This window comes from Streptomyces sp. NPDC005805 (assembly GCF_040630445.1).
GTDB lineage: Bacteria > Actinomycetota > Actinomycetes > Streptomycetales > Streptomycetaceae > Streptomyces.
Genome location: NZ_JBEXXN010000002.1, coordinates 1 through 115,343 on the forward strand (window position 1 = coordinate 1; position 115,343 = coordinate 115,343).

95 protein-coding genes (1 of these 95 running past the window's edge) are annotated in these 115,343 nt (G+C 73.8%); 37 read left to right on the plus strand and 58 right to left on the minus strand.

Features of this window, described 5'->3' with window-relative positions; genetic code table 11:
- Positions 1-126 precede the first annotated feature (126 nt).
- Together mgt and ABZ457_RS01685 are read right to left on the minus strand one after the other, a co-directional pair.
- A complete protein-coding gene (gene mgt / locus ABZ457_RS01680; RefSeq protein ID WP_359152714.1) occupies positions 127-1,320 on the minus strand; it encodes a macrolide-inactivating glycosyltransferase in 1,194 nt (397 codons plus the stop codon).
- A 54-nt stretch (positions 1,321-1,374) separates the two neighbouring features.
- Positions 1,375-1,518: a hypothetical protein gene (locus ABZ457_RS01685; protein ID WP_359152716.1), complete on the minus strand. Its 144-nt coding sequence runs from the start codon at positions 1,516-1,518 to the stop codon at positions 1,375-1,377.
- A gap of 762 nt (positions 1,519-2,280) precedes the next feature.
- Here ABZ457_RS01685 and ABZ457_RS01690 point away from each other — a divergent pair.
- Complete coding sequence (locus ABZ457_RS01690) at positions 2,281-3,144, plus strand: aminoglycoside phosphotransferase family protein (protein ID WP_359152718.1); 864 nt, start codon at positions 2,281-2,283, stop codon at positions 3,142-3,144.
- 31 nt (positions 3,145-3,175) lie between these two features.
- Here ABZ457_RS01690 and ABZ457_RS01695 read toward each other — a convergent pair whose 3' ends face one another.
- The 4 genes from ABZ457_RS01695 to ABZ457_RS01710 all read right to left on the minus strand — a co-directional run bounded on the left by ABZ457_RS01695 (position 3,176) and on the right by ABZ457_RS01710 (position 7,837).
- On the minus strand, positions 3,176-4,432 hold the full coding sequence (locus tag ABZ457_RS01695) for a DUF2993 domain-containing protein (RefSeq protein ID WP_359152720.1): 1,257 nt from the start codon (positions 4,430-4,432) through the stop codon (positions 3,176-3,178).
- Between the two features lie 214 nt (positions 4,433-4,646).
- Positions 4,647-5,450, minus strand: coding sequence for a serine protease (locus ABZ457_RS01700; protein ID WP_359152722.1), 804 nt, complete (start codon positions 5,448-5,450; stop codon positions 4,647-4,649).
- 310 nt (positions 5,451-5,760) lie between these two features.
- A complete protein-coding gene (locus tag ABZ457_RS01705; protein ID WP_359152724.1) occupies positions 5,761-6,486 on the minus strand; it encodes a 3'-5' exonuclease in 726 nt (241 codons plus the stop codon).
- A gap of 115 nt (positions 6,487-6,601) precedes the next feature.
- The gene (locus tag ABZ457_RS01710) at positions 6,602-7,837 is read right to left on the minus strand and encodes an SAV2148 family HEPN domain-containing protein (RefSeq protein WP_359152726.1); all 1,236 of its coding nucleotides are present in this window, start codon (positions 7,835-7,837) and stop codon (positions 6,602-6,604) included.
- 401 nt (positions 7,838-8,238) lie between these two features.
- Between ABZ457_RS01710 and glgX the strand changes: the two genes are divergently transcribed.
- Together glgX and treY are read left to right on the plus strand one after the other, a co-directional pair.
- Positions 8,239-10,359 carry a glycogen debranching protein GlgX gene (gene glgX, locus ABZ457_RS01715; RefSeq protein ID WP_359152728.1) on the plus strand — a complete coding sequence of 707 codons (2,121 nt, stop codon included), beginning with the start codon at positions 8,239-8,241 and terminating at the stop codon, positions 10,357-10,359.
- Positions 10,360-10,525: 166 nt separating this feature from the next.
- Positions 10,526-12,970, plus strand: a complete 2,445-nt coding sequence (gene treY / locus ABZ457_RS01720) for a malto-oligosyltrehalose synthase (RefSeq protein ID WP_359152730.1) — start codon at positions 10,526-10,528, stop codon at positions 12,968-12,970.
- Here the strand turns inward: treY and ABZ457_RS01725 are convergent.
- Positions 12,927-13,877, minus strand: a complete 951-nt coding sequence (locus tag ABZ457_RS01725) for a cytochrome P450 (protein WP_359153082.1) — start codon at positions 13,875-13,877, stop codon at positions 12,927-12,929. The two genes, treY and ABZ457_RS01725, sit on opposite strands and share 44 nt — an antisense overlap.
- 174 nt (positions 13,878-14,051) lie before the next feature.
- Complete coding sequence (locus tag ABZ457_RS01730; RefSeq protein WP_359152732.1) at positions 14,052-14,600, minus strand: DUF1707 and FHA domain-containing protein; 549 nt, start codon at positions 14,598-14,600, stop codon at positions 14,052-14,054.
- A gap of 361 nt (positions 14,601-14,961) precedes the next feature.
- Between ABZ457_RS01730 and ABZ457_RS01735 the strand changes: the two genes are divergently transcribed.
- A complete protein-coding gene (locus ABZ457_RS01735; RefSeq protein WP_359152734.1) occupies positions 14,962-15,858 on the plus strand; it encodes a GNAT family N-acetyltransferase in 897 nt (298 codons plus the stop codon).
- 107 nt (positions 15,859-15,965) lie between these two features.
- Here the strand turns inward: ABZ457_RS01735 and ABZ457_RS01740 are convergent, their stop codons facing one another.
- Entirely contained in the window at positions 15,966-17,414 is a 1,449-nt protein-coding gene (locus ABZ457_RS01740; protein WP_359152736.1) for a GH1 family beta-glucosidase, read from the minus strand.
- A gap of 97 nt (positions 17,415-17,511) precedes the next feature.
- On the opposite strand from ABZ457_RS01740, the gene treZ reads away from it, so the two are divergent.
- On the plus strand, positions 17,512-19,257 hold the full coding sequence (gene treZ / locus ABZ457_RS01745) for a malto-oligosyltrehalose trehalohydrolase (protein ID WP_359153085.1): 1,746 nt from the start codon (positions 17,512-17,514) through the stop codon (positions 19,255-19,257).
- Between the two features lie 94 nt (positions 19,258-19,351).
- On the opposite strand, the gene ABZ457_RS01750 is transcribed toward treZ, so the two are convergent.
- The 3 genes from ABZ457_RS01750 to ABZ457_RS01760 all read right to left on the minus strand — a co-directional run bounded on the left by ABZ457_RS01750 (position 19,352) and on the right by ABZ457_RS01760 (position 22,365).
- Positions 19,352-20,506, minus strand: coding sequence for an aminopeptidase P family protein (locus ABZ457_RS01750; RefSeq protein WP_359152738.1), 1,155 nt, complete (start codon positions 20,504-20,506; stop codon positions 19,352-19,354).
- Positions 20,507-20,637: 131 nt separating this feature from the next.
- Complete coding sequence (locus ABZ457_RS01755) at positions 20,638-21,606, minus strand: hypothetical protein (protein WP_359152740.1); 969 nt, start codon at positions 21,604-21,606, stop codon at positions 20,638-20,640.
- Between the two features lie 108 nt (positions 21,607-21,714).
- Positions 21,715-22,365: a nucleoside/nucleotide kinase family protein gene (locus ABZ457_RS01760; RefSeq protein ID WP_359152742.1), complete on the minus strand. Its 651-nt coding sequence runs from the start codon at positions 22,363-22,365 to the stop codon at positions 21,715-21,717.
- A 43-nt stretch (positions 22,366-22,408) separates the two neighbouring features.
- Here ABZ457_RS01760 and ABZ457_RS01765 point away from each other — a divergent pair, with 43 nt between their 5' ends.
- Positions 22,409-22,801, plus strand: a complete 393-nt coding sequence (locus ABZ457_RS01765; RefSeq protein WP_359152744.1) for a VOC family protein — start codon at positions 22,409-22,411, stop codon at positions 22,799-22,801.
- A 13-nt stretch (positions 22,802-22,814) separates the two neighbouring features.
- Here the strand turns inward: ABZ457_RS01765 and ABZ457_RS01770 are convergent, their stop codons facing one another.
- Complete coding sequence (locus tag ABZ457_RS01770) at positions 22,815-24,041, minus strand: lactonase family protein (RefSeq protein WP_359152746.1); 1,227 nt, start codon at positions 24,039-24,041, stop codon at positions 22,815-22,817.
- A gap of 155 nt (positions 24,042-24,196) precedes the next feature.
- Here ABZ457_RS01770 and ABZ457_RS01775 point away from each other — a divergent pair, with 155 nt between their 5' ends.
- On the plus strand, positions 24,197-24,958 hold the full coding sequence (locus ABZ457_RS01775; RefSeq protein ID WP_359152748.1) for a hypothetical protein: 762 nt from the start codon (positions 24,197-24,199) through the stop codon (positions 24,956-24,958).
- A 32-nt stretch (positions 24,959-24,990) separates the two neighbouring features.
- Positions 24,991-25,470 (plus strand): SUKH-4 family immunity protein, encoded by a 480-nt coding sequence (locus tag ABZ457_RS01780; protein WP_359152750.1) that lies wholly within the window; start codon positions 24,991-24,993, stop codon positions 25,468-25,470.
- On the opposite strand, the gene ABZ457_RS01785 is transcribed toward ABZ457_RS01780, so the two are convergent.
- A complete protein-coding gene (locus ABZ457_RS01785) occupies positions 25,419-25,955 on the minus strand; it encodes an ATP-binding protein (protein WP_359152752.1) in 537 nt (178 codons plus the stop codon). The genes ABZ457_RS01780 and ABZ457_RS01785 overlap by 52 nt on opposite strands.
- Positions 25,956-26,118: 163 nt before the next feature.
- Between ABZ457_RS01785 and ABZ457_RS01790 the strand changes: the two genes are divergently transcribed.
- Positions 26,119-26,958 carry a helix-turn-helix transcriptional regulator gene (locus tag ABZ457_RS01790; protein ID WP_359152754.1) on the plus strand — a complete coding sequence of 280 codons (840 nt, stop codon included), beginning with the start codon at positions 26,119-26,121 and terminating at the stop codon, positions 26,956-26,958.
- Positions 26,955-27,206, plus strand: coding sequence for a DUF397 domain-containing protein (locus tag ABZ457_RS01795; RefSeq protein ID WP_359152756.1), 252 nt, complete (start codon positions 26,955-26,957; stop codon positions 27,204-27,206). Before ABZ457_RS01790 ends, ABZ457_RS01795 begins: the two co-directional genes overlap by 4 nt.
- Before the next feature lie 2 nt (positions 27,207-27,208).
- Here ABZ457_RS01795 and ABZ457_RS01800 read toward each other — a convergent pair whose 3' ends face one another.
- From ABZ457_RS01800 to ABZ457_RS01840, 9 genes are all read right to left on the minus strand, one after another.
- Positions 27,209-29,035, minus strand: a complete 1,827-nt coding sequence (locus ABZ457_RS01800) for a hypothetical protein (protein WP_359152758.1) — start codon at positions 29,033-29,035, stop codon at positions 27,209-27,211.
- Between the two features lie 28 nt (positions 29,036-29,063).
- The gene (locus tag ABZ457_RS01805) at positions 29,064-30,125 is read right to left on the minus strand and encodes a MoxR family ATPase (RefSeq protein WP_359152760.1); all 1,062 of its coding nucleotides are present in this window, start codon (positions 30,123-30,125) and stop codon (positions 29,064-29,066) included.
- A gap of 181 nt (positions 30,126-30,306) precedes the next feature.
- The gene (locus ABZ457_RS01810) at positions 30,307-30,792 is read right to left on the minus strand and encodes a hypothetical protein (RefSeq protein ID WP_359152762.1); all 486 of its coding nucleotides are present in this window, start codon (positions 30,790-30,792) and stop codon (positions 30,307-30,309) included.
- Complete coding sequence (locus tag ABZ457_RS01815) at positions 30,789-31,115, minus strand: hypothetical protein (protein WP_359152764.1); 327 nt, start codon at positions 31,113-31,115, stop codon at positions 30,789-30,791. The genes ABZ457_RS01810 and ABZ457_RS01815 overlap by 4 nt, the downstream gene beginning before the upstream one ends.
- A gap of 67 nt (positions 31,116-31,182) precedes the next feature.
- Positions 31,183-31,725, minus strand: a complete 543-nt coding sequence (locus ABZ457_RS01820; RefSeq protein WP_359152766.1) for a PH domain-containing protein — start codon at positions 31,723-31,725, stop codon at positions 31,183-31,185.
- A gap of 125 nt (positions 31,726-31,850) precedes the next feature.
- Positions 31,851-32,258: a peptide-methionine (R)-S-oxide reductase MsrB gene (gene msrB, locus ABZ457_RS01825; RefSeq protein WP_359152768.1), complete on the minus strand. Its 408-nt coding sequence runs from the start codon at positions 32,256-32,258 to the stop codon at positions 31,851-31,853.
- Positions 32,258-33,664 (minus strand): UDP-N-acetylmuramate--L-alanine ligase, encoded by a 1,407-nt coding sequence (murC, locus tag ABZ457_RS01830; RefSeq protein ID WP_359152770.1) that lies wholly within the window; start codon positions 33,662-33,664, stop codon positions 32,258-32,260. Before murC ends, msrB begins: the two co-directional genes overlap by 1 nt.
- A 189-nt stretch (positions 33,665-33,853) precedes the next feature.
- Positions 33,854-34,306, minus strand: coding sequence for an indole-3-glycerol phosphate synthase (locus ABZ457_RS01835; RefSeq protein ID WP_359152772.1), 453 nt, complete (start codon positions 34,304-34,306; stop codon positions 33,854-33,856).
- Positions 34,307-34,452: 146 nt separating this feature from the next.
- Positions 34,453-35,415, minus strand: a complete 963-nt coding sequence (locus ABZ457_RS01840) for a pyrimidine reductase family protein (RefSeq protein WP_359152774.1) — start codon at positions 35,413-35,415, stop codon at positions 34,453-34,455.
- 37 nt (positions 35,416-35,452) lie between these two features.
- On the opposite strand from ABZ457_RS01840, the gene zapE reads away from it, so the two are divergent.
- The 4 genes from zapE (at position 35,453) to ABZ457_RS01860 (ending at position 39,814) form a co-directional block, all read left to right on the plus strand.
- Positions 35,453-36,535, plus strand: coding sequence for a cell division protein ZapE (gene zapE / locus ABZ457_RS01845; protein ID WP_359152776.1), 1,083 nt, complete (start codon positions 35,453-35,455; stop codon positions 36,533-36,535).
- Positions 36,536-36,582: 47 nt separating this feature from the next.
- Positions 36,583-37,011 carry an OsmC family protein gene (locus ABZ457_RS01850; RefSeq protein ID WP_359152778.1) on the plus strand — a complete coding sequence of 143 codons (429 nt, stop codon included), beginning with the start codon at positions 36,583-36,585 and terminating at the stop codon, positions 37,009-37,011.
- A gap of 322 nt (positions 37,012-37,333) precedes the next feature.
- Positions 37,334-38,695 (plus strand): alkaline phosphatase PhoX, encoded by a 1,362-nt coding sequence (locus ABZ457_RS01855; RefSeq protein WP_359152780.1) that lies wholly within the window; start codon positions 37,334-37,336, stop codon positions 38,693-38,695.
- 162 nt (positions 38,696-38,857) lie between these two features.
- Positions 38,858-39,814, plus strand: a complete 957-nt coding sequence (locus ABZ457_RS01860) for a PPK2 family polyphosphate kinase (protein WP_359152782.1) — start codon at positions 38,858-38,860, stop codon at positions 39,812-39,814.
- A gap of 57 nt (positions 39,815-39,871) precedes the next feature.
- Here the strand turns inward: ABZ457_RS01860 and ABZ457_RS01865 are convergent, their stop codons facing one another.
- Entirely contained in the window at positions 39,872-40,288 is a 417-nt protein-coding gene (locus ABZ457_RS01865) for an organic hydroperoxide resistance protein (protein WP_359152784.1), read from the minus strand.
- 105 nt (positions 40,289-40,393) lie between these two features.
- Here ABZ457_RS01865 and ABZ457_RS01870 point away from each other — a divergent pair, with 105 nt between their 5' ends.
- Positions 40,394-40,873: a MarR family transcriptional regulator gene (locus ABZ457_RS01870; protein ID WP_359152786.1), complete on the plus strand. Its 480-nt coding sequence runs from the start codon at positions 40,394-40,396 to the stop codon at positions 40,871-40,873.
- A gap of 74 nt (positions 40,874-40,947) precedes the next feature.
- On the opposite strand, the gene ABZ457_RS01875 is transcribed toward ABZ457_RS01870, so the two are convergent.
- The 3 genes from ABZ457_RS01875 to ABZ457_RS01885 form a co-directional block, all read right to left on the minus strand.
- Positions 40,948-42,078, minus strand: coding sequence for a chemotaxis protein (locus tag ABZ457_RS01875; RefSeq protein WP_359153087.1), 1,131 nt, complete (start codon positions 42,076-42,078; stop codon positions 40,948-40,950).
- A gap of 213 nt (positions 42,079-42,291) precedes the next feature.
- Positions 42,292-43,671, minus strand: coding sequence for a S1 family peptidase (locus ABZ457_RS01880; protein ID WP_359152788.1), 1,380 nt, complete (start codon positions 43,669-43,671; stop codon positions 42,292-42,294).
- A 307-nt stretch (positions 43,672-43,978) separates the two neighbouring features.
- A complete protein-coding gene (locus tag ABZ457_RS01885) occupies positions 43,979-44,491 on the minus strand; it encodes a hypothetical protein (RefSeq protein WP_359152790.1) in 513 nt (170 codons plus the stop codon).
- Positions 44,492-44,650: 159 nt separating this feature from the next.
- On the opposite strand from ABZ457_RS01885, the gene ABZ457_RS01890 reads away from it, so the two are divergent.
- Complete coding sequence (locus ABZ457_RS01890) at positions 44,651-45,583, plus strand: polysaccharide deacetylase family protein (RefSeq protein ID WP_359152792.1); 933 nt, start codon at positions 44,651-44,653, stop codon at positions 45,581-45,583.
- Here ABZ457_RS01890 and ABZ457_RS01895 read toward each other — a convergent pair.
- The 3 genes from ABZ457_RS01895 to ABZ457_RS01905 form a co-directional block, all read right to left on the minus strand.
- A complete protein-coding gene (locus ABZ457_RS01895) occupies positions 45,580-46,458 on the minus strand; it encodes a DMT family transporter (protein ID WP_359152794.1) in 879 nt (292 codons plus the stop codon). The two genes, ABZ457_RS01890 and ABZ457_RS01895, sit on opposite strands and share 4 nt — an antisense overlap.
- Before the next feature lie 113 nt (positions 46,459-46,571).
- Positions 46,572-47,666, minus strand: coding sequence for an AI-2E family transporter (locus tag ABZ457_RS01900; protein ID WP_359153089.1), 1,095 nt, complete (start codon positions 47,664-47,666; stop codon positions 46,572-46,574).
- 298 nt (positions 47,667-47,964) lie between these two features.
- The gene (locus tag ABZ457_RS01905) at positions 47,965-48,642 is read right to left on the minus strand and encodes an AIM24 family protein (protein WP_359152796.1); all 678 of its coding nucleotides are present in this window, start codon (positions 48,640-48,642) and stop codon (positions 47,965-47,967) included.
- Between the two features lie 123 nt (positions 48,643-48,765).
- On the opposite strand from ABZ457_RS01905, the gene ABZ457_RS01910 reads away from it, so the two are divergent.
- From ABZ457_RS01910 to ABZ457_RS01935, 6 genes are all read left to right on the plus strand, one after another.
- Positions 48,766-49,554, plus strand: a complete 789-nt coding sequence (locus ABZ457_RS01910) for a peptidyl-tRNA hydrolase (protein WP_359152798.1) — start codon at positions 48,766-48,768, stop codon at positions 49,552-49,554.
- A gap of 218 nt (positions 49,555-49,772) precedes the next feature.
- Positions 49,773-50,552, plus strand: a complete 780-nt coding sequence (locus ABZ457_RS01915) for a DUF4142 domain-containing protein (RefSeq protein ID WP_359152800.1) — start codon at positions 49,773-49,775, stop codon at positions 50,550-50,552.
- Between the two features lie 189 nt (positions 50,553-50,741).
- On the plus strand, positions 50,742-52,202 hold the full coding sequence (locus ABZ457_RS01920) for a DUF692 domain-containing protein (RefSeq protein ID WP_359152802.1): 1,461 nt from the start codon (positions 50,742-50,744) through the stop codon (positions 52,200-52,202).
- A gap of 5 nt (positions 52,203-52,207) precedes the next feature.
- Entirely contained in the window at positions 52,208-53,203 is a 996-nt protein-coding gene (locus ABZ457_RS01925) for a TIGR04222 domain-containing membrane protein (protein ID WP_359152804.1), read from the plus strand.
- 106 nt (positions 53,204-53,309) lie between these two features.
- Positions 53,310-54,128 (plus strand): TIGR04222 domain-containing membrane protein, encoded by an 819-nt coding sequence (locus tag ABZ457_RS01930; protein WP_359152806.1) that lies wholly within the window; start codon positions 53,310-53,312, stop codon positions 54,126-54,128.
- 237 nt (positions 54,129-54,365) lie between these two features.
- Positions 54,366-55,976, plus strand: a complete 1,611-nt coding sequence (locus ABZ457_RS01935; RefSeq protein WP_359152808.1) for an alpha/beta hydrolase — start codon at positions 54,366-54,368, stop codon at positions 55,974-55,976.
- Positions 55,977-56,066: 90 nt separating this feature from the next.
- Here ABZ457_RS01935 and hemQ read toward each other — a convergent pair whose 3' ends face one another.
- Together hemQ and hemG are read right to left on the minus strand one after the other, a co-directional pair.
- Positions 56,067-56,780, minus strand: a complete 714-nt coding sequence (gene hemQ, locus ABZ457_RS01940; RefSeq protein ID WP_359152810.1) for a hydrogen peroxide-dependent heme synthase — start codon at positions 56,778-56,780, stop codon at positions 56,067-56,069.
- A gap of 4 nt (positions 56,781-56,784) precedes the next feature.
- Positions 56,785-58,281, minus strand: coding sequence for a protoporphyrinogen oxidase (gene hemG / locus ABZ457_RS01945; RefSeq protein WP_359152812.1), 1,497 nt, complete (start codon positions 58,279-58,281; stop codon positions 56,785-56,787).
- A 184-nt stretch (positions 58,282-58,465) separates the two neighbouring features.
- Between hemG and ABZ457_RS01950 the strand changes: the two genes are divergently transcribed.
- From ABZ457_RS01950 to ABZ457_RS01960, 3 genes are all read left to right on the plus strand, one after another.
- Positions 58,466-59,500 (plus strand): DUF4349 domain-containing protein, encoded by a 1,035-nt coding sequence (locus ABZ457_RS01950; protein ID WP_359152814.1) that lies wholly within the window; start codon positions 58,466-58,468, stop codon positions 59,498-59,500.
- Positions 59,501-59,528: 28 nt separating this feature from the next.
- Positions 59,529-60,908: an FAD-dependent oxidoreductase gene (locus tag ABZ457_RS01955; protein ID WP_359152816.1), complete on the plus strand. Its 1,380-nt coding sequence runs from the start codon at positions 59,529-59,531 to the stop codon at positions 60,906-60,908.
- Positions 60,909-60,999: 91 nt separating this feature from the next.
- A complete protein-coding gene (locus ABZ457_RS01960; RefSeq protein ID WP_359152818.1) occupies positions 61,000-61,410 on the plus strand; it encodes an SHOCT domain-containing protein in 411 nt (136 codons plus the stop codon).
- Positions 61,411-61,480: 70 nt separating this feature from the next.
- Here the strand turns inward: ABZ457_RS01960 and hemE are convergent, their stop codons facing one another.
- Positions 61,481-62,545 carry a uroporphyrinogen decarboxylase gene (gene hemE / locus ABZ457_RS01965; RefSeq protein ID WP_359152820.1) on the minus strand — a complete coding sequence of 355 codons (1,065 nt, stop codon included), beginning with the start codon at positions 62,543-62,545 and terminating at the stop codon, positions 61,481-61,483.
- A gap of 92 nt (positions 62,546-62,637) precedes the next feature.
- Here hemE and ABZ457_RS01970 point away from each other — a divergent pair, with 92 nt between their 5' ends.
- The 5 genes from ABZ457_RS01970 to ABZ457_RS01990 all read left to right on the plus strand — a co-directional run bounded on the left by ABZ457_RS01970 (position 62,638) and on the right by ABZ457_RS01990 (position 69,945).
- Positions 62,638-63,309 carry a DUF3000 domain-containing protein gene (locus tag ABZ457_RS01970; RefSeq protein WP_359152822.1) on the plus strand — a complete coding sequence of 224 codons (672 nt, stop codon included), beginning with the start codon at positions 62,638-62,640 and terminating at the stop codon, positions 63,307-63,309.
- A gap of 239 nt (positions 63,310-63,548) precedes the next feature.
- Positions 63,549-64,211, plus strand: a complete 663-nt coding sequence (locus ABZ457_RS01975) for a response regulator transcription factor (protein WP_359152824.1) — start codon at positions 63,549-63,551, stop codon at positions 64,209-64,211.
- Between the two features lie 209 nt (positions 64,212-64,420).
- Positions 64,421-65,710 (plus strand): ribonuclease D, encoded by a 1,290-nt coding sequence (locus ABZ457_RS01980; RefSeq protein ID WP_359152826.1) that lies wholly within the window; start codon positions 64,421-64,423, stop codon positions 65,708-65,710.
- Between the two features lie 882 nt (positions 65,711-66,592).
- Positions 66,593-67,819 carry an acetyl-CoA C-acyltransferase gene (locus tag ABZ457_RS01985; RefSeq protein WP_359152828.1) on the plus strand — a complete coding sequence of 409 codons (1,227 nt, stop codon included), beginning with the start codon at positions 66,593-66,595 and terminating at the stop codon, positions 67,817-67,819.
- The gene (locus ABZ457_RS01990) at positions 67,816-69,945 is read left to right on the plus strand and encodes a 3-hydroxyacyl-CoA dehydrogenase NAD-binding domain-containing protein (RefSeq protein WP_359152830.1); all 2,130 of its coding nucleotides are present in this window, start codon (positions 67,816-67,818) and stop codon (positions 69,943-69,945) included. The genes ABZ457_RS01985 and ABZ457_RS01990 overlap by 4 nt, the downstream gene beginning before the upstream one ends.
- Positions 69,946-70,390: 445 nt before the next feature.
- Here the strand turns inward: ABZ457_RS01990 and ABZ457_RS01995 are convergent, their stop codons facing one another.
- Positions 70,391-71,479, minus strand: a complete 1,089-nt coding sequence (locus tag ABZ457_RS01995) for a hypothetical protein (RefSeq protein ID WP_359152832.1) — start codon at positions 71,477-71,479, stop codon at positions 70,391-70,393.
- Positions 71,480-71,645: 166 nt separating this feature from the next.
- On the opposite strand from ABZ457_RS01995, the gene ABZ457_RS02000 reads away from it, so the two are divergent.
- Complete coding sequence (locus ABZ457_RS02000) at positions 71,646-72,083, plus strand: NTP pyrophosphohydrolase (protein WP_359152834.1); 438 nt, start codon at positions 71,646-71,648, stop codon at positions 72,081-72,083.
- A gap of 34 nt (positions 72,084-72,117) precedes the next feature.
- Here the strand turns inward: ABZ457_RS02000 and ABZ457_RS02005 are convergent, their stop codons facing one another.
- From ABZ457_RS02005 to ABZ457_RS02025, 5 genes are all read right to left on the minus strand, one after another.
- Entirely contained in the window at positions 72,118-73,188 is a 1,071-nt protein-coding gene (locus ABZ457_RS02005; protein ID WP_359152836.1) for an NlpC/P60 family protein, read from the minus strand.
- 79 nt (positions 73,189-73,267) lie between these two features.
- Entirely contained in the window at positions 73,268-73,750 is a 483-nt protein-coding gene (locus ABZ457_RS02010; RefSeq protein ID WP_018847930.1) for a poly-gamma-glutamate biosynthesis protein PgsC/CapC, read from the minus strand.
- A complete protein-coding gene (pgsB, locus tag ABZ457_RS02015) occupies positions 73,747-75,525 on the minus strand; it encodes a poly-gamma-glutamate synthase PgsB (RefSeq protein ID WP_359152839.1) in 1,779 nt (592 codons plus the stop codon). The genes ABZ457_RS02010 and pgsB overlap by 4 nt, the downstream gene beginning before the upstream one ends.
- A gap of 3 nt (positions 75,526-75,528) precedes the next feature.
- Entirely contained in the window at positions 75,529-77,772 is a 2,244-nt protein-coding gene (locus tag ABZ457_RS02020; RefSeq protein ID WP_359152841.1) for a cache and HAMP domain-containing protein, read from the minus strand.
- A 281-nt stretch (positions 77,773-78,053) separates the two neighbouring features.
- Complete coding sequence (locus tag ABZ457_RS02025) at positions 78,054-79,265, minus strand: CapA family protein (protein ID WP_359152843.1); 1,212 nt, start codon at positions 79,263-79,265, stop codon at positions 78,054-78,056.
- 239 nt (positions 79,266-79,504) lie between these two features.
- Between ABZ457_RS02025 and ABZ457_RS02030 the strand changes: the two genes are divergently transcribed.
- A complete protein-coding gene (locus ABZ457_RS02030) occupies positions 79,505-80,302 on the plus strand; it encodes a hypothetical protein (protein ID WP_359152845.1) in 798 nt (265 codons plus the stop codon).
- An 80-nt stretch (positions 80,303-80,382) separates the two neighbouring features.
- Here the strand turns inward: ABZ457_RS02030 and ABZ457_RS02035 are convergent, their stop codons facing one another.
- The 9 genes from ABZ457_RS02035 to ngcE form a co-directional block, all read right to left on the minus strand.
- A complete protein-coding gene (locus tag ABZ457_RS02035) occupies positions 80,383-81,939 on the minus strand; it encodes an amino acid permease (RefSeq protein ID WP_359152848.1) in 1,557 nt (518 codons plus the stop codon).
- Between the two features lie 299 nt (positions 81,940-82,238).
- The gene (gene dxs, locus ABZ457_RS02040) at positions 82,239-84,203 is read right to left on the minus strand and encodes a 1-deoxy-D-xylulose-5-phosphate synthase (RefSeq protein WP_359152850.1); all 1,965 of its coding nucleotides are present in this window, start codon (positions 84,201-84,203) and stop codon (positions 82,239-82,241) included.
- Between the two features lie 240 nt (positions 84,204-84,443).
- A complete protein-coding gene (locus tag ABZ457_RS02045; protein WP_359152852.1) occupies positions 84,444-85,742 on the minus strand; it encodes a sugar ABC transporter permease in 1,299 nt (432 codons plus the stop codon).
- On the minus strand, positions 85,739-86,527 hold the full coding sequence (locus ABZ457_RS02050) for an ATP-binding cassette domain-containing protein (RefSeq protein WP_359152854.1): 789 nt from the start codon (positions 86,525-86,527) through the stop codon (positions 85,739-85,741). Before ABZ457_RS02050 ends, ABZ457_RS02045 begins: the two co-directional genes overlap by 4 nt.
- A 281-nt stretch (positions 86,528-86,808) precedes the next feature.
- Positions 86,809-87,921, minus strand: coding sequence for a substrate-binding domain-containing protein (locus tag ABZ457_RS02055; RefSeq protein ID WP_359152856.1), 1,113 nt, complete (start codon positions 87,919-87,921; stop codon positions 86,809-86,811).
- A gap of 121 nt (positions 87,922-88,042) precedes the next feature.
- A complete protein-coding gene (locus ABZ457_RS02060; RefSeq protein ID WP_359152858.1) occupies positions 88,043-89,251 on the minus strand; it encodes an ROK family transcriptional regulator in 1,209 nt (402 codons plus the stop codon).
- A gap of 255 nt (positions 89,252-89,506) precedes the next feature.
- Positions 89,507-90,454, minus strand: coding sequence for a carbohydrate ABC transporter permease (locus ABZ457_RS02065; protein WP_359152860.1), 948 nt, complete (start codon positions 90,452-90,454; stop codon positions 89,507-89,509).
- Between the two features lie 15 nt (positions 90,455-90,469).
- Positions 90,470-91,402 (minus strand): sugar ABC transporter permease, encoded by a 933-nt coding sequence (locus ABZ457_RS02070; protein WP_359152862.1) that lies wholly within the window; start codon positions 91,400-91,402, stop codon positions 90,470-90,472.
- A gap of 30 nt (positions 91,403-91,432) precedes the next feature.
- A complete protein-coding gene (ngcE, locus tag ABZ457_RS02075; RefSeq protein WP_359152864.1) occupies positions 91,433-92,884 on the minus strand; it encodes an N-acetylglucosamine/diacetylchitobiose ABC transporter substrate-binding protein in 1,452 nt (483 codons plus the stop codon).
- Between the two features lie 506 nt (positions 92,885-93,390).
- Here ngcE and ABZ457_RS02080 point away from each other — a divergent pair.
- Positions 93,391-97,230: a GH92 family glycosyl hydrolase gene (locus ABZ457_RS02080; protein ID WP_359152866.1), complete on the plus strand. Its 3,840-nt coding sequence runs from the start codon at positions 93,391-93,393 to the stop codon at positions 97,228-97,230.
- Between the two features lie 127 nt (positions 97,231-97,357).
- Here ABZ457_RS02080 and ABZ457_RS02085 read toward each other — a convergent pair whose 3' ends face one another.
- The 4 genes from ABZ457_RS02085 to ABZ457_RS02100 form a co-directional block, all read right to left on the minus strand.
- Entirely contained in the window at positions 97,358-98,167 is an 810-nt protein-coding gene (locus ABZ457_RS02085; protein ID WP_359152868.1) for a PepSY domain-containing protein, read from the minus strand.
- A gap of 168 nt (positions 98,168-98,335) precedes the next feature.
- Positions 98,336-101,050: an aconitate hydratase AcnA gene (gene acnA, locus ABZ457_RS02090; protein WP_359152870.1), complete on the minus strand. Its 2,715-nt coding sequence runs from the start codon at positions 101,048-101,050 to the stop codon at positions 98,336-98,338.
- A 234-nt stretch (positions 101,051-101,284) separates the two neighbouring features.
- On the minus strand, positions 101,285-102,703 hold the full coding sequence (locus ABZ457_RS02095) for an MFS transporter (protein WP_359152872.1): 1,419 nt from the start codon (positions 102,701-102,703) through the stop codon (positions 101,285-101,287).
- Positions 102,700-103,296: a TetR/AcrR family transcriptional regulator gene (locus tag ABZ457_RS02100; RefSeq protein ID WP_359153091.1), complete on the minus strand. Its 597-nt coding sequence runs from the start codon at positions 103,294-103,296 to the stop codon at positions 102,700-102,702. Before ABZ457_RS02100 ends, ABZ457_RS02095 begins: the two co-directional genes overlap by 4 nt.
- Positions 103,297-103,571: 275 nt before the next feature.
- Between ABZ457_RS02100 and ABZ457_RS02105 the strand changes: the two genes are divergently transcribed.
- Complete coding sequence (locus ABZ457_RS02105; protein WP_359152874.1) at positions 103,572-105,101, plus strand: UDP-N-acetylglucosamine 1-carboxyvinyltransferase; 1,530 nt, start codon at positions 103,572-103,574, stop codon at positions 105,099-105,101.
- Positions 105,102-105,220: 119 nt separating this feature from the next.
- Here ABZ457_RS02105 and ABZ457_RS02110 read toward each other — a convergent pair whose 3' ends face one another.
- The 3 genes from ABZ457_RS02110 to ABZ457_RS02120 form a co-directional block, all read right to left on the minus strand.
- Positions 105,221-105,577 (minus strand): peptidoglycan-binding domain-containing protein, encoded by a 357-nt coding sequence (locus tag ABZ457_RS02110; protein WP_359152876.1) that lies wholly within the window; start codon positions 105,575-105,577, stop codon positions 105,221-105,223.
- A gap of 83 nt (positions 105,578-105,660) precedes the next feature.
- Entirely contained in the window at positions 105,661-106,077 is a 417-nt protein-coding gene (locus ABZ457_RS02115) for a peptidoglycan-binding domain-containing protein (RefSeq protein WP_359152878.1), read from the minus strand.
- Positions 106,078-106,128: 51 nt separating this feature from the next.
- Positions 106,129-106,494 carry a peptidoglycan-binding protein gene (locus tag ABZ457_RS02120; protein ID WP_359152880.1) on the minus strand — a complete coding sequence of 122 codons (366 nt, stop codon included), beginning with the start codon at positions 106,492-106,494 and terminating at the stop codon, positions 106,129-106,131.
- A gap of 417 nt (positions 106,495-106,911) precedes the next feature.
- Between ABZ457_RS02120 and ABZ457_RS02125 the strand changes: the two genes are divergently transcribed.
- From ABZ457_RS02125 to ABZ457_RS02135, 3 genes are read left to right on the plus strand one after another with little or no spacing between them, the layout of a single operon-like run.
- A complete protein-coding gene (locus tag ABZ457_RS02125) occupies positions 106,912-107,364 on the plus strand; it encodes a helix-turn-helix transcriptional regulator (protein WP_359152882.1) in 453 nt (150 codons plus the stop codon).
- A gap of 26 nt (positions 107,365-107,390) precedes the next feature.
- Positions 107,391-107,741: a peptidoglycan-binding domain-containing protein gene (locus ABZ457_RS02130; RefSeq protein ID WP_359152884.1), complete on the plus strand. Its 351-nt coding sequence runs from the start codon at positions 107,391-107,393 to the stop codon at positions 107,739-107,741.
- A complete protein-coding gene (locus ABZ457_RS02135; RefSeq protein WP_359152886.1) occupies positions 107,738-108,307 on the plus strand; it encodes a DUF2690 domain-containing protein in 570 nt (189 codons plus the stop codon). The genes ABZ457_RS02130 and ABZ457_RS02135 overlap by 4 nt, the downstream gene beginning before the upstream one ends.
- A gap of 39 nt (positions 108,308-108,346) precedes the next feature.
- Here ABZ457_RS02135 and ABZ457_RS02140 read toward each other — a convergent pair whose 3' ends face one another.
- The 3 genes in view from ABZ457_RS02140 to ABZ457_RS02150 are tightly spaced (at most 3 nt apart) and all read right to left on the minus strand, a layout consistent with a single transcriptional unit that may run on beyond the window.
- Positions 108,347-110,224: a hypothetical protein gene (locus ABZ457_RS02140; RefSeq protein ID WP_359152888.1), complete on the minus strand. Its 1,878-nt coding sequence runs from the start codon at positions 110,222-110,224 to the stop codon at positions 108,347-108,349.
- A complete protein-coding gene (locus ABZ457_RS02145; RefSeq protein ID WP_359152890.1) occupies positions 110,221-114,687 on the minus strand; it encodes a DUF5682 family protein in 4,467 nt (1,488 codons plus the stop codon). The genes ABZ457_RS02140 and ABZ457_RS02145 overlap by 4 nt, the downstream gene beginning before the upstream one ends.
- 3 nt (positions 114,688-114,690) lie before the next feature.
- Positions 114,691-115,343, minus strand: partial view of an AAA family ATPase gene (locus ABZ457_RS02150; protein WP_359152892.1) — the 3' portion only. Its footprint extends 571 nt past the window's final position; only the last 653 of its 1,224 coding nucleotides appear in the window; its start codon lies beyond the right edge, outside the window; the stop codon is at positions 114,691-114,693.

The following is a 115,343-nucleotide window of genomic DNA, read 5'->3' on the forward strand; positions in this document are numbered from 1 at the left end:
TATAGCAGAGAACCATGCCTAGAAGGGAAGAGACGATGAAGAGTCGAACCATGCGTCGCGGACCACTGCTCGGGCGCTGTGTCGGGGCCCTCGGCTTTCCGCCGTACCTTCGCCCTCCGGCGCTCCTCAGCGCGGGAGTTCGGCCTCGATCAGGTCGGCCGCTCGCGGGGTGCCGCCCTCCTTGGCCATCCCGGCGCCGATCTCCGCCAGCCGGGCCGCGACCTCCGCGTCGCCAACGAGGGCGAGCACCGCCTCGCGCAGCGCCTCCGCCGTGGCCTCCTCGGTGTCGAGCCGGCGGGCCACCCCGAGGGCGACCAGCATGTCCGCGTTGCCGAACTGGTCCACGGCCTGCGGCACGGCCACCATCGGGGTGCCCGTCGCCAGCCCCTCCTGGCTGCCGCCCGCGCCCGCGTGGGTGACGAAGGCGTCCGCCCGGCGCAGCACGGAGAGCTGCGGCACCCAGTCGCGCACCTCGACGCTCGCGGGCACCTCGCCGAGTTCGGCCGGGTCGACGTGCTTGCCGATCTGGAGGACGGTGTGCCAGCCGGGCAGGTCCCCGAACGCCTTCACGCACTCCCGGTAGAACGCGGGCTGCTTGGTGAACGAGGAGCCCAGGGAGACCAGGACCACCTTCTCGGCGTCCGCCGGCCGCCGCCACTCCCCCTGGTCGCCGCGCTCGCCCTGGCAGGCGCCGACGAAGGAGTACACCGACTCGTCGACCCGGTCGGCGTGCGGCTGGAGGGCCCGGGGGATGAGGACGACACTGCGGCGCGGCCGGCCGACGAAGCGGTCCGGGTCGGTGGTGATCCCGTGCTCCGCCAGCCAGGCGCCGAAGCGCGCGTAGTACGCCTGGCCGCGCCCGGACGCCTTCAGCTCGGCGAGCATCGGCGCCGCGACCTCCTCCTCGTACCCCTCCCAGGCGACCAGGTTCGGCGAGAGGGAGACGGCGGGGACACCCCAGCGGTGGGCGAGCACGGGCGCCGGGTAGGAGGTGATGTCGTGGATCACCAGGTCGGGTTCGTCACCGGCGAAGGCGTCGGCGAGCTGGGGCAGGGCCTGGATCGCGTCGTGCAGGAACGGTTCGATGTTGTCGATGAGTTCGGTGCCCCAGGCGTCGGGGTCGTCACCGGTCGGCAGGGTCGAGTGGTAGACGACCGGGCGGGCGCCGGTCGCGGCGACCCGGTCGGCGAACGAGGCCGGGATCGCGTAGCTGACGCGGTGCCCCCGGGCGACGAGTTCCCTGATCACCTCCAGGCTCGGGTTCACATGGCCGGGGGCGGCGATGGAGAACATGGCGATGTGCGCGGGGGTAGTGGTCATGCGCCTCACTCTAAACGAGACGATACGTCTCGTGCAACCATATTCGGTCCCGCCTCACCTCCGGTAGCGCGCCGGCACCGGGTTCCCGTCCTCCACCAGCCGTTCCGGGATCGGCAGCAGCGCGGGCGGCACGAGGAACCAGGCCCCGTATTCCCGCCGCCCACCGGATCGCCGCCGCGCGGTGGTGGTCGGTCTCACGGAGGCGACTCCTTCCGGGGTTTCCCGTCCCACCCCGGCGGCGCTCGGCGGCCCGGGCCCCGCCATCGTGCGACCGGCCCGGGCTCCGTCAAGACCGCGGCCGGCCAGTGCGAGACTGGCCCGGAGCAGCACCCCGGCTCCGGGCCCCGGGCGGGTCCGGGGTCCGGCCTTCCGGGCCGGGAACGGGCCGGGGCCGGGCAGGGGGAACGGCCCCGCGGTCCGGGAGGCCCCGACGCTCCCCGGCCGGGCGGACAGCCCGGGACCGCGGGCAGCCCGGGTCCGGAGGGCGGAGTCGCTTCTCCGGGCCAGGACCGGGCGTCGGGCCGGGCCGGACGCAGGTCCGGGTCTGCGGGCCGGGCCCCGGACCCGGCCGGGCAGACCCGGGTAGGGCCCGGACGCGGGGAACGGCCCCGCAGGCCGGGAGGCCCCGACGCCCCCCGGCCGGGCGGTAGCCCGGGACCGCGGACAGCCCGGGACCGGGTCCGGAGGGCGGACTCGCTCCTCCGGGCCGGCCGGGGCGGCAGCCCGGGACCGGGCCGAGCCCGGGACCGGTACCTCCGGGCCGGGCGGGGCCACGCCTGGACGACCGGGCAAGGCCCGGCCGTCCGGCACAGGTCCGGCCTCCGAGGCCGGGGCCGTTCCGGAACGGCCCCGACAAGGAGGGGCCGGGAGGCCCGGTCGCCCCGGGCACGGCAGGCCGGGCGCGGGCGCGGGCCCGGCGCAGGCACAGGCACAGGCACAGGCACGGAGACGGAGACACGCATGGACGAGACACGCGCACGCGAGCTGCTCGCGGCCGCCGGGTTCACGGGCGGCGAGGCCGACGCCGCGCGGCTGCTCGCGCTCGGCGAGAACGCCGTGTTCGCCACCGGAGACCTCGTCGTCAAGGTGGGCCGGGACCCCTCCCTCCTCCCCCGCGCGGAGCGCGAACTCACCGTCGCCGGCTGGCTCGCCGAGGCCGAAGTGCCCGCCGTCCGCGCCGCCGAGCCGGAGCCGCGCACGGCCGAGGGGCACCCGGTCACCCTCTGGCACGGGCTGCCCGACGCCGTCCGCCCGGCCGCCCCCGCGGACCTCGCCGCCCTGCTGCGACTGGTCCACGCCCTGCCCGCGCCGCCGTTCGCCCTCCCGCCGCGCGAGCTGCTGGGCGGGGTCGAGCGCTGGCTGCGGCTGGCGGGCGACGCGATCGACCCGGCGGACGCCGCCTATCTGCGCGAGCGCCGCGACGGCTTCACCGCGGCCGCCGCCGCCCTCGTCCCGCAGCTGCCGCCCGGCCCGGTGCACGGCGACGCCCTCCCCCGCAACGTCCATGTCGGCCCGGACGGGCCGGTCCTGGTCGACCTGGAGACCTTCTCCTCGGACCTGCGCGAGCACGACCTCGTGGTGATGGCCCTGTCCCGGGACCGCTACGGCCTGGACCCGGCGGCCTACGACTCCTTCACCGAGGCGTACGGCTGGGACGTGCGTACCTGGGACGGCTGCGCGGTCCTGCGCGGCGCCCGCGAGACGGCGAGCTGCGCCTGGGTGGCCCAGCACGCCCCGTCCGACCCGAAGGCCCTGGCCGAGTTCCGCCGCCGGGTCGCCTCCCTGCGCGACGGCGATCCCGAGGTCCGCTGGCGCCCCTTCTGACGCGGGCCGGAGCCCGGAGCGCGCCCCGGGCTCAGCGGACCAGCGGCCCCGACGCGCGCGCCGGCCCCGCGTCCCCGCCGCCCAGCCGCAGGCCGCTGCCCGTCAGCCGCGCGCGGATGCCCTCCTTCTCCACGGAGATGTCGCGCAGCCGCACACCGCCCAGCGACTCGGGCAGGGTGAAGGACCACGACAGCCGGTCCGACAGCTCCGGCAGCCGCAGCTTCATCAGCGCGCCGACGAGGGCGGGGTCGATCCCCGCCTTCTCCAGCAGCCAGGGGTGCTCGGCGACCAGGTCGATGAGGTTGACCTCGGTCAGCTGCTTCAGGAAGCGCGGGGAGCCGGTCAGTTCCGCCAGTTCCCGTTCGCTGCGCAGCGCCTGTTCGACCCGGGCGCGCGGGATGCCCAGCCGCTCCACCACGGCCGGCACGTCGAACAGCGCCTTCACCCGGGCCGTCTCCTCGCTGATCCGGGCCGCCGCCTCCGGGTGCAGCCGCAGTCCGCCGCCCTCCGCGCCCGACCCGGGGCGGTAGGTGAACAGGCCCGGCACGTCCAGCCGCATGCCCGTCACCGTGGTGGACAGCTCGCGCCCGTCGCGCAGGCCGATGCGCGCCTCGGCGCGGACGCCGATCGTGCGCCCGGCGACGTCGATCCCGCCCTTGATGCGCACGGCGGCCGGCCCCGCCTCGGAGAAGGTGATGTGCGAGGCACCGAGTTCGCGGTCGAGGTCGTCGAAGGAGACAAGGACGTCGCCGCGCACGTCCTGGAGGTCGACCCCCTTGGGGGCGGTCAGTTCACCGACGGTGCTGACGCCGCGCACCGTGGCCTGCACCTCGGCGAGGGAGACCTTGCCCGCGTCCACGTCCGGCAGCCGGACCTCGGCCCGGTCGATGCGTTCGCGCGCCACCTGGGTCAGGAAGGGGAAGCCCTTGATGTCGACATCGGGTTCGGCCCGCAGGCTCAGGGTGTCCTGGATCTTCTCGGCCGCGCGGTCCTCCGCGTACACCACGGCCAGGCGGTCAGCCGCGACCAGGAACACCGCGCCGGCGACCAGCGGGACAAGGGTCTTGACGACGGCCGGCAGGGCGCGGAGCCGGCCGCGGCCGCGGTGGTTGGGGGGCTCCCAGGGGTCGGGATCGGGGCCGTCGTCGGAGGGGAGGCCGCGCACCGGCGGGAGGATCCGGGAGGTCCCGGCGGTCGCGCCGTCCGCCTCGGGCTCCGGGTCCGCCAGTTGGGCGAGTTCGTCGTAGGGGTTGCGGGACTGTGCTGATATGCGTGTGGGGGGTCGCATCGGACCATCCCATCACAGGGCCCGGGGGCCCCTGCCACCTCAACCGGCCCGGAGTGATCTTCGCGACAGAACTCCCGCCGGGCAGCCCCCCGAACCGGCCCGGCGCCCGCCCCGGAACCACCGCGCCCCGCCCCGGGTGCGGACACCCGGGGCGGGGACACGGCGGTACGGCGGCCGGATCACCGGCCGGAACGGATCACCCGACCGGGACGGATCAGCCGCTCAGTTCGGCCGCGGCCTTCTCGATGTCCGCGGCGAAGTGGCTCACCTCCGCGTAGACGCCCGGCTTGCCGGGACGCGCGCAGCCCTCGCCCCAGCTGACGATGCCGACCTGTATCAGCTCGCCGGCCTCGTCCTTGCGGAACATCGGGCCGCCGGAGTCGCCCTGGCAGGTGTCGGTGCCGCCGGTGTCCAGCTTGCCGGCGCACAGCTCCTCGTCGGCGACCAGCTCCGGGTAGGCGCCCTGGCAGGTGGCGTCGTCGACGAAGGGCACCTTGGCCTTCAGCAGATACCGCTGCTGCTGGCCGCCCTCCTTGTCGGCGCCCCAGCCGGCGATGTCGAACTCGCCCTCGTTGAGCGAGGCGTCCTTGGCGATGGGCAGGGTGGGCAGGTCGAGCTCCTTGTCGAGCTTGACCAGCGCCCAGTCCTTGCCCGTCCCGTTGTAGCCGGGGGCCTGGAGGACCTCGGTGGACTTCGCGGTCTGCGCCGCGGGGTCCTCCAGGTCAACGACGCCGCCCGTGACGGTGATGGAGGTGTCCGGACCGCTGCCGTCGAGACAGTGCGCGGCGGTCAGGACGAGGTCCTTGGCGTACATGGCACCGCCGCAGCCCATGGACAGGCGGACCAGGAACGGGAATTCGCCCTGCTCGGCCGGGGTGCCGCCGACGACCATGGGGCCCATCTCACCGCGTGGGGTCGGTTCGGGGGCGGCCGAGGCCGTGGCGGACTGGAGACCGAGCGTCCCGAGGGCGAGCGCACCGGTGGCGATGACGGAGCTGAGCTTGAGGTAGTTCCGCAACAGACTTCCTCTCGTGGGGGGTTGTACGCCGTACGGCAACCCGGACCCACCGGAAGCGGACATGCCGAAGCGCGGCAGCACACGGCGGCCGCGCGGACGCGGCGTGCCGTGACTCGTCCGAACCCAGTGGGGGATGAGTTCGCAGAGCGCCCGGTGATTATGGAAGAACAACTGCTCGATGGACAAGGGTGCGCGGGGCGTCAACGTCGTTGTCCGGCCAGGGCGTTGCGGACGAACCGCCCATCGCCGGACGCCCCCCGGACCGGGGCGGACGCCTCCGGCACGGCGCGGACCCGCGCGCCGGGGGCGCTCAGGCGCCCGCGGCGGGGACGAGTTCGCGCAGCGGCCAGGCCGGGTCGACCACCGCATCCCGGGTGCCCTTGCGCCGCAGGAACTCCTGGAAGGAGGCGGCCCACTGCGCGTACCACCGCACCTGGTTCTCGTGCAGTTGCTCGGGATCGAGAAGCGCCACCGAGGGGTGGCGCCCGGCTATCGCGCGGGCGACCAGGACCGCGGCGAGCGCGTCCGCGTCCGCCCGGTGGGCGCCGTCGAGGACCACGCCGTACTCGGCGCAGACGGCCTCCAGGGTGCGCTTGCCCTTGCGGTAGCGGTCCACGGCCCGGTCGATGGTGTACGGGTCGATCACCGGTCCGGTCGGGCGGCCACCCAGCCGCTCCGCCAGTGAGGGGAGCCCGTGGCGGCGCAGCTCCGCACTGAGCAGGGTCAGGTCGAAGGCGGCGTTGTACGCGACGACGGGGACGCCCCGGCGCCAGTGGCCGGTGAGCACCCCGGCGACCTCGTCGGCGACCTCCCGGGCGGGCCGCCCCTCGGCGGTGGCCCGTTCGTTGCTGATGCCGTGGATGGCGGAGGCCTGGGCGGGAATCCGTATCCCCGGGTCGGCCAGCCAGAGGCGCCGGGTCTCCGGCTCCCCCGGACGCACTTCGACGACGGCCGCCGTCACGATGCGCGCGTCGAGCGGATCGGTGCCGGTCGTCTCCAGGTCGAACCCGACCAGTGGTCCCCCGTGCCAGGACATGATGCCCCCTCCTCCATGGTGCCGGGCTGCCGCCCCCCGTTGGATCTTCACCATCGCACGGGCCACTGACAACGCGGGCGGCCCGCTCCCCGGCTCCGCCCCGGGACCGGCGTTTTCAGGACACCGGACGCGAGTCCGCCCAGACCGACTCGAACTCCTCGCGGTAGGTCTGGAACAGGCCCGTCTCCCCGTCCTGCCCCGGCCGGACGAGGGGCCTGCCGCCGCCGCGCAGCACCAGCACCGGCGCCTCCATGCCCCGGGCACGGCGCAGATAGGACTGGACGACGGCCAGGCCGTCGGAGCCGTCCCCGTCGACCAGGTAGGCGGTGAAACGGGGGGTCTCGTCGAAGACCTGGATCTCGAAGGCGCCGGGGTCGCGCAGCCGGGAGCGCACCCGGCGCACATGGAGGATGTTCATCTCCACGGTCCGGCTCAGCTCGCCCTTCTTGATGCCGAGTTCCCGCTCGCGCCGCTTCACGGCGCTGCTGGCGGGGTTGAGGAAGAGCAGCCGGACCCGGCAGCCGGATTCGGCCAGTCGCACCAGGCGGCGGCCGGAGAAGTTCTGCACCAGCAGATTGAGACCTATGCCGATCGCGTCGACGCGCCGCGCCCCGCCGAACAGGTCCTCCGCGGGCAGCTGGCGCTGGAGTCCGACCCGGTCCGGGTGGACGGAGACCACGTCCGCGTACCGGTCCCCGACCAGGTCCTCGACGGCGTCCACGGGCAGCCGGTCGGCCGAGGGCACGCCCGCGCCGCTGCCGAGTATCTCCAGCAGGCGGGCGGATGCGCGCTCGGCCTGGGCGAGGACGGCCTCGTTGAGGGCGCGGTTGCGGGAGACGACGTTCCGCGCGACCTCCAGCTCGTCGAGGGCCAGCTCCACGTCCCGGCGGTCGTCGAAGTAGGGCTCGAAGCAGGGCCAGTGCTGCACCATCAGCTCGCGCAGCTGGGGCAGGGTGAGGAAGGAGAGGACGTTGTCGTCGGCCGGGTCCAGCAGATAGCCCTTGCGCCGGGAGACCTCCCGCACGGCGACCGCCCGCTGCACCCACTCCTGCCCGGCCGGGCCGGCCGCGGCGACCACCCAGTCCTCGCCGTGGACGGGGTCGTAGACGGGGCGCAGCACCGCGGCGACCACGGCGCGCAGCCGCTGCTCCACCAGATTCAGCCAGATGTAGGCCCGGCCGGCGCGCTGGGCGCGGGTGCGCACCTCACTCCAGGCGTCCGCGTCCCAGTCCAGCTCCGCGCCGATCTCGACCGGCCGCGCGAGCGACACGGCTCCTGGCGGGATCCCGGCGGAGTCCTCCCCCTCATGACCCGCGTCACCGGGGGGTAGCTCCAGCCCTCCCGAGCTCACCCGCGCACCGCCTTCTGCTCCACTTCACGCCCGTCTCGCGCCTGTCTTCACGCCGCTCTTCACGCCTGTCGTCGACGATCAAGGAGCCTACTCCGCCGACGGGAGCGGGTGCAGCAGGATGAGCGGGGTTGTTTCTCAACTCCCCTGATTGTGAGGACCGTTCCGAGTGGGCACCTCTTCCGGGGTGAGCGGATTCATAGACGTCAGGCCCCTGGCGCCGGTCCGCGCCGGCGGGTCGGCCCCCGCGCGGGCGTGCGCCCGCGCGTACGGCGACGCGACGGCACACGAGGTTGACCCGGGTGACCGGAATGACGAAGGTCCTAGGAGCTTGCCCCGATTTGGGGGAGGATCTTGGCCGAGAGTCCCCCGTTCCCCGGATCAGAAATGGAAGAGTCGAATCTATGCAGGTCTGGCCGGGACAGGCGTATCCCCTCGGCGCCACGTACGACGGCGCCGGCACCAACTTCGCAGTGCACTCGGAGGCGGCACGGCGCATCGAGCTGTGCCTGCTCCACGACGACGGTTCGGAGACGGCGGTCGAGCTGCGCGAGACCGACGCGTTCGTCCGCCACGCGTATCTGCCGGGTGTGATGCCCGGTCAGCGCTACGGCTACCGGGTCCACGGCCCGTACGCGCCGGAGCGCGGGCAGCGCTGCAATTCCGCCAAACTCCTCCTCGACCCCTACGCCCGCGCGATCAGCGGCTCGGTCGACTGGAACGAGTCGGTGTACGGCTACCACTTCGGCCGCCCCGACTCCCGCAACGACCTCGACTCGGCGCCGCACACCATGTCGTCGGTCGTGGTGAACCCGTACTTCGACTGGGGTGACGACCGCCCCCCGCGCACCGACTACCACCGGACGGTCATCTACGAGGCCCACGTCAAGGGCCTGACGATGCTCCACCCGGACCTGCCGCCGGAGCTGCGGGGCACCTATGCGGGCCTCGCACACCCCTCGGTGATCTCGCATCTGACCGAGTTGGGCGTGACCGCGATCGAGCTGATGCCGGTGCACCAGTTCGTCAACGACCACCGCCTGGTGGACGCCGGGCTGAACAACTACTGGGGCTACAACACCATCGGCTTCTTCGCCCCGCACAACAGCTACGCCTCCTGGGGCGACCGGGGCGAGCAGGTGCTGGAGTTCAAGCAGGCGGTGAAGGCACTGCACCGGGCCGGCATCGAGGTCATCCTCGACGTGGTCTACAACCACACCGCCGAGGGCAACCACCTGGGCCCGACCCTCTCCTTCCGGGGCCTGGACAACGAGTCGTACTACCGGCTGACCGAGGACCGCCGCTACTACATGGACACCACGGGCACCGGCAACTCCCTGCTGATGCGCAGCCCGCACGTCCTCCAGCTGATCATGGACTCGCTGCGGTACTGGGTCACCGAGATGCACGTCGACGGCTTCCGCTTCGACCTCGCGGCCACCCTCGCACGCCAGTTCCACGAGGTGGACCGGCTCTCCTCGTTCTTCGACCTGGTCCAGCAGGACCCGGTGGTCAGCCAGGTGAAGCTGATCGCCGAACCGTGGGACGTGGGCGAGGGCGGCTACCAGGTGGGCAACTTCCCGCCGCTGTGGACCGAGTGGAACGGCAAGTACCGGGACTGCGTGCGGGACCTGTGGCGCGGCGAACCGCGCACCCTGGCCGAGTTCGCCTCCCGGCTCACCGGCTCCTCGGACCTCTACCAGGACGACGGCCGCAGACCGCTGGCCTCCATCAACTTCACCACCTGCCACGACGGCTTCACCCTGCACGACCTGGTCTCCTACAACGGCAAGCACAACGAGGCCAACGGCGAGAACAACCGCGACGGCGAGAGCCACAACCGCTCCTGGAACTGCGGCGCCGAGGGCGCGACCGACGACCCCGGGGTGCAGGAGCTGCGCGAGCGCCAGATGCGGAACTTCATCGCGACCCTGATGCTCTCCCAGGGCGTGCCGATGCTCAGCCACGGCGACGAGTTCGCCCGCACCCAGGGCGGCAACAACAACGCCTACTGCCAGGACAACGAGATCGCCTGGGTGCACTGGCCCGAGCCGGGCGAGGACGAGGAGGGCTCGCTGCTCGCCTTCACCAAGACGATGGTGTGGCTGCGGCGCGACCACCCGGTCTTCCGGCGGCGGCGGTTCTTCCACGGCCGCCCGGTGGAGGGCACCCACGACGAGCTGACCGACATCGCCTGGTTCACCCCGCACGGCGAGGAGATGGCGCCGCGCGACTGGCAGGCCGCGCACGCCAAGGCGCTGTCGGTGTTCCTCAACGGGCACGCCATCTCCGAGCCGGGCCCGCGCGGCGAGCGGATCTCGGACGACTCCTTCCTGCTGATGTTCAACGCCAGCGGGGAGGAACTGGACTTCACCGTCCCGGTCGACCACGGCGAGGAGTGGCAGGTCGTCGTCGACACCGCGCTCGCCAAGGGGGTGCCGCCGGGGCAGGGCAAGACCCTCGCCGCCGGGGAGCGGCTGCGTCTGGTGGGACGGAGCATGACGGTGCTGCGCCGGCCGGCCTGAGCGCCGGATGCGGGGCCCGGACGGGCGGAACGCGGCCCTCCGGGCCCCGGCGCGCGCCGTCGGGGCGGCGGACCGGGAAAGTTCCCGGCCGGGCGACGATCACTCGATATGCCGAAGAGCCGGTCCGCACCGCACGGACGGGTTCACGGCGGGTACGTATGTTCGCATGACACCCACGGCCACCTACCGGCTCCAGTTGCAGCCGGAGTTCACCTTCGCGTCCGCCGAGGCGGCGGTCCCGTACCTCGCCGCGCTCGGCGTCTCGCATCTGCACCTGTCCCCGGTGCTGGAGGCGGTCCCCGGCTCGACCCACGGGTACGACGTCGTCGACCACGGCCTCGTCCGGGCGGAGCTGGGCGGGGAGGCGGGCCTGCGCGCCCTCTCCCGGACGGCCCGGGAGCACGGCCTGGGCCTGGTGCTGGACATCGTGCCGAACCACATGGCGGCGGCCCCCCGCCACAACCGGGCCCTGTGGGAGGTCCTGCGCGAGGGCCCCCACTCCCCCTTCGCCCGCTGGTTCGACATCGACTGGGACGCGGGGGACGGCAAGGTCCTGCTGCCCGTCCTGCCGGGGCCGATCGGCGAGGAGCTGGGCAGCCTGCGGACCGAGGGCGGCGAACTGGTCCACGGCGAGCAGCACTTCCCCCTGCGCGAGTCCACCGCTCATCTGCCGCTGCCCGAGCTGCTCGACGCCCAGTGGTACCGCCTCGCCTGGTGGCGCCTGGCCCGCACCGAGCTGAACTACCGCCGCTTCTTCACCGTCTCCGACCTCATCGGCGTCCGCGTCGAGGACCCGGTCGTCTTCGACGCGACACACGCCAAGATCCTCCAGCTGGTGCGCGAGGGCGTGGTCGAGGGCCTGCGGGTGGACCACCCGGACGGCGTGGCCGACCCGGAGGGCTATCTGCGCCGGCTCCACGAGGCCGCGGGGGGCGACTGCTGGATCGTCGTGGAGAAGATCCTCACCGGGCCCGAGCACCTGCCCGCCGGCTGGCCCGTCGCCGGGACCACCGGGTACGACGCGCTCCACCGTGTCGACGGCCTCTTCACGGACCCGGCCGGGCTGCGCCGCCTCGCCGGGGCGTACCGGGAGGCCACCGGCACGGAGGACGGCCTCGGCGGCCACTGGGAGTCCACCGTGCGCCGGGCGGCGTACGAGGTGGTGACGCACGAACTGGCCGCCGAGACCGCCACCCTGGTGCGGCTCGCCGAGCGGATCTGCGCCGGCTCCCCCGCCCTGCGGGACACCGCCCCCTGGGCGCTGCGCACCGCCCTGCGCGAGCTGCTGGTGCGGGTGCCGGTCTACCGCCCGTACCCGGCGGACCCGGAGGCCGCCCTGCCGGAGGAGGCGGCCCAGGCCGCCCGGGAGACCTTCACCGTCGCCGAGGAGGCGGCGGCCGTCGATGTGGTGCGCGACCTGGCCCTCGGCCGCCTCGGGGACGGCACCGACCACCGCCGCTTCCGGGCCCGGTTCGCGCAGACGGCCTCCGCCCTGCGCGCCAAGGCCGTGGAGGACACCGCCTTCTACCGCTACGCGCCCCTGATCTCGGCGAACGAGGTCGGCGGGGACCCGGGCGACCCGGCGGTGGCCCCGGCCGCCTTCCACGCGTTCTGCGCCCGGCTGGCCCGCGACTGGGCGGCCACCGGCACGGTCCTGACCACCCATGACACCAAGCGCAGCGCGGATGTGCGGGCCCGGATCGCGGTGCTGAGCGAGACGCCGGAGCGCTGGGTCCGCTTCCTGGAATCGCTCCCCGGGCAGGCGGCGGCCGCCCCCGACGCCCAGCTCGCCTGGGTCGCCTGGCAGACCGCGGTCGGCCTCGGCCTGCCGGACGCGGACCGGCTGGAGGGGGCCCTGCTGAAGGCGGCCCGCGAGTCTGGCGTCCGCACCAGCTGGACGGAGGGGGACGCGGCGTACGAGAAGGCGGTGTCGGCGTTCGTCGGCGCGGGCCCGGCGGGGGCCGCGCGTCGGTCCGTCGCCGAACTGGTCGCGGAACTCGCCCCGTTCGTCCGGGCGAACGTCCTGGGCGCGGCGCTGGTACATCTGACGATGCCGGGCGTCCCCGATGTGTACCAGGGCTCGGAGCGGGAGTTCCTGGCCCTGGTCGACCCGGACAACCGCGCTCCGGCCCGCTTCGGCCCGCCCCTGCCGGACCCGCTGCCCCCGCACCCCGAGCCCGGGGCGGAGGAGGGTGCGCGGGACCGGGCGCCCGGGGCGGGCGCCGGGCCGGACGTGGCGCTCGGGGCCGAGAAGCTGGCGCTCACCGTGGCGGCGCTGCGGCTGCGCCGGGCGCACCCGGAGGTGTTCGGCGCGGACGGCTCCTACGCCCCCCTCACGGCGGCCGGCCCGGCGGCGGACCACTGCGTGGCCTTCCAGCGGTCCGGGCGGGTGGTCACCGCGGTCACCCGGCTCTCCCTCCGCCTCGACCGCGAGGGCGGCTGGCGGGACACGGAGCTGACCCTGCCCCCCGGTCGGTGGACGGATCTCCTGGACGCCTCACGGGAGTTCACCGGCGAGGAGCCCGTGCAGCTGGCGGAGCTGTTCGCCGCCCGTCCGGTGGCCCTGCTCAGCCGAGCGGACGGACCAGCAGCGACTTCGGAGAGCGGGTGATCAGACCACTGGAGACGGGCCGGAAGCCCTCCGCCCAGCGCATCCGCGGCATGGCCTCGACGAGCGCCCGCAGCCCGTACTCGGCCTCCATCGCCGCGAGCCCGACGGCCGGGCAGCCGCCCAGCCCGTAGGTGAGCTGCCCGGGGTCGCCCCGGAGCATGTCGAACCGGTCCGGGTCCCGGAAGCGCTCCGGGTCCCGGCCGGCGGCGCCGATGAGGCAGGCCACGGTGGCGCCCGCGGGCAGGGTGCCGCCGCTGAGCTTCACGGTCGCGGAGGTCCGGCGGATGACCACGAGCACCGGCGGGTCGCGCCGCAGGGACTCCGTCCAGGCCCGCTGGATCAGCCGGGGCTCGGCGCGCAGGGCGGCCACCCGGTCGGGATGGTCCAGCACATTGGCGAGGAAGGAGGCGAGGGCCTTCTCCCGGACGGGGACCTGGGAGACGCAGCGTCCGGCGAGCAGGGCCCGCCCGGCGTTCCTGCCGCCCACCCCCATCGACCCGGAGGGCAGCCAGCGGCAGAACTCGTCCACCAGGTCGGCCTGCGTCCGGTCCGCGATGCGCCGCGCCAGGACGTAGGCGGTCCGCTTGACGACCTCGCGCAGATAGGGCGGCACGGGCGCGCTGTGGTCGGCGCAGGCCGCGTCCCCGGGCCGGTTGCCGTGGGTGAAGCGCAGATCGGTCAGGGCGGTGGCCACATCGCGGTAGCGGCTGACCAGCCAGGCCCCGACCGAGGAGTCGTAGGTCAGCGGATGGTCCTCGCGGAGCCTGCGGTAGCCCTCGTACAGTTCGTGCTCGTTCCCGGTGGGCAGACCGGGCAGCAGCACGGTGCGGTGGGAGACGGGGCTGGGTGGCACGGCCGAGGGGCCGGGCGGGGTGGCCTCGGGGCCGGGGTCGGTGTCCGCGTGCATCTGTGGCTCCCCTGTCACGGCCGCGGCTCCTCGTGGCGACGGCTGCATCCAGGCGACCACCGGGCCGCGCCGGGCGCAGTCCGCGTGGGCCGTTCGGGTGAGTCCGCGGCCCGCCTCGACCGGCCCCCGCCGGGCCGTTCGCGCCGCCTCCGTCAGCGGGCGGCCAGCGGGCGGTCAGCGGGCGGTGAGGCGGAAGAGCATGCTGCCGAAGCCGACCATGTCGCCGTCCTGGACGACGATCGAACCGGTCAGCCGGCGCCCGTTGACCGTGGTGCCGTTGGTGGACCCAAGGTCGCGCAGGATCCACAGCCGGCCCTGGCGGCTCAGCTCCGCGTGGAGCCGGGAGACCGAGTCATGGCTGAGCCGCAGGCCGTTCGCCGGGTCCCGCCCGATCCGCAGCGGGTTGGGGCCGGGCTCCGGCAAGAGCAGTGGCGGAAGCTTCTCGGCCTGCCAGGCGCGCCGCATCCGCACGGAGAAGGCCGACATCCGGCCGACGAAGCCGAAGAGCCGCCGGGAGAGGCCGCCCTCCGGGGTGAGGTCCGCGGTGACCGCCGCCAGCTCCTCGGGCACCCGCGCGGCGAGCACCAGACCCATCCGGTGCACGAAGGTATCGTGCGACAGCCTGCCCTGGGCCGCGCCCTCCCTGAGCACGTCGAGGGCGCGTTCGCGCTCCGCGTCGGAGACCCGGGCGGGGTAGGAGGGCAGTTCATAGGACGAGGTCACATCCGAATTGTCGGGCCGAAGGGCCCGGGGTGTCCAGAAGCAGCCACGTGATCCGGACGGCGCGGGCGGAACGGTTCGCCACCATGGGCGATTTGTCGGATTCATCCGCCTCGGCGGGCCTGTGACCGGCGGCGCCACGAAACCCCTGGACCGTCCTCGAACCACGGGCCCGCCGGAAACCCGTGGACCGCCCGCCCCCGGGCGTCTACCGTGATCGCGACGCCCTGGAGGACGCCCCGGAGACGGAAGGAGGCGAGTGCCGTGCACACCGCAGCAGTTGTCCCGCGCTCCCTTCCCGCCCGCCCGGCGTTCGACGGCTGACCGGGAGCGCTCCGCAGTTCACTCCCGGAGGATCCCCCTCATGACCGATCTGGTCATCCGCGCGCTCGACGCGAGCGACGCGCACCTTTTCGACACCCTGCCCGACCCCCTCGGCGCGGCCGTCTCGCACGCGCGCACGGTCCACCGCCCCGAGTGGAAGCGGGTCGCCCTGCGCGACGGCCGGGTCGTGGCCCGCGGCGCCTGGTGGGGCGGCCCCGACGACACGACCCCGGTGAACATCAACTGGTTCGACGTCGCCGAGGGCGAGGAGGAGGCCGGCGCCGCCCTGCTGCGCTCCGCCCCGCACCGGGTGGAACTGGAACTCACCCTTCCGCCCGGCTGGCGGGAGGACCCGCTCGCCCGGGCCGCGGGCGAGACCCGTATGCGCGCGGCGCAGGCCGCCGGCTACGCACTCCTCGTCGAGCGCTACCTCTACCGCTGGACCCCCGAGCACGGTCTCCCCGAGCGGCCGGGCCGTCTGAGCTTCCGGCCCGAGCCGGACGACGCCGTGTTCTTCGACGCGCTGAAGCGCATCCACTCCGCCACCCTCGACGCGCACGCCCTGCGGGCGATCGCGGAGGGCGGGGTCGAGCAGGCGGCCCGGGAGGAGCTGGAGTTCTTCCACTGGTGCCCGTCCCCGCGCGAGTGGTGGCAGGTCGCGCACACGGCAGGGGGCGAGTTCGCCGGCATCCACATCCCGGCGCACAACCCGTCCGGCCCGTGCGTCGGCTTCATCGGCGTCCTGCCCGAGCAGCGCGGCCGGGGCTACGCGTACGACCTGCTGGTGGAGTGCACGCGCTTCCTCGCCGAGCGGGGCGCGGAGTTCGTGGCGGGCGCCACCGACCAGGGGAACACGCCGATGGCGGCGAACTTCGCCAAGGCGGGCCACCCGGTGGTCAGGGAGCGCATCAACTTCGTGCCGGGCGGCACCGGCTGACGCCCCGCCGGCACCCCGGGCGGGTGGCCCCGCACCACGGCCCGCCGCCCGCCCGAGGCCCCGCCCGCGCCACCACGGTCCGAAAACCCGCCACCCGCCCCCGCACCTCACCCCGCCCCGTGGGCGGCCCGCTGCGCCGCGATCGCGTCCCGGTACCAGCCGTACGACGCCTTCGGCGTGCGCGCCAGTGTCTCGTAGTCGATGTGCACCAGTCCGAAGCGCTGCGCCGCGCCCTCGGCCCACTCGATGTTGTCGGTCAGCGACCAGGTGAAGTACCCGCGCACGTCCACCCCTTCGGTGATCGCCGCGTGCAGGGCTCGCAGATGGCCGTCCAGGAAGGCGATCCGGCGCGGGTCGTCGACGCCCTCGTACGAGCAGCCGTTCTCGGTGATCAGCACGGGCGGCAGCCGGTCCCCGTAGCGCTCCTTCAGCAGCAGGAGGAGTTCGCGCAGGCCCTCGGGGACGACGGGCCAGCCGAAGGCGGTGCGTTCGGTCCCGGGGATGTCGCGGAGCCCGAACGGCAGCCCCTCCGGCATCCCGACGCCCCCGAAGCTGTCCAGGGCGTCCGGCGCGGCCGGGTGCGGAGCGCCGACCAGCATCGGGTGGTAGTAGTTCACACCGTAGAAGTCCAGGGGCTGCGCGATGAGGGCCAGGTCCTCGGCGACCGGGCCGGGCATCAGGGCGGCGATCGACTCGTCCGGGTAGGCGCCGGTCAGCAGCGGGTCCGCGAACAGGTGGTTGGTGAGGGTGTCGTACAGTCCGGCGGCGAACCGGTCCTCCTCCGTGTCCCCGGCCGCGCGCACCGGTGAGTGGGAGACGGCGATGCCGACCCGCCCGGCCCCGGCGGCGCGCAGGGCCCGGGCCGCGAGGCCGTGGGCGAGGAGCTGGTGGTGGGCGGCGGGCAGGGCGTCGAAGAGGAGCTTCTGCCCGGGGGCGTGCTCCCCGAGGGCGTAGCCGAGGAGGGTCACCTCGGCGGGTTCGTTGAGGGTCATCCACAGCGGGACCCGGTCCGCGAGCCGTTCCGCGACCACGGCGGCGTAGTCGGCGAAGCGCTGCGCGGTGTCCCGGTTCAGCCAGCCACCCGCCTCGTCCAGGGGCAGCGGGGTGTCCCAGTGGTAGAGGGTCGGCGCGGGCGTGATGCCGTGCGCGCACAGTTCGTCCACCAGGCGGTCGTAGAAGTCGAGGCCGTGCGGGTTGACGGGCCCGGTGCCGCCGGGGACCACCCGGGGCCAGCTCACCGAGAAGCGGAAGGCGTCCACGCCGAGTCCGGCGAGGAGGGCCACGTCCTCCCGGTAGCGGTGGTAGAAGCCGGTGCCCCGCGCGGCATCCGCGCCGCCCCGGACGCGCCCGGCGGCGGCGAAGGCGTCCCAGCCGGAGGGCCCCTTGCCGTCGGCGTCGGCGGCCCCCTCGGTCTGGAAGGCGGAGGCGGAGGCTCCCCACAGGAAGCCGGGCGGGAACACGGGCAGCGGCCCGGACGCGGACACAGAAGCGGCCACAGAAGGGGGCGAGGACGACGACGGAGACGCGGACGACGAGGACTCGGGCGGCATCGGCATGCCCGGTGACCTTAATGGCCCAAGGACCCCGCCTGAAGACCCCGGACTTGCCAGGATGGACCGGACGCAGGGGACCGACGACGAGGGGACGCGAGTGCTGCTGTTCGAGGTGTGGGCGCCGAACGCCGAGGAGCACGTGACGCTGTGGCTGGACGGCGAGGAGCTCCCGATGGAGCGGGCCCAGGGCCGGCCCGGCTGGTGGGAGGCCGAGGCGGAGGCCGGGGACGGCGCCCGGTACGGCTTCGCGGTCGACGGCGGCCCCGTCCGGCCCGATCCGCGTTCCCGCCGGCTGCCCGACGGCCCGGACGGCCCGGGCGCGGTCGTCGACCAGGGGGCGCACGCCTGGCGGCACGACTGGCCGGGGCGGGGGCTGAACGGCGCGGTCCTCTACGAGCTGCACATCGGCACCTACACCCCGGCGGGCACCCTCGACGCCGCCGCCGCGCACCTGGGCGAACTCGCCGAACTCGGCGTCACCCATGTCGAGCTGATGCCCCTCTGCCCCTTCCCCGGCACCCACGGCTGGGGTTACGACGGGGTCGCGCCGTGGGCGGTGCACGAGCCGTACGGCGGCCCCGAGGCGCTGAAGCGATTCGTCGACACGGCTCACGGCCACGGCCTCGGCGTGGTCCTGGACGTGGTGCACAACCACCTCGGCCCGGCGGGCAACTACCTCCCCGTCTTCGGGCCCTACTTCACGGACACCCACCACACACCGTGGGGCGCGGCGGTCAATCTGGACGCCCCCGGTTCGGACGAGGTCCGGGCGTACCTCCTGGGCAGTGCGCTGGCCTGGCTGCGGGACTACCGGCTCGACGGACTGCGGCTGGACGCCGTCCACACGCTGGTCGACACCCGGGCGCTGACCTTCCTGGAGGAACTGGCGGCGGCGGTGGACGGACTGGCGGCGGACCTGGGGCGGCCGCTCTTCCTGATCGCCGAGTCCGACCTGTGCGACCCGCGCACCACGACCCCCCGCCCCCAGGGCGGCATCGGCCTGCACGCCCAGTGGAACGACGACTTCCACCACGCCCTGCACACCGCCCTGACCGGCGAGTCCCAGGGCTACTACGCCGACTTCGCGACCGCCCCGATGGCCGCCCTCGCCAAGACCCTGACCCGCGCCTTCTTCCACGACGGCACCTACTCGACCTTCCGGGGCCGCACCCACGGACGGCCCGTCAACACCGCGACCACACCCGCGCACCGGTTCGTCGCCTACTCCCAGACCCATGACCAGATCGGCAACCGGGCCCTCGGCGACCGCCTGTCGGCCACGCTCACCCCCGGCCTCCAGGCGTGCGCGGCGGCCCTGGTGCTCACCGGCCCGGCCACGCCGATGCTGTTCATGGGCGAGGAGTGGGGCGCCGGGACCCCGTGGCAGTACTTCACCGACCACACCGACCCGGAGCTGGCGGAGGCCGTACGAGCGGGCCGGCGGCGGGAGTTCGCCGAGCACGGCTGGCAGGCGGAGCAGATCCCCGACCCGCAGGCCCCCGCCACCCGCGACCGGTCCTGCCTGGACCGCGCGGAACGCGAACGGGAGCCGCACGCAGGCCTGCTGGCCTGGTACCGGGAGCTGATCGCACTGCGCCGCACCCTGCCGGACCTCACGGACCCGGACCTCGCGGCGGTGAAGGTCGCCTTCGACGAGCAGGGCAAGTGGCTGGCCTACCGCCGGGGCGACACCCGGGTCGCGGTGAACCTCGGCCCGGACCCGGCCGCGATCCCGCTCGGGGGCGGCGGCCGGATCGCGGCGGCCTGGGGCAAGGTCCAGCCCCCGGACGGCGACGGGGTGCTGCACCTCTCCCCGGAGAGCTGCGTGGTCCTCACCGGCGCCTGACCTGCACCGGACCGAGGCCCCCGCACACCGGTGACACGTGACCGGTGGACGGAGGCCGGCCGGCACCGGTCATGTGTCACCCGACCGCCCGGCGCTACTCGACGATCGCCATCTCCCGCGAGGTGTTGTTGAAGCGCCGGGCGCCGTCCTCCGTCACCGTGACGATGTCCTCGATCCGCACCCCGAACCGCCCCGGCAGATAGATGCCCGGCTCCACCGAGAAGCACATCCCGGGCACCAGCGGCTGCTCCTCGCCCTCGATCATGTACGGCGGTTCATGGGTGGTGACGCCGATGCCGTGGCCGGTGCGGTGGATGAACAGATCCCCGTACCCGGCCGCCTCGATGATCTCCCGGGCCGCGCGGTCCACGTCCTGGCAGGCGGCGCCCGGCCGGACCGCCTCGACGCCCGCCTGCTGGGCCTCCCGGACCACGTCGTGGACGTGCTGCTCGGCGACCGAGGGCTCGCCCACGTGCACGGTCCGGGTGGTGTCGGAGCCGTAGCCGTCCTTGAGGCCGCCGAAGTCGAGGACCACGGTGTCGCCGTGCTCGATGACGCGTTCACCGGCCTCGTGGTGCGGGTTGGCGCCGTTGGGGCCCGAGCCGACGACGGTGAAGTCCACCTGGGAGTGGCCGAACCGCAGCAGCAGGGCCGCGAGGTCGGCGGCGACCTCGGACTCCCGGCGGCCCGCGAAGCGCACCGTCAGGATCTCGCCGTACGCCCGGTCCGCCGCCTCTCCGGCGGCGGCGAGGCGGGCGAGTTCATGCGCGTCCTTCACCGCCCGGAGCATGGGCAGCGCGGCGGTGAGGGAGACGTACGAGGCGTCCGGCAGGGCCTGTTGAAGGCCGAGCAGGTGCAGGGCCCAGGTGTTGTCACTGACCGCGAAGCGCCCGGTGGCGCCGAGGAGCGGGGCGACGGTGGCGTACGGGTCCGCGCCGTCGGTCCAGTTGCGGAGGCTGAGCGCGGGGCCGCCGACCGACCCGGCGGCGTCGGGTGCCTCCAGGGTGGGGACGACCAGGACCGGGTCCTCGCCCGCGCGGAGCACCAGGACGGTCAGGCGCTCGGTGGGCACCGGCAGATAGCCGGTGAGGTGGATCAGGTCGGGTCCGGGGGCGACCAGGACGCCGTCCAGCCCCGCGTCGGCGGCGGCCTCGGCGGCCCGGTCCATCCGGACCCGGTAGTCCTCGGCGGTGAACGGCTCCGGGCCGGGCCGGTCCGCGGCGGACGGCGTCGGGGTGGTGCTCGTCATGCGGGTCTCCCTGGTTCGTCGGTCGCCGGGGTACGCGCCGGGCCCGGCCCGCCCCGCCTGCCATGGTCGTCCGCGCCGCGCCGGGGCGCGAGTGCGCCTCGGGCCGGGTCGGCGTCGGAGCAGGTCCGGGCTCAGGCCGGGTCGGGACCGTCGCCGTCCTCCGCGACCAGCCGTTCCAGCAGCTCCTGGAAGTCCCCGTCGACGACGATCTTCAGGCCGCCGCTCTCCTCGTCCCGGTCGCTGAGCTGCGTGAACGTTCCGTCGCGCCACCAGTACACATAGGGGCTGATGGCCCCGGGGGTGTCCTCGAAGCCGCCGGCGGCGAAGGCGGCCATCCCGTTCAGGGCGCGGATCATGCCGGTGTCGTGGATGGCGTGGAAGGCGAGCTGGTGGCGGAAGGGCATCGCGACCAGGGCGCCGTCCTTGCCCAGCTCCTTCCCCGTGACCTGGCGGACCACCGCGTCCAGGGCCAGGACCCGGCTCGCGGTGTAGAAGGAGTCGCCGAGGACCACCTCGAAGCGCATCCCCTCGGCGTCGCGGATGGTCTCGTGCGCCTCCACCGGGAGCCCGCGGAGGTTGTAGAACGCCTGCTCACGGAGGTAGGGCAGGTCACCGAGGGGAGCCAGGGCCTCGTCGGTGAGCATCATGACGCTCTCGGGGAGGTCCAGCGCCAGGATCTCGAACAGCCCGGGGGCGACGGTCCGGGCGTAGGCGAAGTGCTCCGGGTCGAGCCCTTCCGCGCCGACCACGCGCGGGTAGAGCTGGGCGCGGATCTGCTCGGCGGGGAGGGTGTCCAGGGCGGACGGGGCGTCCATGGTGCGCAGCACCATTCCGATGTGCCGGTGGACGAGTCCGGGCCAGACGCGCGGGCCGCGGTCGTCGTTGTGGCAGACGGCGGCCAGGTTGCCGAGGCCGAACTGTCGCCCGGAACTGTCGGTCACCATGTCCGCGTAGACGGTGACCTCCAGGCCGTGTTCGGCGAACTGCTCGCGCACCAGGCCCCGGAAGCGCGCCCCCTCGGCGGCCGAGAAGTAGGCGAACTCGGCATCCCGGGGCCCGTCCTGCCCGTCGCGCTTCGGCCCCCGCCGGAACCACCCCACGTCGACCGCCTCCGTCTTCCCTCGTCTCCGACTCCGAGCCTACCGAGGGGCGCGCGGGGGCGGTCGGGGCAGGTCGATCACCAGGCCGGGCCGCGCCGGGGCGCGCGCTCAGGGCAGGTCGACGACCAGGTCCGCCCGGTCCCGGCCCGCCTCCACCAGCCGGGCGTTGGCCTCGTCGGACTCCCGGACCCAGCGCGCGGCGCGGGCGGGCTCCTTCCCGTACCGGACGTGCCGCGCGACGAGCCGCCGGACCCGCTCGGCCTCCTCGGTCCGCACGAACCAGACCTCGTCCAGCAGGGGGCGCACCCGGGCCCAGTGGCCGGCGTCGTGCAGAAGGTAGTTGCCCTCGGTGACGACCAGGGGGATCTCCGCCGGGACGGGCAGCGCCCCGGCGACGGGCTCTTCCAGGGCCCGGTCGAAGTCGGGCGCGTAGACGGTGGTGCCGGGTTCGGGGGCGCGCAGGCGGGCGAGGAGGGCGGCGTACCCGGCGGCGTCGAAGGTGTCCGGCGCGCCCTTGCGGTCCGCGCGGCCGAGGCGGTCCAGCTCCTTCCCGGCCAGGTGGAAGCCGTCCATGGGCACCAGGACCGCGCCGCCGTCCAGGGCCGCGACCAGGCGGGCGGCGAGGGTGGACTTCCCGGCGCCGGGCGCGCCCGCGATCCCGAGGATGCGCCGCCGCCCGGGGCGGGCCAGCGCACGGGCCCGGTCGGCGAGCAGCGGCAGGGGGTCGGGCGGCGGGGCCGGGGGCGGGGTGGTCGGCATGGCGGTGATTGTCGCATCCGAGTGATACGTATAACGTGCCCGTATGCCCTCCATCGCCCTCGTCACCCTGGTCGTCGACGACTACGACGACGCCCTCGCCTTCTACACCCGCGCCCTCGGCTTCGAGCTGGTCGAGGACACCGACCGCGGCGACGGCTCACGCTGGGTCGTGGTCCGCCCGCCCGGCGCCCCGCGGGGCACCGGCCTCCTCCTCGCCCGCGCCTCCGGCGACGACCAGCGCCGGGCCGTTGGCGCGCAGACCGGCGGCCGGGTCGGCTTCTTCCTGCACACGGACGACTTCGCACGCGACCACGCCCGGATGACCGGGGCGGGCGTCCGCTTCCTGGAGGAGCCCCGCCACGAGGAGTACGGCTCGGTGGCGGTCTTCGAGGACCTGTACGGCAACCGGTGGGACCTGCTGGAGCCGCGCGGGTAGCGCGGGGACCCGGTCAGCGGGGCAGGGCGCAGGACGCCCCCGGCGCGGTGAACGGCCGCCCGGCGGGGCGCAGTTCGCCCGACTTCGCGTCCACGCGGTGGACGCTCACCGTCCCGGAGCGCTGGTTCGCCGCGAAGAGCAGCCGCCCCGACGGCGAGAGCGCGATCTGACGGGGGAACGCGCCCCCGGCCGGCACGCTGTCCACCAGCCGCAGCCGCGCTCCGCCCGCCTCCACGGCGTACCGGACGAGCGTGTCGGGCCCCCGGTTGGCGAGGTACGCGTACCGGCCGTCCGGGGTCACCGCGAGGTTGGCCGGGTACGCGGTGCCCGGGCCGCTGCCGCCGGTCGGCTGGGGGCGGGCGGGACGGAGGCGGCCGGTGCGGGGGTCGTAGGCGCAGACCTGGACGGTGTCGTCGAGTTCATTGGCGAGGTACGCGTACCGCCCGGACGGGTGGAAGGTCAGATGCCGGGGTCCGGCACCGGCCCGCACGGTGGTGCGGGCGGTCTCGGCGAGGGTGCCCGCGCGGGTGTCCAGCCGGTAGGTGTAGACGGTGTCGGTGCCGAGGTCCACGGCGAGGACGTGCCCGCCGGGGGCCGTGAGGATCTGGTGGGCGTGCGGCCCGTCCTGGCCCGGCCCGGGGCGCGGACTGCCGTGCACCACACGGTCGGTGGCCGCGCCGAGGGCCCCGTCCGCCGCGACGGGATGCACGGCGACGCTGCCCGAGCCGTAGTCGGCGCTCAGCAGCCAGCGGCCGGACGGATGCACGGAGAGATGGCAGGTGCCGGACCCGCCGGTCGGCCGGGTGCCGAGGACGCGGGGCGGTGCTTCCCCGTCGCCGAGGCGCACGGCGGTCACCGCGCCCTCCTCGCGCTCGTTCGCCGCGTAGAGGGTGCGGCCGTCGGGGTGGACGGCGAGGTAGGAGGGGTCCGGGACGCCCTCGACCGTGCGGCCCCCGGTGATCCGGCCGTCCGCCGCCTCGTACGCGGCGAGGCCGATGCCGTCGCCGCCACCCGCGACCGAGGTGTACGCGCCGAGGTAGAGGGGTCGCGGGCCGTCGTCCTCGGCGGGGGCCGGGGTACTCGGCGTGGCACGCGACCGCTCCCCGGAACCGCTTCCGCCGTCGCCCTCGCCTCCACCGCACGCCGTGAGCCCGACGCCCGCGAGGGCGCCCGAGGCGGCGCCGAGAAAGCGCCTCCGGTTCGCGTGCCGGGCGGTGTACGCGGTGCGGTCCGTGCCCATGCCTCCGACCCTAGGGGGTGCGCGGTGGCGGGCGCACGGACCGGGCCCGGCGAACGGGCCGGGCGACCGGCCGGGGTCACTGTCAGTGGTGGCCCGTACGGTTGGTGAAGTCGCTCGAACGTCGGCGCGACACCGGCACCACCACGGGGGAAATCATGTCCGCGACCAGCATCGTCGTGCCCGCGCAGCAGGCACCGCATCCGTCGATCACCCATGAGCCGACCCACCGCGCCCTCGCCCCGGGCGCACGGCTGGACGGCCACGGCCTGGTGAACTTCCGCCCGCTCACCGGGCCGTCCCTGGCCACGGTCACCGACCACCTGGTGGCCCTCGGCGGCGATCCGGCCGAACTCGATCCCGCCCTCGCCGGGCTGCTGCTGATCGGCCGTCTGATCGTCGAGGGGGACGAGGAGGGCGAGGAGGTCGTCCTCGACGGTGCCACCGGCCGGGTGTTCAGCATGTGGCTGTACGAGAAGTCCCCGGGCGGCGCGGAGTTGTTCCCGCTGGCCCCCTCGGTCGACGCGCTGACCCACTTCCTCGGCGCGGTGGACGATTTCCGGGGCCTGCGGGGCCCGTTCGCCGCCCTGGCGGGGCGCACGGGCCCGGCGGCGGTCCGGGAGGCGGAGGAGCTGCTGACGGCGGTCTTCACCGGCTCCGCCGCCGGATCCGCCGGGTCCGGTGGGTCTGCGGGCTCCGTCGAGTGGGGTGAGGACGGCTGGGGTCCGGCCGGCCCCCGGTCCGGCTGGGAGCACCCGATACCGGCGTTCTGGCGGATAGCGGCCGTGATGCGCCCGCTCGGCCTGATCGCCGGTCCGGGCGCGGGGCTGGCCCTGGACCTGCCGGACGGGCTGCTGGACGGCGTCTTCGGCGCGGACGGCATGGTGCGGCTCACCGACGCCGAGCTGCCCCGGCCCTGACCCACGCGCCGACCCGCCGCTTCCTCACCGAGGTGGGCCTCCCGCGCGACGGCTTCATGTTCTACGGCCCCGACAAGGAGCCGCTGTGCACGCTCCCGGAGGACTGGGCGGACTCGCGGGCCCGCCCCTCGCACGCCCATCTCTGGGACGGCACCGAGCAGTTGCCGCCGGACGCGGAGCACCTGATCGTGCTCGGCGGCCTGGTCCACGACTTCGACGTCCTTCTCGACGGCCGCACCGGGGCCCTGTTCCACACCGAGCTGGGCGCGGACCACGTGGTCCCGGTCAACGCGGACGTGTCCACGCTCGCCTTCACCCTCTGGCTCCACCAGCGGGAGCAGGTCCTCGACAAGGGGCACGACTTCACCCAGGACTTCTACCACCAGCTCGCCGACACGATGATCGAGGTGCTGGCCTCGGTCGACCCGGTGGCCTGCCGCCCCGCCGAGGGACCGGACGACTACCGGTACTGGCCGGAGGTCCTGCACGACGAGGCCGGAGGTGTCCTCTGAGCCGACCCGGCCCGGCCTGACCCGGGCGCCGCCGGGGACGGGGTGAGGTCGATCTCCGCGCGGACGGTCTTGCCCACGGGCACCCGGTCGAGCACCTCCCAGCGGTCCGCCAGGGAGGCGACGAGCAGCAGCCCGCGCCCGCCGCCGTCCAGGGCCGCCGGTGCGGTCAGGGCGTCCGGGCCGGGCGGGCGGCGCTCCCCGCGCGTGTCGGAGACCTCGATGCGCAGCACGTCCGGGCTGAGGGTGAGCCGCAGTTCGAAGTCGCGCCCGGGCACGCGGCCGTGGGTGGCCGCGTTCGCGGCCAGTTCCGCGACGACCACGGCGGCGGTGGCGGAGAGGTCGGAGCCGAACGCGGCGGCGTCCCAGGCGTCGAGCTGGTGGACCGCAAGCCGGCGGGCGAGGCGGGCCCCGAGCGGGGTCGAGCTGAAACGCTGGGTGAACACACGTACGGTGCCCGGCTGTTGCGGGGCTACGGGTGAATGCATGCCTCCACCCTGGCGTCCGCGCACGTCGGACCCCAGATCAGGAACCCGTACGCTCGGTCAGCGTACGGGTACGCAGGGTGGACAGTAGGGGTCACCGACCGTGACGATGAGGCGGGCGCGGGCGTTGCGCAACTCAGGGAACCTGCAAGGGAGGTGGCCGTCCATGACGGGAACGGCGAGCAGCGGCGGTAGCGGAGAGCCGGAGACCTCGGACAGCCTGAAGGCGTTCGGGGCCGTGGTCCAGGCGTTCAGGAAGCGGGCGGGGCTGACACAGGAGCAGTTCGCGCCGCTGGTGGGGTACTCGGTGCCCACGGTCGCGTCCATCGAGCAGGGCCGGCGCTTCCCGCCGGACGCGTTCGTGGAGCGCGCGGAGGACGTACTCGACGCGTTCGGGGCGATCCGGGGCGCGGCAAAGCATCTATCCCGGCAGCCGGGGCTGGCGAGTTGGTTCCGCCGGTGGGCGGAGCTGGAGGCGAAGGCGCTGAGCCTCTACACGTACGAGTGCCGGATGGTGCCGGGACTCCTCCAGACCGAGGCGTACGCCCTGCGGCTCTTCACGGACCAGTTACCTCCCCTCGGGGACGACCAGATCGACGCCAACATGGTCAAGCGACTGGAACGTCAGGCGCTACTGACGGGGCGTCCGAACACCTCCTACAGCTTCATCATCGAGGAGCATGTGCTGCTGCGGCAGTTGGGCGGTCTGGAGCTGACCCGTGAGCAGCTGGACCACCTGATCGAGGTGGCACAGCTCCGCAACGTGGAGGTCCAGGTCATGCCCCTGGTCGGTGAGAGCCACGCGGGCCTGAACGGCCCCCTCCGGCTCCTGGAGACCCCGGAGCATCAGCGCCTCGCCTACAGCGAAGGGCAGGAGAACGGACACCTCATCGCCGAACCGAAAGTGGTCAGCATGCTCCAGATGCGGTATGCCAGGATGCGATCACAGGCCCTTCCCCTGAAGGAATCCCTGGGCCTGTTGCGGCAGATGCGAGGAGCGACATGAGCGGTACCACCACCGAACTGGCCTGGTTCAAGAGCAGTTACAGCAGCGGCTCCGGCGACGACTGCGTGGAGGTCGCGCTGTCCTGGCACAAGTCCACCTACAGCGGCGGTGACGGCGACTCCTGCGTCGAGGTCGCCGCCTGCCCCGACACCGTCCACGTCCGGGACTCCAAGGTCACCGACGGCCCCCAGTTCGCCGTCGCGCCCGCCGCCTGGACCGCGTTCGTCGGCCTGGCCCGCCGGGCCTGACCTCACGTCAGGCGGAAGACCGGGCCGCGGGGCGTGAACGGCAGGGACGCGCCCTGCGGCACCAGGTAGGCGTGTTCGCGGCGCACGCGGAGCACGTCGCACCAGCCGTCGGTGATGACCAGCACCGGCGCGTCCGGCGGGAAGTCCCGGGCGCGCTGGAGCAGGTCGATGCCCGGCTGGAGGGCCGTCCCGCCGCGTCCGCGCACCCGGACCCGGCCCGCGATCTCGGTCGGCGGGAGGTACCCGGCGTCGTAGGCGGCCGCGTCGCAGAACACGACCCGGGCGGCGGGCACGTCGCGGGCCTCCGCGTAGGAGGCGATCGCGCCGAGCGCCTTGCCGAGGAGCTGCGCGTTCATCGAGCCCGAGGTGTCCAGGACGACGCCGAAGGTGCAGCGCGGGGTCTCCTCGGCGGGGAAGTACCGGCCCGCGCGCGGGATGTCGGGCGTGGACGCCTGGCGGCGGGCCGGGCGCGCGTAGGAGCGGACGGGCTCGGGCCGGGGCACGTACTCGTCGAACCAGCGCGCGAGACGCGCGTCCCACGGCACCGGCGGGTGGGCGAGGGCGCGGATCTCCTGCACCAGCCCGGCGGGGAGCAGTCCGCGTTCCCCGGCGGAGTGCAGTTCGAAGCCCTGGGTGAGGCCGCGCCGGTAGAACTCGTCCAGGTCGGTGTAGGGCCGGGAGCCGGGGTGCGGCAGCGCGTCCCCGAGGATGTCGCCCGCGCCCTTGCCGCGCAGGGTGGCCAGGCGGCGGTGGCGGCGCAGATCGGTGACGATCCGGTCGTAGACCTCCTCCACCGAGAGGTCCTTCAGCTCCGGGTCGTGGAGCAGCCCCTCCGGCATGTCCCCGACGCGCATCTCGACCAGCCAGCCGTTGACGACGTAGTCGGCGGCGACGTTGAAGAGGAACGGGTCGCGTGCGCCCCGGCGTTCGCCGTGGCGGAGGGCGGCGTGCAGCATCTCGTGGGCGAGGATGAAGCGCCACTCCTCGTCGGTGAAGGTGCGCAGCGGGTTGATGTAGATCTCGCCCGCGACGGCGCTCACGGCGGCGACGGCGATGCCCTGCGCGCGGGCGAGTTCGGCGTCCGCGACGACCGTGAGCCCGGCGGCGAGGCCGCCGAGGAGCGGGTAGGAGGAGACGAACCAGTTGAGGGCGCGGTCCCAGGGGCGCTGGGGCAGGAGTTCGCCGGTCTTCCGGTCCCGCCGGCCGCCCGCGTCGTCCATGGACTCGGAGACGCTGCGGGTGAGCGCGTGGGCGAAGGCGGTCTCCCAGTCGGGCGGGGTGCTGCCGTCCCAGGTGGGCCAGGTGACCAGCACCTGATCGGGGTGCTCCCCGGCGGTGCCGCAGTGCTCGTATCCGGCGGGGATGCCGTCGCGCCGCCAGCGGGCGGTGAGTTCCTCCTCGTCGCCGCCGGGGTAGCTCTCGGGCAGGTGCTCGGGGGCGCTGCCGACGGGGAAGGTGAGCAGGAAGCGGTTGACGACGGCGCAGCGGGCGGCGCGCGCGAAGCGGTCGGGCTGCTCGCGCACCCGCTCCTTGGACGCGGGGACGTGGCCGAAGCCGAGGTGGAGCAGGCAGTGCGCCAGGTGCCAGGCCCAGGCGGCGGGCTCGGCGCGCTTGGTGGGGTGGACGTGGACGGTGCCGTCCGAGTCGACGGCGGCGAGGCCCCCGGCGGGGGTGCGGGCGCACTTCTTGTTCCGGCAGAAGGTCGCTTCGACGGCGGCGAAGGCGGGGTTCCGCCTGACCAGGGCGAGTCCGGCGGTGAACGCCTCGGCGGCGGGGTCCGGCCGGTCGCCCTTCTTCCCGCGCCGGGCACCGCGCGGGGCGCCGCTCACCGGCGGGCCCCGGGCCCGTACGCGCCGCTCACCGGCGGGCCTCCACCAGGCGGGGCATGTCGCGGGCGGCCTCCACCAGGAACCAGGCGGGCAGCACCGGGAGGCCGTCCTCGTCGTCCGCGATGACGGTCTGGGCGACCTCCACCGAGATCTCCGCGAGCTGCACCAGCAGCGACTTGGCGCGGTAGGCGGTCTGCCGCATCGACGGCGAGACATGCTCCTTCTGCCGGGGCAGCTCCTTGACCAGACGGCCCCGGAAGGCGTCGGCGAGGTAGTAGAGCAGGTCCCGGTCCTCCGGACGGTTGGGCCAGGAGGCGTCGCCCTTGAGGATCGCCTCGATGCCGAAGGTGTGGCGGACGATCTTCGCGTAGCCGCAGAAGGAGACCGCGTGCGCGGGGGTGAGGGTGCCGTGCACGACCACCTTGAGGGTCTGCTCGTCGATGTCCGGGCCGAAGGAGTGCAGGGCGTCGGAGAGCATGTGCCAGGAGCGGGGCGTGGAGAACGGCTCCTCGGTCTTGGGCGGCTGGGACCAGAGGTGGTCCGGGCGCTCGGTGAGGTAGTCCGTCACCCAGGGGTGGATGCCGTGCTCCCCCGCCCACACCAGCCAGTCGCTCACGGACGCCCGCAGATGCACGTGGGTGAGGCGGTTGACCAGGGCGGAGGCGATGGGGCGGGCGAGGGCGTTGTCGGTGGCGCGGTTGCCCGCGCCGATGACGATGGAGCCTGCGGGCAGCTCGTAGTTCCCGATCCGGCGGTCCAGGATCAGCGAGTAGAACGCCTTCTGGACGTCGGGGGACGCGGCGTTCAGCTCGTCCAGGAACAGGCAGTACGGCTCGTCCCGCGCGATGGCCTCCGGTGGGCAGAACACGGACCGCCCGTCCCGGATCTGCGGCACCCCGATCAGGTCCTCGGGCGCGAGCTGCGTCCCGAGCAGGCTCACGCACTCCAGCCCCAGCGACTCGGCGAACCGCCGCACCAGCGACGACTTCCCGATCCCGGGCGCGCCCCACAGGAACACGGGCCGCACGGTCGCGAGACCGAGCAGCAGTTCGGGGACCTGGGCGGGAGTGACGGTGACGGCAGCCTGCACGCGGCGGAATTCCTTACGGGAGCGGTCGTTTCGGTCGCCCGCCCCGACCACGACGACTCGCCCCCGGCACCGGCCCGCCCAGTCTGCGCGGACCGGGCCCGCGCACGCAGCCGAATTTCCGCGCGTGCGGGGGCCGGCGTGCGCCGGCAACCGCGGGTGTCCCAGCGCCGGACGCGTCGGCTCACACCGCCTGGACGTGGACGTCGGCGGGGTTCAGGACGGCCAGGTACGCCGAGATGTCCTCCGGGTCACTGGTGAAGATCACGGCACTTCCGTGCTTGGCCGCAGCGAGAGCCACCCAGGCATCCACGGCGTCCGGGCGCTTCTTCGGCGGGAGGGCCGCCTGGCCAAGAGCGGTTCCGATCCTGCGCCAGTCGGTGAGGTCGGGGCCAGTCGCGCACACGATGCACTCGGGTCGGCCGGCCTTGGTGTCCCGCATGGACGGGGACGAGCCCCGGGCCTGCGGGACGGCACAGTCCCCGAGGACCCCTGCCAGCGCGTGGACCAACCGTGGGTTCGGGCGCCACACCTGGGCGAGCACCGGCCCCAGGACCAGGGCCCGGTGCGGGGTCGCCTTCAGGCCTTCGTGTAGGTGCACGGCCTTGGCCTTGCGGTCCGCCAGCGCGATGAGCATGCCCGTGTCGTACACGGGGACCCGTGCGCTCACGCCGCCTCGCCCGGCCGCGCCTCCGGCCGGTCCGCCCCGTAGACGAGTCCGAGGGCGGACTCGATCTCCCGTCGCTCCTGCTCCGTCAGGTCCTCCGCAGACGCGGGCGGCTCCGCCGGCACGCCTCCTGCCTCCGCTTCGGCAGCGGCGATCAGGGCATCCACATCGGCGAACTGCTCCTCTATGGCCTCGGTCTCCGCCATCTGCCGCGTCGCGGCATGCACGAGATAGGCCGACACATCCATACCGGCCCGCTCGGCATGCCGACGAATGGCTTCGGCCTCCTGCTGCTCAAGGCTGATGCTGATCCTGGTCTTGGCCATGCCACCATCGTATGACGCGTATTACCGCACATCAAGCGGCCCGCTCCCGGCATGCCCGATCGGAGATTCAGAGACTGTCGAGGATCTTCGCCCGGCGGTCTCTGTACTCCTCATCCGTGATGGCTCCCGCTGCGCGGAGCTGGTCCAAAGTTGCCAGGCGGCCGGCAATGTCCTGACCGGGTGCTACCGGTGGGCCCGGCGCCGCACCGGGCCCCGAGGTCGCGCCAGTCGCGACATGCATGCGCAACTGGTCCGCGATGGCCTTCCCTGCGTCCTTCGGCATGTTCTTGATATCGGCCCGGTTCCCTGATGTGTAGACAGTGAGTGTGCCCATGAGCATCCCTCCGGACCACTGCACAGATGAGATCTTGCCGTAGGGGAAGTCTTCGACAGTCTGCGACAGGATGCCGTGCTTGAGGAAGATCAGACGCATGCTGGTCATGGCAACGAGCCCGCTCCCGTTGCCGTACGTCCCTGTTGCGAGCATCTGCACGGACTCGCCCTCCCACAGCACCTCGGGCAGCCTCTGGATCTCGCGTTTTGATCCGAAAGCGCTGCCCAGCTTGGCGGCGGCGGCATCGATGTCGGGGCGGACATTCATACTGACCATCAGGCACCTTCTCGTGGGATCACTCAGCCGCGACGGAGGGCCGTGGGGGTGCCCCGCCCGAGGCTTGATCGTACCGAGCGACGTGCGTCGGAGGGGTGGAAACATCCACCCCCGCCGGTACAAGGTCAGGACGCGTCCGGCTCCAGGCGCAGGGAGACGGAGTTGATGCAGTACCGCTGGTCCGTCGGGGTCGGGTAGCCCTCGCCCTCGAAGACGTGGCCCAGGTGGGAGCCGCAGCGGGCGCAGCGGACCTCGGTGCGGAGCATGCCGTGGGAGCGGTCCTCGATCAGTTCGACGGCGTCGGTGTCCTTGGGGTCGTAGAAGGACGGCCAGCCGCAGTGGGAGGAGAACTTGGTGTCCGAGCGGAACAGCTCCGCCCCGCAGGCCCGGCAGGAGTAGACGCCGGGGGTCTTGGTGTCGGTGTACTCGCCGGTGAAGGCGGGCTCGGTGCCCGCTTGGCGCAGCACGGCGTACTCGGCGGGCGACAGCTCGGCCCGCCACTGCTCGTCGGGCTTCTCGACGTCGTACGGCATCACGCGCTCCCTCGGGTCGACAGGTGGGCCAGGACGAGCGGACCGAGGTCCGTCACGTCTCCGGCGCCCATCGTGAGAACGAGATCACCGGGCTTCGCCATTCCCGCGACCACGGCCGGGACGTCCGCCTTGTCGTGGACGGGCGTGACGTCCGCGCCCGCCGCCCGCGCCGCGTCGGTGATCAGCTCGCTGGTGACGCCCGGGATCGGGTCCTCGCGGGCCGGGTAGATGTCCAGGACGACGGAGGCGTCGGCCAGGGCGAGGGCCGCGCCCATCTCGGTGGCCAGCTCCTGGGTGCGGGAGTACAGGTGCGGCTGGAAGACGACGAGCAGCCGGGAGCCGGCGGCCGCGCCGCGCATGGCCTCCAGGTCGGCGGTCATCTCGGTGGGGTGGTGCGCGTAGGAGTCCACGACCTGGACCCCGGCCGCCTCGCCCTTGAGCTGAAGCCGCCGCCCGACCCCGGTGTACGCGGTGAGCGCCTGCGCCAGGGCGGCCGGGTCGATGCCGACCCGCGCGCCGGCCGCGAGGGCGGCGGCCGCGTTGTGGGCGTAGTGGCGGCCGGGCACCGAGACGGTGAAGGTGTGCTCGGCGCCGTCCATCACGACGGTGACCTCGCTGGTCATGCCCTTGGGCGTGATCGAGCGGATCCACACGTCGGAGTCCTCGGACTCGCCGACGGTGACGACCGCCGGGCCGCCGGGCCGGGCGGACACCCGGGCGGCCAGCTCGCGGGCCCCGGCGTGCTCGCCGACGACCAGGGTGCCGCCGGGCACGATCTTCGCGGCGAACGCCTCGAAGGACTCGTAGATCTCGTCCATGGAGGCGTAGTTGGCGTGGTGGTCCAGCTCCACGTTGAGGACGATCGCGACCTCGGGGTCGTACTTCTGGAAGCTGCGGTCGCTTTCGTCGGCCTCCGCGACGAAGACCTCGCCCTCGCCGTGGCGGGCGTTGCTGCCGGGCCCGGCCAGGTCGCCGCCGATGGCGTAGGAGGGGTCGAGGCCCAGCTCGGTGAGGGCCACGGCCAGCATCGAGGTGGTGGTCGTCTTGCCGTGGGTGCCCGCGACGGCGATCGGGCGCAGGCCGTGCATCAGGGAGGCGAGCGCGTCGGAGCGGTGGACCACCGGGACGCCCAGCTCGGCGGCGCGGGCCAGCTCGGGGTTGTCGGCGCGGATGGCGCTGGAGACGACCACACAGCTCGCGTCGTCCGCGAGGTGCCCGGCCGCGTGGCCGATGTGCACGGTGACGCCGAGGGCCCGCAGCGACTCGGAGCCGGCCGACTCCTTGGCGTCGCTCCCCGCCACCTTCGCCCCGCGCCGGGCCAGGATGCGCGCGATGCCCGACATCCCGGCGCCGCCGATGCCGATGAAGTGCGGGCGCTCCATGGCGCTGGGGACGGCGGGTGCCATGTGGCGGCCTCCTGGCTGTGCGGGTGCGCGAGTGCGCGGGACGGGCGGGTGCGTGGCGGGTCGTGCGGTGCCGGGGCCCACCCTAATGGGCCCCGGCGGGCCGCTCCGGCACCCCGGGCCCGCAGCCCCGGGGCACCCCGGGGCCCCGGGGGCAGGCGCACGGCCGAGGGCCCGCCCGCCCCGCCGCCGCTACTCGCTGTGCGCGAAGAGCTTCAGGACGGGCACCCCCACCTTGTGCCGGGCCCGGGAGGCCCAGTCCCGGTGGAAGAACTCCTCCACATAGTGCGGCTCGGTCAGGACGATCACCTCGTCCGCGCCGGACTCCTCCACCAGGGTCTTGAGTCTGTCCAGCGGATGGTCCTCCACGACCTGGCCGCGCGCCTCGGCCCCCGCCTTCCTCAGCGCGGCCAGGGAGAGTTCGAGACCCCGGTGCGCCGGGGCCTTCGCCTCGTCGCCCTCGGGCTGCTCCCCCTCGCGCACGGCTTCCTTGATCTCGCCCAGGGCCACGTCGTCGATGGCGCGCAGCAGAACGTCCGCCTGGTCACCCCGTGGCTGCATCAGCAGGACGAAGGCGACCTCCTCCTCCCCGTGGAGGGTGGTGAGGAAGTCGACGTCTTCGGATGACAGGGGCTTCTCGATCATCAGTACGCTTGTGAACACGTTCAGGAGCCCTTCTGCGGAAACCATCCTTCCCCGCGGGTCAGGCGGGGCCAGCGAGACAAGTGTGCCCCTCCGGAGCTAAGCGGAACGGTAAATTCCGCTGATTGTCACCTGCCGTGGCGCCCTTGTCACACGCGCCGGTAGCGAGTGAACAGATAGCCGGATTCCTCCAGCAGCGAGACGAGGGCGAAGCGGGCCGGATCGACGACGGACGGACCGCCCGCGATCCGCTGGGCCGCGCCCGCCGTCATCGTCGGCGAGAGGGTCAGGCACAGCTCGTCCAGCACCCCCGCCGCCGTGAACTGGCCGAGCAGCCGCGGTCCGCCCTCGGTCAGCAGCCGCCGCAGCCCGAGGTCCGCGAGGGCGCGCACGGCGCGGGCCGGGTCCACGCCCTCGCCGTCGCCCGCGACCACCACCCGGGCGCCCGCGCGCTCGGCCTCCCGCACCCGGTCCGCCGGGGCGGACGCGCCGGTGAGGACGAGGGTGGGGGTCAGCGGCGCGGTGAAAAGCGGAAGGGAGAAGTCCAGGTCCAGCGAGGCGGTGACCACGGCGATGGCCGGGGCGGGCCCCTGCCCGGCCGCCGCCCGCCGCGCGGCGAACGCCTCCCGGGCCCTGGCCGGCCGGTACCCCTCCTGCCGGACGGTCTCCGCGCCCACCACGACCGCGTCGGCGAGGGCGCGCAGGGTGCCGAAGACCCGCATGTCGGCGGCGGAGGAGATGGGCTGGGAGCGGCCGTCGTGCTGGGCGGCGCCGTCGAGGGTGGAGACCATGTTGGCGCGCAGCCAGGCGCCGGTCCGGGCCACGGGTCCGGAAGCGGCACCGGCACCGGTCCCGGCCGCGGACCCGGCCGCTCCCGGGGCGGAAGCGGAAGCCGGATCGAAGGCGGCCCCGGAAGCCGGTCCGGAGGCGGAGGCCGGTCCGGAAGCGGGAGCGGAAGCCGGTCCGGAGGCGGCCGGATCGTATACGGAGGCGTCCGGGTACGCGTAGGCGTCGGCCAGCGCGTCGAACGACCACTCCCCCGCCGCCCCGCCCCCCTCGCCCCGGCCCTCGGATTCGGATGTCTGGTCGGTCACAGGGAACAGGCGTCGCATGCCGAGCAGTCTTACACGCCCCTTACAGTTGAATACTGTGCCGACCAGCCCCATAACCGAAGCCGCCACCGAAGCCGCGCCGCTCTCGCTCTGCGCCCGCGAGCCGCGCGTCCCCGCCGACCGCCTGGTGGCCGAGATGGTGCCGCCGCCGCGCTTCGACGCGGTGCGCTTCGACACCTACGTTCCCGACCCGAAGCAGCCCAGCCAGACGGAGGCGGTGCGGGTCCTCTCCGACTTCGCGGCCGGCCTCGGCGGGGCGCACGCCTCGGGCGGCGGCAGGCGGCGCTGGTTCGCCCGGAAGCCCGCCGCGCCGACGGGGCCGCGCGGGGTCTACCTGGACGGCGGCTACGGCGTCGGCAAGACCCACCTGCTCGCCTCCCTCTGGCACGCCACCCCGGCGGACCCGTCGCTCAAGGCCTTCGGCACCTTCGTCGAGCTGACGAACCTGGTCGGCGCGCTCGGCTTCCAGGAGACCGTGCGCACCCTCAGCGGCCACCGGCTGCTCTGCATCGACGAGTTCGAGCTGGACGACCCGGGTGACACCGTCCTCGTCTCCAGCCTGCTGTCCCGGCTGGTGGAGGCGGGCGTGGCGCTCGCGGCCACCTCCAACACGCTGCCCGGCAAGCTCGGCGAGGGCCGGTTCGCGGCGGCCGACTTCCTGCGCGAGATCCAGGGCCTGTCCGCCCACTTCCGGCCGCTGCGGATCGACGGCGAGGACTACCGCCACCGAGGTCTGCCCGAGGCCCCCGCCCCTGCCTCCGAGGACCAGGTGACCCGGGCCGCGTACGCGACCCCCGGCGCCTCCCTGGACGACTTCCCGGGGCTGCTGGAGCACCTGGCCCGCGTCCACCCGAGCCGCTACGGCGCGCTGACCGACGACCTGAAGGCGGTCTGCCTCACCGACGTACGGCCGGTGCCGGACCAGTCGACGGCGCTGCGCCTGGTCGTCCTCGCGGACCGGCTCTACGACCGCGAGGTCCCGGTGCTCGCCTCCGGCCTGCCGTTCGACCGGCTGTTCAGTGAGGAGATGCTGAACGGCGGTTACCGCAAGAAGTACTTCCGGGCGATCTCCCGACTCACCGCCCTGGCGCGGGACGCAAAGGGCTTGATCGCGCAGTAGGTTGGGGGACGGCACGGGCACGTCCACCCCATCCGAAAGGGAAGATCATGGCTACCACCCGCCAGGCCCACACCGTCTGGGAAGGCAACCTCCTGGAGGGCAAGGGCACCGTCACCCTGGACTCCTCCGGCGTCGGCGAGTACCCGGTCTCCTGGCCCTCGCGCGCCGAGGCGGCGAACGGCAAGACCAGCCCGGAGGAGCTGATCGCGGCGGCCCACTCCAGCTGCTTCTCGATGGCCCTCTCGCACGGCCTGGCCGGCGCGGGCACCCCGCCCACCCGTCTGGAGACCAAGGCGGAGGTCACCTTCCAGCCGGGCGAGGGCATCACCGGCATCCACCTCACCGTGGAGGGCTCGGTCCCGGGCCTGGACGAGGCCGGTTTCCAGAAGGCCGCCGAGGACGCCAAGGCCAACTGCCCGGTGAGCCAGGCGCTGACCGGTACGACGATCACGCTGAGCGCCTCGCTCGCGAACTGAGGCGGCGCCCCCGGCGGGGTAACGGCAGTGCGGTGCGGCGGTCGCGGACAGCGGCCGCCGCACCGGCGTTTCCGGGCCGGGGGCCGGGCGTTCGGGGCCGGAACGCGCGGGCGTTCGCGGGCGGGGGCCCGCGGGTCACGGGCGCGCGTCCCGTACCGGTGACACCTTCGGCCACATCCGTCCGCGTGGTTACGTCACGGCCGTGTGCGTGCTACACACATGCGGGTCACGTTTCCTGATGTCCGTCCCGTGTCCGTCCCCCCAATGCCTGCGGCAGACGCCTCCGGCACGCGGGCGGCACCCCACAGGGAGTTGAGACCTCATGACCGCCACCACACGACGTCACGTCCTCGCCGGGACCGGAGCGCTCGGCGCGTCGATCGCCTTCACCGGCGCGTTCTCCGAACTCTTCGCCGGCACCGCGGCCGCCCGGGGCCACGCCGGTTACGGCCCGCTCGTCCCCGACCCGGCCGGGCTGCTCGATCTGCCGAAGGGATTCCGCTACAAGGTCCTCTCCCGCGAGGGCGACCCCCTGCGCTCCGGCGAGGGGCCGGTGCCCGGCAACCACGACGGCATGGCCGCCTTCGCGGGCCGCCGAGGCCGGGTCCATCTGGTCCGCAACCACGAGAACCGGCACAACGGGAAGATCCCGGTGCCGGTCGTGGAGGGGCTGACCTACGACCCCGAGGGCAAGGGCGGCTGTACCGCGCTGGAGCTGGACGGGCGGAACAACGTCCTCGGCGAGCGCGTCGCGATCGCGGGCACGGCCGTCAACTGCGCGGGCGGGCCCACCCCTTGGCGTACCTGGCTGACCTGCGAGGAGACCGAGGACAAGGCAGGTACCAACGGCTACACCAAGGACCACGGCTTCATCTTCGAGGTGGACGGCGCCGATCCGCGCCGCACCGGGGCGGTGCCGCTGACCGCGATGGGCCGCTTCCAGCACGAGGCGATCGCGGTCGACCCGGCGAGCGGGATCGTCTACGAGACGGAGGACGCCTTCGAGCACCCCTTCGGCCTCTTCTACCGCTTCCTGCCGCACAAGCCGCTCGGCGGCACGGGCTCGCTGCGCGCGGGCGGGGAACTCCAGGCCATGCGGGTGCCCGGGGTGCCGGACCTCTCCGACATCCGGGAGACGGGCGCGCGCTTCGACCGGATCGAGTGGGTGCCGGTGCCGGACAGCCAGGCGCGCGAGACGCCCATCCGGCACCAGGACTTCGGCCGCAAGGGCATCACCCACGCGCAGAAGCTGGAGGGCTGCTACTGGGGCGGGCGCTCGGTCTACTTCGTCTCCAGCTTCGCCCGCGCCGACGAGGGCTCGGCGGCCGACCACTTCGGGCAGGTGTGGCGCTACGAGCCGGACCGGCGGCGGCTCACCCTGGTGATCGTCTTCGGCCCGGACACGGACGTCCAGCTGCCGGGCGAGTCCCCGGACAACATCTGCCTGGCGCCCGGCGGCGGGCTGATGGTCTGCGAGGACGGCAGCGGCGGCCAGCACGTCTACGGCCTGACCAAGCGCGGCGAGGTGTACGCCCTGGCGCGCAACGCGCAGAACACGGGCACGCCCGAGGAGCCGGAGTGGGGCGAGTTCGCGGGCGTCGCGTTCTCGCCGGACGACGCGACGATGTACGTGAACTGCTACGGGCCCGGGACGACCTTCGCGGTGACCGGCCCCTGGCGCTGACGCGGGAGGGCCCGCTTGCCGGGCCGGGGCCCGGCCGGGGCCGGGGTTCGGGCGGGGCCGGGGTTCGGGCGGGAACGTTCCGCCTCGCGGCCCCGGCCCGCCCGGCGGACGATCGTGGGAGCCGCGCCACGGGGGTGCGGCACGGGCCGAGAGGGGCGCGAGATGGCGGGCGGCGGCAGGAAGCGGCGCGAGAAGGGCGCCGGGTCCGGGGCGAAGGACCACTCCGGGGCCTCCGGTTCCGGGTCCGGGAAGACGGGGCGGCACCGAGGTGATCGGCAGGTCCGCGTCGGGGACCTGCTGCGGGTGAAGCCGGGCAGCACGGTCGACCTCGCCGCGTACGACACCCGCGCCACGCCCGGCGGCCCGCCGGACAAGCAGGCCGCCCTCGCGGAGACCGCGCTGATCGGCCGCCGCCTCGGGGACCTCCAGGAACGCCTGTACGCGGCGGCCACCGGGGGTGACCGCCGGCGCCTGCTGCTGGTCCTCCAGGGCATGGACACCAGCGGCAAGGGCGGCACGGTCAAGCATGTCGCGGGGATGTTCAACCCCTCCGGCTGCCGGATCAAGGCGTTCAAGGCGCCGACGGAGGAGGAGCTGGGGTACCCGTTCCTGTGGCGGGTCACCCAGGCCCTGCCCCGCCCCGGCGAGATCGGCATCTTCGACCGCTCGCACTACGAGGACGTCCTCGTAGCCCGGGTGCGCGCACTGGTCCCCCGGGAACGGCTGGAGCGGCGTTACGAGCAGATCAACCGCTTCGAGGAGTCCCTGGCCGAGGACGGCGTGACCGTGGTGAAGGTCTTTCTGCACATCAGCCGGGACGAGCAGCGCAAGCGGCTGCTGGAACGCCTCGACAACCCGGACAAGCACTGGAAGTTCGCGCCCGGCGACATCGAGGACCGGGCGCTGTGGCCCGCGTACCAGGAGGCGTACCGGATCGCGCTGGAGCGCTGCTCCACCGAGGCGGCGCCCTGGTACGTGGTGCCCGCGGACCGCAAGTGGTACCGGAACTGGGCGGTCGGCAAGCTGCTGGCGGAGCACCTGGAGGCGCTGGACCCGCGCTTCCCGCAGGGCGGCTTCGACGCGGCCCGCTGGCGGGAGTTCCTGCTCGCGGGCGCGTGAGGACACGCGTGCGGGGGCGGACCGAGTCGGTCCGCCCCCGCCCACATGCCGCGGGTGTCACTCGATGACGAGCTCGACCGGCAGGTTGCCCCGGGTCGCCTTGGAGTACGGGCAGTACGCGTGGGTCTTCTCCAGCAGGTCCCGGCCGGCCTCGCCCTGGAGGTGGTCGGGCAGCTCGACGCGCATGATCACGGAGAGCCCGAAGCCGCCGTCGGCGGGGTCCTTGCCGATGGAGACCTCGGCGGTGACGGAGGCGTCCTTGACGTCGATCTTCTCCTGGCGGCCGATCGCGCCCAGGGCGCTGGCGAAGCAGGCGGCGTAACCGGCGGCGAAGAGCTGCTCGGGGTTGGTGCCCTCGCCGTTGCCGCCGAGCGCCGCGGGGAAGGCCAGCGGCAGGTCGATGCGGCCGTCGGAGCTGACGGCGCGGCCCTCGCGTCCGTTGGCGGTGGCGACAGCGGTGTACAGCGCGTCCATGAGTCCATCCCTCGTCGTGGGTGTCGTCGGTGTGTCGAGTACAACCAAAGCACACGATTAAGTTGTGCGCAACTTAATCGCTCACTCCTTGGTACTCTGGGAGGCATGAGCGAGCGCGATGTGTCCGACGTCCCGGACGAGGAATTCCTGCGCCTGGACCGCCAGGTCTGCTTCTCCCTGCACGCGGCGGCCCGCGCCTTCGACGGCGTGTACCGCACGGTCCTGAAGGACCTCGGCCTCACCTACCCCCAGTACCTGGTGATGCTGGTCCTCTGGGAGCACGGCGAACTGCCCGTGAAGCGCATCGGCGAGCATCTGCGCCTCGAATCGGGCACCCTCTCGCCGCTGCTGAAGCGCCTGGAGGCGGCCGGGCACGTCGAGCGCCGCCGCAGCCCGCACGACGAACGCTCGGTGACGGTCCGCCCCACCCCCTCGGGCACCGCCCTGCGCGCACGCGCCCTCGCCGTCCCGCGCGGTATCGCGGCGGCCACGGGCCTGCCCCTGGAGCGGATCGCCGCCCTCCGCGCGGAACTCGACGCCCTCACGGCCCACCTGGACTCGGTCACGGCGGACGCCGCCGCCTGAGCCGGGCGGCCGACGCGCACGAGGCGCCCCGGCCGTGGCGGGGCGTCACCCTGCCACGGCCGGGGCGGCGGGCTTCAGTACCGCAGCTCCGCCGCGACGCCGCCGTGGCCGGTGAGGGAGCCATCGGGGACGAAGACCGCCTCCGCACCGGCGTCCAGGGCGCGTTCCACCAGTTCGTCGACGATGTCCTCGCGGACCGAGGGGTCGTCGGCGCGGGCCGGGTCGACCGGCTGGAGGTGGTCGTCGGTGACGCGGACGGTGCGCTGGAAGTGCTCCTCGACGACGACCAGTCCGGCCCGCTCGTCCCGGACCGCGCCCCAGACCTCGTCCAGGCCGGCGGCGAAGGCGCGGCGGCCGCGGGCGGCGTCGAGCCGGCGGTCGGCCGCTTCGGCGACCGAGGCCCGGTACGCGTCGAGCGCGGGCCGCACCTCCTCGGCCAGCGCGGTCGCCGGGCCCTCGGCGAACCCGCCCTTGCCCACGCTCCCCTCGGCCCGGCCCGCCGCCGTCCCCGAGTCCGCCAGGAGGCTCAGCGCGGGCGGCAGGCCCACCAGGAAGAGCGGGCGCGGGTCCGCGTCCAGGGCCGCCCCGAGGGCCGCGTCCACCTCGCGGAAGAACTGGCGGGTCCGCTCGTCGGCGTAGAGCCCCGGGGTGTCGCCCTGGCGCTCCTCGCGCTGCGGGTCGTCCTCCTCCTCGGCCCTGACCAGCGGGAACCGGCCGTCTCCGGTGTGCTCATGCAGTTCGTCGTCCGTGCCCGACCACAGGGACGCCCGGTCCGCCGCGAGGGCGAGGACCCAGTAGGGCCGGGCCTGCGCCTTGGCGGAGACGAGGTTGCGGGTGAGGTAGCTGTCGCTGAGCACCACCCGCTCGGGCACGGTGCGCGGCAGGCGCCAGATCTGGTGGCCCTCGGCGTCGGCGAGGATGGCGAGTCCGTCGAGGGCGCCGCGCAGGTCGAGTTCCTCGGCGGCGCGCGCCAGCTCGGCGGAGACGGCGTCCCGGGTCGCGCGGTCGGCGCGGGCGGCCCCGTCGCCGTTCCCGGCTCCGGCGAGCCGGCGGCCCGCCTCGGCCAGCAGATTGCGCAGGCGCACGGCGTCCTGCGCGCTGTCCCGGCCGTCGCGGTGGGTGGGCATCGTCACGGAGACGGCAGGGTAGGGCTTGGGGGCGCGCAGCCGGCGCAGCAGTTCCGGGGTCAGGGCGTCGGTGTCCATGGTGTTCTCGTCGTCCTCTCGGCGGCCCCCGAGGCAGTCGTCCGGTCCACCTTCCACCGGGCGCGGCGCTCCCGCATCCGGGGGCGGCGGGCCTGCCCGGGACGGCGGGCGGCGGCAGGGGGCCGGGCACGCGGGCGGCGGGGTCACGGACCGCCTTCCTTCGGTCCGCGGCCCCGCCGCCGTCCTGGGTGGCGCCCCGCTCAGGGGCGCCGGTCAGCCGTGACGCCCGCCGAAGCGGCCACCGTCACCGTTGCCGTCCTGCCCGTCACCTCCCTGCCCGTTCCCGGCACCCTGATCGCGGCCGACACCGCCCTGGTCCTGGCCGCCGGCCGCGTCACCGGTACCGCCGACGCCCTGGTCCGCGCCGGCGTCACCGCCCTGGTCCTGGCCCGCCCCGGCGTCGTCGCCGTCACCGGCGCCCGCGCCACCGGCCGCCTGGCCCGCGCCGTCGTCGCCCGCGCCGCCACCGGCACCCGCGCCCGCGTCGCCGAGCTGTGCGCCGACCGCCGCGAGTGCCGTCGTCACCGGCTGGAAGAAGGTCTCGCCGCCCGAGGTGCAGTCGCCGCTGCCACCGGAGGTCAGCCCGATCGCCGCCCCCTCGCGGGTGAACAGCGAGCCGCCGCTGTCGCCGGGCTCGGCGCAGACATTGGTCTGGATGAGGCCGGTGACCGTGCCCTCGGGGTAGTTGACGGTGGCGTCCAGGCCGGTGACCTGGCCGTCGCTGAGTCCCGTGGTGCTGCCCATCCGGAACACCTGGAGGCCGACGGCGGCCTCGTCCGGGCCGGTGATGGCGAGGGTCTCGCCGTTGCCCAGGTCGACCGTGCTGGGGGCCTCGGTCGCCGGGTCGTCGTACGTCACCAGGGCGAAGTCCCCGTCGCCGGGGAAGGTCGAGTTCTGCGCGGTGGCGACGGGCGCGGCGTTCGGGTCCTCGGACCACTGCTGGCCGGCGGCCGTGCAGTGCCCGGCCGTGAGGAAGGCCGGGGCTCCCTCCTGGGTGGTGACGTTGAAGCCGAGCGAGCAGCGGGAGCCGCCGCCGAAGATGGCGTCGCCGCCCTCCAGGAAGGTCCGGAACTCGCCCGCCGACTTGGTGATGCGGGCGGTGCCCCGGCCGAGGCCCTCGACTGCGGACTCCAGCCGGTCCCAGCGGTCGCCGGAGACCGTGCGGTCGGCCGTGACGACCAACTTGTTGGTGCGCGGGTCGACCGCCCACGCGGTGCCGGGAATCGCGGCGCGGGCGGAGAGCGTCCCGGCCGCGCGCTTGAGTTCGCCCATGCTGTTGTCGACACTGCGGGCGACCGCGCCCGCCTCGCCGACCCGTTCGAGGGCCGCGTCGCCGCCGCCGGCGACGTTGACGACGACCTGCTTCTTGGCCGCGTCGTACCAGGCGCCTGCGTACGCCTCGCCGAGTTCGGGCCCGAGCCGCGCGACCAGGTCCTGGGCGGACGCGGCGCTCATGGTGCGGGGGGACGCGGCCGGGCCGGAGTCCGACTGGGACGCGTTGGCGTGGGGCAGCAGGACGGCCGCCGCGGCGACGGCCACCGCTCCGGCTCCGGCAAGTGCCGCCTTCCGCTTGGGTATTCGCCTGTGACTCAACTCGCTGCCTCCTGCGGGGGGATACGGTGATCCGGCCCTGTGTGCGGACCGGGGGGACGCGTCCGACCCTTGGTACGGATGAGGCGGGCGATGCACTCAACGCCCCTGCCGGGATTTCCGGTCGACGGGGCGTCAGCGCAGGTGGCGGGCGGGGAAATCCATCCGGCCCGGGACCGGTCCGGGGCCGGTCCCCCGGTGACGGACCGGCCGGCTGCGGTCCCGGTCCGCGACCGCAGCCGGTCGGTCCGTCACCGCCGGGGCGTCGTCGGTCCGTCGCCGGTCCGCCGTCGGTCCGGCGCCGGGAGAGTCAGTCGGGCAGGCCGGTGCCGCAGCGGTGGCAGAAGCGGGCGTCCGCGGCGGCGGCCGGGCGGTCGCAGGCGGGGCAGACGCGGTTGAGGAAGCAGGCCGCCTCACCGCCCTCGTCCGTCTCCGCGTCCTCCGCGGCCGCCCGGTGGGAGCTGTGACCGACGGTCAGCCCGGGGCGGCGGCGGTGGGCGGTGACGTAGGCGAGACCGGCGGGCCCGGCCGCCAGCGCGCGTTCGCTGCCGCGCGGGAGCCAGGCGACGGAGCCCGGGCCGAGGGACTGGCTCAGTCCGCCGACGGCGAGTTCCCCGGCGCCCGCCAGCACACAGAGCAGGACGTCCAGATCGGGTTCGACGTGGGGCGGGACCCGGCCGCCGGGGAGGACCCGGATCACGTTCGCGTCCAGTTGCCGGGCGACGGGGGTGAGGCGCCAGAGGGCTCCGGCCCGGTCGGGCGGAGCGGCCTCCAGCAGCTCCGTCGTGGTGGCGAGCACTCCTGCCGTGGCGGGCGGCGCCAATGCCGTTCCTCCCTGTCGCGCGGGCCCTGGCGGGCCGGGGCCGGACGATGGTCGCGGGCATCATCCCACGCGGTCCGGGGCTTGCCGGGCGCGCACAAGCCGTGCGGCGCGAGGCGGGGGTGACGTCGGGTCAGGAGTGCGATCGACTACTTTCACCGAATGAGCACCTTTGCAAGAAAATCTGCGATTCTGACCGTTCTCGGTATCACTTTGGTCGGGTGCGGAACACAGTCCGGTACCGGTGGCACGGCGGACGGTCCGCGCACCCCCTCCCCCGGCGCGTCGGCGACCGCCGCGTCCCCCGCCCGGACCGGTGAACCGACGGGTGACCCGAGCGGTGACCCGAGCGGCGGTCCGGGGGCCGGGCCGGAGCGCCGGGTTCCGACCCTGGCACCCGGGCCCGGCGGCCTGGCCGCGGTCTTCGAGCGGGCCGCGCCCTCCCGGGGAGCCGCGAAGACCGTCGCCCTCACCTTCGACGCCGATATGACGGCGGACCAGGGGCCGCGCGCCGCCCGCGGGGAGCGCTTCGACAACCCGGGCCTGATCGCGGCGCTGCGCGAACTGAAGGTGCCGAGCACCGTGTTCATGACCGGCCGCTGGGCCGAGGAGTACCCGGACCAGGCACGGAGCATCGGCATCGACCCCCTGTTCGAGACCGCGAACCACTCCTGGAGCCACTACGCGTACACCGGCGACTGCTACGGCCTGCCGGTCGTCGGCCGGGACGAGATGCGCACCGACGTGGAGCGGGCGTTCCGCGCGTTCGAGAAGGCGGGCGTCCGCAACACCGTGCCGTACTTCCGCTTCCCGGGCGGCTGCTACGACGACGCGGCCCTGCGCGCCGTAGCCCCCACCGGGGTGACGGCCGTGCAGTGGGACGTGGTCGGGGGCGACGCGTTCGCGACGGACGCGGACGCGGTCGCCGAGCAGGTCCTCGCGGGCGTGCGGCCCGGGTCCCTGGTGGTGCTGCACTGCACCCGGAGCGCGGCCCCGGTCACGGAGGCGGCCGTGCGCCGGGTCGTCCCGGAACTCCGCCGCCGGGGTTTCACCTTCGTCAAGGTCTCGGACCTGATGCGGCCGGACGCGCCCTAGGGCGGCGGGGCCGGGGCCGTCAGGGAGGCCGCCAGGGGCAGGCGGGCCAGCGCGAACACGCCCACCACCACCGCCGCGACGCCCAGCAGCTGGGGCACCAGCCACCACCCGGAGCGGATCTGCTCCTCGTAGAGGAGGATGCCCAGGGTCAGGCTCACGGCCGCGTCGCCGAGGGTGATCGCCGGCTGGGAGGCGACCAGCGGCCCCGACTGGAGGGCGTTCTCCAGCAGGAACAGGGCCGCCCCGCCGGTGACGGCGAAGGCGTAGGTCTGCCATGCCGTCAGGAACGCCCCGATGCCGTGGTCGTCGAGGGTGTGCATCGCGGACTTCATCAGGGCGGCGGTCAACGCGTACGCGATCGCGGTGGACGCGCCGAGGCAGGCCGCCCGGGCCCGGCCCTCGGGCCGCCGGAGCGCGGCCCCGACGAGCACGGCGACGACGCCCGCGCTCACCACCAGCGCGAGCACCCAGCGGTCGAGCGGCACGCTGGTCCGGTTGCCGCTCGGCGCGGCGGCCCACAGCGCGGTGCCCAGCCCGACGACCACGCACCCGACGGCCGCCCACCCGGCGGGCGGGAGCCGGCCGTGGAGCAGCAGGGCGGCGATGACCAGGGCGAGCGGCAGTTCGAGCACGAACAGCGGCTGGACGACGGTCAGCGGTCCGGTCGCCAGCGCCACCGCCTGGCAGACGGCCGCGCCGATCACCGCCGCCATCCCGGCGAGCCAGACCGGGTGCTTCAGCAGGTCGAGCATCAGCCCGGCGCGGAGCTTGTCCGAGCGCGGCACCTCCAGCGCGGCCTTGCGCTGGAGGACCGTCGCCAGCGCGTTGCTGGCCGCGGCTCCGATGGCGAAGAGGACCGGGAGCAGTAGGTGCACGGGAGCGGGCCTCCGGAAGCGGCGGTGTCGGACGACGGTCAACGGGCGGGCGGCGGGCGGGCAGGGCCCGGCGGACGCTCAGAAGGCGCGCGGTCAGCGGCCGGGGAGGTGTCCTACGAGGTGTCGGCGCCCTGCCCCGGGACGGCCGGGCGCGGCCCGGGGCCCGCCGGCCCCGGCGCGTCCTGCCCTTCCGGCGGCTCGCGCAGCGCCTGCCGCACCGCCCAGAGGACCGCGACCAGCGGCACCGCCGCCACCGCGCCGATCACCCCGGCCGCCACCGCGCCGCCGATCACGGCCAGCGCGACCACGATCGGGTGCAGCCGGACCGCCCAGCTCATGACCAGCGGGTGCAGCAGATGGCCCTCGATCTGCCCGATCACCACGATCAGCGCCACCACGATCCCCGCCACCAGCGGCCCCTTGGACGCCAGGGCGACGACGGCCGCCACGGCGAGGGCGACCGGCGAGCCGATCAGGGGGACGAACGCGGCGAAGAACTCCAGCAGGGCCAGCGGCAGCGCGAGCGGCACCCCGAGCAGGGTGAGGGCGATCCCGACCAGGACCGCGTTGGTCGCGGCGACCAGCAGCACCCCGTGGGTGTAGCCGGTGAAGGTGCGCCAGGCCGCGCGCCCCGCGGTCATCGTCCGGGGCCGGGCGGCGGGCGGCAGCTGGGCGCAGAACCAGGCCCACTGCCGTTCCCCGGAGTGCATGAAGAACACCGAGCAGAAGAGGGCGAGCGCGAGCACCGTGACCACCTCGACCAGCCGGTCCGCGCCACTGAGCGCGGTGCTGAGGACGGTGGAGCGGTGCTCGGAGATCAGATGGCCGATCCGGGACTGGATGTCGGTGAGGGCGTCCGGGTTCAGCCGGAACGGGGGCTCCTCCAGCCAGCGTTCGATGCGGTCGATCCCGGTGCGGAACTCGCGCATCAGGGTGGTCCGCTCACTGGCGACCGCCTCGCCGACCAGGGCGAGGATGCCGAGGACGAGCAGAATGCCGCCGATCAGCGTCACCCCGACGGCGAGCGGGCGGGGCACGGCCCGGGCGAGCAGTCCGGCGACGGGCCGCAGGACGGCCGCGATCACCAGGCCCAGGAAGACGGCGACGCCCACCTTGTGGAAGCGGCCGAGGAGGGAGAACGCCCCGAAGACGAGGACGGCCACCACCAGGAGGCGCCAGGCGTAGGCGGCGGCGATGCGCAGGCCCATGGGGACGCGGGAGCCGACGTCCTCGGCGGGCGGGAGCGGGGGCGGGGTGGGCCGGGGGCCGGGTGGGGTGGACATCCCCTTGCCCGTACCACCGGGCGCGTCCGCCGCCACGCGCCCGGCGGGGGAATCGCCCGAAGGCACGGCCCGGGCTCCGCCGACCGGCCCGCGCGGGGGCGGCCGGGGGCGGCCCGGGGCGGAGGCGGGACCGACGGACCGGGCCGCGTCGGGGCGAACGCGGTCCGAGGTGAGCGCGGTCCGAGGTGAGCGCGATCCGGGGCTGGCGGCGGCCGCCCCCGGCTCAGCTCTGGCCGGTCTTCGCGGGCGTCGCCTCGCTGGGACGGACGATGACGAAGCCCTCGCCCTCCAGCTTCAACTGGACCGCCTCGCCCGAGCCGCCGCGGATCATCGAGCCGACCGACTGCGAGCGGTGCAGCGAGGTGTGCAGGGTGGCGCTCCAGCCGACCACGGCGTCGGTGTCCACGAACACCGGCTGCTGGGAGCCCACCGGGATGACGATGGGCGTGCCCTCGCAGATCACCGCGAGCTTCCCCTGGCCGGTGAAGACGCTGTTGAACAGGCCGCCGCCCGCCATTCCGGCGCCCTTGACCATCTTTATCTCGTAGGCGAGCGAGGCGTCGAAGCACAGCACATTGCGGCCGTTGACGGTGAGCGCGTCGCCCGGGTCGATCTCCACGATGAAGCAGTTGGCCGCCTCGTGGGCGAACCACGCCTCGCCCTGGCCGCGCACGGCCATCAGCGGCAGGCCCTCACCGGTGACGGCCCGCTTGAGCATGCCGCCGATGCCCTGGCTCTTGCGCTCGAACTGGAGGTTGCCGCGGAAAGCGATCATCGAGCCCTGGCGCGCGTGCATCTCGCCGTTGACCGCGTACTTGACCGACTTGGCGTTCTGGAGGGTCATGCCGGGGGCCGTCGCCTGCTCGGCCATGTGCTCGGAGTTGAACAGATCGCTTCTCATGCCGGGCATCCTCACCCGGAGCGCGCCGTTCACACAACGCCCGTGCCGGGTGCCGTCCTTCCCGGCGTGCGCGCTGTCCTTCCCGGCTCCGGGGCGGCCGGGCCCGGCTGGCAGACTGGGCGGGTGAGCAGCGAGAACCCTCCGGAGAGGCCCGCCCCGGCGACTCCCCCCGCCGTATCCGAGGCCCCCGGTCCCGACAGCCCGTTCCGGCACGAGAGCGTCCGGCGCGACGAGGCCCCGCAGTATGTGCTGCCGCTCGTCGTCCGCGTCGAGAAGGCCGCGCCGCCCGCGCGTACGGACGCGCTGGAGACGGCGGCCCGCGCGGTGCTGGAGATCCTCGGCGACGAGCGCTCGCGCGACGGCGGTGAGTGGGCCGGGGCGATGCGGGCCTGGCAGGACGCGCGCATCCGCAAGGTGGTGCGGCGGGCGCGCGGCGCGGAGTGGCGGCGGGCGAGCGCCCTGCCCGGCATCACGGTGACGGGCGGCGCGGGCGAGCGGGCCGCCGAGGTGCGCGTCTTCCCGCCCGTCCCGCTCGACGGCTGGCCCAAGGACCTGGCGAAACTCCAGGTCTCGGGCACCGAACTGGACGACCCCGAGCCGCCCGCCGCGCCGGACGCGGGGGTGCCGGTGCTCTGGCTGAACCCCGCCGTCACCATGTCGGCGGGCAAGGCGATGGCGCAGGCGGGCCACAGCGCCCAGCTCGCCTGGTGGGAACTGACCGACGCGGAGCGGGAGGCGTGGCGTTCGACCGGGTACCGGCTGTCGGTGCGCACGGCGGATACGGCACACTGGCGCGCACTCACGGGCAGCGGGCTGCCGGTGGTGCGCGATGCCGGTTTCACGGAGATCCCGAAGGGGAGCGCGACGGTGGTGGCCGACCACCCGGTCCTCAGGGGCGCGGACCCGCGGTAGCGGTCCGGCCCCGGCAGGCCCCGGACGGCCGCCGACCGGGACGTGGTCCCGGTCGCACTTCTCCCGAGGACTGAACACTCCCGCACCGCGCCGCGTACTCCACTGCACCGCCGAGTAGTTCGACCGGCTGGGATCGACCGGCCGGGGGCCGGCGGACCCGGCCGGTCGGCGACCGGCGCAGGTCTGCCGTGTCACGTATCGGCTCTGGAGGCACTTTGTTGCGGCGCATCAACGGGACAGTTCTCATCATCGCGGCCCTGGTCGTCACGGCCGGCGCCCTGGCGTTCCCCGTGTGGTCGTACGCCGACCGGTCCGGGACCGGCCAGGCGAATCTGAACGCCTCCACCGTGGCGACCCAGTGGGGGCCGCTCTCCGCCACCGACCGGGACTTCCTGGTCAAGGTCCGGCTCGCCGGGCTGTGGGAGCTGCCGGCGGGACAGCAGGCGCTGGAGCGCGCGCCGAGCGAGGCGATCAAGGAGGCGGGCGACCACCTCATCGTGGGCCACGCCGACCTCGACCGGCGGGCCCGGGACACGGCGGCGAAGCTCGGCGTGGAGCTGCCGAACCAGCCGAACGAGCAGCAGCAGGGCTGGCTGCGGGAGCTGTCGGCGGCGAGCGGCAAGGAGTACGAGTACAAGTTCGCGAACCTGCTCCGGGTGGCGCACGGGAAGGTGTTCTCGCTGATCGCGCAGGTCCGGCACACCACCCGCAACACGCTGATACGCCAGCTCGCCTCGGACGCCAACCAGACCGTGCTGGACCACATCACGATGCTGGAGGCGACGGGGATGGTGGACTTCGACGCCATCGCGAACGAGGCCGCGGGCGGGGCGACCGCCAGCCCGACGGGTCCGCCGCCGCCGAACGGGAACCTGCCTCCGTCGCCGCAGCCGGTGGAGCCGCCGTCCGACCTCGAACTCACCTCACGGCCGTCGCCGCCGGAGCCGGGCACGGTCAACACCAACCGGCCGGAGCCGGGCGAGTCGCCGGCGGGCTGACGCGGGCGGGCTGACGCGAACAGGGGCGGGGGTGACGGGTCAGTGACCCGTCACCCCCGCCCCGCCCCCGTTCACGAAACCTCAAATGTTGCTCTGAACGTCCCCTTCTGCGGATTCACGGCCGTCCCGCAGGGCCATGACACCCCTGCGCACCGCAGGACCGCGGAGGCCAGGCAGGAGGGGGACATCGTGGAACTCGGCATCGGAATCGGCTGGCGGCCGGAGATCGCGGAGGCGGTCGAGTCGCTGGACGGCCTCGACTGGGTCGAGGCCGTCGCGGAGAACGTCTGCCCCGGCCATCTGCCCGACTCCCTGGAACGGCTGCGCGCCCGCGGCGTCCGGATCGTCCCGCACGGCGTCTCCCTCGGCCTCGGCGGCGCGGACCGCCCGGCGCCGGAGCGGCTCGCCGCCCTCGCGGAACGGGCCGAGGCGCTGGAGTCGCCGCTGGTGACCGAGCACATCGCGTTCGTCCGGGCGGGCGGCGCGCTGACGGCGTCCCCGGCGCTGGAGGCCGGCCATCTGCTGCCCGTCCCCCGGACCCGGGACGCGCTGGCGGTCCTGTGCGAGAACATCCGCATCGCGCAGGACTCGCTGCCGGTGCCGCTGGCGGTGGAGAACATCGCGGCCCTGATCTCCTGGCCGGACGAGGAACTGACCGAGGGCCAGTTCCTCGCGGAGCTCGTCGAGCGGACGGGGGTGCGGCTGCTGATCGACGTGGCCAACCTCCACACCAACCACGTCAACCGCGGCGAGGACCCCACGGCGGCCCTGGACGCCCTCCCGCTGGAGGCCATCGCCTACGTCCATGTCGCGGGCGGCGTCGAACGCGACGGCATCTGGCACGACACCCACGCCCACCCGGTCCCGCCCCCGGTCCTCGACATCCTCACCGCCCTCCGCTCCCGGATCGCCCCACCCGGCGTCCTCCTCGAACGCGACGACGACTTCCCGCCCGCGGCGGCGCTGGCGGCGGAACTCACCACCATCCGGACGACCCTGACGGAGGCGGCGGAAGCGAACGGGGGCGCGCCGACCGGCCGGCGCACGCACCCCGGGCGGGCGGCCCCGGCGGGTGCCGACGGCGGCACAGCGATCCCGGGCGAAGCCGACACCGGCCCGGCGGCCGACCGCGCGCCGGGCGCCGCCCACGACGAACCCGCCGGGGACGGCAAGGGGTTCGCCACGAGCGCCCGGGCCGCCGCCGGACGGGCGCAGGGGCTCGCCCCCGCCCCGCCCGGGGCGCGGGAGCGGGTGGGGATCGCGCAGGCCGCGTTGTTGTCCGCGCTGGTCGCGGGGACGCCCGCGCCCGCCGGGTTCGATCGGGGGCGGTTGCGGGTGCAGAGCCGGGCGCTCGCGGCCAAGCGGGCGGATGTCGTCGCCAAGGTGGCCCCGGAGCTGCCCGGGATTCTCGGGGACGGCTACCGGCCCGCGTTCCTCGCGTACGCCAGGGCCCGCCCGATGCGGGCCGGGTACCGGCGGGACGCGCTGGACTTCGCGGAGCACCTGCTCGCCGCCGGGCGCCCGGAGAACCCCGCCGCGCGGCGGCGGCTGACGCTGTGGTGGCAGGACCGGGCCGCGCCCGAACCCCCGGGGCGGGCGACCCGGATCGTCCGCGCCGCCCGGGCCGTGCTCACGGGCGTGGGAAGGTGACCGCGATGAACGGACTCGCACTCGCCGTCTGGCTCGCCGTCGGCCTCTCCTCCACGCTGCTGATCGCCCGGGTGACCGCCGTCCTGCGCGGACCGCGGGCCGACGGGACCGGGGTCCACGACGTCTACGAGGCCGCGTTCCTGAGCGGCGGCCCGGCCCGCACCGCCGACGCCGCGATCGCCGCCCTGCAGGCGGACGGCCGGATCGCCGTGGGCGGGCCGGGGATCGTCACCGTGCTGCGTCCCGTCGCCCACGACCCCGTGGAGCGCTCCGTGTTCGACGCGCTGGCCGCCGGTCCGAGCGGCGCGCTGGGTGTGCTGCGCGCCGCCGTCATGCGCGGCCCCGCCGTGCAGGAGGTCGGCGACGGCCTCGCGGCGCGCGGGCTGGTGCATCCGCCCGGCTCGCACCGCGCGCTCGTGGCCTGGGGCACGGCCCAGGGCATCCTGTGCGTGCTCGCCACGCCGGTGTCGTTCCTGCTGACGGTCGTGGCCCTGTTCGCCGACGAACCCGCGCTGGACGGCTGGCCGTTCTTCATCCTCGTCCTGCCGGTCCTGGCGGCGGGCACCGTGATCGGGTTCTCGCAGGCCGCGCGGGTGCGCCGCCGGGTCTCCCGGTCCGGGCGGCAGGCGCTCGCCGCGTACCGGGCCGCCGCGCACACCGCGCCGAGCGCCGCCGGGCTCGTCGCCCTGCACGGGGTGCGGTCCCTGCCGGACCCGGTGTTCGCGGCCCAGCTGACGGCGGCGGCCCGGCAGGGGGTGCTGCCCCCGGCCGGGACCGCGCCGGCCGCCGCGTACGCGTACGGCGCCGGGACCCCGTACCCCGAGCCCGTGTGGTGCGGCGGACCGGGCGGGTCCGGGCCCGGCTGGGACTCCGGGCCGGGCTCCGGGGGTTCGGGGTGCGGCGGCTCCTCCGGCGGCGGTTGCGGGGGCTCGTCCGGGTCCTCCGGTTCGAGCTGCGGCGGCTCCTCGGGGTCGAGCTGCGGAGGCGGCTCCTCCGGCTGAGAGGGGGGCGCGCCCCACGCCCGGCGCGCCCGGGGCCGCGGCGGCGAAACGTCCGAATCCTGGGATTCCGGTGGCGCCCCGCTCCCCCGTCGCGTAGACATCGCCCATGCTCTGGCTCGCTCTCCTCGCCCTGGCATGGTCGGCCTCCGCCGTCAGTTGCCTGCGCCTGTGCCTGGCCGCCGCCGACGCCCCGCGTCTGCCCGGCGCGGACGAGGACACCGGGCGGCCGGGCGCGCCCGGCCGGCTGACGCTCCCGGAGGCCGCGTTCCTGGCCGGTGGCCCGCACCGGGTCACCACGCTGGCCCTGGTGTCGATGCACCGGGAGGGGCGGCTGCTGCTGGCGCACACCGGCTGGACGACGGTCGTGGACCCGGAGGGCGGCGACGACCTCGAACGCTCCGTCATCGGCGCAGCGGGCCCCGGCGGTCAGGAGCGGACGGCGGCGGTCCGGGACGCGGTGGCGGGCGGCGCGGCCGTACGGCGGCTGGGCGACCGGCTGGTGGCCCAGGGGCTCGCGGTCCCCGAGAGCGCCCGCTCGGCGGTCCGGTCCGCGCTCCGCGCGGTGCGCGCGGCGGGGGTGCTCACGGTCGTCCTGGCGGCGGGCGCGGTGCTGTCGCTGCCCGGGGGCGTGGCGGCGGGCCCGGTGGCGGTCTGGTTCGCGCTGCCGCTGCTGCTGACGCTGGGCGCCTTGGCGGCGGCCCGCTTCGAGGTGCACGCGTACACGGGCTGGGCCTCGCCGCTCGGCGCCGGCCGGCTGACCGCCCTCGTCGCCCACGCGGCCGCGGCGGACGACGGGACGGACGCGGACGGGGGCCGCGCCCGGCTCACGGCGCTGGCGGTGTTCGGCATCGGGGCGATCGAGGACCCGCTGCTGCGTACGGCCCTCAACGGGACGGGCACGCCCCCGCTCCCCGACCCGCGCTGACCGCACCGACCGGCCGAAGCCGGGCCCCGGACCGCAACCGCCGAGCCGCACCCGGGCCCGCACCCGGGCCCGGACCGCAAGTAAACGGCCGCGCACCCGGCCCCGCCCCGCCCGACACGCGCCGCCGACACGCACGGCGGTGCTTTACATGCCCATACGCCCTGCCAAAGATCCTTCTGTCCTCGTGGCCCCAGGCCCCACCGCCCCACGGGCCGCCGTGCGCACGAAGGGAACGCGATGAGAGCTGCTGCGACGTTCGGGACCCTGGCCGGTCTCGGTTCCTTGGTCCTCACGACCGTGGCCGCCCCCGGCGCCACCGCCCGGCCCGCCGCCGCGGACGCCGGCCCCGAGGCCCGCGGCACCGCCCTCGCCGCCGCGCGCGCCTCGGCCGCCGGCATCGGCTTCGGCGCCTGTCCCGCCTCGGAGGGACTGACCGCCGAGGTCCGCTGCGGCACCGTCGAGGTCCCCCTCGACTACGCGGACCCGGACGGGACCCGCATCCGGCTGACCGTCAGCCGCGTCCCCGCGACCGGCGAGGCGTCCGAACGCCAGGGCGCGCTGGTCTACAACCCCGGCGGCCCCGGCGCCTCCGGCATGTACTTCCCGATGGCCGCCCGGCTGCCCGAGTGGCGGCGGATCTCCCGCGCCTACGACCTCGTCGGCTACGCGCCCCGGGGCGTGGGCCGTTCCGCGCCCCTGTCCTGCCAGGACCCGGCCGACTTCCTCAAGGCCCCCACCCCCGCCCCCACGCACCCCTCCCCCGCGTACAAACGGGAGCGGATCGCGCAGGCCCAGGCGTACGCCCGGGGCTGCGCGCGCACCACGGGCCCGGCGCTGCGGCACTACACCTCCCTCAACAACGCCCGCGACCTGGACGTGCTGCGCGCCGCCCTCGGTGAGGAGCGCCTGACCTTCATGGGCGCCTCCTACGGCACCTACTTCGGCGCCCTGTACGCGACGCTCTTCCCCTCGCACGTCCGGCGGATGGTCTTCGACTCGGCCGTGGACCCCGATCCGCGCCGTGTCTGGTACCGCAACAACCTCGGCCAGTCACGGGCGTTCGAGACCCGCTGGGCCGACTTCCGCGCCTGGGTGGCCAAGCACGACGCCGTCTACGAACTGGGCGACACACCGGGCGCGGTGGCGCACTCCTACGAGCAGGCGCGCGCCCGGCTCGCGCTGGAGCCGGCGGGCGGCACCGTGGGCCCTGGCCAGCTGCACTCCGCGTTCCTCGCGGCGGCCTACTACGACGGCTCCTGGCCCCGGCTGGCGCACGTCCTCTCGCGCTACCTCCAGGGGGACGCCAAGCCGCTGGTGGAGCGGGCCGCGCCGGACCCGGCGTCGGCGAAGGAGGCGGAGAACGGCAACGCGGTCTACACGGCCGTGGAGTGCAACGACGCGCCCTGGCCGGAGGACTTCGCGGTCTGGGACCGGGACAACACCCGGCTCGCGCGCATCGCGCCGTTCGAGACCTGGGACAACGCGTGGATGAACCTGCCGTGCGCCTACTGGCCGGCGCCCCGGCAGCGTCCGCTGGACGTGGGCACCGACCGCGGGGAGCTGCCGCCGGTGCTGATCCTGGCGGCGGAACGGGACGCGGCCACCCCCTACGCGGGGGCACGCGAGCTCCAGCGGCGGCTGAAGGGGTCCGTGCTGGTCACGGAGAAGGACGCGGGCACGCACGGGATCGGCGGCGGCGAGAACGCCTGCGTCAACCGGTATCTGGAGGAGTACCTGGTGGACGGCGGGACACCGGTGCGGCGCGCGTCGTGCGCGCCGCACCCGGAGCCGGACCCGGTGTCGCTGGACCGGCGGGCGGCGGAGCCTGAGCTGCCGCCCGTCGTCTGATCTTCCGGGTCGGGGGTGCGCGGGCACCCCGAGGGGCGGGAGGCACGCCGGCTGCGTGCCCCCGCCCTCACATTCAGGAGGTGCGGGCGGTCAGGCCAGGCCCGCGACCAGGTCCGCCACGCTCTTGCGGCGACCGGTGTAGAAGGGGACCTCTTCGCGGACGTGCATCCGCGCCTCGGAGGCCCGCAGGTGGCGCATCAGGTCGACGATCCGGTACAGCTCGTCCGCCTCGAAGGCGAGGATCCACTCGTAGTCGCCCAGCGAGAAGGAGGCGACCGTGTTGGCCCGCACGTCCGGGTAGCCGCGGGCCATCTTCCCGTGGTCCGCGAGCATCCGGCGGCGGTCCTCGTCGGGCAGCAGGTACCAGTCGTAGGAGCGCACGAAGGGGTAGACCGAGACGTAGTCGCGCGGGTTCTCGTCGGCGAGGAACGCCGGGATGTGCGACTTGTTGAACTCGGCGGGCCGGTGCAGCGCCATGTTGGACCACACGGGCTCCAGGGCGCGGCCGAGCCGGGTGCGCCGGAAGCGGTTGTAGGCGTCCTGGAGTTCGTCCGCCGTCTCGGCGTGCCACCAGATCATGACGTCGGCGTCGGCGCGCAGGCCGGAGACGTCGTAGGTGCCGCGCACGGTGACGTCCTTGGCCGCGAGCTGGTCGAACAGCTCCTGGACCTCGTCGGCGAAACCGCCGCGGTCCTCGGGCAGCACGTCGCGCAGCCGGAAGACGGACCACAGCGTGTACCGGATGACCTCGTTGAGGTCCTTGGCCTTCTTGCCTGCGTTCGGGATCTTTTCGGGCGCACTCATACGGCTATTCTCCCGTGCCCGTCCGGGTGCCCCGCGCCAGGGTCGGCGTGGCGAGGATCTCGTCCGCGGCGCGCCGTCCGCTGCCGGCGCAGGCGGGGATGCCGACGCCGTCGTAGGCCGCCCCGCACACCCGCAGGGTGCCGAGCGCGGCGACCTGCTCCCGGACCCGCGCGACCCGGTCCGGGTGGCCGACGGGGTACTGCGGCAGTCCGCCGGTCCACCGGGTGACCTCGGCGGCGACCGGGCGGGCGGTGAGGCCGACGGCCTCGCGGAGGTCGGCCAGGGAGAGGTCCACCAGCTCGGCGTCCTCGCGGTCGAGGGCCTTCTCCTCGCCGTGCCGGCCGAGCGAGGTGCGCAGCAGGAACAGGTCCGCGGAGCTCTCGTCGACCCAGCGCCACTTGTTGGAGGAGAAGGTGGACGCCTTGATGCTCCGGCCGTCCACGGGCGGTACGAGGAAGCCGCTGCCCGGCAGTTCGCCGAGGTCGGCCCGGCGGAAGGCGAAGGTGGCGAGCGCCATGGAGGCGTACTCGACGCGGCCCAGTTCGGCGGCAGCGGCCGGGGCCTCGGCGGCGAGCAGGGCGGCGGCGGACCAGGCGGGGGCGGCGAGGACCACGGCGTCGGCGGTGAGGGTCTCGCGGTCGGTGCGGATGGTCCAGCCGGTGGCGCCGGTGTCCGGGAGGACGGTGCGTCTCAGCGCGAGGACGGGGGTGTCGGTGCGGACCACGCCGCCCTGGGCGCGCACGGCGCCGGCGACGGCGTCCGGCAGGGTGCCCATCCCGCCGGCGAGGCCGGTGAAGACCGGGCCCGCGCCCTGCTGGGCGGCCCCGCGCGCCTGGACCTCGCGGACGGCGGCGAGGAGGGAGTCGCTGCGGCGCAGCGCCTCGTGGAGGCCGGGCACGGCGGCCCGCATGGAGATCCGGTAGGCGTCGCCCGCGTAGACGCCGCCGAGCAGGGGCTCCACCAGGCGGTCGACGACCTCCCGGCCGAGGCGTTCGGCGACGTACGCGCCGATGGCCACGTCGTCCTCGACGGCGGCCGGGGGCAGCTCGGCCTCCCGCGCGATCCGGGCCAGCCCCTCGTCGGAGAGCAGCCCGGCGAGGGCGTCGGCGGTGCCGGGGACGCCCATGACATGGCCCTTGGGCAGCGGGCGCAGCGCGCCGCGGGTCCAGACGGCGGAGACGGCGACGGCGGGCGGCTGGAGCCGGTCGCCGAGGCCGGCGGCGCGGGCCAGCTCGATGCCCTCGGGGCGGCGGGCGAGCATGGACTCGGCGCCCAGGTCGACCGGCACCCCGGCGACCTCCCCGGCGAGCAGCTTCCCGCCGAGCCGGGCGGTGGCCTCCAGCAGGGTGACGCGCACCCCGGCGCCGACCAGCCGGTGGGCGGCGGCGAGCCCGGCGATGCCGCCTCCGACGACGACGACATGCGGGGCGGCGACCGGGTGACCGGGGGCCTGCGGATGGTCGGGGGTGCGGGGGCCGGCGTTCTCGGGACCAGCGTTCATGGCGCCAACTCTCTCAAATCCGGACGACGGCCCCGGACTCGGGCCCGGTGCCCGCCGCCGGGCCCCGGGTGACCCCCGCGAGTCTTGACCGTGACCCCTTCGAGACCGGGAACCGGCAACTCCGCACGGGCGGGCCACGTCGAACCGGCAAGCGCTCGCACATTCACGACCTGGGGGGTCTTTCATGCGTGCACGACGACGCACGGCGGCGGCACTGCTTCTGTCCGCCGCACTCGCTCTCACCGGCTGCGGTGCCGGCGACGCGTCCGACTCGGGGGCCGACGAGAAGCCCGCACTCTCCGACGCGGGGGCGGCCAGGCAGAGCGCCGCGCCCGGATACGCGGCGGAGGACCACGCCGCGACCGGGGAGGACGGGAAGAAGGCGGAGCGGGACGAGGCCGCCAAGAACCCGGCGGACGCGGCGGCCGGCCGGCACATCGTCCGCACCGCCTCGGTGAGCGTGGCCGTGAAGGACGCGGCGAAGGCACTCGCCGGAGCCCGCGCGGCGGCCGAGCGGGCGGGCGGGCACGTGGAGAACGAGAGCACCGAGCGCCTCGACGACTCCTCCACCACCTCCCGGGTGGTGCTGCGGGTGCCGCAGCGGGAGTACGACTCGGTGCTGGCCGAACTCTCGGGCGCCGGGAAGCTGCTGTCCCGGGAGGCGAACGCGAAGGACGTCACGGAGCAGGTGGTGGACGTCGAGAGCCGGATCGCCACCCAGCGGGCGAGCGTCGCCCGGGTGCGGGAGCTGATGGACCGTGCGGAGAAGCTGTCCGACGTGGTCACCCTGGAGGGCGAGCTGAGCAACCGCCAGGCGGAGCTGGAGTCGCTGCTCGCCAAGCAGGCGTCGCTGAAGGACCGGACGTCGCTGGCCACCATCACGGTGGAGCTGACCGAGCACCGGGAGGAGAAGAAGGCCCGGGACGAGGACCCCGGCTTCCTGGACGCCCTGGGCGGCGGCTGGGACGCGCTGGTGGCGGCGGTGCGGTGGCTCACGGTGGCGGTCGGCGCGCTCCTGCCGTTCGCGGCGGTCGCGGCGGTGCTGTACGCGGCCTGGCGGCTGCTGAGGCGTCGTCGCGGCGCCCGCGCGGAATCGGAGCCGGCGGCCCCCGCGTCCCCGGCCGCCCGGCCCTCCGTCCCGCTGCCCTCCGCCCCGCCGGTCCGGGAGACGGACGGGGACCGGAAGGGCGGCACCGGCCGGGCGGGCGGCAAGGACTGAACCGGCCCCGCCCCGTAGCGTGTTCCCCATGACGACGGAGCGGCTGGTGGTCGTGGGAGGTGATGCGGCGGGCATGTCCGCCGCATCGCAGGCACGCAGGGAGAAGGGCCCGGAGGAGCTGGAGATCGTCGCGTTCGAACGCGGCCACTTCAGCTCGTACTCGGCGTGCGGCATCCCGTACTGGGTCGCCGGCGACGTCGGCGCGCGGGACGAGCTGATCGCCCGCACCCCCGAGGAGCACCGGGCCCGGGACATCGACCTGCGGATGCGCACCGAGGTGACGGAGATCGACGTGCCGGGGCGCCGGGTGCGCTCGCGCGACCTGGAGAGCGGCGCGGAGTCCTGGACCGGCTGGGACAAGCTGGTGATCGCCACCGGCGCCCGGCCGGTGCGCCCGCCGATCCCCGGCATCGACGCGCCCGGGGTGCACGGTGTGCAGACCCTGGACGACGGCCAGGCCCTGCTGGACCGGCTGGCCGCCACCGAGGGCCGCCGCGCGGTGGTGGTCGGCGCCGGGTACATCGGCGTCGAGATGGCCGAGGCCCTGCTGCGGCACGGCTACGAGGTGACCGTGGTCAACCGCGGCGAGCAGCCGATGGCGACCCTGGACCCGGACATGGGCCGCCTGGTGCGCGAGGCGATGACCGGTATGGGCATCACGGTCGTCACGGACACCGCGGTGACCGCGATCCGCACGGGCGACGACGGGGCCGTGCGCGCGGTCGTCACGGACGGCGCGGAGTACCCGGCGGACGTCGTCGTTCTCGGCATCGGCGTCGAACCGGAGACCGCTCTCGCCCGGGCCGCGGGGCTGCCGCTCGGGGAGCACGGCGGTCTGCTGACCGACCTGGCGATGCGGGTGCGCGGCCACGAGGACATCTGGGCGGGCGGCGACTGCGTGGAGGTGCTGGACCTGGTCTCCGGGCGCGAGCGGCACCTCCCCCTGGGCACCCACGCCAACAAGCACGGCCAGATCATCGGCGCCAACGCGGGCGGCGGCTACGGCACCTTCCCGGGTGTCGTCGGCACGGCCGTCAGCAAGGTGTGCGACCTGGAGATCGCGCGCACCGGCCTGCGGGAGAAGGACGCCCGCGCGGTGGGACTGCGGTACGTCACGGCGGTCATCGAGTCGACCAGCCGCGCGGGCTACTTCCCCGGCGCGGCGGTGATGACGGTCAAGATGACCGCCGAGCGGCGCACGGGCCGGCTGCTGGGCGTCCAGATCGTCGGCCGCGAGGGCGCGGCGAAGCGGGTGGACGTGGCCGCGGTGGCGCTCACCGCGGGGATGACGGTCGAGCGGATGACCGCGCTCGACCTCGGCTACGCCCCGCCGTTCTCCCCGGTGTGGGACCCGGTCCTGGTCGCCGCCCGCAAGGCGTCCGCGGCCGTCCGGGCGGCGGGGGCGTAGTCCCTCCCCTGGACCCCGGATGGCCGAGGGCCGGGCGGGCGTCCACAATGGATCTGCACTCGGGGCCCTTCGCACGAAACGGGGCGCTGCCATGCACCTCGCGTACGACTATCCGCTGCTGGGCGCCATGTGGACGACCATGTGGCTGTTCCTGTGGATCCTGTGGTTCTTCCTGCTGTTCAGGATCATCGTCGACATCTTCCGCGACGACAGCATGAGCGGCTGGGTGAAGACGGGCTGGCTGGTCTTCGTCATCGTCCTGCCGTTCCTGGGCGTCCTGATCTACGTGCTGGCCCGGGGCAAGGACATGGGCAAGCGCGAACGGGAGCACGCGCGGGAGCAGCAGCAGGCCGTCGAGGACTACATCCGCAAGACGGCCGGGAACGACGCGGCCGAGGGCCCGAGCAAGGCCGAGCAGCTGGCGAAGCTCTCCGAGGTCAAGGCGCGGGGCGACCTCACGGACGAGGAGTTCCAGCGCGCCAAGGAGCTCATCCTGCACTGAGGGCCGTGACAGGGCGGACGGCGCGGGGCCGGCCAGGACCCGCGCCGTCCGTCAGTCCGTCACCGGCCCGTCAGCGGGCGGTCCGCTCGTGGACGTCGGCGACCAGACGGGTCAGCGCGTCCGGGTCGGTCGTCGGGAGCACCCCGTGGCCCAGGTTGAAGATGTGGCCCTCCAGACCGGCGGCCGCGTCCAGCACCTCGCGCGTCTTGGCGCGCACGGCCTCGGGCGTGGAGAAGAGGACCGCCGGGTCCAGGTTGCCCTGGAGCGCCTTGCCGGGGCCGACCCGGCGGGCCGCCTCGTCGAGCGGGACGCGCCAGTCCACGCCGACCACGTCCGCGCCCGCCTCGCCCATGAGGCCGAGGAGTTCGCCGGTGCCGACGCCGAAGTGGATGCGGGGGACGCCGTAGTGGGCGACCGCGTCGAAGACCTTGGCGGAGGCGGGCATGACCGAGCGCCGGTAGTCGGCGGGGGCGAGGGCGCCGACCCAGGAGTCGAAGAGCTGCACGGCGGAGGCGCCGGCCTCGATCTGGACCTTGAGGAAGGCGGAGGTGATCTCCGCGAGGCGGTCCAGCAGATCGGCCCAGAGCTCCGGGTCTCCGTACATCAGGGCCTTGGTGTGCTCGTGGTTGCGGGAGGGCCCGCCCTCGACGAGGTAGCTCGCGAGGGTGAACGGGGCGCCCGCGAAGCCGATCAGCGGGGTGGCGCCCAGCTCGCCGGTGAGCATGCCGATGGCCTCGGTGACGTAGTGGACGTCCTCGGGGGTCAGGTCGCGCAGCCGGGCGAGGTCGGCGCGGGTGCGGACCGGCTCGGCGACGACCGGGCCGACGCCGGGCTTGATGTCCAGGTCGATGCCGATGGCCTTGAGGGGGACCACGATGTCGCTGAAGTAGATCGCCGCGTCAACCTTGTGCCGCCGCACGGGCTGGAGGGTGATCTCGGTGACCAGCTCGGGCCGCATGCAGGACTCCAGCATGGGGATGCCCTCGCGCACCTTCAGGTACTCGGGCAGTGAGCGGCCCGCCTGGCGCATGAACCAGACCGGCGTGTGCGGCACGGGTTCGCGGCGGCACGCCCTGAGGAACGCGGAGTCGTGCGTCTTGCTCTGCTGGGCCCGGGGGCTGTCGTTGGCGCTCACGCCCAGAATCTTCGCACGGCCGGGGCAAGTGGCCGCTCCGGGCCGGGTGTCCCTCCCTGCACGGAGCGTGCGTTCCGCCTACTCTTCCCCGCATGGCTGCGGCTCAGGGACATTTTTCCGATCATTCCAACGGCATCGAGGCGACGGACCGCGCGGACGAGGACACCGTGCCCCCCGCGTTCCGGAAGGCGGTCGAGGCACTGCGGACCGCGCGGCTGCGCCAGGAGATCGAGGTCGATCCCACCCGGCCGCCCCGGAAACTGGCCCCGCACGCGTACGCGCTGGAGGCGGCCGTGGTCGACGGCGAGGAGGACCTCGCGGACGGCAGACTGGTGCTGCTCCACGAGCCGGCCGGGCACGAGGCGTGGCACGGAACGTTTCGGCTGGTCACCCTGGTGCGCGCGGAGCTGGAGCCGGAGATGGCGGCCGATCCGCTGCTGCCCGAGGTGTGCTGGTCCTGGCTGACGGGCGCCCTGGAGGCGCGTGGACTGGCGTACGGGGAGCCGAGCGGGACCGTCACCCGCGCGGGTTCTCACTATTTCGGTGGACTCTCCGACCGGCGTCCGGCGACCCAGATCGAGATTCGTGCCTCGTGGACGCCCCGGGAGGGCGCGGGCGGGGTCCCGGACACGGCGGCGCACCTGGCCGCCTGGTGTGATCTGCTCTGCCAGGTCGCCGGACTGCCCCCGATGCCGTCCGGCGTATCGGACACGACGACCGGCGTGGTGACCCTGCCGCAGCGGCGGGGGCCCCAGCAGCGCTGAGACGGCGGCGGCCGCCGGTGCACGGCTCGGCCCCGGGTGCTCCACGGGAGCCCCGGGGCCGAGCCATGTGCCGACAGCCGATCAAGTGTCCGAATTATACCGGTTATTCCTCACTAGATCGTGATCATTCCCTAAAGGAGGACGGGGTCCGTGCCGAAGAGGTCAGTGACCCAACTGCACGGTTCGCCCCGGCTTACTCCCCGAGCCGGCCCCGTCCCCGCACCTTTCCAGGAGGCCTGGTGTCCGTTCTTCTCGAGCAGCCCGCAAGCCTGGTCGCCTACCGCCCGAACAAGCCGACGGCCATGGTCGTCGTGGCCGACCCGCGCGTCCGTTCCACCGTCACCCGCCACCTGTGGGCGCTCGGGGTCCGCGACGTGATCGAGGCGTCGTCCATCGCGGAGGCCCGTCCCCGCGTCGGCAACCCGCGCGACATCTGCGTTGCCGACGTCCACCTGCCCGACGGTTCCGGGCTGACCCTGCTGTCCGAGACCCGCGCCGCGGGCTGGCCCAACGGCCTCGCGCTCTCCGCCGCCGACGACAGCGGCGCGGTGCGCAACGCCCTCGCCGGGGGCGTCAAGGGCTACGTCGTGACCGGTACGCGCACCAACATCGGCCACCCCACCCGTCCCGGCGCCGCCCCCATCGGCGCCGCGGCCGGCCGGATGCACCGCCGTCCCCCGGGTGCCCCGAGCCACCCGGGCGGCTACCGGGAGCTGTCCGGGCGCGAGGTGGAGGTCCTGCGCCTGGTGGCGGAGGGCCAGTCGAACAAGGCGATCGGCGTCTCGATGGGCCTGTCCGCCCTGACCGTCAAGAGCCACCTCGCCCGTATCGCGCGCAAGCTCGGCACCGGCGACCGCGCCGGGATGGTGGCCGTGGCGCTGCGCACCGGCATCATCCACTGACACCCCCGGGACGGACCGAGCCCACCGGCCACCTCCCGCTCGCCGGCTCCCCACCGGCACGACGCCCGCCGACGGAACGTTCCGTCGGCGGGCGTGCCGTGTCCGGCCGCCGCCGGCCAGGGCCCTCCCCGGCGGTGTTCCCGCAGTTCAGCGGCGCCCGGGAGACATGGGGCAGGTCGGACGTCCGTACGGGCGGATAGTCTTGACGCGTGACCGACGCCCAAAAGACCGCACCGCAGACCTCACTGCGAACCACCGGGGGCGGCCCCCCGGACGACGGCGTCCCGGGCGACGGGCTGCCGATCCCCCTGCTGGAGCCCCGCGAGGGCGTCCCGCCGGTCGTCGCCGACGCCGACGCCCTGGCCGAGGTGATCACCGCCTTCGCCGCCGGCACCGGACCCGTGGCGGTCGACGCCGAGCGCGCCTCCGGCTACCGCTACGGCCAGCGCGCCTATCTGGTGCAGCTGCGCCGGGAGGGCGCCGGGACCGCCCTGATCGACCCCGTCGGCTGCCCGGACCTGTCGGAGCTCGGCGAGGCGCTGGCCGGCACCGAGTGGATCCTGCACGCCGCCACCCAGGACCTGCCCTGCCTGCGGGACATAGGCATGCGGCCCAGCCGGCTCTTCGACACCGAACTCGCCGGCCGGCTGGCGGGCTTCCCCCGGGTCGGACTCGGCGCGATGGTCGAGGGCGTCCTCGGCTACGCGCTGGAGAAGGGCCACTCCGCGGTCGACTGGTCGACCCGCCCGCTGCCCGAGCCGTGGCTGCGGTACGCCGCGCTGGACGTGGAACTCCTCGTCGACCTGCGCGACGCGCTGGAGAAGGAGCTGGACCGGCAGGGCAAGCTGGAGTGGGCCCTCCAGGAGTTCGACGCGATCGCCTCCGCGCCCCCGGCCCCTCCCCGCAAGGACCCCTGGCGGCGCACCTCGGGCATGCACAAGGTGCGGCGGCGGCGCCAGATGGCGGTGGTCCGCGAGCTGTGGACGGCCCGCGACCGGATCGCGCAGCGGCGCGACGTCTCGCCCGGCAAGGTCCTCGGCGACGCGGCGATCGTCGAGGCGGCCCTCGCCCTCCCCGCGAACGCGGACGCCCTCGGCGCGCTCCCCGGCTTCGGGAACCGGGTCGGCCGCCGTCAGCTGGAGCAGTGGCAGGCGGCCGTCGACCGGGCCAAGGCCCTGCCCGACGCGCAGCTCCCCCAGCCCGGCCAGGCCGTGCAGGGGCCCCCGCCGCCGCGCTCCTGGGCGGACAAGGACCCGGCGGCCGCGGCCCGGCTGTCCGCCGCGCGGGCGGCGATCACCGCGCTGGCCGAGGAGCTGAACCTCCCCCAGGAGAACCTGATCACCCCGGACACGGTCCGCCGGGTGTGCTGGGAGCCGCCGTCGCCCCTGACCGAGGCCACCGTCTCCACCGCCCTGGCCACCCTCGGCGCCCGCCCCTGGCAGATCGCCCTCACGGCCCCGGCCCTGACGACGGCCCTGGCCGCCACCCCGGACGCGTAGCCGCGCCGGGGGCGCGGGCGGGGCGGGGGTTCGCGCTCCGCACGAGCGGGGCGCGTGGGCTGCGCCCGGCACGAGCGGGCGGGCGCAGTGCCACCCGGCCAGCGGGCTAGCGGCCGCGGCACCAGCTCCGCCCGAGCAGGGCGGGTGCCGCGGCCCGGCAGGCGGGCAAGCGGCCCGCCCACCGGGCGCCCTGGGACCCGGTCGCGCCCGGGCCGGGCGGGTGGGTTCGCGCTCCGCGCGAGCGGGGCGCATGGCCACCCACCTGGCCGCCCCCCACCCCCGGGGCGGCTCGCGCTCCGCACGAGCGGGGCGCGTGGGCCGCGCCCCGGCCCTCGGCCTCGTGAGCAGGCGGCACACCGCGCCTCGGGCCCGCCGGCAGAGGCGCACCGGGCCGGGCGGCGCCGCGGCGGGGCCCGTCAGCCCGTGGAGGGCGCTCCGAACGCGCGGCCCGCGCAGGCGAGCAGGGCGGGGCGGGGCGGGGTCCCCGTGCGGGCCCGGGGCAACGGCGCGGTCCGCACAGGCGAGCAGGGCCCCGGCGGCGGGCCGGGCTCGGGGCAGGCGCGTGGCGAGGACGAGGAGGACCGGGGCCTCGCGGCGGCCGGGGCCGGTGGGGCGCTCGGGACGGCGACACCGAGCCCCCGGCCCGCCAGGTCCGCGACCGCGTCCGCCGCGCGCCCGGCCGGTTTCCGCCGCGCGCCCGGCCGGTTTCGGCCGCCGCCCGGCCGGGGAACGGTTCCCGCGGCACCCGCGCGTGTGACCTTCGCCGCTCCCGCCCCAGGGGGTGGGCAGCCTGGTTACCCACAAGTAGCATGGGGCGAGCAAGCGCACGCTCAGGCATGCGCGCCGCAGCAGTGCCACCCCGCACCCTGGAGGAGAGCCATCGTGCCTCGTACCGTCAGGGACGTCGTCTTCGTCGACGGCGTCCGCACCCCGTTCGGCAAGGCGGGCCCGAAGGGCATCTACCACGAGACCCGCGCCGACGATCTCGTCGTGAAGGCCATCCGGGAGCTGCTGCGCCGCAACCCGGCACTCGACCCCAAGAAGATCGACGAGGTCGCCATCGCCGCGACCACGCAGATCGGCGACCAGGGCCTGACCCTGGGCCGCACCGCCGGCATCCTCGCGGGCCTCCCGCAGTCCGTGCCCGGCTACTCCATCGACCGGATGTGCGCCGGCGCGCTCACCGCCGTCACCTCGGTCGCCGGCTCCATCGCCTTCGGCGCGTACGACGCCGTCATCGCGGGCGGTGTCGAGCACATGGGCCGCCACCCGATGGGCGAGGGCGTCGACCCCAACCCGCGCTTCGTCAGCGAGAAGCTGGTCGACGAGTCCGCGCTGTTCATGGGCATGACCGCGGAGAACCTGCACGACCGCTACCCGCACATCACCAAGCAGCGCGCCGACGAGTACGCGGTGCGCTCGCAGGAGAAGGCGGCCAAGGCGTACGCCAACGGCAAGGTCCAGCAGGACCTGGTGCCGGTCTCGGTGCGCCGCACCAACCCGGAGGCCGGTGAGACCGGCTGGGGTCTGGTCACCGCCGACGAGCCGATGCGCCCGGGCACCACCCTGGAGTCCCTGGCCGGCCTGAAGACGCCGTTCCGCGTCCACGGCCGGGTCACCGCGGGCAACGCCGCCGGTCTCAACGACGGCGCCACCGCCTCGATCATCGCCTCCGAGGAGTTCGCCCGCGAGAACGGCCTCCCGGTCAAGATGCGCCTGGTCTCGTACGCCTTCGCCGGTGTCGAGCCCGAGGTCATGGGCTACGGTCCGATCCCGGCGACCGAGAAGGCCCTCGCCAAGGCCGGCCTGTCGATCGAGGACATCAACCTCTTCGAGATCAACGAGGCGTTCGCCGTCCAGGTCCTCGCCTTCCTCGACCACTACGGCATCGCCGACGACGACGCGCGCGTCAACCAGTACGGCGGCGCCATCGCCTTCGGCCACCCGCTGGCCTCCTCCGGTGTGCGGCTGATGACCCAGCTCGCCCGCCAGTTCGAGGAGCAGCCCGAGGTCCGCTACGGCCTCACCACCATGTGCGTCGGCTTCGGCATGGGCGCCACGGTGATCTGGGAGAACCCGCACCACAAGGACGCCGGAGGCGACAAGTGACCACCACCACCGAGCTCCTGAAGGGCGCGGCCGAGCTGTTCCCGGACGAGGTCGTCACCCAGGCGCACGTACGCCACCTCGACCTCCCCGCCGGGGCCGGGCGCTTCGCGCTCATCACCCTGGACAACGGCCTGGACCACACCAAGCCGACCACCTTCGGGCCGCAGTCGCTGGCGAACCTCGACGCGGCGATCGACCAGGTCGCCCAGGAGGCCGCCGAGGGCACGATCGTCGCCGCCGGCATCACCGGCAAGCCGTTCATCTTCGCGGTCGGCGCCGACCTCAAGGGCGTCGAGCTGCTGAAGCGCCACGAGGACGCGCTCGCCATCGGCAAGGGCGGCCACGACGTCTTCAAGCGCCTCGCGGGCCTGGGCGTGCCGACCTTCGCGTACTACAACGGCGCGGCCATGGGCGGCGGTGTCGAGGTCGGTCTGCACTGCACCTACCGCACCGTCTCGCAGGCCATCCCGGCGTTCTCGCTGCCCGAGGTCTTCCTCGGCCTGGTCCCCGGCTGGGGCGGCTGCACCATCCTGCCGAACCTGATCGGCCCGGAGAAGGCCGTCTCGGTCGTCATCGAGAACTCGCTGAACCAGAACCGCCAGCTCAAGGGGAAGCAGGTCTTCGAGCTCGGCATCGCCGACGCGATCTTCGAGGGCGCGGACTTCCTGGAGCAGTCCCTGGTGTGGACGGCCGCCGTCCTCAAGGGCGAGATCGCCGTCGAGCGCCCCGAGATCGACCGCGGCGAGTCCTGGGACCAGGCCGTCGCCAAGGGCCGCTTCGTCGCCGACTCCAAGGTGCACGGCGCCGCCCCGGCCGCCTACCGGGCCCTCGACATCATCGAGGCCGCCAAGGACGGCGACCTCCAGAAGGGCTTCGACGCCGAGGACCGGGCCCTCGCGGACCTGATCATGGGCGGCGAACTGCGCAGCGGCATCTACGCGTTCAACCTGGTGCAGAAGCGCGGCAAGCGCCCGGCCGGCGCGCCGGACAAGTCGCTGGCCCGCCCGGTCACCAAGGTCGGCGTCGTCGGCGCCGGTCTGATGGCCTCCCAGCTCGCGCTGCTCTTCCTGCGCCGTCTGGAGGTGCCGGTGGTCCTTACCGACATCGACCAGGAGCGCGTGGACAAGGGTGTGGGCTACGTCCACGCCGAGATCGAGAAGCTGCTCGCCAAGGGGCGCGTCAACCAGGACAAGGCCAACCGCCTCAAGGCCCTGGTCACCGGTGTGCTCGACAAGGCCGAGGGCTTCGCGGACGCGGACTTCGTCATCGAGGCCGTGTTCGAGGAGATGTCCGTCAAGCAGAAGGTGTTCGCCGAGGTCGAGGCGGTCGCCCCGGCGCACGCGATCTTCGCCACCAACACCTCCTCGCTGTCGGTCTCCGAGATGGCGTCGAAGCTGAAGCACCCCGAGCGCGTGGTCGGCTTCCACTTCTTCAACCCGGTCGCGGTCCTGCCGCTGCTGGAGATCGTGCGCGGCGAGCAGACGGACGATGCCTCGCTGGCGACGGCCTTCGGCGTGGCGAAGAAGCTGAAGAAGACGGCGGTCCTCACCAAGGACGCCCCGGCGTTCGTGGTGAACCGCATCCTGACCCGCTTCATGGGCGAGATCCAGAACGTCATCGACGAGGGCACCCCGGTGGCCACCGCCGAGAAGGCGATCGAGCCGCTCGGCCTGCCGATGTCGCCGCTGGTCCTGCTGGAGCTGGTCGGCCCGGCGATCGGTCTGCACGTCTCCGAGACGCTCAACCGCTCCTTCCCGGACCGCTTCACGGTCTCCCCGAACCTCAAGGCGGTCGTCGAGGCCGGCAAGCGCGGCTTCTACGTGTACGACAGCGGGAAGCCGGAGCTGGACCCGGAGGTCGCCGCGCTGCTGAAGCAGGGCGACAGCGTCCTGACGGAGGAGCAGGTCCGCGCCCGCGTCCTGGACGCGGTGGCGCAGGAGATCGGCCTGATGCTGGAGGAGGGTGTCGTCGCCGAGGCGCAGGACATCGACCTCTGCCTGATCACCGGTGCGGGCTGGCCCTTCCACCTGGGCGGCATCACGCCGTACCTGGACCGCGAGGGTGTCTCCGAGCGGGTGAACGGCAAGCGGTTCCTGGCGCCGGGCGTCGCGAGCGTCCCCGCGTAGGTCCCTGACGGGACGGGACCGGGAGACGGGCCGCGCGGATTCCTTCCGCGCGGCCCGTCCGCGTGTCCGGCGCGGGGGCTTCGCGGGGCGCGGCGAACCGGATCCCCGGCCGTCCTCGGCCGGGCCCCGGGCCCGTGCCCGGGCGGCGGGAGTCCTCCTGCCACGGCCGACCCTGGGGCCGTGCCCCGGGCGGACTGCGAAACCCAGCTGCCACGGGTCGGCGTCTCGCCCGTGAGTCCGGCGCGGGTCCGTCCGCCGGGTCCGGGACCCGGCGGACAGGATGTCCGGCCGTCCTCGGCCGGGCCCCGGACCGGGGCCCGGGCGGCGGGAGTCCTCCTGCCACGGCCGGCCCCGGGCGGACGGCGAGACCCACCCGCCGCGGGCCGGCGGCCCGTCCGCGTTCCGGGCGACGGGACGCCCACCCGGCGCAGCCTGCGCGGCCCGGTCAGGCGAGGGGCTTCCAGCGGCCCACCGCGAAGCCTCCCGCGTCCTTCTTCTGCCGGATGACCACTGGCTCGCCCGACGCGCCGAGGGCCGTCCCGACCAGCCCCTCCTCGCCGTGCGCGCACAGGGCCAGCGCGAGCCCGCCGCCGCGGACGCCCGCGCGGGCGGGGTCGGTCGGCGTCCACCACGCCCCGGCCTCCTCGTCCCCGGACGGGTACGCGGCGAAGGCGACCTGCCCCTCCGGGGTCTCCTGCGCGAGGACCGTGCAGTCGTGGCCGTCGATCTCCACCGCGGCGAGCGCCGGCGCGCCCGGACCGGCGGCGGGGAGCAACGGCCGGGCGTCCGGGCCGCGTTCGGGCGCCCAGACCCGGATCGTGCCCTCCGCGTCCGTGAAGAACAGCTCCACCGCACCGGACGGCCCGGTCAGGGCCGTGAACGCCCCCGGTTCCGCGCGTACACCGAGTTCGGCGGCCCGTTCGAAGGCCGCGCCCGGCTTCTCCTGGGTGAAGCGGACGACCGCGTCCCCCTCGGCCGCGTACAGCTCGACGCGCCCCTTGCCGTCCACGGCCGCCGCCGGGGTGTCGCGCACGCCCTTGCCGCCGAGGTCCTGCCAGCCCGCCCAGCCGCCCTTGACCTTCTGGTTCCGGCAGCTCAGCCCGGTGCCGCCGTTGCGCAGGGCGACATAGAGGCGGCCCTCGCCGTCGACGGCGGTGACCGGGCGGCCGGTCTCCTTCGGGGCCTTGTTGGGGTGCCCGAGGGCGGTCCAGCCGAGGAGCGGACGGCCGGTCTGGAACTGGACGGCGTGCACCAGTTCGAGCGTCTCGCCGCCGCGGACCCGGCGTACGCCCACCAGGTGGACATAACCGTCGGCGCCCTGGGTGACCGCGAGCGGCGGCAGGAGGCCGGGGGCGGGCAGCCGCTCCGGGCCGGGCGCGCCGGTGCCCCACCGGGTCCAGCGCAGCACCGCGTCGTCGCCGGGCGCCCAGGCCGTGAGGACGCCGTCCCTCCCCCGCGTCAGCCAGTCGCCCGTGAGCCGCGGCGGACCCTGCGCGTCCGCGTGGTCGGGCGTCGGAGCGGGCACGGCAGCCATGGGCCTTCCCTCGCGTCGGGGAACGGGACGGTCGGAGCATCCTCGGGCCCCGGGCCGGTGCGCGCCGGACGCCCGCGATCATTGTCCCAGCACCACCGCCGCCCGGTCCCCCGGCCCCCGCGCCACCGGCCCGCCCGGGCGGGCCCGTTCCTGGGAAGCTGGTCCCATGGACACCACCAGGGGCGGCGAAGCAGGCGACGGCAGCGGCACGGAACCCGGCAGCGGCACCCTTCTCGTCGTGGACGCGGCCAATGTCGTCGGGTCGGTCCCGGACGGCTGGTGGCGCGACCGGCACGCCGCGGCCGAGCGGCTGCGGGACTCCCTCGCGGCCGAGGGCGGCCAGTCGGCCGTCCCCGGCCCGGTGGAGGTGGTCCTGGTCGTCGAGGGCGCCGCCCGGGGCGTGGAGCCCGTCCCCGGCGTCCAGGTGGTGCCCGCGCCCGGCAGCGGGGACGACCTGATCGCCGCTCTCGCCGCCGACGCGGGCCGCGCCGGGCGCCCCTGTGTGGTCGTCACCGCGGACCGGGGTCTGCGGGCGCGGGTGACGGCCGCCGGGGCGCGCTGCACGGGCCCCCGCAGCGTCCGCCGCCGCCTCACGGACGGCTGACTGAAGCCGCCTCAGGGACGGCGGACCCGGCAGCTCAGAGGCGCTTGGCGCTGCGCAGGGTGGTGGCGTAGTAGCCGTTGCCGTCGAGACGGGAGGTGCCGCCCTTGTCGCCGATGGTCGGGCCGTTCACTTCCTCCCGGCTGGACAGGAAGATCTTGTGCCCGTCGGTGTCGTGGCCCAGGTAGATGCCCACATGGTCCAGGCGCTCCTTGGTCCGCGCGTCCAGCTTGAAGAAGACCAGGTCGCCCGGCTGGAGGACGCCGAGGGCGGTCGGGCGGTCGCCCGCGCCGACGCCCTTGAGGGGCAGCACGTCCGCGCCGATGTCCGAGCGGGCCATGCCGTTGGCCGTGCGCGGCAGTCCGTCGCCCACCCTGTCCGAGGCGGCGAGCGGGTAGCGGGCCCGGTAGCCCCACACCAGGCGCATGTAACCGGAGCAGTCGACCGAGCGGGCGCGCTTGGTCTCGGGCTGGATGGTGGTGCCGTCGCGGAAGGTGTAGGGGATGCCGAGGTAGTCGTAGAAGTCCGACAGCTCCTCGCGCAGGTCGTTGCCCTCGCTGCCGTTCGGGTTGAGCGGGCCGAAGTTGGCGTCGCCGGCGTAGGCGAGGCCCTCGTCGTCCTTCTTGACCGGCGCGCCCTCGATGTACTGGAAGGCGGAGGCGAAGACGTCGTCCTCCTCGCTGCCGTAGAACTCCTTGAACCAGTCCTTGAACCACTTCTCCTTCTCGGCGCCCTCGCGCCAGGGCTCCGGCATCAGACGGACCCAGTCCTCGGTCACCACACGGGACTTGGTGTTCGCGGGCTCGGTGAAGGTGCGGCTCGGGCCCCTGAGGGTGGCGGTGCGGGCCTTGTCGGTGAAGGTGGCCAGCACCTGGCCCTGCTCGCCCCGCAGCACCGAGCGGTCCGGCTTGTTCAGCCGCTCCCAGGTCTGCTTGCCGCCCTGCTGGCCCTTGCTGGACTCCAGCTGGGGCGTGTCGGTCACGGCCTGCACCGCCGGTGCCTTGGCCTGCTCGTCCTTGCGCAGTTCCACCGTGAGGTAGGCGCTGGAGGCGAGCAGCCCCAGCACCACGGCGGCGTGGACGACGGGGCGGGTCTTCTTCTTCGCCATGATGCGGCGGGCTCCGTTCCGGTGGTCGTTCGGTCGGGGTGGGCGGCGGTGGTCGGGGGCGGGCGGGACGGCGGCCGCCTCAGAGCACGGGCATGACGCCGAGCAGGATTCCGGCGGTGAGCACGACATAGGCCATGAGGGTCACCGAGCCGGTCGCCAGCAGCGTGGGGCCCTTGGGCTGGCGGACCAGCTGGTAGGCGATCAGGCCGGGGACGATGAAGCCGAGTGTCTGGTTGCTGTACATCAGCGGGAACTCCAGCGACAGCACGATCATCAGCGTCGCCTGGAGGGAGACGCCCGCGAGCACCACGGCGGCGAAGAGGCGCTTGCCGTAGAGGATCACGTAACGCTGCATCAGCAGGGTGACGACGTAGGTGAGCACGGTGACGCCGACCACCATCGCGGCGCGCTGGAGGTCCTCGACCAGGGTCAGCGCGAGCCAGCCCGGCGTGATCATGCCGCCCGGCGAGAGGTTGGTGGTCAGGTAGCAGACCAGGGAGAAGAGCAGTCCCAGAGCAATGCCGACGGCGGCGATCTCGGGGGTGAGGACGGTGGGAATCAACGCTGGTCTCCTGCGCCGTGCGGCCACTGGTGGGAGGGGTCTTCGGAGGAGCGGCCGGGTGGCACGCGGGGCTCGAACATGCCGCGGGACTGCGGCGGCGGCCCGCCGGCGGCGGGGTCGTGCGGGGCGGGCTCCTGCGGGGCCGGCGCGTGGGGGTCGGGCTCGTGCGCGGCGTACGGGCCGGGCGCGTAGGGCTCCTGGTGCGGGTGGGGCTCCGCGTGCGGGTGGGGCTCCTGGTGCGGATAGGGCGCGTGCGGCTCCTGGTGCGCGGGCTGGTCCCGGTGCCCCTGCGGCGGCTGGTACCCCTGCGAGCCCTGGTGCGGGTACGGCGCCAGGTACCCCTGAGGTGCCTGGTGCGCATGCGCGTCCTGGTGCCCGTGCGGCTCCTGGTGCACGTGCCCGTGCGGGTGGGGCGCGTAGCGCTCCTCGTACGCCGGCGAGTACGCCGTGTACGGGTCGATCCGGGGCGCGTAGAGCTGCATGGTCTCGGACGGGTCCTGCCGCTCCCGCGCCGCGCCCGCCGCCACCGGCGGCTCCGGCCGGTCGTGCTCCCGCTCCTGGCCCCGCTCGCGCTCCTGCTCCGCGGGCTCGGTGTCGTCCGCCGGCAGCTCCGCGAGGTGCTCCAGCAGCAGTTCGCCCTGGCCGTGGATGTTGCCGATGGCCACGAGGGAGGAGTCGGGCCCGATCTGCTTCAGCAGCTCGGCCATGAACTCCTCCGGGTCGCGCCGGTCGCCGCCCAGGTCGACGGCGCGCGAGCGGTACTCCGCCGGGATGGCGTCGATCGCCGACTTGGCCGGGTGCCCGATGACGAAGACCTTCTCGGGGTCCAGGTCCGGGATGATCTCGCCCATCTGGCCGTTGCGCTCGACCCGGTCGGGGCGGCAGTTGATGACCACGTTCAGCGGGCGCTCGATCGCCCCGAGGTCGAGGAGCTGGTTGATGTTCATCAGCGTCGACTCGGGGTCGTTCGCGGCGAAGACGTTGGCGAAGCGGAGCCGCTTGCCGTCCTCGGTGCGGTAGCGCTCGACCGAGAGGACACCCGGGTCCGGCGGTGCGTCGTACATGCCCTGGAGGGCGGTCTCCCGCTCCACGCCGAGGAGTTCGGCCACGGTGAGGGCGATGGCGACGTTCTCCTTGAAGGTGAACCAGCTGAAGCCGCGCAGCTCCTCGTCGGTGACGGTCTCCGGGTCGGCGTAGATCAGCTTGCAGTCCCGGGCGTCCGCCTCCTCCTGGAGGATGTCGAACCGGTCCTTCTCGGCCGTGACGCAGATACCGCCCTCCGGCATGGACCGGCACAGCGAGCGGGCGACGTCGTCCAGCGTGGGGCCCATCTCGGCGAGGTGGTCCTCACGGACGTTGCACAGCACACCGATCGTGGAGCGGATCAGCTTGGACTGGTTGATCTCCTGGAGCGCGGGCATGACCGCCATGCACTCGATCACCAGGGCCTGCGGGTTGTACGCCGCCGCCCTGCGCACGATGCCGATCTGCTCGACCACGTTGGCGATGCCGAACTTGCGGTAGACGGGCTCCTCGGTGGCGTCCGGGTGGATGAACCGGGCCGCCGTGCCCGTGGTCTTGGCGACCGTCACCAGGTCGCCGCCGCGCAGCGCGCCCGCGCACAGCCGGGTGATGGAGGACTTGCCGCGGATGCCGTTGACCAGGACCCGGCTCGGGATGTGCTCCAGGTTGGTGAAGTGGCGCCGCTGCTCGATCACGCCGGCGACCAGCAGCACGGCGCAGCACACCATCAGGACGGTGTAGAGGAAGAGCACGGATCAGATCCTTCCGGCGGGGTGGGACGCCGTGTCGCCGGCCTTGCCGGACTTCTCGGCCTTGCGCTGCCCGGCGGGCAGCTGCTGCCGGATCAGCTCCAGGCTGCGGACGACGGCGCCGACCTCGTCGTGGTGGCGCGGGTAGAGGACGGTGCGGCGGTCGCCGTCGGCGAGCGCCTCGGCCTGGTCGGCGAGGACCCGCAGCGGGCGGACGACGACGATGTAGAGCCAGCCCAGGCAGGCGGCCGCGGCGGTGGCGCCGAGGAGGCCCGCGAGGACGGTCCGGTTCTGCAGGTCGTACTCGTCGATCGCGAGACCGGAGGCGGACTGCCAGCTCACGACCGACCAGCCCAGCGACTTGGCGGTGCCGCCGCCGCCGAAGGGGGCGGCCGCGGCGATCTGGATGTCCCCGCCGTCGCGGTAGAGGACACCGCTGGGCCGGGGGCTCATGCCGACCTTCTGGTTGGTGCCCTGGACCAGGGCGTCGAGGCGGTCGTTGGGCAGCTCCTGGAACGCCCGGTACCCGGTGTTGCCCGCGATCACCCGGCGCTCGGCGTCCACCACGCGGACCGTGCCGAGGCCCGGCCGCTTGAGGAGGGAGTTGAGGAAGTCGATGCGGAACTCACCGATCACGGCCGCGCCCTGGCGTCCGGGGATCTCGGCGGTGGCCACGACCACGGGCTCGTCGCTGTCCTCGTCGAGGATGCGGACGAGCTGGTCGGACGGGCCCTGGCCGCCGGGGCTGCGCGGGTCGGCGCCCGTCTCGGCGAGGACCTTGCCGTCGGCGTCGAGGACGTACAGCGACTCGTACCGCAGGTGCTGGTTCCCGGTGCGCTCCAGGACCTCGCCCATGTCCTCGGGCCGGGTGCGGTCGCCGATGAGGGTGGCGACGGAGACCAGGTCGGCGTGGCCCTCATTGAGGGCGCGGCGTACCCGGTCGGTGAGGGTGTCGGTCCGCTCGCGCTGGTCGTTGACGACCTGCTGGGGCACCACGACGGAGTCGCCGGCACGGTTGAGCAGCAGCAGGAGCGGGGCGCACCAGACGAGGAGCAGCACACCGGCCACGGCGAGCAGGCTGCGCGCCCCGATGCGGCGGCGGCGCGCGGCCTCGGGCACGGGTTCACCGAGCAGGCGCAGCCGCAGGCGTTCCAGGGAGTCGCCGATCCGGGCCGCCTCGCCGCGGCGGGGCACGGTCACGGGCCGGGTCAGATCGCCTCGGGTGAGCCGCCGGCTCTCCAGGAAGAGCCGGAGCAGCGGGCGCTGGACGGTGCTGATGAGCAGGGCGACGGTGACGCCGCCGATCAGCAGCAGCGCCCCGGCGGCGGCGACGCCGAAGAAGGGGCTGTCGACGGCGGAGGGCGCCTCGGCGACCTCGACCATGGCGACGACGGTGAGGCCGAGGCCGGTGGCGACGGTGGTCTCGCCGGCCTCGGGGGCGGCGAGGGTGGCGTAGCCCGCGATGGAGCGGTCACCGGACTGGAGTCCGCCGACGAGGCTGCCGCTGACGCCCTTGAAGCCGCCGGAGCCGGGCTCCTTGGCCTTCAGCGGGTGCTCCTCGGCGCGTTCGGCGGCGGTGGCGGCGAACTGCTTGAGCTGCTTGCGGGAGTGGGCGATGACCTCGCGCTGGAAGTCGGAGACGACCTGCTCGGGCTCGGGGATGCCGTCCTGGCTGAGGACGTGCCCCTCCTGGTCGATCACGGCGATGGCCCGGAACTTGCCGAGGCTGATGCCGGGGAACTTCAGGCCGCTGGAGGCGACGAGGAGCTTCTGGGGCTCGCCCTTCCAGTTCAGCAGCCCGAAGGAGAGCATGCGCGTCTCGCCGTTGGGCAGTCTGACCATGCGGGGTGCGAGGCCCTGCTCGCCGCGGAGTGCCTCGCGGTCGATCGCGGTCAGGGGCACGTTCTCGCCGCGGGCGGCGAGCAGCTTTCCGGAGGAGATCTCGACGACGGCCGTGCCGAGCCACTTCTGGTACACGCTGCCGAGCTTGTCGAGTACGGCGTCGGCGGGCACCGGCTCACCGGCGTTGAACAGCTCGGTGGTGCGCGTCAGGTCGGTGACGCTCTCGTCGATGGAGGCGCGCATGGCGATCGCGCCGTCCTCGGCGAAGTGCTGCTGGGAGGTGAGCACGGCCTCGGGGACGGCGCGGTTGTCCACACGTCCGAGGGAAAGGGCGGTGACGCCCGCCAGGGCGAGCAGCAGGACCGACAGCACGGCTATGGGCGGACGTATGCCGCCGAGCAGGGACATGTCTGCCCTTCGGCGGACTCTGTGCCGCCGCTTCGTGGGCGAAGCGGCCACGAGGGCTCCTCTCCGGGATGAGCTGCGTGGTGCGCGCCGATGCGCGCCGTGGATGGCTGGACGAGCGGGGCCGGGTCGCGGGACGGCCCCGGCCCCGGCCCCGGATGGGACCGTCTGACGGGCCGAAGGGTTGTGGGTGTCCGGCGAATGTGATCAAGGCGACAGGCAACCGTTCCACCCGGGCCCCCGGCGGGGGTTGCCCCGGGCCTGGTGCGGCGTGCCGGCGGCCCCTAGGGAAGCGGCTGGAGCGGCTCCAGTCCGTCGTCGGCGGCGCCCCGGTTGAGCATGGTCCCGGAGATGCGCTCGAAGGCGAGGCGGTAGCGGGAGCGCTGCTGGTCGCTCAGCTTGCCGGGGTCGCGCAGGGCGGTGGCGAGGTCGAGGAGGCGGTGGTCCTCGACGACTCCCTCGGGCAGGTTGCCGGACTCGTCCGGGTCGGGCGGGATGTCGACGAACGTCGGCGCGAACTTGGCCCGGACGTCCCAGCCGCCGTCCCGTTCGGTGAACTCGAACCAGCCGATCGCGCCTTCCTCGGTCAGCCCGGTGGGCACGTCGTGCCGGGCGACGTGGTTGCCGAGGCCGTAGGCGATCCAGGTCCCGTCGACCTTCTCCATCGGCTGGACGACATGGGCGTGGTGGCCGACGACCAGGTCGATCCCGGTCTTCTCGGCGATCTGGCGGCCGAGGCGGAGCTGGGAGCGGTTGGGGTTGGACCAGTTCTCGCGGCCCCAGTGGATGCTGAGGATCACGACCTCGGCGCCGGCCTCGCGGGCGGCCTTCTCGGCCGCCGTGATCCGGTCGAGGTCGGTGAGGTTGGCGGCCCAGGGCTTGTCCGCCGGCAGTTCGTTGCCGTTGAAGCCGAGGGTGTAGGCGAGCTGGGCGACCTTGACGCCCTTGACGTCCATGACCAGGGGCTTGGCGGCCTCGGCCGCGCTGCGCGCCGATCCGGTGTGCTTGAGGCCGGCCTTGTCGAGGGCGTCCAGGGTCCGGACGACTCCGGGGTAGCCGTGGTCCAGGGTGTGGTTCGAGGCGGTGGAGCAGCTGTCGTACCCGGCGTCCTTGACGGCGGTGGTGATCTGCGGCGGGACGAGGAAGGCGGGGAAGCTCTCGAAGGGCCCCTCCGGCTTGCCCACGACCGGCTCGAAGTGGCAGATGCCCAGGTCCGCCTTGCTGACGACGGGGGTGACTCCGGCCATCAGCGGTTCGAAGTCGAGGCCCGCGGTGCCCTTGCCGGTGCGCTTGGCGTCCTTGCGGGCCTGCTCGACGAGCTGGGGGTGGATGAGGATGTCCCCGGACGCCGCCACGGTGAAGTTGCGGGCGGTGGCCTTGGCCGCGGAGGAGGTGTCGTCATCGCCGCCGAAGGGGCCGCAGGCGGAGAGGCCGGCGACGAGCGCGAGCACGGAAAGGCCGGTCGTCACCGACCGGCGCGGGGCTATTCTCTTCACCGAGATATCTTCGTACGACGATGACCATGAAGCGGGCAAAAACGGTAACGATTGTGGCAGGCGTGGTGCTTGTCACACTTGTCTGCGCCGGCTTGTGGGCCGGCTTCGCGGCCCGCGAGGGGCCGGCCGGACGCCCCGGGGGCGGAAACGGCAGCAGTCCGGAAGCGGGCGGAGGCCCCGGGTCCACGTCGCCGGACGGTGTCGACCTCTCCGACCGCGTGACCCGCTGGACGGCCGGCATGGACGAGGACACCGGCTACCGGCGGCCCGGCCGCGAGGACCGCACGGCGGTCGCCGCCGGGGTGGGCCTGCTCCTCGACGGCCGCCGCGAACAGGCCGCCGAGCGGCTCGCCGATGTCGACATGGAGATCCGCACGGTCGTCGACCGCGCGGACGGCCGCCGGTACGCGGAGGTCGCCGACCGCAGCGAGTCGGCCCGCTCCCCCCGGGGCTGGGGCCGGGTCTACGTCCCCCTGGACTCCCCCGCGCGCTGGTCGGTCCAGGTGCCCCATCCGCGCGCCGACAGCGGGACCGAGAAGCTCGGGGTCGACGTGCTGCGCGGTGCGGCGGGCGGCGTCCTGGTCGTCGCGGGCGCCCACCGCGAGGCGGGCCGGGGCGACGCCTCGGACGTGGCCCACCGGCGGGACACCGTCTTCCACGCGGTCTGCGCGGAACTCTTCCGCCGGGGCCTGCCCGCCCTGCAACTGCACGGCTTCGCGCCCTCCTCCGTCCCGGACCACGACATGGTCGCCTCGACGGGCAAGGGCGACGCGGGCCGCGCCGACGGCCGGGTCCTCGCGGACGCCCTGCGCGAGCGGGACTTCACGGTGTGCCGGGCCTGGGTCCGCGACTGCCCGCTGGAGGGGCGGAGCAACGTCCAGGGCAGAGCCGCGGCGGCCGCCGGGACGCCCTTCCTCCACCTGGAACTCAGCCGTGCGGCACGCACCCGGGAGGACGAGGGACGCGCGGCGCTCGACGCGATCGCCGTCCTGACCGGCGAGTGGGCGGCCCGCCCGCCGCGCGGCCCGCAGGACTGACGCCGGCCGCCCGCACACACATGCCCGCGGCCCGGCCCGTTCGTCAGGAACGGGCCGGGCCACGGGTGCGAGCGGGCGGACTACCGGGGAGCGTCCGCCGTCGGCGGTCCGGCGGGACCGGACGGTCCCTGCGGGCCCGTCAGGCCCTTGCCCAGACGGCTGTGCCGGCGCCCGTACAGGAGGTAGACGACGACACCGAGCGCCATCCACACGGCGAAGCGGAACCAGGTCTCGCTGGGCAGGTTGAGCATCAGCCACACCGAGGCGGCGATCGACACGATCGGCAGCACCGGCACCCACGGGGTGCGGAAGGCCCGGGGCAGGTCGGGCCGCGTGCGGCGCAGGATGATCACGCCGAGCGCGACGACGACGAAGGCGAACAGGGTGCCGATGTTCACCAGGGCGGCCAGCTCGTTGATGCTGGTGAAGCCGGCGACGATCGCGATGACCACACCGAGCAGGATGGTGGGCCGGTACGGGGTGCGGAACTTCGGGTGGGTCACGGAGAAGAACCGGGGCAGCAGCCCGTCGCGGCTCATCGCGAAGAACACCCGGGTCTGGCCGAGCAGCAGGATCATGCACACCGTCGTCAGACCGACCGCGGCCCCGAAGCTGATCACACCCGCGTAGAACGGATGGCCCACCGCCTTGAAGGCGTCCGCGAGTGGTGCGGTGACCGACAGTTCGCTGTAGTGCTGCATGCCCGTCACCACCAGGGAGACGGCCACATAGAGCACGGTGCAGATGAACAGGGAGCCGAGGATGCCGCGGGGCATGTCGCGCTGCGGCAGCTTGGTCTCCTCGGCCGCGGTGGCCACCACGTCGAAGCCGATGAAGGCGAAGAAGACGATGGAGGCGGCCGTGAAGATGCCCATGATGCCGAAGTTGGTCGGCTCGTAGCCGAACATCAGCTGCACCAGGGGCGCGTCCCAGCCGGATCCGGAGACCTGGCCCTCGGCCTCGGGGATGAACGGCGAGTAGTTGTCGGCCTTGATGAAGAACAGGCCCGCGATGATGACGATGAGGACCACGGTCACCTTGATCGCGACGACCAGGGCCGTGATGCGGGCGGAGAGCTTCATGCCGACGACGAGGATGACGGTCAGCAGCAGGATCAGCAGGAAGGCCAGCAGGTCGAAGGTGCCGCCCGGCGCGTCCGGGCCCTCCAGCGCCGCGGGCAGGTGCCAGTCCACGTTGTCCAGCAGGGACCGTACATAGCCCGACCAGCCGACCGCGACCACCGCCGTGCCGAGGGCGAACTCCAGCACCAGGTCCCAGCCGATGATCCAGGCGGGCAACTCGCCGAGGGAGGCGTACGAGAAGGTGTACGCGGAACCGGCGACCGGCACGGTCGAGGCGAACTCGGCGTAGCACAGTGCCGCCAGGGCGCAGACGACACCGGAGACGACGAACGCGATGGCGGTCGCCGGGCCGGCGGTCTCCTTGGCGACGGCACCGGTGAGGACGAAGATGCCCGTACCGATGATGACGCCCACGCCGAAGACCGTGAGGTCCATCGCCGAGAGGGACTTCTTGAGTTTGTGCTCCGGCTCTTCCGTGTCCCGGATCGACTGCTCGACCGATTTGGTCCGGAAGGCCCCTCTCCTGCCGCCCCCTGGGTCGGTACTCGTACTCACCGCTGCACCTCCACGCTTGTCGTCCCCGCCATGATCGGGACGGTCGCCGGTCCGCGGAGCACCCAAGCGTCTTCGTTCGACCGAATGGGCCGGTGGGACCACCCTTACAGGGTGGTCCGCCTGCCCGGGGTCGGCACGTCGTACACCCCCGTCCGCCCGCCCGGTCCGCGGGCTGCCGTCGCCAAGTCCCTTGGGGGCGGGGTGCGGAGAAGACGGCGGGGCGGGTGCGTCCGGACGGGTCACGTCCGGGCGCACCCGCCCCGGCGGGTGGTGCGAGGGGGCGGCGCGCGCCCCCGGGATCAGTCGCGCACGGGTTCGACGGCGGCGCTGTCGACGCGCCCGTCGAGCGTGGAGACCAGACCGGTCACCTGGCGGGCGATGTCCGGCGCGGTGAGGCCGATCTCCGCCATGACCTCCTTGCGGGAGGCGTGGTCCAGGAAGCGCGGCGGGATGCCGAAGTCGCGCAGCGGCATGTCCACGCCCGCGTCGCGCAGGGCCTGCGCGATCGCGGAACCGACGCCGCCGGCCCGGCTGTTGTCCTCGACGGTGACGACGACCCGGTGCCGGGCGGCCAGCGGGGCGAGGGCCTCGTCGACCGGCTTGACCCAGCGCGGGTCGACCACGGTGGCCGAGATCCCCTGGGCGTCGAGCAGGTCCGCGATCTCCAGGCACATGGGCGCCAGGGCGCCCACCGAGACCAGGAGGACGTCCGGCCGGTCGCTGCCGGGGTGCCGCAGTACGTCCATCCCGCCCACGGTGCCCACGGCCTTGACCGCCGGGCCGACCGCGCCCTTGGAGAAGCGGACCACGGTCGGCGCGTCGTCCACCAGGACGGCCTCGCGCAGCTGGGCGCGGACCTGGTCGGCGTCGCGCGGGGCGGCGATCCGCAGGCCGGGGACGACCTGAAGGATCGACATGTCCCACATACCGTTGTGCGAGGCGCCGTCGGTGCCGGTGATGCCGGCCCGGTCCAGCACGAAGGTGACGCCGCAGCGGTGCAGGGCCACGTCCATCAGGACCTGGTCGAAGGCGCGGTTGAGGAAGGTCGCGTAGACCGCGAAGACCGGGTGCAGTCCGCCGGTGGCGAGGCCGGCCGCGGAGACCGCGCCGTGCTGCTCGGCGATGCCCACGTCGAAGACCCGCTCGGGGAACTCCTTGGCGAACCGGTCCAGGCCGACGGGCTGGAGCATCGCGGCCGTGATGGCGACGACGTCCTCGCGCTCCCGGCCGAGCTTGACCATCTCCTCGCCGAAGACGGAGGTCCAGTCGAGCCCCGAGGAGGAGATCGGCAGACCGGTGTCGGGGTGGATCTTGCCGACGGCGTGGAAGCGGTCGGCCTCGTCGGCGAGGGCGGGCTGGTAGCCGCGGCCCTTCTCGGTGAGGCAGTGCACGATGACCGGGCCGCCGAAGCGCTTGGCGCGGGCGAGGGCGGACTCCAGGGCCTCGATGTCGTGGCCGTCGATCGGGCCGACGTACTTCAGGCCGAGGTCCTCGAACATGCCCTGCGGGGCGATGAAGTCCTTGAGGCCCTTCTTGGCGCCGTGCAGGGTCTCGTAGAGCGGCTTCCCGACGACGGGGGTCCGCTCCAGGATGTCCTTGCCGCGGGCGAGGAAGCGCTCGTAGCCGTCGGTGGTGCGCAGGGTGGCCAGGTGGTTGGCGAGGCCGCCGATGGTGGGCGCGTAGGAGCGCTCGTTGTCGTTGACGACGATCACCAGGGGGCGGTCCTTGGCGGCGGCGATGTTGTTCAGCGCCTCCCAGGCCATGCCGCCGGTGAGGGCGCCGTCGCCGATGACGGCGACGACGTGGTCGTCCTTGCGGAGGATCTCGTTGGCCTTGGCCAGTCCGTCGGCCCAGCCGAGGACGGTGGAGGCGTGCGAGTTCTCGATGACGTCGTGGGCGGACTCGGCCTGCGAGGGGTAGCCGGAGAGGCCGCCCTTCATCTTGAGCTTCGAGAAGTCCTGGCGTCCGGTGAGCAGCTTGTGGACGTAGCTCTGGTGGCCGGTGTCCCACAGGACCTTGTCCCGGGGGGAGTCGAAGACACGGTGGAGCGCGATGGTCAGCTCCACGACGCCGAGGTTCGGGCCGAGGTGGCCGCCGGTCTTGGAGACGGCGTCGACCAGGAAGGTGCGGATCTCCGCGGCCAGGTGCTCCAGCTCCTCGGGGGCGAGCCGGTCCAGGTCGCGCGGACCCGTGATGCGGGACAGGAGTCCCGGCTCGTCGCCCGCCACCGCCCGGGTAGGACGCGCTTCGCGCGGCTGCGTCACTCTGCCTCCTTGCATTCGAGCTGATCGAGCTGATCGAGCGTGCCGATTGCCCAAGTCTAGTGTTCCGGCCGCGATCTTGGTCATCCGGCGGTGCGTTCTGTGTCACGGCCGTGGCACGAAAACGGCGGTGACCGGGGCGGGGAGCGGCCCGGGCGCGCGACACGCAAGAGCCCGTGCCCGGCACCGTCTGGCGGTGCCGGGCACGGGAGGGGCGGATCAGGAGGACACCTTCTACACCTTCTAGGCGCGGCCCGCCGTCTTCTGCGTCTTGCGGGTGATGGAGTCGATGACGACCGTGGCGAGGAGGACGCCACCGGTGATCATGTACTGGATCGGCGTGGCGATGCCCTCCAGGGCGAGGCCGTACTGGATCGAGACGATGACCATGACACCGAGCAGGGCGTTCCAGGTGCGGCCCCGGCCGCCGAAGAGGCTGGTGCCGCCGATGACGGCCGCGGCGATCACGTTCATCAGCAGGTCGCCGGCGCCGGCGCTCTGGTTGGCGGCGGCGATCTTGGAGGCCCAGAAGAGGCCGCCGACCGCCGCGAAGAAGCCGGCCAGCGCGAAGACCGAGACCCGGACCGCGGTGACGTTGATGCCCGCGCGGCGGGACGCCTCGACGCTGCCGCCGAGGGCGAAGATCTTCCGGCCGTAGGCGGTGCGGCGGAGCACGAAGTCCGTGATCACCAGGACGGCGAGGAAGAGCACCAGGGCCAGCGGGAGGCCCTTGTACTGGTTGAACATCACGGCGGCGGCGAAGGCGATCACCGCGAGGACCGCGGTGCGCAGCACGATGTCGGCGAGCGGCCGGGAGGGCACGCCCGCGGCGGCGCGGCGGCGGTTGTCCAGGAAGGACGAGAGGAAGAAGCCGGCCACCGCGAGGGCGGCGAGGCCGTAGGCGGCGGCCACGTCGGTGAAGTAGTACGTGGTCAGCTGCCCGACCACGCCCTCGCCGTCGAGGTTGATGGTGCCGTTCTCGCCGAGCAGCTGGAGCATGAAGCCGAGCCAGAACAGCAGGCCGGCCAGGGTGACGGCGAAGGCCGGGGCACCGATGCGGGCGAAGAAGAAGCCGTGCACCGCGCCGATCGCGGCACCCGAGGCGAGGGCGACCAGCAGGGCCAGCCACTCGTTCATGCCGTGGGTGACGCTGAGGACGGCGACGATGGCGCCGGAGACACCGCTGACGGAGCCGACGGAGAGGTCGATCTCGCCGAGCAGCAGCACGAAGATGATGCCGACGGCCATCATGCCGGTGGCGACCATGGTGACGGCGATGTTGCTGAGGTTCTCGGCCGAGAGGAAGTTCGAGTTCAGGCTCTGGAAGATCGCCGCGATGATGATCAGACCGATGACGACCGGGATGGAGCCCAGGTCACCGGCGTGCAGCTTCCGCTTGAACTCGGAGACGTAGCCCTTGAGGCCCTGCTCGCGGACGAGGAGGCGGGGGTCGACGGCGGTGACCGCGTCGTGGGCCGCCTCCGGGTTGACGACCGGGGCGTCGGTGGTGGCGCCGTCCGGGGTCTTGTCGAGACTGGTCACTTCTGGACCTCCGCGTTGCGCGCCGCACGACGGGTCACGGCGTTGTCCGTGGCGCCGGTGATGGCGGAGATGATCTCTTCCTGCGAGGTCGACTTGACCTCGAAGACGCCGTTGTTCCGGCCGAGGCGCAGCACCGCGACCTTGTCGGCGACGGCCTTGACGTCGGCCATGTTGTGGCTGATGAGGATGACGGCGTGGCCGCGCTCGCGCAGCCGCTCCACCAGGTCGAGCACCTGTGCGGTCTGCTCGACGCCGAGGGCGGCGGTGGGCTCGTCGAGGATGACGAGCTTGGGCTCGCCGAGCATCGAGCGGGCGATGGCGACGGTCTGGCGCTGACCGCCGGAGAGCGAGGCGATCGGGATACGGACGCTGGGGATGCGGATGGACAGCGTCTTCAGCAGTTCGAGGGCGCGGCGCTCCATCTCGACCTCGTCGAGGACCCCGCGCTTGCGGAGCTCGCGGCCGAGGTAGAGGTTGCCGACGACGTCGATGTTGTCGCAGAGCGCGAGGTCCTGGTAGACGGTCGCGATCCCCAGGTTCTGGGCGTCGTGCGGGCGGGTGATGGAGACCTTGCGGCCCTCCCACTCGATCGCGCCCTCGTCGATGGGATGCACGCCGGCGATCGTCTTGACCAGCGTGGACTTTCCGGCGCCGTTGTCGCCGACCAGGGCGACCACCTCACCGGCGTGGACCTCAAGCTCTACGTCGGTGAGCGCCTGGACGGCACCGAACCGCTTGGAGACCCCGCGCAACGCCAACACGGGCGTAGCGGACACGTGAACCATCTCCTTCGCCGCCTGACCGGCGGGGATGCCGCGCCGGGCAGGCGGCGCGGTGGCTGAGCAGAGTAGGGGGTGGACGGCGGCTGTGCCGCGCGAAACGTTCCTTCCGGTACCCCGCCCCGCAGCGGGGGCTGAGGGCGGAGCGGGGCACCGGGAGGTTTCTGCGGGGCGGTGTGGTCCCGGGCTGTGCGGAGCCTCCCGGACGGGGTCCGAGGGGCTCCGCGAGCGGCCCCGGGACACGGCGCGCGCGTCCCGAGCGGTGCCGGCTGGAGCCGGCGGCCGGGCTACTTCAGGCCCAGCTCGTCGCACGCCGCCTTGAACTTCGGCGTGCAGATCTCCTGGACGGTGTAGACGCCGTCCTTGATCACGGTGTCCTGGATGTTCTCCTTGGTCAGCGAGACGACCGGGACGAGCACCGACGGGACGCCCTTGGTGGTCGGGCTGTCGACCTTCTCCTTGGCGATGGAGTCGAGCGACTCGCCCTTGGCCAGCGCGACGGCCATCTCGGCCGCGGCGGCGGCCTCCGGCGCGTACGGCTTGTAGACGCTCATGAACTGCTCGCCCGCGACGATGCGCTGCACACCGGCGAGCTCCGCGTCCTGGCCGGTGACCGGCGGCAGCGGGGAGATGCCGGCGCCCTTGAGGGCGGTGATGATGCCGCCCGCCATGCCGTCGTTGGCGGAGTAGACGCCGACGATCTTGTCCTTGCCGATCGCCGAGATCGCGGCCTCCATGTTGGAGTTGGCGTTCTCCGGCTTCCACTCCTTGGTGTCGTACTCCTTGCCGACGGTCACCTTGCCGTCGAGCTCGGCGTGCGCGCCCTTCTTGAACAGCGCGGCGTTCGGGTCGGTGATCGCGCCGTTCATCATCACGATCTGGCCGTCCTTGGCCTTGTCGCCGAGCGCCTCGACCAGGGCCTTGCCCTGGACGTGGCCGACCTCCTCGTTGTCGAAGGAGGTGTAGGCGTCGATCGGGCCCTCGGCGAGGCGGTCGAAGGCGACGACCGGGATGCCGGCCTCCTTGGCCTTCTTCACGCCGCCCGCGATGGCCTTGGCGTCGACCGCGTCCAGGATCAGGGCGTCGACCTTGTTGGTGATCATGGTGTCGACCTGCTGCGTCTGCAGGGTGGCGTCCTGCTTGGCGTTGGCGTAGACGACCTTGGCCTTGCCGTTGGTCAGCTCGCTGATCTTCTTCTCGATGAGCGGCTTGTCGAACTTCTCGTAGCGCGCGGTCTGGTTCTCCGGCAGGAGCAGACCGATCGTGAGGTCGTCGCCCTTCTTCGCGGAGGACTCCGAGGCGCTGTCGCCGGACTCCTTGGCGCTACCACAGGCCGCGAGCGAGACGGCCATGGCCGAGGCGGCGACAGCTACGGCGGCACGACGCAGATGTGCGTTCACGATGTAAACCTCCCTGACGAGGCCGCGTCGCTGCGGCCGAGGTGGCTGGAAGTCAACTCGGCCCCGCCGTCGGCGTCAAGGAGTAAATCCTTAACGAGATGACAACGGTGCCATTCGTTATCTAAGTGAAGGCGGGCACGGCGGTGTTCACGGCGCCGTCCACACCGTGCAGAAGCGTCGAATCGCCCATCTCGCTGAGCACCAGGGCCAGTGCGCCCAGCACCTCGGCACGCCCGCCCAGGGCCCCGGGGGCCACGGCGAGCTGCCGGGCGGCGCTGGGGATCGCGTACCGGGACACGGACTCCCTTATGGGCCCGAGTACCAGCTCACCAGCCTCCGCCAGATCGCCGCCGAGCACCACCCGGCTCGGGTTGAGCAGATTGCACAGATTGGCCACGCCGCTGCCGATGTGCCGGCCGACGTCCGCGACCACCCGCCGGCAGCCGGGATCGCCCTCGCGGGCCAGCTGGACCACCCGCTCCATGGTGAGGTCCCCGCCGTAGCTGGGCTGGAGCAGCGGCAGCACATAGCGGGCGGCGGCGAAGGTCTCCAGGCAGCCTCGGTTGCCGCAGCGGCAGACCGGGCCGGACTCGTCGAGGGTGATGTGCCCGATCTCGCCGGCCGTGCCGCCCGGGCCGCGGTAGATCTGGCCGTCTATCACCAGGCCGGCGCCGACACCGCTGGCGACCTTGATGTACGCCAGGTCCTTGGCGCCCCGGCCGGCGCCCCAGACCATCTCGCCGAGGGCGCCGAGGTTGGCGTCGTTGTCGACGTAGACGGGCACGCCGAGGCGGGCGGAGAGCTCCTCGCTGGGGTTGATGCCGGTCCAGCCCGGGAGGATGGCGGTCGAGCCCAGGGTGCCGGACTCCACGTCGATGGGGCCGGGGACGCCGAGGCCGACGCCGATGACCTTGTCCCGGCCGATGCCGGTGGTCTCCACGAGCCGGTTGACCAGGGCCTCGGCCCGGCCGAAGCCCTGCGCGGACGAGGCGTCCACGTCCAGCGGCTCCGCCTCCTCGGCCAGCACCTGGTGGGCGAGGTTGCCGATGGCGACGCGCAGATGGGTGTGTCCGAAGTCGACGCCGATCACGATGCCCGCGTCACCGCTGAGCGAGACGCTGCGGGCCCGGCGCCCGCCCGCCGAGGTGGGCGTCACCTCGACCGTGCCGCCGTCCTTCAGCTCCCGCACGATGTTGGAGACCGTGGCCGCGGAGAGGCCGGTGGTTCTGGCGATCTCCGCCTGTGTCAGCGACCCCGCCATGCGCACCGCGCGCACGACACGCTCCAGGTTGGCCCGGTGCAGAGACGTCTGCGATCCCGGAGTCTCCATCGACTCATCCACTCCTGCCCCCGGTGGGCGGCGCGACGGCCGCCCCCGGCCGGGATCGCGCCACGGCTTCCCGGCTATCTCCAACTATTGAACTCTGAGTTCAACTCCCAGGGGGTTATTCCGTCAAGACCTTGAGCGGGCGCATCCTCCGATGAGCACGGGTTCACGGCCCGGAAACGCGGCCCGCCCGTGCCGTCCGGTGGTGGACCGGACGACACGGGCGGCACAGGCGGCAGGGCCCCGGGGGCCCCGGTGTCACTTGAGGGTGCCGGCCGTCAGACCCGACTGCACCTGGCGCTGGAAGGAGAGGTAGACCACGATCACCGGCAGCATCGCGATCGTCATACCGGCGAAGATCACCGGCAGGTCGCCCTCGTACCCCTGCTGCTGGTTGAGGAGGACCAGTCCCTGGGTGAGGACCGAGCGGTCCTTGTCGAAGCCGCTCTGCTGCTGCATCAGGGTCATCGGGAGGATGTACTGGTTCCACTGGCCCAGCACGTTGAAGATGCCGACGCTCAGCAGGCCCGGCTTCGCCATCGGGACCATCACCTGGAAGAAGATCCGGGTGTGCGAGGCGCCGTCGATGACCGCCGCCTCGTGTATGGCCGTCGGCAGCGTCCGGAAGAAGGCGTGCATGAAGAAGACGGTGAACGGCAGCGAGTAGGCGACGTAGACCAGGATCAGGCCCTGGTAGGTGTTGAGCATGCCGAGCATGTCGACCAGGAAGTACAGCGGCACCAGGCCGAGGTACACCGGGAACATCGCGCCGGCGACGAAGAAGTAGTAGAAGAAGCGGTTGCCGGGGAACTCGTAGCGCGCCAGGACGTAGGCGGCCATCGCGCCCAGCAGCATGGTCAGCGGGATGGAGAAGGCCAGCACGATCAGGGTGTTGGCGAAGTAGTCGCCGATCCCCTTCTCCCAGGCCCGTCCGAAGGCGTCGAAGTTCCAGTTGGACGGCCAGGACCAGGCGCTGGAGCCGATCTCGCGGTCGGTCTTGAAGGAGCCGAGCAGCAGCCAGAAGAGCGGCAGCACGATCATCACGGCCCACAGGATCAGGAAGCCGTGGGAGAAGACGTTGAGGACCCTGCCCTCGTTGTCGCGGCCGGTCGGGCCGCCGGCCGGCCTGCCCGCGCTCTTGGGGTCCCGCTGGCCGGGCACCGCGTCGTCCTTGACGGCGCCGGGGATGATCCGGGTGTTGGACATGGCGTGGTTCCCCGCTCAGTATTCGATGCGCTCGCGGCGGCTGATCCGCAGCGTGACGAGGGACAGGATCAGCGTGAGGCCGAGGATCACCACGCCCATCGCGCAGGCGTAGCCGCTCTTCCCGAAGGAGAGGAAGTTACGCATCAGATAGGTCGCCATGACCTCGCTGTTGTGGTCCGGTCCGCCGCCGAAGCTGTTGCCGGGCGTCATCACGGAGATGAGCGCGAAGCAGTCCATGGCGAGGATCGCGAGGTAGACCCAGGCGGTCTGCACGGTGTCCCACAGCAGCGGGAGGGTGACCTTGAAGAAGGACTGGGTGCGGCTCGCGCCGTCGAGGAGGGCGGCCTCGTAGATCTCCTTGGGGACCGACTGCATGGCCGCCGAGAAGAGGACGAGGTAGAAGCCGACGCCCCACCACAGGAGCACGAACGCGACGCACCACAGCACCAGGTCGGGTTCGTTGAGCCATTCGATCGGGCTGGCCGGGTCGGAGAGCCCGAGCTTGATGAAGACGCCGTTGATCAGACCGGCGACGTCACCGCGGTAGATCGCCCGCCACAGGACGGCGAGGATCGCGATGGACAGGACGTGCGGGACGAAGAAGAGGATCTTGTAGAGCCCCGATCCCGCGACGCCCCGGATGCCGCCCGAGCCGCCCCGCCCGCCCACGTTCACCATGTAGGCGAAGAAGAGGGCGAGCAGGATGGTGGCGATCGGCAGGAAGATCAGGAGCAGGATGTTGTGCCACAGGGCCTTCAGGAACACCGAGTCGGCGAAGAGCGCGGTGTAGTTGTCGAAGCCGACGAAACTCATCTCCTGCGACTGGCCCTGCCAGTTCGTGAAGGAGTATCCGAAGGTCTGCATGTACGGCCAGATCATGAAGACCGCGTACAGCACGACCGGTACGATCAGAAATCCGGTGACGAACCGGTACTTTCCCTGTTGCATGGCACCCTGCCCCTGGTTTCCCGGCTTCTGCTACGGACGCTTGTTGTTCTTGCTCGCCGGGTCCTTGGCCGCCTTGTCGACCGCCGCCTGCGCGCGCTTGAGCCATTCGTTGGGCTGAATGCGCTTGGCCATCAGCTCGGCGGAGGCGGTGCGGATGGACTCGTCCATCTCGCTGTACCAGTTGATGTAGAAGTAGTCGAAACGCTGGTCGACGGGACACGCCTCAACCGCCTCGATGGCGGACTTGGTGCCGGGGCGGAGTTCCACCGTGGTGTCGACGCCGTCCTGCACGATGGTGAGCGAGTTCGCTTCCTGGGCGAACTTCGTCGACCATTCCTTCGAGCACATCATGCGCAGGAATTCAAGACCGCCGACCTTGTTCTTCGCCTTCTCCGGGACGATGAAGGGCTCGCCGGCGCCGGCGCGGATCGCCTCGAAGGGCAGCTTGCTGTCCGGCAGCAGCGGCATCGGCAGGAACTTCATGTCGAAGCCCTCGGGGGTCTGCTTGAGCTGCTCGTTCTCCAGCCATGAACCGGAGGGGATGAAGACGGCCTTGCCCTCGTTCCAGGCGGTCTGGGACTCGATGTGGTCGAGGGAGTTGGTGCCGGGCATGAGCAGGCCCTTGTCGACGATCTCGTAGATCGCCTCGATCGACTGCCTGGCCGCGTCGCTGCCGACGAAGGCCTTCGGGTCGAGGTTGTCGATCGCCTTCATGGCGTCCAGACCACCGGTCTTGGCGATCAGGTCCATGATCATGACGTTGACGTAGTACGGGTGCTTGCCCTGGTGGGCGAGGCCGCCGATCTTCTGCTTCTTGGCGTCCTGCATGATCGCCAGGAAGTCGTCCCAGGTCTTCGGCACCTCCCAGCCCTTGTCCTGGAAGAGCTTGCCGGAGTACCAGAGTCCCCAGACCGTGTAGACGTAGTTCAGGGAGTGCATCTTGCCGCCGATGAAGCCCTTGTCGGCGGTGCCGGGGACGAGGATGTCCTTGACCTTCTTGGACGGGTCGTCCGGCGCGGGGGCCTCCAGCAGTTCGGTCAGGTCCGCGAGCTGCCCGTTCTTGTGCAGCACGTCGAGCTTGATCTGCTGGGCGCCGGAGTTGTCGACGACGTCCGGCGGGTTGCCCGCGTTGAAGCGCGGCTGGAGCTTGCCGGTGATCTCCTGGGTGCCCAGGTGGCTGATCTCCGGACCCCACTTGGCCTTGTAGAGCTTCTCCCACTCGATGGCGTACTGGTCGCCGAAGCCGCCCTTGAAGATGACGACGTCGAGGGTGCCGCCCTTGGTGACGCCGAAGGGGTTGTCCTTGGTCACCTCGCCCTTCTGCTTCTCCTGGTCCTTGCCGCTTCCGCTGCTCGCGCAGGCGGACAGAAAGCTCATGGTGGGCACGGCGATCAGACCGAGAGCGGCCGACCGCTTGATCAGATCACGCCGGCCGAAACCTTCGCCGCCGTGCGTGTGGGTCGAGGTGGAGGTGGATCCCATGCTCAAGTCCTCGCCTTCTCCAGGACTCTGGCGGTGTACCGGTTCGCCCGCCTCGTACGCCTCAGGCAAGGGGCCCCGCCACCGCGGTCAGTTGCTGCTGCTCTCCCGAAGGGAAACGCAGTGAAGCTCGGGTCGTGCACGGCGGGCGGCGGGAACGGGCGAATTCACGGCCGACGGTCCGCACGACCACGGCCGTCGCCGTCCCCCCTGCCCGCCACCTTGTGGAACAGCTATGCGGACGCCGACAGGTATAGTCCACTTCCCGGCGAGGGAGCAAGATCGAAAGCAAGGTTGGACGGCAGTCTTTCCCGAGTTGAGACCTCGCGGACACATGAACCCCGTCTGCACCCTTTACGGCCTCTGCATTCTTCACGGAACGGCGGATTGCGCCATGGTCGCACCGTCAACACCCTTGACACCGTACGACACTTGCCTCCCTACTGGAGCCTGCACTTTCCGTCTGACAACGTTGTCCAACGGACCTTCCCCAGGAGGAATGACCCGGGATGCAGCCCAGACACCGACCCCGGCACCGACAAATCCGCGCGGTCACCCTGGCGGTGAGCGCCTCGATCCTCGTGTTGACGGCCCCTTCGGCGGCCGTCGCGATCCCCGGACAGCAGGGACAATCCCCCTCCGCGGACCGCGAATTCAGCTCCTCCTTCGAATCGGACGAAGCAGAGCCCGACTGGCGTCATACCGTCGAAGTCGGCAGGGACGGAAAGAAGCGGGCATCCGGGGTGGACGGCGGATTCGCCGGCGGAATTCCCGGGAACGTCACCGACCGGGTGACCGAGGTCCGCGCGAGCGGCGAGAACGCGGGCTCGGGCGAGACCAAGGAGAACCTCGTCGACCTCCAGCCCGGCAGCAAGTGGCTCACCTTCGAGTCCACCGCCTGGCTCGAGTTCGACACCTCCGAGCCGGTGAAGCTCGCCGCCTACGCCCTCACCTCCGCCAACGACCACGCCGAGCGCGACCCGAAGGACTGGACCCTCAAGGGCTCCGCCGACGGTAAGGAGTGGACCGTCCTCGACACCCGGGCGGGCGAGTCCTTCTCCGGGCGCTTCCAGACGAAGACGTACGAGATCGGCGACCCGGCCGAGGTCACCCCGTACGCGCACTACCGGCTGGAGATCACGAAGAACAACGGTGGTTCGGCCACCCAGCTGGCCGATGTGCAGTTCTCCGACGGCGACACCAGCGCCCCCGTCCCCGACGACATGCGCACCCAGGTGGACCGCGGCCCGAGCGGCTCCCCCACCGCCAAGGCCGGGGCCGGCTTCACCGGCAAGCGGGCCCTGCGCTACGCGGGCACCCACCAGCCGGACGGGCGAGCCTACTCGTACAACAAGGTCTTCGACGTGAACGTGGCGGTCCGCCGCGACACCGCGCTCTCGTACAAGGTCTATCCGCAGATGTCGGAGACGGACCTGAACTACCCGGCCACCAACGTCGCCGTGGACCTCGCCTTCACCGACGGCACCTATCTGAGCGAGCTGGGCGCGGTCGACTCCCACGGCGGCGGGCTCAGCCCGCGGGGCCAGGGCGCGGCCAAGCGCCTCTACGTCAACCAGTGGAACGCGGTCTCCTCCGGTATCGGCACCGTCGCCGCGGGCAAGACCGTCGACCGGATCCTCGTCGCCTACGACTCCCCCAAGGGCCCGGCGAAGTTCCAGGGCTGGGTGGACGACATCACCCTCCGCCCCGAGCAGCCGCCGAAGAAGCAGGCGCACCCGGCGGACTACGCCTCCACCGTCCGGGGCACCAACTCCAGCGGTGCCTACTCCCGGGGCAACACCTTCCCCGCCACCGCCGTCCCGCACGGCTTCAACTTCTGGACGCCGGTGACCAACGCCGCCTCCAGGAGCTGGCTGTACGAGTACTCCCGGGGCAACAACGCGGACAACCTGCCCACCCTCCAGTCCTTCAGCACCAGCCATGAGCCGAGCCCCTGGATGGGCGACCGGCAGACCTTCCAGGTGATGCCGTCCGCCGAGGCGGGCACGCCGGACACCTCCCGGACCGCGCGCGCCCTGCCCTTCCGGCACGAGAACGAGACGGCCCGCCCGCACCACTACGCGGTCACCTTCGAGAACGGCCTGAAGGCCGAGATGGCGCCGACCGACCACGCGGCGATGATGCGCTTCACCTTCCCCGGTGACGACGCGAGCGTGATCTTCGACAACGTCACCCAGGAGGGCGGTCTCACCCTCGACCCGGAGACCCGCTCCTTCACCGGATTCTCGGACGTCAAGAGCGGTCTGTCCACGGGCGCCACCCGGCTGTTCGTGCACGGCGTCTTCGACGCCCCGGTCACCGACTCCGCCGCCGAGGGCGTCAGCGGCCGGATGCGGTTCGACGCCGGCCGGGACCGGACGGTGACCCTGCGGATAGCGACCTCGCTGATCAGCGTGGACCAGGCGAAGAAGAACCTGGCCGATGAACTCCCCGCCTCCGCCCGCTTCGAGCGCGTCCGCGACGAGGCCCGCTCGGCGTGGGACAAGCTGCTCGGCAAGGTGAAGGTCGAGGGCGCCACCCACGACCAGCTGGTCACCCTCTACTCCAGCCTGTACCGGCTCTACCTCTACCCGAACTCCGGTTTCGAGAACGTGGGCACCAAGGCCCGGCCGAAGTACCGGTACGCGAGCCCCTTCTCCCCGATGACCGGCCCGGACACCCCGACCCACACCGGCGCCAAGCTGGTCGACGGCAAGGTGTACGTCAACAACGGCTTCTGGGACACCTACCGGACGACCTGGCCGGCGTACTCCTTCCTCACCCCGAAGAGAGCCGGCGAACTGGTCGACGGCTTCGTCCAGCAGTACAAGGACGGCGGCTGGATCTCCCGCTGGTCCTCCCCCGGCTACGCCGACCTGATGACGGGCACCAGCTCCGACGTCGCCTTCGCCGACGCACACGTCAAGGGCGTGGACTTCGACGCGGAGGCCGCGTACGAGGCGGCCCTGAAGAACGCGACCGTGGTCCCGCCGTCCTCCGGCGTCGGCCGCAAGGGCATGGAGACCTCCCCGTTCCTCGGCTACGCCTCCACCTCCACCCACGAGGGCCTGAGCTGGTCGCTGGAGGGCTACCTCAACGACTACGGCATCGCGGAGATGGCCCGCTCCCTCCACAAGAAGACCGGCAAGGACCGGTACAAGGGGGAGGCGGAGTACTTCACCAACCGGGCCCGCAAGTACGTGACCCTCTTCGACAAGGAGGCGGGCTTCTTCCAGGGCCGCAGCCTGAAGGGCGACTGGCGGGTGCCGTCCGGCCAGTACGACCCGCGGATCTGGGGCTACGACTACACGGAGACCAACGGCTGGGGCTACGCCTTCACCGCTCCGCAGGACAGCCGGGGCCTGGCCAACCTGTACGGCGGCCGGGCGGGCCTGGGCGAGAAGCTGGACACCTACTTCTCCACCCCCGAGACGGCCTCACCCGAGTTCACGGGCAGCTACGGGTCGGTGATCCACGAGATGACCGAGGCCCGTGATGTGCGGATGGGCATGTACGGCCACTCCAACCAGGTCGCCCACCACGCCACCTACATGTACAACGCGGCCTCCCAGCCGTGGAAGACGCAGGAGAAGGTGCGCGAGGTCCTCTCCCGCCTCTACATCGGCAGCGAGATCGGCCAGGGCATCCACGGCGACGAGGACAACGGCGAGCAGTCGGCCTGGTACCTCTTCTCCGCCCTCGGCTTCTACCCACTGGTGATGGGCAGCGGCGAGTACGCCATCGGCTCGCCCCTGTTCACCAAGGCGACCGTGGAGCTGGAGAACGGCCGCAAGCTGGTCGTGAAGGCCCCGAAGAACAGCGCGAAGAACATCTACGTCCAGGGCCTGAAGGTCAACGGGAAGACCTGGACCTCGACCGCGCTGCCGCACCGGGAGATCGCGAAGGGCGGCACCCTGGAGTTCGCGATGGGCCCGAAGCCGTCCGCCTGGGGCACGGGGAAGAACGCGGCCCCGGTCTCCCTCACCCGGGACGACAAGGCCCCTTCACCCCGGAAGGACGTGGGCACCGCCACCGGCCCGCTCACGGACAACACCTCGGCGACCTCGGCCGAGTTCACCGCGCTCGACCTGCCGGTCAAGGAGGGCAGCCGGGTCGTCCAGTACACCCTGACCTCCGCCGCCCGGGACAAGGCCCCGGCCGGCTGGACCCTCCAGGGCTCGGCGGACGGGGAGCGCTGGAGCGACCTGGACAAGCGGGCCGGTGAGCGCTTCGCCTGGGACCGCCAGACCCGGGTCTTCACCGTGGACCGCCCGGGCTCCGGCTACGCCCACTACCGTCTGGTCGCCGCAGGCGCGGGCACGCTGGCGGAGGTGGAACTCCTGGGCTGAGCCGCCGGTCCGCACGGCGGGTCCGCCGTGCGGACCCGCACGGCGAGGGGCCGCATCCCGGACGGGATGCGGCCCCTTCGCGTCTTCGCGTCTTCGTGTCTTCGTGTCTTCGGGCCTGAGCGGGCCGTCAGTTCTCGTCGGTCTCCTCGCGGACGATCGAGCCGTCCGATGCGCTGATCTGGAAGTCGGTCTTGTTCCAGTCGGAGCCGACCACGTCGACCGCCCAGACGACCGCGTCGCCCTCGCCGTCGCCCAGTTCCACCGAGGTGACCGTGCCCTGCTGCCGGTCGGTGGCCGCCTTGGCCGCCTGCTCGGCGGTCTGGGTGGCGCCGTCGAGGAGGCGGGTGACCTCCTGCTTGTCGTTCGCGTCCTGGTCGGTCTCCTCGCGGGTCTCGATGACCCCGCCGGTGACGCCGTCGATGCGCACGATGTGGACCGTGCCGTCCTCCTCGGCGACCTCGGCGTGCCAGACCGGGGTGCCCGGCGAGGGGCTGGGCGAGCCGGTGGGGCTACCGGTGCCGGTCGGGCTAGCGGTGTCGGTGGGGCTCGCGGTGTCGGTCGGACTGGCCGTGCCCGTCGGGCTGGCGCTCGCGTCGTCATCGTCGTCGTCGAGGCCCTCCAGGTCGAGGGCGATCAGCGTGCTGCCGGACACCTCGCCGGTGGCCGTCCCGGCCGCCTCGTCCCAGGTGGTCTCGGTGGCGTCCAGGACCTGCTTGCGCTGCTGCTGGGCCGGGGTCAGATCCCCGGTCGGGGAGGCGGTCGTGGTCTGCTTCGGTACGGCGCGCGCGGCCTCGGTGGTGGCCGTGCCGCTCGCCGAGCCGTCCGCGTCCTGGCCGCAGCCGGTCAGCAGGGCGGCGACCGCGGCGGCGGTGCACAGGGCGCCGGCCGCCCTGAGAGTGCGGGAGCGGGAGGACGTGCTGTCGGTGCGTCGGGGCATGAGTCTCATGCCCGCATGACTTGCCGTTTCCCCGGGCGGTGATGTTGCCCGCCGCGCAGCGTCACCCGATCGACCGGACGGGCACCACGCGGAAGGGGGCCGCACCCCGGTGACGGGATGCGGCCCCCTGCGCGTGGTGCCGGTGGTGCCGATGGTGCCGGTGGTGCGTCAGCCGCGGATCAGGTTCCGCAGGACGTACTGCATGATGCCGCCGTTGCGGTAGTAGTCCGCCTCACCCGGGGTGTCGATACGGACGACCGCGTCGAACTCGACGCCCGTGTCGGTGGTGACCTTGACCGTGCGCGGGGTGGTGCCGTCGTTCAGCTCGGTCACGCCGGTGACGGAGAAGGTCTCCTCGCCGGTCAGGCCCAGGGAGTCGGCCGAGGCGCCCTCCGGGAACTGGAGCGGGAGGACGCCCATGCCGATGAGGTTCGAGCGGTGGATGCGCTCGTAGGACTCGGCGACGACCGCCTTGACGCCGAGGAGCGCGGTGCCCTTGGCCGCCCAGTCGCGGGACGAGCCGGAGCCGTACTCCTTGCCGGCCAGGATGACCAGCGGGGTGCCGGCGGCCTGGTAGTTCTGCGAGGCGTCGTAGATGAAGGAGACCGGGCCGCCGTCCTGGGTGAAGTCGCGGGTGTAGCCGCCCTCGGTGCCCGGCGCGATCTGGTTGCGCAGGCGGATGTTGGCGAAGGTGCCGCGGATCATGACCTCGTGGTTGCCCCGGCGCGAGCCGTAGGAGTTGAAGTCGCGGCGCTCGACGCCGTGCTCCGTGAGGTACTTGCCCGCCGGGGTGTCCGCCTTGATGGCGCCGGCCGGGGAGATGTGGTCGGTGGTGACCGAGTCGCCGAGCTTGGCGAGCACCCGGGCGCCGGAGATGTCGGTGACCGGGGTGGTCTCCATCGTCATGCCCTCGAAGTACGGGGGCTTGCGGACGTAGGTGGACTCGGTGTCCCACTCGAAGGTGTTGCCGGTCGGGATCGGCAGCGCCTGCCACTGGGCGTCGCCCGCGAAGACGTCCTGGTAGGACTTGTTGAACATGTCCTCGCCGATGGCGTTCGCCACGACGTCGTTGACCTCGGCCTCGGAGGGCCAGATGTCCTCCAGGAAGACCGGCTTGCCGTCCTGGTCGGTGCCGAGGGCGTCCTTGGTGATGTCCACCTTCATGGAGCCCGCGATGGCGTACGCGACGACCAGCGGCGGGGAGGCCAGGTAGTTCATCTTGACGTCGGGGTTGATGCGGCCCTCGAAGTTCCGGTTGCCGGAGAGGACCGAGGTGACGGCGAGGTCGTGGTCGTTGACCGCCTTGGAGACCTCCTCCGGCAGCGGGCCGGAGTTGCCGATGCAGGTGGTGCAGCCGTAGCCGACCAGGTTGAAGCCGACCTTGTCCAGGTACGGGGTCAGGCCCGCCTTGTCGAAGTAGTCGGTGACGACCTTGGAGCCCGGGGCGAGGGTGGTCTTGACCCACGGCTTGCGGGTCAGGCCCTTCTCGACCGCCTTCTTGGCCACCAGGGCGGCGGCGACCATGACGTACGGGTTCGAGGTGTTGGTGCAGGAGGTGATCGCGGCGACGGTGACGGCGCCGTGGTCGATCTCGTAGGTCGAGCCGTCGGGGGCGGTCACGGTGACCGGGTTGGACGGGACGCCGTTGGTGACGGCCGGGGCGTCGGAGGCCGGGAAGGACTCCTTGCCCGCCTCGTCGACCGAGTCCACGTAGTTGCGCACATCGCTCTTGAACTGCTCGGCGGCGTTCGCGAGGACGATACGGTCCTGCGGGCGCTTCGGGCCGGCGATGGAGGGGACGACCGTGGAGAGGTCCAGCTCCAGCTTCTCGGAGAAGTCCGGCTCGGCGGCCGGGTCCAGCCAGAGGCCCTGCTCCTTGGCGTACGCCTCGACGAGGGCGACCTGCTGCTCGCTGCGGCCGGTCAGCTTCAGGTAGTTCAGCGTCTCGCCGTCGATCGGGAAGATCGCGGCGGTGGAGCCGAACTCCGGCGACATATTGCCGATGGTGGCGCGGTTGGCGAGGCTCGTGGCGGCGACGCCCTCGCCGTAGAACTCGACGAACTTGCCGACGACGCCGTGCTTGCGCAGCATCTCGGTGATCGTGAGGACGAGGTCGGTGGCGGTGGTGCCGGGGGTCAGCTCACCGGTGAGCTTGAAGCCGACGACGCGCGGGATGAGCATGGAGACCGGCTGGCCGAGCATCGCGGCCTCGGCCTCGATGCCGCCGACGCCCCAGCCGAGCACACCGAGGCCGTTGACCATGGTGGTGTGCGAGTCGGTGCCGACGAGGGTGTCCGGGTACGCCTGTCCGTTACGGACCATGACGGTGCGGGCCAGGTGCTCGATGTTCACCTGGTGGACGATGCCGGTGCCGGGCGGGACGACCTTGAACTCGTCGAAGGCGGTCTGGCCCCAGCGCAGGAACTGGTAGCGCTCGCGGTTGCGGCCGTACTCCAGCTCGACGTTCTGGCCGAAGGCGTCGGCGGTGCCGAACTTGTCGGCGATGACGGAGTGGTCGATGACCAGCTCGGCCGGGGCCAGCGGGTTGATCTTCGCCGGGTCTCCGCCGAGCTCCTTCACGGCCTCACGCATGGTGGCGAGGTCGACGACACAGGGCACGCCGGTGAAGTCCTGCATGATCACGCGGGCCGGCGTGAACTGGATCTCCTGACTGGGCTGGGCCTGGGAGTCCCAGTCGCCGAGCGCGCGGATGTGGTCGGCGGTGATGTTCGCGCCGTCCTCGGTGCGGAGCAGGTTCTCCAGGAGGACCTTGAGGCTGTAGGGGAGGCGCGCGGAGCCCTCGACCTTGTCCAGCCTGAAGATCTCGTACGACTCGTCGCCCACGCGCAGCGTGCTGCGGGCGTCGAAGCTGTTCGCCGACACGACAGTCTCCTTCATCAATGTGCGCGTACTACGTCCATGCTGCCGCCACGGGTCCTCGCCGATCCGCTAAGGTAAGGCTTAGTTAGGTAACCCTTACCGACTGGCGGCTTGCGGTACGCCTTCGGCAGATATCTCGATGTCGAGATAACTCTAGTACATGACCGCGATGTGGTCATGCCCGGACACCGGTGCGAAGCCGGTGTGACATTGGACGCGTGCGCTTTCGGCGTGCCCTCACGCCTCCCGGACCGGGGGGCGGTCCTGGTGGGCGGGGCCGGAGTGGCGGCGACCGCCGGAGCGGTTCCGTCCGCGTCCCGGCAGGGCGGACGCGGCCAGGACGCCGAGGAGCGGGAGGGCGGCGAGGAGCACCGGGACGGCGGTGAAGCCGCGGGGGGCGGTCGCCGCGAGAAGGGCGCCCGCGGTGGCGACGCCCGCGGCCGGGCCGATGCTCATCGCCGTCTGCTGGAGGCCGCCCGCGACGCCCGCGTGCTCCGTGGGGATCTGCCGGACGATCACCGCCGTGGCCGTGACCATCACCGTGGTGAAACCCGCACCGAGGCAGGCGAACCCCGCGCCGGCCTCCCACCACGGCGCCGACGCGTCGAGGCGGGACAGCAGCAGGGTGCCGAGCGCGAGCAGGCCCATCGCCGCGACGGACGTCCGCCGGTCGCCCCACCGGCGCGCGAGCCGGGGTGCGAGCGGCGCGCCGAGCACCATCGCGCACGCCACCGGCAGCGCGACCAGCCCGCTGCCCAGGGCGTCGCACCCCTGCACGTACTGGAGGAAGTACGTCGCGCAGAACAGCACGCCGAACATCGCCGCCGACGCGGCCACCAGCGCGGCGAGCGCGGGCCGCACCCCCGCCGCGCGGAGGACGGCCCGCGGGAGGAGCGGGTACGGGGCGCGGCGTTCATGCCGCGCGAACACGAGCGCGGCGAGCACTCCCGCGACGGCGGCCGCCGCCGTCGGGGCCGTCCAGCCGGTCTCGGGCACGGTGACGAGCATGTGCACGAGGGCGCCGAGGGTCGCCGCGAGCAGGGCCGCTCCGGCGAGGTCGAGACCGCCCGGGCGGGGTGTCGGGTGCGGGCCTGGCGGCGCGGCGGGAGGCGCGTCCGGGCGGGCGGCGAGGGCCGCGAGCCCCACGGCGACGGCGGGCACGGCCTGGAGGAGGAAGACCGCCCGCCAGCCGAGGTGCGCCGTCAGCGCCCCGCCCGCCAGGGGCCCCACCGCCGCCGCCAGCCCGATCGCGGCGGTGCGCAGCGCGATCGGCCGGGCCAGCCGGTCCGGCGGGAAGGCGGCGCGCAGCATGCCCAGCGTGGCGGGCTGGAGGAGTGCCCCGAAGACCCCCTGGGCGACGCGCAGTCCGATGACCCAGTCGATGCCGGGCGCCAGCCCGATCCCGGCGGCGGTCGCGCCGAAGCCCGTGATGCCGAGGGCGAACATCCGGCGGTGCCCGTACCGGTCGCCGAGGCGGCCCGCGAGGACGAGGAGGGCGGCGACGGCGATCAGATAGCCGGTGCTCGTCCACTGGACCTGGGCGAAGCCCGCGTCCAACTCCTTCTGGAGGGTGGGCTGGACGACGGTGAGCACCGTGCCGTCCATCGCGACGACCGCCGCGCCGAGGACGCTCGTGGTGAGCGCCGTGCGGCTCACCGGCGCTCCGGCGCCGGGCCGAGGTACGCGTCGAGGGCGGCACGCAGCAGGGGCCCGGTGTCGTCGGCGCCTGTCACGAGCCGCAGGCTGCCGCCGTGCCCGAGCTGGGCGATGCCGTGCAGGTTCGCCCAGAGGGCCACGGCGGCGGTGGAGGCGGGCGCCCCGGACGGGGTGCCCGCCCGGGAGACGAGGTCCGCCAGGACGCCGAAGAGCGGCAGGCTCACCTCCCGCAGACCGATTTGTCCGCTTTCGAGCAGATCGTGGCGGAACATCAGCTCGTGCATGCCCCGGTTGTCCCGGGCGAAGTCCAGGTAGGCGTGCGCGAGCCGTTCGATCCGCTCGCGCGGCCCGGCCGCGTCCACCTCGTCGCCGACGGCCCTCGCCACCCGGGCGGCGAGGGTCCCGAAACCCTCGCGGGCGATGGCCGACAGCAGCTCCCGGTGCGTCGGGAAGTGGCGGCGCGGCGCGCCGTGGGACACCCCCGCCCGGCGCGCGATCTCGCGCAGGGTCAGGGCCTGCACGCCGCCCTCAGCCACCAACTCGACTCCGGTGGCGACCAGTCGGGCCCGCAGGCCCGGTTCCTCGTCCGTCATGGAACTCATGGGGCCTGTCTAGCAAGTGCGCGTAGACACTGTCTACTCACCGCCACGCCCCCCGCCTGAGCCTCCCCCGCCCGGGCCTCCTCGCGTTGCCGGGTCCGCGCGCCGGGAGGAGCATCAATCTCGGGGCGGCGCGAGCGAGCGATGCAACTCCCCCGTCGCGAGGGGCACCAGAAGGGGCGTCGGGCGGGTGCCGCCCGACCCCGGAGGCACCACCCGAACGGGCCACCCCGCGCGTTCTCATCTCATATCTGAGATAACCTCCAGCCATGGCAGACGACTACCTCGTACGCATCGGCAAGCTCATCCGTGACGCCCGTCAGCATCGGGGCTGGACACAGAGCCAGCTCGCCGAGGCGCTCGGCACCAGCCAGAGCGCCGTCAACAGGATCGAGCGCGGTAATCAGAACATCAGCCTTGAGATGATCGCCCGCATCGGCGAGGCGCTCGACAGCGAGATCGTCTCGATCGGCTACGCCGGTCCCATGCATCTGCGCGTCGTCGGCGGACGCCGGCTCTCCGGCTCCATCGACGTCAAGACGAGTAAGAACGCCTGTGTCGCGCTGCTGTGCGGCGCGCTGCTCAACAAGGGGCGCACCGTGCTGCGCCGGGTCGCCCGGATCGAGGAGGTCTACCGTCTGCTGGAGGTCCTCAACTCGATCGGCGTCCGCACCCGCTGGATCAACGAGGGCCTGGACCTGGAGATCGTCCCGCCGGCCGAGCTGGACATGGCGTCGATGGACGCGGACGCCGCCCGGCGCACCCGGTCCATCATCATGTTCCTCGGCCCGCTGCTGCACCGGATGGACACCTTCCGCCTCCCCTACGCGGGCGGCTGCGACCTCGGCACCCGTACCATCGAGCCGCACATGATCGCGCTGCGGCGCTTCGGGCTGGACATCACCGCGACCGAGGGCATCTACCACGCGCTGGTGGACCGCTCGGTCGCGCCGGACCGCCCAATCGTGCTGACCGAGCGCGGCGACACCGTGACCGAGAACGCGCTTCTGGCCGCCGCGCGGTACGACGGCGTCACCGTCATCCGCAACGCCTCCTCCAACTACATGGTCCAGGACCTGTGCTTCTTCCTGGAGGCGCTCGGGGTGAAGGTCGAGGGCGTCGGCACGACCACCCTGACCGTGCACGGCATGCCCACCATCGACGTGGACGTGGACTACTCCCCCTCCGAGGACCCGGTCGAGGCGATGAGCCTGATCGCCGCCGCCGTCGTCACCGAGTCGGAGCTGACGATCCGCCGGGTGCCCATCGAGTTCCTGGAGATCGAGCTCGCGGTCCTGGAGGAGATGGGCCTCGACCACGACCGCTCCGGCGAGTACGCGGCGGACAACGGCCGCACCCGCCTGGTGGACCTCACCGTGCGCCCCTCCAAGCTGGAGGCGCCCATCGACAAGATCCACCCGATGCCGTTCCCGGGCCTCAACATCGACAACGTGCCCTTCTTCGCGGCCATCGCGGCCGTCGCGCAGGGCAAGACGCTGATCCACGACTGGGTCTACGACAACCGCGCCATCTATCTGACCGACCTCAACCGCCTGGGCGGCCGCCTCCAGCTCCTCGACCCGCACCGCGTCCTGGTCGAGGGTCCGACCCGCTGGCGCGCCGCCGAGATGATGTGCCCGCCGGCCCTGCGCCCCGCCGTGGTCGTCCTCCTCGCGATGATGGCCGCCGAGGGGACCTCCGTCCTCCGCAACGTCTATGTGATCAACCGGGGTTACGAGGACCTGGCGGAACGGCTGAACTCGGTGGGGGCGCAGATCGAGATCTTCCGGGACATCTGAGCACCGGGCCGGACGCCGCCGCGTCCGGGCGGCACACGTACGCACGCGGAGCAGGGCCGGGCGAATCGCCCGGCCCTGCTCCGTACCCCCGTTACCCCCGTGCCTCGCCGGGCGGTGCGTCAGCCGCCCGGGCTGCGCAGCTTGCGCCAGGTGTTCGGGCCGACGATGCCGTCGGCGGTGAGCTTCATGCGCTTCTGGAAGGCGACGACGGCCTTGCGGGTTTCGGAGCCGAAGATGCCGTCCACCGCGATCGCGGGGCGGCCGTGCCAGGTGTTGTAGCTGTTGAGCAGGCACTGGGCCTCCTCGACCTCCTTGCCCCAGCTGCCCTCGGCGATCACGGCCGTGTAGCCCGTGTACTTCCAGCAGGTGCTGTCGGCGCGGGCGTCCTGCGCGCCCACGGTGGACTGGACGGCGACCAGACCGCCGGTCAGGGCCAGGACCGTGGTGGCGGTCGCGACGGCCTTCCGGAACTTCATGGTGAGTCCTCTCATTTCGCTGTGTCGGTGCGGATCGGGACGGGGTGGGGCGGCGCGACGGGCGTCCGTCGGCCTCGGGGGCGTCAGCGGCGCAGCCAGGGCCAGGACTTGGGGCCGGGCCAGCCGTCCACGACGAGGCCGACGCCGTGCTGCTGGTTGATCAGCCGCTGGTAGCGCTTCATGGCGTCCTGCGACTGCGGACCGAAGTAGCCGTCGATGGCGCCCCGGTAGTAGCCGGCGTCCTTCAGCAGGCACTGTGCCTCGATGCCCTGGTCGGTGACCCTGTTGGCGGCCGGCACCGCGGTCATGCCCGCGTACCATCCGGCGTACCAGTAGTCGTTCACCTTCCGGATGGTGCAGTTGAAGGCGGCCGCGGCGGCGACGGACGTGTCGGTGGCGGGCGCGGCCTGCGCGGTGGTGGCGGTCAACGGCACCAGGGCGAGGGCTGTTCCGGCCGCCAGGGCGGTCAGGTGCCTGTGCGTGCGCTTGGGCGTCTTCACGATGGGTGTGCTCTCCTCGGGTGGTGGCGGTCGGGGCAGGGGCGGGGCGGGTCAGCGCTTGCCGTAGCGGAGTTCCTGCCAGGTCCGCGGGCCGACGATCCCGTCGGAGGCCGACTCGCCGATGTAGTACCACTGGAACCAGGTCACGGCCGCCTTGGTCGCGGGGCCGAAGTCCCCGTCCACGGCCAGGCGCTTGCCGCTGGCCTTCCGGTAGACCGTGGTCTCGTTGATGAGGGCCTGGATCTCCTTCACATGGAGGCCCTTGCTGCCCTGCTCGGCCCACTTGGTGCCGGTGTCGTAACCGCAGTACAGGCCCACCGTGCTGACGCCCCGGCAGGTGTCGGCGGCCGGGGCGGCGAGTGCCGCGGGGGCCGTCGCGAGCGCTCCGCCGAGGAGGACGGCGGTCCCCGCCGCCACGGCGAGCGCCCTGCGGACGCGACCGGCACGGGCGGCTGAGCGGCCGGCGCGCGGCGGGTTGCGAGGGGCGCGACCGGCGGGGAACGCGGAGGGGCGCAGGGACACGAAGGGGCTCCGTCCTGGAGGTTGATGGGTCGGTGCTCGCACCTGGGTCAGCACGGCGGCCGATGGGAGACCGGCGGCCCGCTGCCGTGGTGAGGCAAGCCTTTCCGCTCGGCGCGGCCCGCCGCAACGCCCGCCGTCCCCCTCGGGCACATCCGGGACGTCCCACGCCCTGGCCTGCTGGGACGCGCCCCGACGAGGGCCGGTGCCGGGACGTCCCGGGAGCGGTCGGGACGGACCACGGCCGCCAGGAACATCCGGTGCCGGTCGCACGTTCTCTCCGCGGAGGCCGACAGAAGGGACCGCGACTCAGTCATGGCGCCTTGGAGGGAGTTGCCCGCCTCGCTCGACCCCCAGAGCAGGCGACTCGTCACCCAGCTCCGGACGCTCAAGGACCGCGGCGGCCTCAGCCTCAGCGCCCTGGAACGCCGCACGCACTACAGCCGCTCCTCGTGGGAGCGCTATCTGAACGGCAAGAAGCTGCCGCCCGCCGACGCCGTGGAGCAACTCGCCCAAGTGGCGGGCGGGGACGTCCACCGGCTGCTCGCCCTCCACTCGCTCGCGGAGGAGTCATGGGTGCGGGGGCGTCCCCGTACGGCGGCCCCCGCGCCGGAGCCGGGAGAGGCCGCGGCGGCACCGGGGGCCCTGGAGGGTGGAACAGGGCGCGTCGGGACAGGCGGGGAGACGAGGGCGGAGGCCGTCGGGGCGGTCGGGCGGCCTCGTGCACACCTGCCCATCCGTCAGGCCCTCACCATCACACCCTGCTGACCGCCGCGCTCACCGCCGCCGGGCTCGTGCCGGCCCTCCGTGTCTGGGGCGAGCAGCGGACCGAACCGGCCGACGAGGGGCGGGGATTCACCCTGGAGCCGGGCCGGACCCACGGCTGCACGATCCACCGGCGCGACGGCAGGATCTACGCCGGGCACAGCGAGACCGAGGAATCCGTCCTGTTCCAGATCAAGACCGGCTGGGACGTGGTGGAGGCGCAGTGCCTGCTCGACCACCACGGTTACCCGGTCGGCGACATCGACGGCGCCTACGACGCGGGGACGGAACGGGCCGTCAAACGCTTCCAGGAGAACGCCCCGGACCTCGCGGTGGACGGCATCGTGGGGCCGCACACCTGGCAGGTGCTGCGCCGGTGACCGGCCGTCAGCCGCCACCGGGGACGGGTGCGCGTGGTGCGGGCCCGGGTGAGGTCGCCGCCGCGCGGCGCGCCGTGCCACCACTGCGCCTCTGGGTCCGTCCCGTCGTGGCCGGTCTGCTCCTCGGGGCGGCGGTCTCCGTGGCCGTCACCGTGCCGGGCCGGCCGTCCGGCGGCGAGCCCCGCCGGGCGGCGGACACGCCGCCCGGCTGCCGGGGCGCCGACTGCACGGGTAAGGACCCCGAGACGCAGGGCTGCACCGACGCCGGACACGAGCCGGGCACCGCAGCCGAGGGCGACCTCCCCGGCCGGGCCCGGATGGACCTCCGCCACAGCAAGGGCTGCGCCGCCGTCTGGGCCCGGGTCTGGCTCGCCGACGTGGGCACCCGGATCACGGTCAGGTCCCCGGGGGGCGACGTCCAGGAGGCCGTCGTCCAGGACCGCTACGACGCCCAGGGCTATGTCTACACCCCGATGCTCGGCGGGCTCCCCTCGGACGGCTTCGAGGCGTGCTACTTCGCGCCCCGGTCGCCGGGGAGCCCCGTGTGCTTCACGGCTCCGCGCTGACCCTCGCCCCCGTCGGCCTCAAGCGGCTCTCCGTCTGCCTCAAGCGGTTCTCCGTCCGGTCGGCTCGCGCGGTTCCCAGGCCGCCGCGCAGAGAGACTCGGCGACGGCGGCCGTGTAGCGGGCGGCGGCGAGCCAGTGGGTGGCGAAGCCGTCGGTGTCGGCGGGGAGGAGGCGGCCGAAGAGGTCGCGTCCGCGCTGGGCCGCCGAGGCGCACAGGGCGGTCAGGAGGCCGGCCGCGGTGGGCAGGCCCGCGCGGCGCAGGCGGTGGGCCTCGCCGGTGACGTCACCGAGCATGCCGAGGGCGGCGCGGCCCGCCGGGACCGTCTGTTCGACGCGGCGCTCCAGGAGGTGGAGGGGCGACTCCCCTCTGGGGCCACCGGGTTGGGGCGGGGCGGGGTGCACGGGAGCGGACGGATCGGGGAGGTCGGCGCGGCGCAGGCGGTCGAAGCCGAGGTCGATCGTGCCCTCGCCGGTGGGGTGGGTGCAGGCGAGCAGGGTGAGCCGGGGGTGGAGGGCCGGCACCAGGCGGCCGATGATCCGCAGCCTGGTCCCCGGGGCCGTGGCCAGCAGCATCAGGTTGTCCCGGTGGGCCAGCGCGGGATCGTCGTCGGCGGCCGTGAGGCGGACGGGGACCCCGCCCGCGCAGCGCGCGAGCAGGCAGGTACCGCCCGACTCCCGGACGGCCCCGAGGAGTTCGACGTCCAGGAAGAGGAGATCGCTGCCGCCGCCGGCCGGGTCCGCGTAGCGGGAGACGGACCGCAGGGCGCGGGCGGCCTGTTCGGCGGGCGGCGTGTCCCAGAGGGCGGCGAGCGGCGGCTCGGTCCAGGCCGCGCCCCGGGCGGTGACGGCCTTGACGCCCTTTCCGGCGCCGAGCCGGCCGTCCGGGGAGACGGTCGCGCCCGAGACCGCCAGGCCGGCGCGGCCCAGCTCCCGGTGGGTGAGGGCGGTGTCCCCGAGGCGCACGGCCCGGTCGGCCACGCCCAGGGCGCGCCCGGCGCCGCCGGGTGCCACGTCGCCGACCGTGCAGAGCCGTCCGTCCGGTCCGGCGACCCAGGTGCGGGCGCCGCCGTGTCCGGAGTCGGTGACCACGGGTTCGGTGAACAGGCCGTAGAGGCGCAGGGAGCCGTCCGGGCTGTACGGGCGGCGGGCCCGGCCCCGGACGGCGGCCAGCTCGGCCCCGGAGACCGTGCCCACCCGGTGCGCGGTGCCCAGGAGTTCGGCCAGGGCGGTGACCAGGTCGGTTGTGCGGTAGGACGGGTCCCCGGCGCGGGCCGCGCGCAGCAGGGTCACCACGGACAGCGCGGCGCTCGCGGGGCGCGGCAGTTGCCGGAGCCGCGCGGTGTGGGCGGCGCGCAGAAGGGCGGCCTGGGCGACGGCGCCGGCCCCGTCGACCCCGGCCTCCAGGACCGCGGCGCCCGCCGACCACAGGGCGCCGGCCACGGCGCGCTGGTCCGGGCTCGCCACCTCGGGTGGGGAGTCGGCGTCCGGGACGGCGTCCGGGGTGGGGGCGGGTTCCGTCGCGGGCGTGCCGACAGGGGCCGTCGCGGGGGTGGGGGTGGTCGGGCCGTCCGGGTGCGGGTCCACGGCGGTCGGGGCGGGTTCGGGGGCCGTTGGGGGCGGGGCCTGGTCCGCCGCGGGGGCGGCGCAGGCGGCGGCCGCGCGGTGGACGCAGGCCGGGGCGAGGAGGCAGCCGCAGCTGATGGCACCCACCGTCGCCACCACACCGCCCGGGGCGTGGAGGCGCAGCTCGGTCTCGTCGTCGACCGCGATCGTCACGGTGTCCCCGTCGCGGTGCGTGGGGCGGGCGGCGAGCTTGGTGACCGCCGCGTCCAGCCGCTTGCGCAGCCGGGGCGAGAGGTCCTCCACCAGGGTGGCCGTGACCTCCGGTGCGACGGGCGGCAACTGGGCGGCGGTCATGCGGTCTTCTCCCCTATCCAGCGGGCCAGTTCGAGTGGGCTGAGGGCCGCCACGGGCATACCGGCGGCGACGAGCTGCCCGGCGATGCCCGTCGAGTAGCGGGGCCGGCCGGCGTCGTCGAGACTCGCGCAGCCGAGGACATGGCTGCCGGTGGCCACCAGGGCCCGGACCTCGGCCAGGAGCCCGCCGAGCGGGGCGCCCTCCTCGAAGTCGCTGATCACGACGACCAGGGTGCGGCTGGGCACCGTGATCAGGCTGCGGGCGTGCCGCAGGCCGGCGGCGATGTGCGTGCCGCCGCCCACGCTGACCTCCAGCAGGAGGGAGAGAGGGTCGTGTACATGCCCGGTGAGGTCGACGACCTCCGTGGAGAAGGCCAGGAAGTGGGTGCTCAGGGTGGGCACCCCGGCCAGCACGGAGGCGGTCAGCGCGGACCAGATCGTGGACGCCTCCATGGACCCGGAGACGTCGGTGACCAGGATCAGGCGCCAGTCGGCCGACCGGCGGGCGCGGCTGCGGAACACCGGCTTCTCGGGGACGACCCGGACCGTGCCGTCCTCCGCCCGGCGGGCGGTGGCCAGGTTGGCGCGCAGGGTGCGGGGCAGGTCGAGGCGGCCGCCGGGGCGGCGGGTGGGCCGGGCCAGCACGGTGCCGGTGAGGGCGGGGCGGAGCCGGGTGGCGAGCTGCCGGGTCAGTTCGTCGACCAGGCGGCGGACCAGCGGCCGCAGCGCCGCGAGGCGCGCCTCGGGGAGGCCACCCGCGTACCGCAGGACCGTCCGCAGGAGTTCCACGGAGGGGGTGGCGGCCGCCGGGTCGAGTTCGGCGAGGACGTCCGGGCGGCCGGTCGCGGCAGCGGCGGCGAGGACCTCCTCGCGGACACCGGGGCCGAAGAGCGCGGCCAGTTCCTCGGACCACTCGCGGACGCCGGGGAACGACGGCTCGCGGCCACCCCGGCCGGAGCCGGGCGCGGGCAGGCCGCCGCGGGAGCCCTCGCCGCGGCCCGCGCCGTAGAGCTCGTCCAGGGCGGTGGCCAGCCGGGCCGCCCCGGACGGCAGTTGGTCGGGACGCCGGCCGAGGACGAGCCGCCACCGGTCGGCGGGGGCGAGGGTCAGCGCGGGGGCGTGTTCGGGAGCGGCCCCGGTGAGGGCAGCGGGGCCGGTACCGGCGGGGGCAGCGGGTTGGGGAGCGGCGCCGGTGAGGGCAGCGGCTTCGGGGGTGGTCTCGGGAGCGGCCTCGGTGGCGGGGACGGAGTCGGGCTCGGGGCCGGTCCCGGTGGGGGCGGCCTCGGTCGTGGTGGGGTGCGCCGGGGCGGCGGTGGTGGGGTCCCTGGGCGGGCACGGCGCGGTGGGCTGGGCCGAGGGCGGGGGCCGGTCGGCGTCATCCGGGGACGGGACGGGCAGGCCGAGGCCGGTCAGGAGGTCGCGGGCCGCGAGATCGGCGGCCGTGCGGCGGGCCAACTCGGCCGGGTCGTCCGCGTCGAGGCTGTCCACCCGTACGCCCAGGCGCTCCTCGATGGTGTCCAGCAGCCGGTCCCGGGCGGCCGGGCTCAGGGTGTCGAAGCCGCCGCGCAGGGCGGGCAGCCGGGCCAGGAACGCGGTGTCGTCCAGCTCGACGACCCGGTGCAGCAAGGGGTCCAGGGCGGCGACGCCGACGGTGAGGAGCGGGCCCGCCGCCGTCAGGACGCCGGTGAGGCGGGCGGTGAGGGCGGCCCGGGAGGCGCTGTCCACGGCTCCGTCCACCCAGGAGGCGACGCGCACGCCGAAGACCTCGGCCTCCTCGTGGCCCGTGAGGACCCGGACCGCTCCGGCGGCCGCGGCGATCAGCGGGGTGCCGTCGGCGGCCAGGCGGGCGAGGGCGTCGGTGAGCCGGATGCCGCCCACCCGGTCGGCGCGCTGGGCCAGTTCGAGGAGGGCGCGGGCGTCCTCGGGCTCCTCGGAGCCGGTCAGGCCGTCGACCTGGCGCACCGCCGCGGAGGTCAGGAGTTCCGCCGCGTGCGCGGTGCGGGCGGCGGCCTGGGAGGGGGCGGTCGCCAGAGGGTCGCCCGGGGTGGTGGGGGCCGACGGGTCCCGGGGGGACGCCGGGCCGGGCAGGTGGCCCGCGTCGATGCGGTCCAGGAGGTCCAGCCCGGCGAGGAGTTCAGGCAGGGTGCCGCTCGCGGGGAGTACGGCCGCCAGTTCCGTCAGCCGTTCGTCGGCGAGGGCGGGGAGCCCGCACTCGGCGGCCTCCGTCAGGCCCCGGACGACCTGGGCGGCCGTCGGGCCGCCCGCCGCGCGTTCGGCCGCGTGCCGCTGCCGCAGCACGCCCTCGGCCGCCTGCGCCGGGGTGACACCCCGGGCCCCGGCGGCGGTGAGCATCGCGGCCGTCGCCGGGGTCCAGCGCACCTGCCAGCGCGTGGTGAGCCCTTCCGAGCCCGCCGCGCCGGTCACCTCCTGCTCCTGCGCGTAGGGGATGCCGCACACCGTCAGCCTGCGCAGCAGCAGTTCGCGGCGGCGGTCCAGGGCGGAGCGCGCCGGGTCGAGCCGGAGGTCGCGCGGTGTCTTCTCGTGCGCGTCCGCCGGGCCGGGGAGGGAGAGCGCCTCGGTCTCGGCCTCCACGGCGGGGCCGAGACCGCTGCGCGGGGCGGCGGGGGCGGGTCGTCCGGTGCGGGTGCCGACGAGGACGCGTTCGAGCGCCTGGGCGACGGCGCGGCCCGTGCCGTAGGTCTCGCCGCGGCCGAGGACCGTCTGCACGGCCTCCAGGAGTTCGCCGCGGCCGGGGGCGGGCAGGTCGCGCAGCCGGGCGAGGTCTCCGGCGACCCGGACGACCTCCCGGCCGTCCGCCGGGCCGTAGGGGTGGCCCTGCTCGCGCAGGGCGGCGCAGACGCGGACGGCGGTGCGGACCAGCGCCTCGTGCAGTGCGGCCGGGTCCCCTGCGGAGTCCAGGACGGTGTGCTGCCATTCCGGGTCCCGGATGCCGGCCGGGTAGCCGGACCGGGAGTCGAGCAGGGGGTAGGTGTACGGGATCAGGGAGACGGTGCAGGGCGGGGCGTCGGTGTCCGCGGTCCCGGACGCGTCCGGGGCGGGTGTGGCGGGGGCCGTGTCCGTCGCCTCGCCGGCGGAGGGCAGCAGCGCCGGGGTGTGGAAGGCGCCCACCACCACGGCGGGCCGCCGCCCGTCCGCCAGGGCCTCGGCGACATGGGCGCGCATGCACGCCTCGCGGACGAGATCGGTGCCGTCCACCCCGCCCCGTGCCTCGGCCTCGTGCCGCAGCGCCCAGCCGGTGAGCAGGGCGGCGCGCCGGAGTGCCTCGGGTGACGAGCCGGGGGCGGGGGCCTCCACCAGCCGGTCCCACAGGTCGTCGCCGTCGCGGCCGGTGAGCCGGGACCGGAGGGCGGCGGAGAGCCCGCGGCCCTCCCCCGGTACGGGTGCCGAGTCGGCGTCCGGCGCGGGGGTGGGCGCGGGCGCGTCCGGGCCGCCCAGCGCCCAGGCCCGGTCGGCCAGGGGCAGATCGCAGGCCACCGCCGGGACCCCGTGCCGTGCCGCCCAGCGCAGGGCGACGAGTTCGGGCGAGAAGTCCGCGAACGGGTAGAAGGCGGGCCCCTGTTCGCTCGCCGCGCCCGCGCCGTCGGCGGGCACGGCGGCCAGCGCGATCGGGGCCAGGGTCTCCTCGTGGGCGAGCCAGTCCAGCCAGTGCTGGAACTCGGCCGGCAGTTCGACGAGGAGGACATCGGGGTCGGCCGCGTCCAGCAGGGCGGGGAGGGCGGCCGCGAGGGAGGGCGCGTGGTGACGCACCCCGATCAGGAACGGCAGCCGGGGCCCGGTCGCGGCGAGGGCCGCGACGGCGGCTTCCGGCGTGGCGGGGGCGGCCGCCGGGCCGACCGGGCCCACGGGGTCGACCCGGCCGGCCGGGCCGACTGGACCCACTGCCGGGGCGGTCGGGCCGACCGCCGGACCGGTCGCCGGGAGGGCGGGAGAGGCCCCGGGGGCGGGCTGTGCCTCGGCCACCGGCGAGGCCCCGGCGCCGGGCGCGTCCGCGCCCGGCGGTGCCTCGGCAGCGGGCAGCGCCGGCGACGCGCCAAGGGCAGGCGCCCCGGCGCCGGACGCCTCCCCGCCCGGTGCCGCCTCGGCGGCGGGCGAGAGACCGGTGCCGGGCGGGACGTCGCCGGCGGGCAGCGCCCGCGAGGCACCGGGACAGGGTGGTGCCTCGGCAGCGGGCGAGGCCCCGGGGGCGGGCTGCGCCTCGGTGCCGGACGGGGCCTCGGCGGTGGGTCGGGAGGCCGGCTGCGCCCCGGCGGCAGACGCCTCCCCGCCCGGTGCCGCCTCGGCGGCGGGCGAGGCGGCAAGGACAGGCGGTGCTTCCGCCCTCGGCACGGACCCGGGGCCGGGCGGGGCCCCGGGGGCGGGCAGCGCCCCCGAGGTCCTGGGCGCGTCCGCGCCCGGTGGTGCCTCGGTGGTGGGGCGGGTGGCGGGGGTGGTCGGCTGGCTCATCCGTCAGTTCTCCAGTACCCCGCGCAGGTCCCACAGCGCACGCCAGGTGGCCGATCCCTGCTCCGCGCGGCGGCGGACCGGGCCGTCCCAGTACCCCAGCAGCCGGGCCGCGTCGGCCGGGTCGTCCTTGCGGACGACGCCGAGGAGGTGGCCGGGGAGCAGGGAGAGGACGTCCCGGTCGCCGGGGAAGTAGGCGGCGGCCAGGCCCAGGGAGCCCGCGACGGAGACCGCCTCCGCCGTGCTCATCACCGTGGACGGGCGTTCGACCTCCCAGCCCTCCACGGAGCGGCCCTCGCGCAGGTCGCGGAAGGCGGTGACGAGGGCTTCGAGGACCGCGTCGTCCACCTGGTAGGCCGCGCCCGCGCGTTCGACGGACGCCCGCGACTGGCGCCGGACGAGGGCGGTCTCCGCGTCCACGTCCCCGATCGGACCAACGGTCTCGAAGTTGAAGCGGCGCTTCAGCGCGGCGGACATCTCCGAGACGCCCTTGTCCCGCAGGTTGGCGGTGGCGATCAGGGTGAAGCCGGGGGCCGCGTGCACCTGGGCGCCCTCGCCGCCCGCGAGTTCGGGGACCGCGATCCGCCGCTCGGAGAGCAGGGACACGAGCGCGTCCTGGACCTCGGGCAGGCAGCGGGTGACCTCCTCGACGCGGGCGA

What these genes read in the sequence shown, in the direction of transcription:
- mgt (WP_359152714.1), bottom strand. Translation starts at nt 1,320, where the DNA reads ATGACCACTACCCCCGCGCACATCGCCATGTTCTCCATCGCCGCCCCC.
- ABZ457_RS01690 (WP_359152718.1), top strand. Translation starts at nt 2,281, where the DNA reads ATGGACGAGACACGCGCACGCGAGCTGCTCGCGGCCGCCGGGTTCACG.
- ABZ457_RS01695 (WP_359152720.1), bottom strand. Translation starts at nt 4,432, where the DNA reads ATGCGACCCCCCACACGCATATCAGCACAGTCCCGCAACCCCTACGAC.
- ABZ457_RS01705 (WP_359152724.1), bottom strand. Translation starts at nt 6,486, where the DNA reads ATGTCCTGGCACGGGGGACCACTGGTCGGGTTCGACCTGGAGACGACC.
- glgX (WP_359152728.1), top strand. Translation starts at nt 8,239, where the DNA reads ATGCAGGTCTGGCCGGGACAGGCGTATCCCCTCGGCGCCACGTACGAC.
- treY (WP_359152730.1), top strand. Translation starts at nt 10,526, where the DNA reads ATGACACCCACGGCCACCTACCGGCTCCAGTTGCAGCCGGAGTTCACC.
- ABZ457_RS01725 (WP_359153082.1), bottom strand. Translation starts at nt 13,877, where the DNA reads ATGCACGCGGACACCGACCCCGGCCCCGAGGCCACCCCGCCCGGCCCC.
- ABZ457_RS01735 (WP_359152734.1), top strand. Translation starts at nt 14,962, where the DNA reads ATGACCGATCTGGTCATCCGCGCGCTCGACGCGAGCGACGCGCACCTT.
- ABZ457_RS01740 (WP_359152736.1), bottom strand. Translation starts at nt 17,414, where the DNA reads ATGCCGATGCCGCCCGAGTCCTCGTCGTCCGCGTCTCCGTCGTCGTCC.
- ABZ457_RS01750 (WP_359152738.1), bottom strand. Translation starts at nt 20,506, where the DNA reads ATGACGAGCACCACCCCGACGCCGTCCGCCGCGGACCGGCCCGGCCCG.
- ABZ457_RS01760 (WP_359152742.1), bottom strand. Translation starts at nt 22,365, where the DNA reads ATGCCGACCACCCCGCCCCCGGCCCCGCCGCCCGACCCCCTGCCGCTG.
- ABZ457_RS01765 (WP_359152744.1), top strand. Translation starts at nt 22,409, where the DNA reads ATGCCCTCCATCGCCCTCGTCACCCTGGTCGTCGACGACTACGACGAC.
- ABZ457_RS01770 (WP_359152746.1), bottom strand. Translation starts at nt 24,041, where the DNA reads ATGGGCACGGACCGCACCGCGTACACCGCCCGGCACGCGAACCGGAGG.
- ABZ457_RS01775 (WP_359152748.1), top strand. Translation starts at nt 24,197, where the DNA reads ATGTCCGCGACCAGCATCGTCGTGCCCGCGCAGCAGGCACCGCATCCG.
- ABZ457_RS01785 (WP_359152752.1), bottom strand. Translation starts at nt 25,955, where the DNA reads ATGCATTCACCCGTAGCCCCGCAACAGCCGGGCACCGTACGTGTGTTC.
- ABZ457_RS01790 (WP_359152754.1), top strand. Translation starts at nt 26,119, where the DNA reads ATGACGGGAACGGCGAGCAGCGGCGGTAGCGGAGAGCCGGAGACCTCG.
- ABZ457_RS01795 (WP_359152756.1), top strand. Translation starts at nt 26,955, where the DNA reads ATGAGCGGTACCACCACCGAACTGGCCTGGTTCAAGAGCAGTTACAGC.
- ABZ457_RS01815 (WP_359152764.1), bottom strand. Translation starts at nt 31,115, where the DNA reads ATGGCCAAGACCAGGATCAGCATCAGCCTTGAGCAGCAGGAGGCCGAA.
- ABZ457_RS01820 (WP_359152766.1), bottom strand. Translation starts at nt 31,725, where the DNA reads ATGGTCAGTATGAATGTCCGCCCCGACATCGATGCCGCCGCCGCCAAG.
- msrB (WP_359152768.1), bottom strand. Translation starts at nt 32,258, where the DNA reads ATGCCGTACGACGTCGAGAAGCCCGACGAGCAGTGGCGGGCCGAGCTG.
- murC (WP_359152770.1), bottom strand. Translation starts at nt 33,664, where the DNA reads ATGGCACCCGCCGTCCCCAGCGCCATGGAGCGCCCGCACTTCATCGGC.
- ABZ457_RS01835 (WP_359152772.1), bottom strand. Translation starts at nt 34,306, where the DNA reads ATGATCGAGAAGCCCCTGTCATCCGAAGACGTCGACTTCCTCACCACC.
- ABZ457_RS01840 (WP_359152774.1), bottom strand. Translation starts at nt 35,415, where the DNA reads ATGCGACGCCTGTTCCCTGTGACCGACCAGACATCCGAATCCGAGGGC.
- ABZ457_RS01850 (WP_359152778.1), top strand. Translation starts at nt 36,583, where the DNA reads ATGGCTACCACCCGCCAGGCCCACACCGTCTGGGAAGGCAACCTCCTG.
- ABZ457_RS01855 (WP_359152780.1), top strand. Translation starts at nt 37,334, where the DNA reads ATGACCGCCACCACACGACGTCACGTCCTCGCCGGGACCGGAGCGCTC.
- ABZ457_RS01860 (WP_359152782.1), top strand. Translation starts at nt 38,858, where the DNA reads ATGGCGGGCGGCGGCAGGAAGCGGCGCGAGAAGGGCGCCGGGTCCGGG.
- ABZ457_RS01865 (WP_359152784.1), bottom strand. Translation starts at nt 40,288, where the DNA reads ATGGACGCGCTGTACACCGCTGTCGCCACCGCCAACGGACGCGAGGGC.
- ABZ457_RS01870 (WP_359152786.1), top strand. Translation starts at nt 40,394, where the DNA reads ATGAGCGAGCGCGATGTGTCCGACGTCCCGGACGAGGAATTCCTGCGC.
- ABZ457_RS01875 (WP_359153087.1), bottom strand. Translation starts at nt 42,078, where the DNA reads ATGGACACCGACGCCCTGACCCCGGAACTGCTGCGCCGGCTGCGCGCC.
- ABZ457_RS01890 (WP_359152792.1), top strand. Translation starts at nt 44,651, where the DNA reads ATGAGCACCTTTGCAAGAAAATCTGCGATTCTGACCGTTCTCGGTATC.
- ABZ457_RS01900 (WP_359153089.1), bottom strand. Translation starts at nt 47,666, where the DNA reads ATGGGCCTGCGCATCGCCGCCGCCTACGCCTGGCGCCTCCTGGTGGTG.
- ABZ457_RS01905 (WP_359152796.1), bottom strand. Translation starts at nt 48,642, where the DNA reads ATGAGAAGCGATCTGTTCAACTCCGAGCACATGGCCGAGCAGGCGACG.
- ABZ457_RS01925 (WP_359152804.1), top strand. Translation starts at nt 52,208, where the DNA reads ATGAACGGACTCGCACTCGCCGTCTGGCTCGCCGTCGGCCTCTCCTCC.
- ABZ457_RS01930 (WP_359152806.1), top strand. Translation starts at nt 53,310, where the DNA reads ATGCTCTGGCTCGCTCTCCTCGCCCTGGCATGGTCGGCCTCCGCCGTC.
- ABZ457_RS01935 (WP_359152808.1), top strand. Translation starts at nt 54,366, where the DNA reads ATGAGAGCTGCTGCGACGTTCGGGACCCTGGCCGGTCTCGGTTCCTTG.
- hemQ (WP_359152810.1), bottom strand. Translation starts at nt 56,780, where the DNA reads ATGAGTGCGCCCGAAAAGATCCCGAACGCAGGCAAGAAGGCCAAGGAC.
- hemG (WP_359152812.1), bottom strand. Translation starts at nt 58,281, where the DNA reads ATGAACGCTGGTCCCGAGAACGCCGGCCCCCGCACCCCCGACCATCCG.
- ABZ457_RS01950 (WP_359152814.1), top strand. Translation starts at nt 58,466, where the DNA reads ATGCGTGCACGACGACGCACGGCGGCGGCACTGCTTCTGTCCGCCGCA.
- ABZ457_RS01955 (WP_359152816.1), top strand. Translation starts at nt 59,529, where the DNA reads ATGACGACGGAGCGGCTGGTGGTCGTGGGAGGTGATGCGGCGGGCATG.
- ABZ457_RS01960 (WP_359152818.1), top strand. Translation starts at nt 61,000, where the DNA reads ATGCACCTCGCGTACGACTATCCGCTGCTGGGCGCCATGTGGACGACC.
- ABZ457_RS01970 (WP_359152822.1), top strand. Translation starts at nt 62,638, where the DNA reads ATGGCTGCGGCTCAGGGACATTTTTCCGATCATTCCAACGGCATCGAG.
- ABZ457_RS01995 (WP_359152832.1), bottom strand. Translation starts at nt 71,479, where the DNA reads ATGGCTGCCGTGCCCGCTCCGACGCCCGACCACGCGGACGCGCAGGGT.
- ABZ457_RS02000 (WP_359152834.1), top strand. Translation starts at nt 71,646, where the DNA reads ATGGACACCACCAGGGGCGGCGAAGCAGGCGACGGCAGCGGCACGGAA.
- ABZ457_RS02005 (WP_359152836.1), bottom strand. Translation starts at nt 73,188, where the DNA reads ATGGCGAAGAAGAAGACCCGCCCCGTCGTCCACGCCGCCGTGGTGCTG.
- ABZ457_RS02020 (WP_359152841.1), bottom strand. Translation starts at nt 77,772, where the DNA reads ATGTCCCTGCTCGGCGGCATACGTCCGCCCATAGCCGTGCTGTCGGTC.
- ABZ457_RS02030 (WP_359152845.1), top strand. Translation starts at nt 79,505, where the DNA reads ATGGACGAGGACACCGGCTACCGGCGGCCCGGCCGCGAGGACCGCACG.
- ABZ457_RS02050 (WP_359152854.1), bottom strand. Translation starts at nt 86,527, where the DNA reads ATGGTTCACGTGTCCGCTACGCCCGTGTTGGCGTTGCGCGGGGTCTCC.
- ABZ457_RS02060 (WP_359152858.1), bottom strand. Translation starts at nt 89,251, where the DNA reads ATGGAGACTCCGGGATCGCAGACGTCTCTGCACCGGGCCAACCTGGAG.
- ABZ457_RS02065 (WP_359152860.1), bottom strand. Translation starts at nt 90,454, where the DNA reads ATGTCCAACACCCGGATCATCCCCGGCGCCGTCAAGGACGACGCGGTG.
- ABZ457_RS02070 (WP_359152862.1), bottom strand. Translation starts at nt 91,402, where the DNA reads ATGCAACAGGGAAAGTACCGGTTCGTCACCGGATTTCTGATCGTACCG.
- ngcE (WP_359152864.1), bottom strand. Translation starts at nt 92,884, where the DNA reads ATGGGATCCACCTCCACCTCGACCCACACGCACGGCGGCGAAGGTTTC.
- ABZ457_RS02080 (WP_359152866.1), top strand. Translation starts at nt 93,391, where the DNA reads ATGCAGCCCAGACACCGACCCCGGCACCGACAAATCCGCGCGGTCACC.
- ABZ457_RS02085 (WP_359152868.1), bottom strand. Translation starts at nt 98,167, where the DNA reads ATGCCCCGACGCACCGACAGCACGTCCTCCCGCTCCCGCACTCTCAGG.
- ABZ457_RS02100 (WP_359153091.1), bottom strand. Translation starts at nt 103,296, where the DNA reads ATGACGGACGAGGAACCGGGCCTGCGGGCCCGACTGGTCGCCACCGGA.
- ABZ457_RS02105 (WP_359152874.1), top strand. Translation starts at nt 103,572, where the DNA reads ATGGCAGACGACTACCTCGTACGCATCGGCAAGCTCATCCGTGACGCC.
- ABZ457_RS02110 (WP_359152876.1), bottom strand. Translation starts at nt 105,577, where the DNA reads ATGAAGTTCCGGAAGGCCGTCGCGACCGCCACCACGGTCCTGGCCCTG.
- ABZ457_RS02125 (WP_359152882.1), top strand. Translation starts at nt 106,912, where the DNA reads ATGGCGCCTTGGAGGGAGTTGCCCGCCTCGCTCGACCCCCAGAGCAGG.
- ABZ457_RS02140 (WP_359152888.1), bottom strand. Translation starts at nt 110,224, where the DNA reads ATGACCGCCGCCCAGTTGCCGCCCGTCGCACCGGAGGTCACGGCCACC.
- ABZ457_RS02145 (WP_359152890.1), bottom strand. Translation starts at nt 114,687, where the DNA reads ATGAGCCAGCCGACCACCCCCGCCACCCGCCCCACCACCGAGGCACCA.